The 114,333-nt window shown below is 59.9% G+C and carries 107 protein-coding genes and 1 tRNA gene (2 of these 108 only partly in view); 52 read left to right on the forward strand and 56 right to left on the reverse strand.

Features of this window, described 5'->3' with window-relative positions:
* Positions 1-257, reverse strand: partial view of a glycosyltransferase family 4 protein gene (locus tag OHL14_RS05170; RefSeq protein WP_263378257.1) — the beginning only. It extends 880 nt beyond the left edge of the window; 257 of the gene's 1,137 nt are visible here — the first part of the coding sequence; the start codon lies at positions 255-257; its stop codon lies beyond the left edge, outside the window.
* Between the two features lie 210 nt (positions 258-467).
* Between OHL14_RS05170 and OHL14_RS05175 the strand changes: the two genes are divergently transcribed.
* The gene (locus OHL14_RS05175) at positions 468-1,628 is read left to right on the forward strand and encodes a glycosyltransferase family 4 protein (protein WP_263378441.1); all 1,161 of its coding nucleotides are present in this window, start codon (positions 468-470) and stop codon (positions 1,626-1,628) included.
* 60 nt (positions 1,629-1,688) lie between these two features.
* A complete protein-coding gene (locus OHL14_RS05180; protein ID WP_263378259.1) occupies positions 1,689-2,768 on the forward strand; it encodes a polysaccharide biosynthesis/export family protein in 1,080 nt (359 codons plus the stop codon).
* A gap of 349 nt (positions 2,769-3,117) precedes the next feature.
* Here OHL14_RS05180 and OHL14_RS05185 read toward each other — a convergent pair whose 3' ends face one another.
* Entirely contained in the window at positions 3,118-3,513 is a 396-nt protein-coding gene (locus OHL14_RS05185) for a hypothetical protein (RefSeq protein ID WP_263378260.1), read from the reverse strand.
* A 91-nt stretch (positions 3,514-3,604) separates the two neighbouring features.
* Positions 3,605-4,786, reverse strand: coding sequence for a glycosyltransferase family 4 protein (locus OHL14_RS05190; protein ID WP_263378261.1), 1,182 nt, complete (start codon positions 4,784-4,786; stop codon positions 3,605-3,607).
* A 250-nt stretch (positions 4,787-5,036) separates the two neighbouring features.
* On the opposite strand from OHL14_RS05190, the gene OHL14_RS05195 reads away from it, so the two are divergent.
* Positions 5,037-6,251: a glycosyltransferase family 4 protein gene (locus OHL14_RS05195; RefSeq protein WP_263378262.1), complete on the forward strand. Its 1,215-nt coding sequence runs from the start codon at positions 5,037-5,039 to the stop codon at positions 6,249-6,251.
* Between the two features lie 41 nt (positions 6,252-6,292).
* Here OHL14_RS05195 and OHL14_RS05200 read toward each other — a convergent pair whose 3' ends face one another.
* The 3 genes from OHL14_RS05200 to OHL14_RS05210 all read right to left on the reverse strand — a co-directional run bounded on the left by OHL14_RS05200 (position 6,293) and on the right by OHL14_RS05210 (position 10,248).
* Positions 6,293-7,417, reverse strand: coding sequence for a glycosyltransferase (locus OHL14_RS05200; RefSeq protein ID WP_263378263.1), 1,125 nt, complete (start codon positions 7,415-7,417; stop codon positions 6,293-6,295).
* 266 nt (positions 7,418-7,683) lie between these two features.
* Positions 7,684-8,478 carry a WecB/TagA/CpsF family glycosyltransferase gene (locus OHL14_RS05205; protein WP_263378264.1) on the reverse strand — a complete coding sequence of 265 codons (795 nt, stop codon included), beginning with the start codon at positions 8,476-8,478 and terminating at the stop codon, positions 7,684-7,686.
* 282 nt (positions 8,479-8,760) lie between these two features.
* Positions 8,761-10,248: a sugar transferase gene (locus OHL14_RS05210; protein ID WP_263378265.1), complete on the reverse strand. Its 1,488-nt coding sequence runs from the start codon at positions 10,246-10,248 to the stop codon at positions 8,761-8,763.
* Between the two features lie 739 nt (positions 10,249-10,987).
* Here OHL14_RS05210 and OHL14_RS05215 point away from each other — a divergent pair.
* The 5 genes from OHL14_RS05215 (at position 10,988) to OHL14_RS05235 (ending at position 16,193) form a co-directional block, all read left to right on the forward strand.
* The gene (locus OHL14_RS05215; RefSeq protein WP_263378266.1) at positions 10,988-11,836 is read left to right on the forward strand and encodes a ChbG/HpnK family deacetylase; all 849 of its coding nucleotides are present in this window, start codon (positions 10,988-10,990) and stop codon (positions 11,834-11,836) included.
* A 51-nt stretch (positions 11,837-11,887) separates the two neighbouring features.
* Positions 11,888-13,048: an N-acetyl-alpha-D-glucosaminyl L-malate synthase BshA gene (gene bshA / locus OHL14_RS05220; RefSeq protein WP_263378267.1), complete on the forward strand. Its 1,161-nt coding sequence runs from the start codon at positions 11,888-11,890 to the stop codon at positions 13,046-13,048.
* A 158-nt stretch (positions 13,049-13,206) separates the two neighbouring features.
* On the forward strand, positions 13,207-13,722 hold the full coding sequence (locus OHL14_RS05225) for a heme NO-binding domain-containing protein (protein WP_263378268.1): 516 nt from the start codon (positions 13,207-13,209) through the stop codon (positions 13,720-13,722).
* Between the two features lie 130 nt (positions 13,723-13,852).
* The gene (dinB, locus tag OHL14_RS05230) at positions 13,853-14,992 is read left to right on the forward strand and encodes a DNA polymerase IV (RefSeq protein ID WP_263378269.1); all 1,140 of its coding nucleotides are present in this window, start codon (positions 13,853-13,855) and stop codon (positions 14,990-14,992) included.
* A 154-nt stretch (positions 14,993-15,146) separates the two neighbouring features.
* Positions 15,147-16,193 carry a hypothetical protein gene (locus tag OHL14_RS05235; protein ID WP_263378270.1) on the forward strand — a complete coding sequence of 349 codons (1,047 nt, stop codon included), beginning with the start codon at positions 15,147-15,149 and terminating at the stop codon, positions 16,191-16,193.
* A gap of 91 nt (positions 16,194-16,284) precedes the next feature.
* Here the strand turns inward: OHL14_RS05235 and OHL14_RS05240 are convergent, their stop codons facing one another.
* Complete coding sequence (locus tag OHL14_RS05240; RefSeq protein ID WP_263378271.1) at positions 16,285-17,166, reverse strand: TIGR03435 family protein; 882 nt, start codon at positions 17,164-17,166, stop codon at positions 16,285-16,287.
* 27 nt (positions 17,167-17,193) lie between these two features.
* On the reverse strand, positions 17,194-19,686 hold the full coding sequence (locus tag OHL14_RS05245; RefSeq protein WP_263378272.1) for a serine/threonine-protein kinase: 2,493 nt from the start codon (positions 19,684-19,686) through the stop codon (positions 17,194-17,196).
* A 255-nt stretch (positions 19,687-19,941) separates the two neighbouring features.
* On the opposite strand from OHL14_RS05245, the gene OHL14_RS05250 reads away from it, so the two are divergent.
* From OHL14_RS05250 to OHL14_RS05260, 3 genes are all read left to right on the forward strand, one after another.
* Positions 19,942-20,340, forward strand: coding sequence for a response regulator (locus OHL14_RS05250; protein WP_263378273.1), 399 nt, complete (start codon positions 19,942-19,944; stop codon positions 20,338-20,340).
* Positions 20,341-20,454: 114 nt separating this feature from the next.
* Complete coding sequence (locus tag OHL14_RS05255; RefSeq protein WP_263378274.1) at positions 20,455-22,581, forward strand: heme lyase CcmF/NrfE family subunit; 2,127 nt, start codon at positions 20,455-20,457, stop codon at positions 22,579-22,581.
* Complete coding sequence (locus tag OHL14_RS05260) at positions 22,574-23,050, forward strand: cytochrome c-type biogenesis protein CcmH (protein ID WP_263378275.1); 477 nt, start codon at positions 22,574-22,576, stop codon at positions 23,048-23,050. Before OHL14_RS05255 ends, OHL14_RS05260 begins: the two co-directional genes overlap by 8 nt.
* A gap of 85 nt (positions 23,051-23,135) precedes the next feature.
* Here OHL14_RS05260 and OHL14_RS05265 read toward each other — a convergent pair whose 3' ends face one another.
* Positions 23,136-24,032 (reverse strand): tetratricopeptide repeat protein, encoded by an 897-nt coding sequence (locus tag OHL14_RS05265; RefSeq protein WP_263378276.1) that lies wholly within the window; start codon positions 24,030-24,032, stop codon positions 23,136-23,138.
* Between the two features lie 269 nt (positions 24,033-24,301).
* On the opposite strand from OHL14_RS05265, the gene OHL14_RS05270 reads away from it, so the two are divergent.
* From OHL14_RS05270 to OHL14_RS05295, 6 genes are all read left to right on the forward strand, one after another.
* Complete coding sequence (locus tag OHL14_RS05270; protein ID WP_263378277.1) at positions 24,302-24,805, forward strand: SET domain-containing protein; 504 nt, start codon at positions 24,302-24,304, stop codon at positions 24,803-24,805.
* A 7-nt stretch (positions 24,806-24,812) separates the two neighbouring features.
* The gene (locus OHL14_RS05275) at positions 24,813-25,034 is read left to right on the forward strand and encodes a hypothetical protein (RefSeq protein WP_263378278.1); all 222 of its coding nucleotides are present in this window, start codon (positions 24,813-24,815) and stop codon (positions 25,032-25,034) included.
* Between the two features lie 351 nt (positions 25,035-25,385).
* Positions 25,386-27,491 (forward strand): DNA polymerase III subunit gamma/tau, encoded by a 2,106-nt coding sequence (gene dnaX, locus OHL14_RS05280; protein ID WP_263378279.1) that lies wholly within the window; start codon positions 25,386-25,388, stop codon positions 27,489-27,491.
* 38 nt (positions 27,492-27,529) lie between these two features.
* Positions 27,530-28,132 (forward strand): recombination mediator RecR, encoded by a 603-nt coding sequence (gene recR, locus OHL14_RS05285; RefSeq protein WP_263378280.1) that lies wholly within the window; start codon positions 27,530-27,532, stop codon positions 28,130-28,132.
* A gap of 74 nt (positions 28,133-28,206) precedes the next feature.
* Positions 28,207-29,193 (forward strand): metallophosphoesterase, encoded by a 987-nt coding sequence (locus OHL14_RS05290; RefSeq protein WP_263378281.1) that lies wholly within the window; start codon positions 28,207-28,209, stop codon positions 29,191-29,193.
* A 59-nt stretch (positions 29,194-29,252) separates the two neighbouring features.
* On the forward strand, positions 29,253-29,972 hold the full coding sequence (locus OHL14_RS05295) for a nucleotide-binding protein (protein ID WP_263378282.1): 720 nt from the start codon (positions 29,253-29,255) through the stop codon (positions 29,970-29,972).
* Positions 29,973-30,038: 66 nt separating this feature from the next.
* Here OHL14_RS05295 and OHL14_RS05300 read toward each other — a convergent pair whose 3' ends face one another.
* The gene (locus OHL14_RS05300; RefSeq protein ID WP_263378283.1) at positions 30,039-30,902 is read right to left on the reverse strand and encodes a sugar phosphate isomerase/epimerase family protein; all 864 of its coding nucleotides are present in this window, start codon (positions 30,900-30,902) and stop codon (positions 30,039-30,041) included.
* Between the two features lie 96 nt (positions 30,903-30,998).
* Here OHL14_RS05300 and OHL14_RS05305 point away from each other — a divergent pair, with 96 nt between their 5' ends.
* Entirely contained in the window at positions 30,999-31,961 is a 963-nt protein-coding gene (locus tag OHL14_RS05305; RefSeq protein WP_263378284.1) for a nucleoside hydrolase, read from the forward strand.
* 71 nt (positions 31,962-32,032) lie between these two features.
* On the opposite strand, the gene gpmI is transcribed toward OHL14_RS05305, so the two are convergent.
* From gpmI to OHL14_RS05330, 5 genes are all read right to left on the reverse strand, one after another.
* Positions 32,033-33,643, reverse strand: coding sequence for a 2,3-bisphosphoglycerate-independent phosphoglycerate mutase (gpmI, locus tag OHL14_RS05310; protein ID WP_263378285.1), 1,611 nt, complete (start codon positions 33,641-33,643; stop codon positions 32,033-32,035).
* Positions 33,644-33,673: 30 nt separating this feature from the next.
* Positions 33,674-33,970 carry a HigA family addiction module antitoxin gene (locus OHL14_RS05315; RefSeq protein WP_263378286.1) on the reverse strand — a complete coding sequence of 99 codons (297 nt, stop codon included), beginning with the start codon at positions 33,968-33,970 and terminating at the stop codon, positions 33,674-33,676.
* An 8-nt stretch (positions 33,971-33,978) separates the two neighbouring features.
* Positions 33,979-34,263: a type II toxin-antitoxin system RelE/ParE family toxin gene (locus OHL14_RS05320; RefSeq protein WP_263378287.1), complete on the reverse strand. Its 285-nt coding sequence runs from the start codon at positions 34,261-34,263 to the stop codon at positions 33,979-33,981.
* A gap of 18 nt (positions 34,264-34,281) precedes the next feature.
* Positions 34,282-35,571 (reverse strand): phosphopyruvate hydratase, encoded by a 1,290-nt coding sequence (gene eno, locus OHL14_RS05325; protein ID WP_263378442.1) that lies wholly within the window; start codon positions 35,569-35,571, stop codon positions 34,282-34,284.
* Positions 35,572-35,852: 281 nt separating this feature from the next.
* Complete coding sequence (locus OHL14_RS05330; protein WP_263378288.1) at positions 35,853-37,208, reverse strand: histidine kinase; 1,356 nt, start codon at positions 37,206-37,208, stop codon at positions 35,853-35,855.
* Between the two features lie 82 nt (positions 37,209-37,290).
* On the opposite strand from OHL14_RS05330, the gene ribA reads away from it, so the two are divergent.
* Together ribA and OHL14_RS05340 are read left to right on the forward strand one after the other, a co-directional pair.
* Positions 37,291-37,929, forward strand: a complete 639-nt coding sequence (gene ribA / locus OHL14_RS05335) for a GTP cyclohydrolase II (RefSeq protein ID WP_263378289.1) — start codon at positions 37,291-37,293, stop codon at positions 37,927-37,929.
* An 84-nt stretch (positions 37,930-38,013) separates the two neighbouring features.
* A complete protein-coding gene (locus OHL14_RS05340) occupies positions 38,014-38,628 on the forward strand; it encodes a nitroreductase family protein (protein WP_263378290.1) in 615 nt (204 codons plus the stop codon).
* Between the two features lie 203 nt (positions 38,629-38,831).
* Here OHL14_RS05340 and OHL14_RS05345 read toward each other — a convergent pair whose 3' ends face one another.
* Positions 38,832-39,275, reverse strand: coding sequence for a MarR family winged helix-turn-helix transcriptional regulator (locus tag OHL14_RS05345; RefSeq protein WP_263378291.1), 444 nt, complete (start codon positions 39,273-39,275; stop codon positions 38,832-38,834).
* A 92-nt stretch (positions 39,276-39,367) separates the two neighbouring features.
* Between OHL14_RS05345 and OHL14_RS05350 the strand changes: the two genes are divergently transcribed.
* The gene (locus tag OHL14_RS05350) at positions 39,368-40,954 is read left to right on the forward strand and encodes a DHA2 family efflux MFS transporter permease subunit (RefSeq protein WP_263378292.1); all 1,587 of its coding nucleotides are present in this window, start codon (positions 39,368-39,370) and stop codon (positions 40,952-40,954) included.
* Between the two features lie 572 nt (positions 40,955-41,526).
* A complete protein-coding gene (locus OHL14_RS05355) occupies positions 41,527-43,542 on the forward strand; it encodes an alkaline phosphatase family protein (RefSeq protein ID WP_263378293.1) in 2,016 nt (671 codons plus the stop codon).
* Here OHL14_RS05355 and OHL14_RS05360 read toward each other — a convergent pair whose 3' ends face one another.
* The 6 genes from OHL14_RS05360 to OHL14_RS05385 all read right to left on the reverse strand — a co-directional run bounded on the left by OHL14_RS05360 (position 43,543) and on the right by OHL14_RS05385 (position 47,876).
* A complete protein-coding gene (locus OHL14_RS05360) occupies positions 43,543-44,049 on the reverse strand; it encodes a DinB family protein (protein WP_263378294.1) in 507 nt (168 codons plus the stop codon).
* Positions 44,046-44,684: a putative periplasmic lipoprotein gene (locus OHL14_RS05365; RefSeq protein WP_263378295.1), complete on the reverse strand. Its 639-nt coding sequence runs from the start codon at positions 44,682-44,684 to the stop codon at positions 44,046-44,048. The genes OHL14_RS05360 and OHL14_RS05365 overlap by 4 nt, the downstream gene beginning before the upstream one ends.
* Before the next feature lie 32 nt (positions 44,685-44,716).
* The gene (locus tag OHL14_RS05370; protein WP_317890394.1) at positions 44,717-45,574 is read right to left on the reverse strand and encodes a glycine betaine ABC transporter substrate-binding protein; all 858 of its coding nucleotides are present in this window, start codon (positions 45,572-45,574) and stop codon (positions 44,717-44,719) included.
* 65 nt (positions 45,575-45,639) lie between these two features.
* Entirely contained in the window at positions 45,640-46,269 is a 630-nt protein-coding gene (locus OHL14_RS05375; RefSeq protein ID WP_263378297.1) for an ABC transporter permease, read from the reverse strand.
* A complete protein-coding gene (locus OHL14_RS05380) occupies positions 46,266-47,018 on the reverse strand; it encodes an ATP-binding cassette domain-containing protein (RefSeq protein WP_263378298.1) in 753 nt (250 codons plus the stop codon). The genes OHL14_RS05375 and OHL14_RS05380 overlap by 4 nt, the downstream gene beginning before the upstream one ends.
* A 21-nt stretch (positions 47,019-47,039) precedes the next feature.
* Entirely contained in the window at positions 47,040-47,876 is an 837-nt protein-coding gene (locus tag OHL14_RS05385) for an AAA family ATPase (protein ID WP_263378299.1), read from the reverse strand.
* 123 nt (positions 47,877-47,999) lie between these two features.
* Between OHL14_RS05385 and gap the strand changes: the two genes are divergently transcribed.
* Together gap and OHL14_RS05395 are read left to right on the forward strand one after the other, a co-directional pair.
* Positions 48,000-49,004, forward strand: a complete 1,005-nt coding sequence (gap, locus tag OHL14_RS05390; protein ID WP_263378300.1) for a type I glyceraldehyde-3-phosphate dehydrogenase — start codon at positions 48,000-48,002, stop codon at positions 49,002-49,004.
* Between the two features lie 167 nt (positions 49,005-49,171).
* Positions 49,172-49,792, forward strand: coding sequence for a pyridoxamine 5'-phosphate oxidase family protein (locus OHL14_RS05395; protein WP_263378301.1), 621 nt, complete (start codon positions 49,172-49,174; stop codon positions 49,790-49,792).
* 1 nt (position 49,793) lies between these two features.
* On the opposite strand, the gene OHL14_RS05400 is transcribed toward OHL14_RS05395, so the two are convergent.
* The 6 genes from OHL14_RS05400 to OHL14_RS05425 form a co-directional block, all read right to left on the reverse strand.
* Complete coding sequence (locus OHL14_RS05400; protein ID WP_263378302.1) at positions 49,794-50,756, reverse strand: sugar phosphate isomerase/epimerase family protein; 963 nt, start codon at positions 50,754-50,756, stop codon at positions 49,794-49,796.
* 166 nt (positions 50,757-50,922) lie between these two features.
* The gene (locus tag OHL14_RS05405) at positions 50,923-54,489 is read right to left on the reverse strand and encodes a TonB-dependent receptor (RefSeq protein WP_263378303.1); all 3,567 of its coding nucleotides are present in this window, start codon (positions 54,487-54,489) and stop codon (positions 50,923-50,925) included.
* A gap of 306 nt (positions 54,490-54,795) precedes the next feature.
* A complete protein-coding gene (locus OHL14_RS05410) occupies positions 54,796-55,455 on the reverse strand; it encodes a DUF6629 family protein (RefSeq protein WP_263378304.1) in 660 nt (219 codons plus the stop codon).
* Positions 55,456-55,510: 55 nt separating this feature from the next.
* Entirely contained in the window at positions 55,511-55,852 is a 342-nt protein-coding gene (locus tag OHL14_RS05415) for a hypothetical protein (protein ID WP_263378305.1), read from the reverse strand.
* On the reverse strand, positions 55,849-56,397 hold the full coding sequence (locus tag OHL14_RS05420; protein ID WP_263378306.1) for an RNA polymerase sigma factor: 549 nt from the start codon (positions 56,395-56,397) through the stop codon (positions 55,849-55,851). Before OHL14_RS05420 ends, OHL14_RS05415 begins: the two co-directional genes overlap by 4 nt.
* A 37-nt stretch (positions 56,398-56,434) precedes the next feature.
* On the reverse strand, positions 56,435-57,358 hold the full coding sequence (locus OHL14_RS05425; protein ID WP_263378307.1) for a hypothetical protein: 924 nt from the start codon (positions 57,356-57,358) through the stop codon (positions 56,435-56,437).
* Between the two features lie 109 nt (positions 57,359-57,467).
* Between OHL14_RS05425 and OHL14_RS05430 the strand changes: the two genes are divergently transcribed.
* Together OHL14_RS05430 and OHL14_RS05435 are read left to right on the forward strand one after the other, a co-directional pair.
* A complete protein-coding gene (locus OHL14_RS05430; protein ID WP_263378308.1) occupies positions 57,468-57,836 on the forward strand; it encodes a RidA family protein in 369 nt (122 codons plus the stop codon).
* Between the two features lie 35 nt (positions 57,837-57,871).
* Positions 57,872-58,840 (forward strand): LysR family transcriptional regulator, encoded by a 969-nt coding sequence (locus OHL14_RS05435; RefSeq protein ID WP_263378309.1) that lies wholly within the window; start codon positions 57,872-57,874, stop codon positions 58,838-58,840.
* Here the strand turns inward: OHL14_RS05435 and OHL14_RS05440 are convergent.
* Positions 58,827-59,837, reverse strand: coding sequence for a YeiH family protein (locus OHL14_RS05440; RefSeq protein WP_263378310.1), 1,011 nt, complete (start codon positions 59,835-59,837; stop codon positions 58,827-58,829). The two genes, OHL14_RS05435 and OHL14_RS05440, sit on opposite strands and share 14 nt — an antisense overlap.
* Positions 59,838-59,948: 111 nt before the next feature.
* On the opposite strand from OHL14_RS05440, the gene OHL14_RS05445 reads away from it, so the two are divergent.
* Complete coding sequence (locus tag OHL14_RS05445) at positions 59,949-61,160, forward strand: phosphoglycerate kinase (protein ID WP_263378311.1); 1,212 nt, start codon at positions 59,949-59,951, stop codon at positions 61,158-61,160.
* Between the two features lie 100 nt (positions 61,161-61,260).
* Positions 61,261-62,010: a triose-phosphate isomerase gene (tpiA, locus tag OHL14_RS05450; protein WP_263378312.1), complete on the forward strand. Its 750-nt coding sequence runs from the start codon at positions 61,261-61,263 to the stop codon at positions 62,008-62,010.
* Positions 62,011-62,082: 72 nt separating this feature from the next.
* Here the strand turns inward: tpiA and lepB are convergent, their stop codons facing one another.
* Entirely contained in the window at positions 62,083-62,694 is a 612-nt protein-coding gene (gene lepB / locus OHL14_RS05455) for a signal peptidase I (protein ID WP_263378313.1), read from the reverse strand.
* A gap of 71 nt (positions 62,695-62,765) precedes the next feature.
* Positions 62,766-63,806 (reverse strand): serine hydrolase, encoded by a 1,041-nt coding sequence (locus tag OHL14_RS05460; RefSeq protein ID WP_263378314.1) that lies wholly within the window; start codon positions 63,804-63,806, stop codon positions 62,766-62,768.
* A gap of 114 nt (positions 63,807-63,920) precedes the next feature.
* On the opposite strand from OHL14_RS05460, the gene murQ reads away from it, so the two are divergent.
* From murQ to murA, 6 genes are all read left to right on the forward strand, one after another.
* Positions 63,921-64,871 carry an N-acetylmuramic acid 6-phosphate etherase gene (gene murQ, locus OHL14_RS05465; RefSeq protein ID WP_263378315.1) on the forward strand — a complete coding sequence of 317 codons (951 nt, stop codon included), beginning with the start codon at positions 63,921-63,923 and terminating at the stop codon, positions 64,869-64,871.
* A gap of 12 nt (positions 64,872-64,883) precedes the next feature.
* A complete protein-coding gene (locus OHL14_RS05470; RefSeq protein ID WP_263378316.1) occupies positions 64,884-66,137 on the forward strand; it encodes a glycosyltransferase family 87 protein in 1,254 nt (417 codons plus the stop codon).
* A 4-nt stretch (positions 66,138-66,141) separates the two neighbouring features.
* Positions 66,142-66,657 (forward strand): hypothetical protein, encoded by a 516-nt coding sequence (locus OHL14_RS05475; protein WP_263378317.1) that lies wholly within the window; start codon positions 66,142-66,144, stop codon positions 66,655-66,657.
* 18 nt (positions 66,658-66,675) lie between these two features.
* Positions 66,676-68,364 carry a glycosyltransferase family 39 protein gene (locus OHL14_RS05480; protein ID WP_263378318.1) on the forward strand — a complete coding sequence of 563 codons (1,689 nt, stop codon included), beginning with the start codon at positions 66,676-66,678 and terminating at the stop codon, positions 68,362-68,364.
* Between the two features lie 90 nt (positions 68,365-68,454).
* A complete protein-coding gene (locus OHL14_RS05485) occupies positions 68,455-68,907 on the forward strand; it encodes a hypothetical protein (protein ID WP_263378319.1) in 453 nt (150 codons plus the stop codon).
* A 126-nt stretch (positions 68,908-69,033) separates the two neighbouring features.
* Positions 69,034-70,314, forward strand: coding sequence for a UDP-N-acetylglucosamine 1-carboxyvinyltransferase (gene murA, locus OHL14_RS05490; RefSeq protein ID WP_263378320.1), 1,281 nt, complete (start codon positions 69,034-69,036; stop codon positions 70,312-70,314).
* A gap of 1 nt (position 70,315) precedes the next feature.
* Here murA and OHL14_RS05495 read toward each other — a convergent pair whose 3' ends face one another.
* Positions 70,316-70,966, reverse strand: a complete 651-nt coding sequence (locus OHL14_RS05495; protein WP_263378321.1) for a DUF4919 domain-containing protein — start codon at positions 70,964-70,966, stop codon at positions 70,316-70,318.
* 120 nt (positions 70,967-71,086) lie between these two features.
* Here OHL14_RS05495 and OHL14_RS05500 point away from each other — a divergent pair, with 120 nt between their 5' ends.
* Entirely contained in the window at positions 71,087-72,694 is a 1,608-nt protein-coding gene (locus OHL14_RS05500) for a M28 family peptidase (RefSeq protein ID WP_263378322.1), read from the forward strand.
* A 199-nt stretch (positions 72,695-72,893) separates the two neighbouring features.
* Here OHL14_RS05500 and OHL14_RS05505 read toward each other — a convergent pair whose 3' ends face one another.
* A complete protein-coding gene (locus OHL14_RS05505; protein WP_263378323.1) occupies positions 72,894-73,586 on the reverse strand; it encodes a DUF4919 domain-containing protein in 693 nt (230 codons plus the stop codon).
* Between the two features lie 224 nt (positions 73,587-73,810).
* Here OHL14_RS05505 and OHL14_RS05510 point away from each other — a divergent pair, with 224 nt between their 5' ends.
* From OHL14_RS05510 to OHL14_RS05525, 4 genes are all read left to right on the forward strand, one after another.
* Positions 73,811-75,508, forward strand: coding sequence for a tetratricopeptide repeat protein (locus OHL14_RS05510; protein ID WP_263378324.1), 1,698 nt, complete (start codon positions 73,811-73,813; stop codon positions 75,506-75,508).
* A 5-nt stretch (positions 75,509-75,513) separates the two neighbouring features.
* A complete protein-coding gene (locus tag OHL14_RS05515; RefSeq protein ID WP_263378325.1) occupies positions 75,514-75,939 on the forward strand; it encodes an NfeD family protein in 426 nt (141 codons plus the stop codon).
* Between the two features lie 89 nt (positions 75,940-76,028).
* Positions 76,029-76,706 (forward strand): hypothetical protein, encoded by a 678-nt coding sequence (locus OHL14_RS05520; RefSeq protein WP_263378326.1) that lies wholly within the window; start codon positions 76,029-76,031, stop codon positions 76,704-76,706.
* Between the two features lie 109 nt (positions 76,707-76,815).
* Positions 76,816-77,481, forward strand: a complete 666-nt coding sequence (locus OHL14_RS05525; protein ID WP_263378327.1) for an SPOR domain-containing protein — start codon at positions 76,816-76,818, stop codon at positions 77,479-77,481.
* A 12-nt stretch (positions 77,482-77,493) separates the two neighbouring features.
* Here the strand turns inward: OHL14_RS05525 and OHL14_RS05530 are convergent, their stop codons facing one another.
* Positions 77,494-78,198, reverse strand: a complete 705-nt coding sequence (locus OHL14_RS05530) for a lysophospholipid acyltransferase family protein (protein WP_263378328.1) — start codon at positions 78,196-78,198, stop codon at positions 77,494-77,496.
* A gap of 51 nt (positions 78,199-78,249) precedes the next feature.
* On the opposite strand from OHL14_RS05530, the gene OHL14_RS05535 reads away from it, so the two are divergent.
* Complete coding sequence (locus OHL14_RS05535) at positions 78,250-78,849, forward strand: GNAT family N-acetyltransferase (RefSeq protein WP_263378329.1); 600 nt, start codon at positions 78,250-78,252, stop codon at positions 78,847-78,849.
* On the opposite strand, the gene OHL14_RS05540 is transcribed toward OHL14_RS05535, so the two are convergent.
* The 10 genes from OHL14_RS05540 to OHL14_RS05585 all read right to left on the reverse strand — a co-directional run bounded on the left by OHL14_RS05540 (position 78,846) and on the right by OHL14_RS05585 (position 90,043).
* Positions 78,846-79,460 carry a hypothetical protein gene (locus tag OHL14_RS05540; protein ID WP_263378330.1) on the reverse strand — a complete coding sequence of 205 codons (615 nt, stop codon included), beginning with the start codon at positions 79,458-79,460 and terminating at the stop codon, positions 78,846-78,848. The two genes, OHL14_RS05535 and OHL14_RS05540, sit on opposite strands and share 4 nt — an antisense overlap.
* A 15-nt stretch (positions 79,461-79,475) precedes the next feature.
* On the reverse strand, positions 79,476-80,903 hold the full coding sequence (gene mpl / locus OHL14_RS05545; protein WP_263378331.1) for a UDP-N-acetylmuramate:L-alanyl-gamma-D-glutamyl-meso-diaminopimelate ligase: 1,428 nt from the start codon (positions 80,901-80,903) through the stop codon (positions 79,476-79,478).
* Complete coding sequence (locus OHL14_RS05550) at positions 80,900-81,790, reverse strand: S66 peptidase family protein (RefSeq protein WP_263378443.1); 891 nt, start codon at positions 81,788-81,790, stop codon at positions 80,900-80,902. Before OHL14_RS05550 ends, mpl begins: the two co-directional genes overlap by 4 nt.
* Before the next feature lie 2 nt (positions 81,791-81,792).
* Positions 81,793-82,617, reverse strand: coding sequence for a diaminopimelate epimerase (gene dapF, locus OHL14_RS05555; RefSeq protein WP_263378332.1), 825 nt, complete (start codon positions 82,615-82,617; stop codon positions 81,793-81,795).
* Positions 82,617-83,390, reverse strand: a complete 774-nt coding sequence (locus OHL14_RS05560; protein ID WP_263378333.1) for an MgtC/SapB family protein — start codon at positions 83,388-83,390, stop codon at positions 82,617-82,619. Before OHL14_RS05560 ends, dapF begins: the two co-directional genes overlap by 1 nt.
* A 26-nt stretch (positions 83,391-83,416) precedes the next feature.
* Entirely contained in the window at positions 83,417-85,168 is a 1,752-nt protein-coding gene (locus OHL14_RS05565; protein WP_263378334.1) for a hypothetical protein, read from the reverse strand.
* Between the two features lie 20 nt (positions 85,169-85,188).
* Positions 85,189-86,115, reverse strand: coding sequence for a PfkB family carbohydrate kinase (locus tag OHL14_RS05570; protein ID WP_263378335.1), 927 nt, complete (start codon positions 86,113-86,115; stop codon positions 85,189-85,191).
* Positions 86,116-86,177: 62 nt separating this feature from the next.
* On the reverse strand, positions 86,178-87,041 hold the full coding sequence (gene mtnP, locus OHL14_RS05575; protein ID WP_263378336.1) for an S-methyl-5'-thioadenosine phosphorylase: 864 nt from the start codon (positions 87,039-87,041) through the stop codon (positions 86,178-86,180).
* Positions 87,042-87,141: 100 nt separating this feature from the next.
* Entirely contained in the window at positions 87,142-88,728 is a 1,587-nt protein-coding gene (locus OHL14_RS05580; protein WP_263378337.1) for a UbiD family decarboxylase, read from the reverse strand.
* A gap of 67 nt (positions 88,729-88,795) precedes the next feature.
* Complete coding sequence (locus OHL14_RS05585; protein ID WP_263378338.1) at positions 88,796-90,043, reverse strand: acyltransferase family protein; 1,248 nt, start codon at positions 90,041-90,043, stop codon at positions 88,796-88,798.
* Positions 90,044-90,224: 181 nt separating this feature from the next.
* Between OHL14_RS05585 and OHL14_RS05590 the strand changes: the two genes are divergently transcribed.
* Positions 90,225-90,950 carry an energy transducer TonB gene (locus tag OHL14_RS05590; protein WP_263378339.1) on the forward strand — a complete coding sequence of 242 codons (726 nt, stop codon included), beginning with the start codon at positions 90,225-90,227 and terminating at the stop codon, positions 90,948-90,950.
* 57 nt (positions 90,951-91,007) lie between these two features.
* On the opposite strand, the gene OHL14_RS05595 is transcribed toward OHL14_RS05590, so the two are convergent.
* The 4 genes from OHL14_RS05595 to OHL14_RS05610 all read right to left on the reverse strand — a co-directional run bounded on the left by OHL14_RS05595 (position 91,008) and on the right by OHL14_RS05610 (position 95,599).
* Positions 91,008-91,964 carry a VTT domain-containing protein gene (locus tag OHL14_RS05595; RefSeq protein WP_263378340.1) on the reverse strand — a complete coding sequence of 319 codons (957 nt, stop codon included), beginning with the start codon at positions 91,962-91,964 and terminating at the stop codon, positions 91,008-91,010.
* A 133-nt stretch (positions 91,965-92,097) separates the two neighbouring features.
* Positions 92,098-92,694, reverse strand: coding sequence for a Dps family protein (locus tag OHL14_RS05600; protein WP_263378341.1), 597 nt, complete (start codon positions 92,692-92,694; stop codon positions 92,098-92,100).
* 119 nt (positions 92,695-92,813) lie between these two features.
* On the reverse strand, positions 92,814-94,040 hold the full coding sequence (locus tag OHL14_RS05605; protein ID WP_263378342.1) for an HlyD family secretion protein: 1,227 nt from the start codon (positions 94,038-94,040) through the stop codon (positions 92,814-92,816).
* 2 nt (positions 94,041-94,042) lie between these two features.
* Positions 94,043-95,599 (reverse strand): TolC family protein, encoded by a 1,557-nt coding sequence (locus OHL14_RS05610; RefSeq protein ID WP_263378343.1) that lies wholly within the window; start codon positions 95,597-95,599, stop codon positions 94,043-94,045.
* A gap of 231 nt (positions 95,600-95,830) precedes the next feature.
* On the opposite strand from OHL14_RS05610, the gene OHL14_RS05615 reads away from it, so the two are divergent.
* Positions 95,831-96,958 carry a Gfo/Idh/MocA family oxidoreductase gene (locus tag OHL14_RS05615; RefSeq protein WP_263378344.1) on the forward strand — a complete coding sequence of 376 codons (1,128 nt, stop codon included), beginning with the start codon at positions 95,831-95,833 and terminating at the stop codon, positions 96,956-96,958.
* Between the two features lie 105 nt (positions 96,959-97,063).
* Entirely contained in the window at positions 97,064-97,522 is a 459-nt protein-coding gene (locus OHL14_RS05620) for a cytochrome c maturation protein CcmE (RefSeq protein WP_263378345.1), read from the forward strand.
* On the opposite strand, the gene OHL14_RS05625 is transcribed toward OHL14_RS05620, so the two are convergent.
* From OHL14_RS05625 to OHL14_RS05640, 4 genes are all read right to left on the reverse strand, one after another.
* On the reverse strand, positions 97,519-97,992 hold the full coding sequence (locus OHL14_RS05625) for a hypothetical protein (RefSeq protein WP_263378346.1): 474 nt from the start codon (positions 97,990-97,992) through the stop codon (positions 97,519-97,521). The two genes, OHL14_RS05620 and OHL14_RS05625, sit on opposite strands and share 4 nt — an antisense overlap.
* Before the next feature lie 44 nt (positions 97,993-98,036).
* A complete protein-coding gene (locus OHL14_RS05630) occupies positions 98,037-99,527 on the reverse strand; it encodes a M20/M25/M40 family metallo-hydrolase (RefSeq protein WP_263378347.1) in 1,491 nt (496 codons plus the stop codon).
* A 112-nt stretch (positions 99,528-99,639) separates the two neighbouring features.
* Entirely contained in the window at positions 99,640-101,094 is a 1,455-nt protein-coding gene (locus OHL14_RS05635) for a M20/M25/M40 family metallo-hydrolase (RefSeq protein ID WP_263378348.1), read from the reverse strand.
* 71 nt (positions 101,095-101,165) lie between these two features.
* Complete coding sequence (locus tag OHL14_RS05640; protein ID WP_263378349.1) at positions 101,166-101,663, reverse strand: NuoI/complex I 23 kDa subunit family protein; 498 nt, start codon at positions 101,661-101,663, stop codon at positions 101,166-101,168.
* A gap of 169 nt (positions 101,664-101,832) precedes the next feature.
* Between OHL14_RS05640 and OHL14_RS05645 the strand changes: the two genes are divergently transcribed.
* The 4 genes from OHL14_RS05645 (at position 101,833) to OHL14_RS05660 (ending at position 104,631) form a co-directional block, all read left to right on the forward strand.
* Complete coding sequence (locus OHL14_RS05645; protein WP_263378350.1) at positions 101,833-102,393, forward strand: molybdopterin-binding protein; 561 nt, start codon at positions 101,833-101,835, stop codon at positions 102,391-102,393.
* Positions 102,394-102,863: 470 nt separating this feature from the next.
* Positions 102,864-103,046, forward strand: coding sequence for a hypothetical protein (locus OHL14_RS05650; RefSeq protein WP_263378351.1), 183 nt, complete (start codon positions 102,864-102,866; stop codon positions 103,044-103,046).
* Positions 103,037-104,362: an Nramp family divalent metal transporter gene (locus OHL14_RS05655; RefSeq protein WP_263378352.1), complete on the forward strand. Its 1,326-nt coding sequence runs from the start codon at positions 103,037-103,039 to the stop codon at positions 104,360-104,362. Before OHL14_RS05650 ends, OHL14_RS05655 begins: the two co-directional genes overlap by 10 nt.
* 44 nt (positions 104,363-104,406) lie before the next feature.
* Positions 104,407-104,631: a hypothetical protein gene (locus OHL14_RS05660; RefSeq protein WP_263378353.1), complete on the forward strand. Its 225-nt coding sequence runs from the start codon at positions 104,407-104,409 to the stop codon at positions 104,629-104,631.
* Positions 104,632-104,711: 80 nt separating this feature from the next.
* Here OHL14_RS05660 and OHL14_RS05665 read toward each other — a convergent pair whose 3' ends face one another.
* Positions 104,712-106,277: a hypothetical protein gene (locus tag OHL14_RS05665; protein WP_263378354.1), complete on the reverse strand. Its 1,566-nt coding sequence runs from the start codon at positions 106,275-106,277 to the stop codon at positions 104,712-104,714.
* Positions 106,278-106,459: 182 nt separating this feature from the next.
* Between OHL14_RS05665 and ygfZ the strand changes: the two genes are divergently transcribed.
* The 4 genes from ygfZ to ribF all read left to right on the forward strand — a co-directional run bounded on the left by ygfZ (position 106,460) and on the right by ribF (position 109,945).
* Positions 106,460-107,419, forward strand: a complete 960-nt coding sequence (ygfZ, locus tag OHL14_RS05670) for a CAF17-like 4Fe-4S cluster assembly/insertion protein YgfZ (protein ID WP_263378355.1) — start codon at positions 106,460-106,462, stop codon at positions 107,417-107,419.
* A 14-nt stretch (positions 107,420-107,433) separates the two neighbouring features.
* On the forward strand, positions 107,434-108,099 hold the full coding sequence (locus OHL14_RS05675) for a DUF1844 domain-containing protein (RefSeq protein WP_263378356.1): 666 nt from the start codon (positions 107,434-107,436) through the stop codon (positions 108,097-108,099).
* Between the two features lie 86 nt (positions 108,100-108,185).
* Entirely contained in the window at positions 108,186-108,980 is a 795-nt protein-coding gene (locus OHL14_RS05680) for an MBL fold metallo-hydrolase (protein ID WP_263378357.1), read from the forward strand.
* Positions 108,977-109,945: a riboflavin biosynthesis protein RibF gene (gene ribF / locus OHL14_RS05685; RefSeq protein ID WP_263378358.1), complete on the forward strand. Its 969-nt coding sequence runs from the start codon at positions 108,977-108,979 to the stop codon at positions 109,943-109,945. The genes OHL14_RS05680 and ribF overlap by 4 nt, the downstream gene beginning before the upstream one ends.
* A 9-nt stretch (positions 109,946-109,954) precedes the next feature.
* Here ribF and OHL14_RS05690 read toward each other — a convergent pair whose 3' ends face one another.
* From OHL14_RS05690 to OHL14_RS05700, 3 genes are all read right to left on the reverse strand, one after another.
* Positions 109,955-112,426: a penicillin-binding protein 1A gene (locus OHL14_RS05690; RefSeq protein ID WP_263378359.1), complete on the reverse strand. Its 2,472-nt coding sequence runs from the start codon at positions 112,424-112,426 to the stop codon at positions 109,955-109,957.
* Between the two features lie 119 nt (positions 112,427-112,545).
* Positions 112,546-113,754 (reverse strand): S41 family peptidase, encoded by a 1,209-nt coding sequence (locus OHL14_RS05695; protein WP_317890395.1) that lies wholly within the window; start codon positions 113,752-113,754, stop codon positions 112,546-112,548.
* Positions 113,755-113,993: 239 nt separating this feature from the next.
* Positions 113,994-114,070: transfer RNA gene (locus OHL14_RS05700), tRNA-Met, on the reverse strand.
* Between the two features lie 96 nt (positions 114,071-114,166).
* On the opposite strand from OHL14_RS05700, the gene OHL14_RS05705 reads away from it, so the two are divergent.
* A protein-coding gene (locus OHL14_RS05705; RefSeq protein WP_263378361.1) for a hypothetical protein crosses the window boundary here: on the forward strand, positions 114,167-114,333 show its 5' portion. 82 nt of this gene lie beyond the right edge of the window; only the first 167 of its 249 coding nucleotides appear in the window; its start codon is at positions 114,167-114,169; its stop codon lies beyond the right edge, outside the window.

A 114,333-nucleotide genomic window follows, 5' to 3' on the forward strand; every position in this document is an offset into this window, starting at 1 on the left:
AACTCCGTCCGATGAAGCCGCAGCCACGCCGCGCTTTGGTTCGCAAAGTGAACATTTCGGACGAGTTGAGTCGGCAATCTTTCGCTTCCGATCTGAACAAACTGCACATTCGGATGCTCAGCCAACTCGTTGCTGCACGCCATCGCTAAAATAGTGAGCTGGTGCCCGCGCTCAAGAACAGCGCGTGCTACTTCGAAGTTGACTCGACCTTGGCCATCGTGGCGACGTAAGGCATGGGCAACCAAGCAAATCTTCAATGACGATCCCAAACGGTGACACCAATCCGATTCAAAACGGTCAGTCCTGCAACGCATGGGTATCGAGTCCGATATCAGCGGCGATATCTACTCGATTATTTTGCCCAACCCATTCAATGCAGGTCTGTACTATTAGTATAAGCGGAATCGATCGAGACGATTTCAAAATACAAAGTCGATGTAACCTCGGAGAGCTGCCGTTTGAACTTGATGATCGTAAGCCATGCATGCGCTACCCCAATCAATCAAAGCTTCTTCGCTGATGTAGAAGCGGTAACAGGATGGAAGCTCGCCCTGGCCCTGCCACAATTCTGGAAAACCGAATATGCAGAAAGGAAAGCAGAACGCTGGGCAGCTTTTAGGGGCGACTTCTATCCAATCCCAGTTTTGAAATCTGGGCACATCCCTCTGCACGTCTACCGGAGTGGTCTATTAGGCCTATTGAAAAAAGCCCGGCCTGATGCGATCTACGTGCAGCATGAACCCTACGGAGCGGCAACATCGCAGGTATACCTCGCAAACCGCATGACTCGACGTGTACCTATTGGCTTCTATGCCGCCCAGAACATCTTCAAGCAATACCCAGTTCCGTTCCGATTCATGGAAAGCATGGTGCTTCACGAATCGTCATTTTGCTTTCCTGTGACTGACGAAGCCTTGGAAGTTTTGCGTGCTAAGGGCTATCGCGGCGATGCCGAGGTGCTGCCCCTCGCGGTCGACAACACCCTCTACAGACCAATGCCTGATGCAGCACGTTCCCTGCGAGAAAAGCTCGATATCGGCTCGGACGAACCCGTAATCGGCTACCTGGGTCGCCTCGTGTCCGAAAAAGGTCTGCTCACGCTAGTCAAATCGTTGAAGCTAATCGAGACGTTGCCTTGGAAATGCGTCCTGGTCGGCAACGGCCCGCTGGAGGTCGAACTTCGAGCGGCCATTGCTCAATCCGGACTTGAGGGCAGGGTGTTCTTCCCAGGGTATGTACCTCACACCGAAGCTCCAGCTTGGCTCTCGATGTTCGATATGTTGGCGCTCCCATCAGAGACCCGCGAAAACTGGAAAGAACAGTTCGGGCGTGTCATTGTGGAAGCCAACGCCTGCGGTACCCCGGTCATCGGGACGACCTGCGGGGAAATCCCGGCCGTCATCGGCCACACGGGCGGGGGAATTATCGTTTCGGAAGCCGCGCCCCAAGAGTTCGCATCGGCATTGGCTCTGCTCATCAATGACCCCAGTCGGCGCGAAGATCTCGCAAAACGAGGGCGCAGTGTCGCTGCCAAAGAATATGATCAGCGCTTTCTGGCATCCCGTTTTGCAGAAGCCATCGCCAGAAATGTAAAGGCCAGCAACGAGTCCGCACCGGCGCGTGTTTAGCCTTACTATGGTAGAGATGGTGCTAAAAACTCTGCATCGGATTCTCCCGCAGACGGATATGTGCAACCGCGTGTCAAAATCACAAACCCGGTAGTCAATCCGGTGGCCAATGTAGTGAGGTGTTCGATGTCACACAAAAACGTTTCTGCCAATACCGTAGTCTCAAGCTATCTTTCGGGCCTTTGCAGCCCTAGAGCTATTCATATCTATACGTTGCTGTGTCTCGGCTTTGCCCTTCCGGCCTCCCTGGCTATCGCTCAGACGGCACCTGCGCTTGCGGAACCTACCACGGTCACACCCGAATTAGCAGACGCCCACCCTCTTCGGATCGGCAAAGGTGACGTTGTCAGCGTCACTGTCTTTGACACCCCGAGCTTGTCGTTTCAGGACCGTGTCGATGAAGCAGGTTTTTTACGCGCTCCTGTGCTGGGAGCCGTACAAATTGCGGGACTGAACACGCAGCAGGCTTCTCGTCTTTTCGAAGAGAAGCTTCGCACAAGCGAGATCATGCTGAAGCCGAACGTGACCGTTCAAGATACTGAATACGCAACTCAAGGCGTAGTTCTGTTGGGACAGATCAAGAGTCCAGGTACCTATAATCTCCCGGGGCCGCACTCCCTCTATGACGCGCTTTCTGCCGCAGGTGGAGTCACGGACACAGCTGGCCCGCGCATCACCATTACTCATCGTGGTGACCCTGAACAGCTGGATGTCATCGACGTAAGTTCTCCGAACTACTCTGCCATTCAGCGCTCGACTCGAATCTTCCCAGGCGACACCGTATTCGTCTCCAAAGCAGAGGTCTTCTACGTAATCGGCGACGTCGGCCATCCGGGTTCCTTCTACATTCAGAACGGAAAGCCCCTGTCCGTTCTCAATGCAATAGCTCTCGCTTCCGGGGATAACGACACTGCCAAATACTCCGCCGCTTCCATCAAGCGCAAGACTTCGGCAGGCGTCGTCTCCATTCCCTTCAACCTGAAAAACATAAAGAAGGGGAAAGAAACCGACATCGCGGTTCTCCCGGAAGACATCATTATTCTGCCCCGCAGCGAACTGAAGGTGGCGCTAACCACGATCTTGCCTGGAGCAGCAAACTCTGCGATTGGAACGGGTGTTACTGCTGCGGTGATTAGGTAGCGGAATCCCGGTAATTGAAGTTCGTGATTCACACTCTCAGAAGAACTATGTCACTTAGATACCTTCAATCCGTCTTGGGCCTTGCGACTATGGTCGTTGCGGGGGTCCTGTGCCGCGAATCTGCGGCACAGGTCACGGTAGACTCCTCAGTCAGTGCGTCGGTGAATGTGTCCGTAGACAATTCAATTAGCCAGCCACTGCTTCCAGGCTATCTACCACTATTCGGTACAGGCGAAGCTGCAGGCTCCGGTAGCCGTAAGGTAGCCGCGTCCTTTGCCTCCACAAGAGCGGCGACGCAATCGTCCTTGCGTCAGTTCTCGCAGCAAATTTCGGCTGGTGCTCAACTCAATCAGTCCCCCACATTGGCATATGCCATGATGGCGCCGGCGGGGAGAATGACCGCCCCGACCAGAGCCCCACTCGGACCCAAAGCCGCTCCCACCGGAAGCACCGGCGAGAGCAGCTTTGGCAATGGAAGTTTCTCCAACGGGAGCTTCACGAACGCTAGTTTCGCAAATAAAAGCTTCGGCCCCGACGATCCAGTGGTCTTTTCGGCGATGAATGTGGTGCCATTGACGCCTACACCTAGAGTTGCATTTCCAACTCGTTTCAGGTCCGTGCCTCCGAGGAAATCCAACCGTTCAACCTCCTCGGACAATGACGCCACCAAGGGCCGTTCGAATAACCGATCAACCACTCCGACGTTCGGCAACAGAGACTTCACACCGCCCGGCTCAAGATCCAATTCGACTCCATCCAGTTCACCTATCCAATAGAGTGTCGTTTGGACTCACACTTTTGGCATACGGACGGGCCGCTGGATTGCATGCCGTTAGTCACCTGCCTCTGGCCAGCGCCTCGTCGTAGATGCTACGGACCTTTGCAGCAATTACCCCCCATGAATACTTCTCCGCATGTCTCCTGCATTCCGCTTCTGTCGGCATAGGAATTGCTCCACCAAGTGCCTCGCAAAGAGTGCTCGCTATCACCTCTGAACCCGTCCCTGCAAAGACACACTGCGGAGCGAAAGGGGTCACGGCATCCGCCAGGCCACCGACCGGCGTCACGAAAACTGGTGTGCCTGCGGCCAGCGACTCGAGCGTAATTAACCCAAAGCCCTCAAGTCCAGTGGAGGGCACCACCGTCATGTCTGCTGCGCGATAGGCGGTCGGCAGATCGGAATCAGGCACCCTCCCAAGTTGCCGTACGCTGTCTGTAAGACCAAGCTCCTGTATGCGCGCTGCTAATTCGCCCGTTATCGGGCCAGAGCCACCCAGCAAGATGAGTACCGTCGGATGGACCTTCACAATTCTCGTCGCGGCATCGATCAAAGACTCTAACCCCATCCTTCGCACTTGCCTCCGAACGGACAAGACAATCGGGCGATCCAGCGGCCAGTTTAAACTCCGCCGCGCATCCGCCCGCGAACCCGCAAGATTGAAGCGCTCGCTATCGACGCCGCCAGGAACAACGCGAATTCGCTCCTCGACTACACCGTAGTTCTTCACCAACTCGCTCTCGAACGATTTTGAAAGGACGATAAGACGATCAGCGCGGCGATAAACAGTCTTTTCGAGCGTCGCCTTTAGCCGCGATCGTAAGCCAGTCGAGCGTTCCATTACGCTCTCCGCAGCCCAAGGGCCATGAAAGTGCGTCACGTTCGGGAACGATCTCAACCTGTCTGCGATTGGGAGGGCATACAATGCGAAGTGCGATACGACGAGATCGATACGCTTTCCATCGATTTCTCGAATGGCTGCTTTTCTACCAAGGCGAAGCCGTTTGAGCATCGGGCTGTCCACGTCGCTGAAGGCAACAGTCTGCCCACCCGTGGCAAGCGCCGCCTTTTCCGTCCCCACGACCAGTCCCTTCGCCGACGTGCCTGTGCCTGGCAGATGTCGGATGAGTTCGTAGTAATAGCGAGCGAGACCCCCCTCCTGATCACCGATCCAGTCATCGCCGATTTGTAGTGTCCGTAAGCTAAGGGGAACCGTTGGACTTGACTCTATTTCAGGCATCTACAGGTTCCTTTATCCTCTCTGTGCATGAACTGCATGTATGCACATCTCAAGCTTTGTCTCGCGACACGCGCGAGTTCTTAATCAATCGAAACTAATACCCTTGAAGCTGCTGTCGGATCGGTCAAGTAAAATCTAAAAAGGCGCGGAATGTGTCCATTATTCTGACAAGCAGCGAAAACAGTCCGAATCTCCGCCTATATTACGAGATCACTCTTCTCCTCAATCTTCCAATGGGTGAAGCTGGACGATGGACGGTTCGATTTTATCAAGAGGATACATGGCAAAAACAAGACCTTCAGTAACGTACGTAAATCAAACAGCTCTACTCGCGGGTGGCGAACTCAACCTCTACGACTTCCTCAGGCTCTCTCCTGAAGGTGCCTCAGTCATCCTCTTCGAAGATGGACCTCTTCGCCTTCTTCTAGAAGATTTAGCAATCCCCGTGACAATCCTCTCTCAGGGGTCCCTCCATGATATCCGGCGGAGCGCAGGCCTGAGTTCGCTTGTTCGCTCGATACCCCATTTCTTTTCGATGTGGAGGCGGCTCAGAAAGCTTATCGCGAAAGCCGACATCCTCTACGCGAACTCGCAAAAAGCATTCCTTCTCTCAGCTTTCGCTCGACGCCACAAACAGCCTCTCGTTTGGCACTTGCATGACATGCTCGTGCCCGAACACTTCAGCATCCTGATTCGAAAGTTAGCCGTCTTCACTGGCAATCATTTTGCTACCCGGATCATTTGCAACTCGCAAGCCACCGCCGCTGCGTTTGTCGCTGAAGGCGGCAGGGCAGAAAAGCTTGAGGTCATCTACTGCGGCCTCGATCCGCTTACCTACGATGAAGTCAAGACCGGTGATGTAGATCAGCTTCGAGCGACAATCTGTGCACCTCAGACATTCCTGGTTGGGGTGTTCGGACGACTCGCAAAGTGGAAGGGGCAGCATGTACTTCTCGAAGCTGTGAGCAGCATTCCAGGGGTTCATGTTGCAGTCGTTGGCGATGCCTTCTTTGCGGAAGATGCATACAAGGCACGTTTGCTGGAGCGAGCCAGCCAACCTGATCTAGCCGGACGAGTTCACTTTTTAGGGTTTCGCAGCGATATTGCTCCACTTATGAAAGCCGTTGACGTCGTTGCGCACACGTCAACGGCGCCTGAGCCTTTTGGCAGAGTTGTTGTCGAAGCGATGCTGGCTCGAAAGCCTGTTATCGCCTCCAACGCGGGGGGCGTGGCAGAAATCGTCGAGGACGGACGTTCCGGCTTGCTCACAGCACCCGGTTCGGACGCGCAACTGAACCAGGCGCTTCTGCGACTGGTAAACGATCCCCAACATCGCATGGATCTCGGTATAGTTGCGCGCCAGGTAGCCGAGGAAAAGTTCTCCCTGAAAACGATGGTTGAAGCAATACAGGGTGTTCTATCGCGATTGTCCGAACAGGACAGTGACGGTTCGGAATCTCTCTAGACGCCACAAGCTAACTTGACTCCACAGTCAACGGGATACCGCTATCGCGCAGTCAAACCTGCGGTTACCTCATCAACCAACCGCGAAAAGTCTTCTTCGAAACGAGAGCGGCTGAAGCGCGCAGCATGCTCTTGGATTGCAAGCGGATCGAAGCTATCCTCCATTGACTCAAACTGCAAGATGGCTTCGCAGATGCTCTCGACCGTCTGCTCTCTAAAGAAGACGCCCGTGGGCGCTCGGCCCTCGGCGACGCGGTCAATTCCTATAACCGTCTCCAGCGAGCCTCCATGCCCGTAGGACACAACGGGACGTCCGTAGGACTGAGCCTCGACCGGCACTATCCCAAAATCCTCATTGGCCGCAAACAACAGAGCACGACAGCTCCGGTAGGTATTCTCTAGTTCCTCATCGCTGATCCGTCCTGGGAACTTAATCGTGGAACCGGCGATCTTCTTGAGCCGGGTAAGATTGCGCCCACCACCGACAACGATCAAGGGACGCTTTAGTCGATTACACGCTTCTATTAGAAGGTCTACACGCTTGGTCTGAGTCAATCTTCCCACAGAAAGATAGAAGTCACCACGCGAAGCAGAAGCCATGTGGTTACGCTCGCTCACCGGGGGATAAATCACATGGCTTTCGCGGCGGTAGTAACGCATGATGCGCTCAGCCACAAAGTTGGAGTTTGCCACAAAGTAGTCCACGCGTTGGGCAGCTAGAAAATCCCACTGACGCAGAGAGCGTGTGATCGTCGTGAATATCGGGCGAAACGGCGCAGGCAGCGTATCGCGAAACTCGAATCGCAGGTCCCATAGCGCTCGCATCGGGCTGTGACAGTAGCAGATCTGACGCGCTGTCTGGTCAATCAGCACGCCTTTAGCCACGCAAGAATCACTCGTGATCACTAGGTCATAGCCACGCAGATCGATCGCTTCGAAACCTGCGGGATACAGCGGCATCAGAAAGCGATAGGTCTGGTACTTCCACGGCAGGAAGTTCGCACGCGAAGCAATGATGTTACGTCCTCGAAGACTCGGCGACAGATCGCGTTCGGTATAGAGAAGTGTGAAGATATCAGCTTCAGGGTACATCTCGGCTAAAACGTTGACTACATGTTCGGCTCCACCATGTGCCAGAAACCATGGGTGGACGATCGCGATCTTCATAGGTCTCCATTATTGCCGTTGGAAGCCGATCTGGCAAACAGCTCCATCAACCTCTCCAAAGCACGCAAAAGCAACCACACCAGGTCCGGCCTACGCAGCAGCCAGCACTAAAAAGCTAATAGACATGGGTATTACGGACTTGGGAGTAAAACACTTATACAGTTTGCGTAAGACATCTGCAATAACCCGGAACCACGTTGGTCATGCTCCTGCGAAAAAGCCGTTTCGCGGCGCAACAACAAATGTCTTGCACCCCGCGGCAAGCGTCACACGCGCGCGTGCAGCGGTCCGTCTTGCAGCCGTACAGGGCTTGGGTTCAGGTTTCTATACTTCTTCATCAGAGGCAGCAGACGCATTGCCGACACGTATCGACGAGCAAAGCGGCTCGGGTTATGCAGCGTACGAAACAGCCACCCGAGATACAACCGGTCCGCCCACACCGGGATGCTCACCTGCTCACCCGTCAGGAAAGACACCGCCGCGCCCACACAGTGAATAGCCGGAAGATAATCCAGGCGATGCTTCAGATCAGCTCCCAGCGGCTCCTGCACACCGCCGCCCACACCCAGAATCACATGCTGCGGATGAAGCCTCTCGACTAGGTCTATCAGCGTCTGATCCATCGGCTCTTTTCCGTCCACCGAATACTTGGGAGCAACGTAGATGTGGCTCGCAGGCACTTCGATCCCCTGCTCGCTGAGCCATTTCTTCGTCACGCGCCTCGAACTGCTGTGTGGAAGCACCCAAATCGTATTGCCCGACTGGCGAAAACTATCGAGTCTCACCAGCTCTCGCAGATAAGCCAGCCCCGATAGACGCCGAATGCTGTCACGCTCGATCAAATTCCACATGATCACCATGAAGCCTGAGTCCGGGAAGACCGAGTCGGCCCCCAGCAGCGCATCTCGGTAAGCCGCATTCTGCGGCAACTCCTTCAGCGCAGGCGCCGCCGGAAAGACCACCAATCCGCCCATCTCCGAACGCAGTACAGCCTCCGCGGCAGAACACAGCGAAAAGCGTAATCCGAGTATCGTGCGGTAGTCTTTGGCTGACCTGTTCATCGTTTCATCCTTCATGTCGACACCTATAGCTGTGATCAAAACGGCTACGATGCCTGACTCCAATGGACATACCATACACCCTGAAACCCGTGGTTCGGGGGGCATCGCCCTAACACCTTAGGGGCATAGAACCACCCCGATATACGTAACCATGGCAGCGTTCGTCTCTGCTGATAACGAGAATACGTAGCCTTGCGCACCCCGGATTGTCTTCCTTCAGGCCAGCCTTCCTTTAGTCCCACTTCCGAACAACCAAAACGTACCGCTGGCGAACCCCTTCACCTAACGTCCCGTCCCGCGCACAATCACTCCGAGCGTCCGAGCCATGATTCGGAAGTCCATCCTCAAGTTCCACGTGTCCACATACGCCGTATCGAGGGAGATATAGCTGTCGAACGAAGGGTCTTCACGCGCCTCCACCTGCCATAGGCCCGTAATGCCCGGCAATACGTCCAGCCGCCGGAAGTGCTCCAGCGCATACATCTCCACCTCGGTCGCCAGCGGTGGCCGCGGGCCTACCAGGCTCATCTCCCCCATCAGCACATTAAATAGTTGTGGCAGCTCATCCAGCGAGTACCGACGCAGCCACCGCCCGCTCTTCGTAATCCGCGGATCGTTGTCGATCTTGAACAGAATCCCTTCGCGCTCGTTCAGATGCGCCAGGGCCTTCAGCTGCTTGTCCGCGTCCACCTGCATCGTTCTAAATTTAAAACACATAAACCGCCTGCCCTTGCGCCCAATGCGCTCGGCCCGGTAAAAGATCGGCCCCTGCGAGTCGCGCTTCACGATCGCCGCAATCACCAGCATCAACGGCGCAAGGACCATTAGAGCAAGCGTCGAAAGGCACACGTCGATCACCCGCTTGATCGCAAAGGCTCCCGCCGAAAAATCATGGTGATGCAACAAAATCGTCGGGAACTGCCCCACAAACTCCACCGGCGCGTTCCAGGCCAAACCCTCGTACAGGTCTGGCACCACACGCACCTCGATCCCGTATACCTTCGCTTCATCGACGACCCGCGTAATCAACTCGCGGTCGGCCGGAGTCGAAAAATAAATCTCGTCCACAAAATGTGTGCGCGCGATCGCGACACAGTCCTTGATCTCCCCCAATACCTCGTCGTTCCCCTCGGTACCTTCGGTCGGAGCCAGCGTAATGAACCCCTTAAACCGGAAACCCAGTCGAGGTAACGCTAGAAAGTGGTTGCGCAGCGCATGGCCCACCTTGCCATTCCCGATAATCAGCGCGTTCCGTGTCTCCAGCCCTGCCATGAATCGCCGCTCGCGCAGGCTACGCCAAATAGCCCGGTTCAGCATCATCAGCAGCATGGTCCCCCCTGCCGCAACTGCCACTACCGACCGGGGCGCATAGATCAGACGTGTTAAGAACAATGTGCCGCACAGCATGAGCGCCGCGATCAGCGCCGTTTGCACCGACATTCGCTGTTCATTCAGAAAGCTCTTGCTCTTGACGACCTGGTACAGCCCAAGTACCCGTCCCACGATCAGCACGTACACGGCAAACACCGCCACGAACCCCAGCCGCGAGCCATCCCCCAGATGGAGTGCGTACCTTGCCGGAAACACCGCCACCCCGGTGAGTCTCAGGGAAAGCACGGCAGCAAACACAGCACACAGAAGATCTGCACTTGCCCACGCAGCCCCGAGCCCCAACCCCTCTCGTTTCCCCGCTTCGCGCTGCGTTATCAGACTACGGAGCTGGAGACTCTCCGCCATCCCTGAAAACCCTGCAGTATCCCGTGTGCTCATAGCTCGTTCGTTCCCGTAAGCCGTGAAACGACTGCATAAAATCCGTGGTTACCGATTGGCCCGAGACCTATGTAGCCTCTAGCTGTGAGATACCTCTTTAGTCACTAAACCCTTCGAAACTCGTGACATCCGACTTCCCGTCGACGAAGGAAAACTCGCAATGAAGAGACTTGCCAGGACAAGCGGGATTCCAATCAGCGAGAACACTGCAAAAAAAACGACCAACTCCGCAGGCTTCGGACTTACCGGTCCGTCGAACCAGGCTGCCAGATGAAACATCAAGCCGATCACCAGGCTCGTCAACACGTACGCGCAGATAACATAAGGCCAGATCATCATGATTCTCCTCAGCCAGGGCAAACATCGCAGCGTTAACTGATAAAAGTACCGAGCGAGTAAATTGCAGCAAAAATAAAAGGGCTATTATTTGCTCTCTGTAAGCGAGAAGTCTTATGCCTGAACCAATGGAATCCGAGCTCAAACGCCTGAACCCGTTGACAGATATAGAAAGGCCTGCAAACCGATGCCAGTATCGAGTTGTGAGGTCGACACCACGACACTGGAGCTGAATCGCACCAAGCTTCACATCGGTACAAAAAGTAGGAAAGACAACCTCAATGTAGCACAGTGAATAAGTACATATGATGAGGCCTGCCAGACTTTCGTTGCCTCCTTTGTGCAGTTTCCCAAAGAGGCACCAGCAGTCATTCCACGGTCCCTCCCCGCTACAATCAATCCGATGCCCGCCCGCCTCATCCTCAACGCTGACGACTTCGGCCTCACCCCCGGCGTCAACCGCGCCATCGCCGAACTCCACGCCGCCGGAGCCCTCACCTCCGCCACCCTCATGGCCGACGGCCCCGCCTTCGACCACGCCGTCGCCATCGCCCGCTCCACCCCCACGCTCGGCGTCGGCTGCCACATCGTCCTCACCGACGGCACCCCGGTCTCCGACCCCGGCACGCTCCCCACGCTCTGCCCCAACGGTCGCACCTTCCGCCCGTCGCTCCTCAACTTCATCCGCGATCTCCTGCTCCACCGCATCGACCCCGACGAGATTGGGCGTGAAGCTCTCGCTCAATTCCAAAAACTCGAGCGCTCCGGCATCCGTCCCACCCACCTCGACACCCACAAACACACCCACCTCTTCCCTGCAGTCGTCGCCCAGCTCAGCTCGATCCTCCGACGCGCCGAGTTCACCTCCCTCCGCAATCCCTTCGAACCTCCCTTCGCGAAGGATGCCGCCGGCGCCCCCCTCAAACGTCGCCTCCAGATTGCTCTCCTCGACCGCTTCCGCCCCGCCTACATGCGTGCCGCCCACGGCACCCTCACCACCGACGGCACCCTCGGCATCTCCGCCACCGGCAGCCTCAACGCCGACACCCTCCAAGCCACCCTCGCCTCCCTTCCCACCTCCGGCACCTTCGAGCTCCTCTGTCACCCCGGCTACAACGATGCCGACCTCGACGCCATCCCCACCCGCCTCCGCAACCATCGCGAAGTCGAATACCGCGCCCTACTCACCCAAATCCCCCAACTCCGTCTGCAACCAAACCCGCCACAGCTCATCCACTACGGAGACCTGTAGTCTCTACTCACTACTGTCTACTCACTACTGTCTGCGAGCAAAGCGAGCAAAATGAAGATCGGCATCACCTGCTACCCCACCTACGGCGGCTCCGGCGTCGTCGCCACCGAGCTCGGCATCGAGCTCGCCAACCGCGGCCACGAGGTCCACTTCATTACCTACTCGCAGCCCTTCCGCCTCACCGGCCGCGAAGCCAACATCCGCTATCACGAGGTCCCGGTCTCGAATTACCCGCTCTTCGAGTACCCCCCCTACGATCTCGCCCTCGCCACCCGCATGGCCGAGGTCGCTGAAATCTACGAGCTCGATCTCCTCCACGTCCACTACGCCATCCCGCACAGCATCTCCGCACTGCTCGCCCGCCAGATGCTCGCCAAGCGCTGCAAGCATCTCCCCTTCATCACTACCCTCCACGGCACCGACATCACCCTCGTCGGCCTCGACCGCTCCTATCTCCCCATCACCCGCTTCGGTATCGAAGAGTCCGACGGCGTCACCGCCATCAGCGAACACCTCAAGCAGCAGACCGAGCAGTTCTTCGGCAACACCGGCCCCATCGAGGTCATTCGCAACTTCGTCAACTGCGACCTCTATTGCCGCAACGAAGAGCTCGTCGCCAAACAGCGTCCCCGCTTCGCCCAACCCGGCGAGCGCCTCCTCGTGCATCTCTCGAACTTCCGCCCCGTCAAGCGCGTCCTCGACGTCATCGAAATCTTCGCCCGCGTCTCCCACGCCCTGCCCGCCCGCCTGCTCATGATCGGCGACGGCCCCGAGCGCTCCGCAGCCGAATTTCTCGCCCGCCGACTCGGTGTCGCCGACCGCGTCGACTTCGTCGGCAAGCAGGAAAACGTCAACGAACTCCTCGCCCTCGCCGACCTCATGCTCATGCCCTCCGAGATGGAGTCCTTCGGCCTCGCTGCCCTCGAAGCCATGGCCTGCCGCGTCCCCGCCATCTCCACCCGAGTCGGCGGTATCCCCGAGCTCATCGACGACGGTCGTGAATCCGGCAACACCGCCAACGGCCTCCTCTACGAGGTCGGTGCCATCGAGGCCATGGCCGAAGGTGCCATCTGGCTCCTCAGCGACCAGGCCCGCCTCGACGCCATGTCCGCCGCCGCCCGCAAAACCGCCCAGGACAAGTTCTGCGCCTCCCGCATCATCCCCCACTACGAACGCTACTACGAGCAGATGATCTCTAAAACCAAAGCCTGATTCCTCTGTTTCTCCACAACGATTGCGATATCTCAGCGACAAGACATCGTCGTTAGGACCAAGCAACTCTCCTTAAAATTTTCTAATGTCTCCTGCGCCCCCGCCGATACACGGAATGGGCCACAAATATTCGCCTGCCTGGGCGCAAGGAGACATACATGAAAGGCACGATCGTAAAGTGCATGCAGGACCTCGTCACTCGAGATTTCGGCAAAGACAAGTGGCAGGCATCTCTTACCGCCGCAGGCCTCAACGGCACTGTCATCACCGTTCAATCGGACGTTCCGGATACGGACGTTCACAAGCTCATCAAGGGCATCGCAGACGTCAACGGCCTCAAGGTCGACCAGGTCATCGAGGCTTTCGGTGACTACTGGTCCTCCGTCTACGCTCCCTCCATCTACTCCGTCTACTTCGACAAGGCCAAGAGCGCCAAAGAGCTTCTCACCAATCTCGGCAACATCCACACCGTCGTCACCAAATCGGTCCCCAACGCTGCCCCACCCGCCTTCACCTACGAGTGGGAGAGCGACAAGGTTCTCATCATGAACTACTCCTCCTCCCGCGGCATGGTCCAGTTCATGCCGGCCCTCGTGCGAGGCGTCGGAAAGTACTACAAAGAGAAGATCAACGTCAGCCTCAGTGGCAACAAGGTGCGCGTTCAGTTCGCCTGATATCCAGGCCGTTGTCCCAGCTCCAGGACAGCGGCCTCGGGATGTTATTTCTAAATCTCCACCTCACCCACTTGTTCGCCTTGTCTTCGCTTACAATCAGTCCTGAGAGTCAAACTCAGGACCCCGGCTCATGGCGACAGACGAACTCGAACCAACCCACAGGCTCGGCACTCGCAAGATTGTCCACGTCGACATGGACGCCTTTTATGCTTCGGTCGAACAGCGCGACGATCCCGCCCTCCGCAATCGGCCTGTCGTCGTCGCCTGGAAGGGCAAACGCTCTGTCGTCTGCGCAGCCTCCTACGAAGCCCGACGCTTCGGCGTCCGCTCGGCTATGCCCGCCATCACCGCCGAGCGACTCTGTCCCGAAGCCGTCTTTATCCCACCCGATTTCACTCGCTACAAAACCGCCTCGCAGGCCGTCCGCGAGATCTTCCAGCGCCACACCGACGCCATCGAGCCGCTCTCGCTCGACGAGGCTTACCTCGATGTGACCGAAAATAAGCTCAATCTGCCCACAGCCACTTTGGTCGCCAAGACCATCCGCCAGCAGATCTGCGAAGAGCTCAACCTCACCGCCTCCGCTGGCATCGCGCCAAATAAGTTCCTTGCCAAGATCGCCTCCGACTGGAGAAAGCCCAACGGCCAGTTCGTCATCCAGCCGCACGAAGTGCAAGCCTTCCTGATTCCCCTGCCCGTCGGCCGTATTCCCGGCGTCGGCAAGGTCACCGAAACCCGCATGGCCGAGGTCGGCATCAAGACCGTCGGCGACATCTATTCCATGGCGCTCTCCACCCTGGAGCAGCACTTTGGTCGTTACGGCTCGCGTCTCTTCGAACTGGCGCGCGGCATCGATCACAACCCGGTCATCTCGAACCGTGTCCGCAAGCAGATCTCCGCCGAAGACACCTTCCCCGACGACATCCCGTTGCCCCAATGTGACGAACATATCCGCCGACTCTCTGAGAAAGTCTGGAAAGCGTCGAAGGACAACGCTCGCGGAGCCAGGACCGTCGGCCTCAAGCTCAAGACAAAACAGTTCAGCTCCCTCACCCGCAGCCTGACCCTCTCTGCCCCCGTCGTCTCCTGCGAAGAGTTAGCTGACACAGCTTTGGCTCTCTGCCATCGCGTCGATCTCGGCCCCGACCAGCTCTACCGCCTCGTCGGCGTCGGCCTCAGCAACTTCCAGCTCGACGTCGAAGAAGAGGTCGAGGTCGTTACCCCTCTCTTTTCCGCAGAAACGAGCGAAGAAGTCGAATTACCTTCCTAAGTTCGCAACCCTCGCCACCCGACAGGGTTAACTACCCCATTAACCCGCTGGATGCCCCACCGCACCCGGCTACCCGCGCCGCCCAAGAAGCGTCCTATCCTTTAGATAGGTACAGCTTCGCCCACCAGCACGCTGAATCGGGAGATAACCCACCATGATGAAGAAGAACTCCATCCTTCCCCTGCTCGCCGCCCTTGCCCTCTTTGCACCGGCCACGCGCCTCCTCGCGCAGGACACAGGTGTCTCGCATCCCGAGCAGCTGAACGACAACATCGAATCCACGACCGACGACACGCCGCACTACAAGAAGCCTTCCCCTGCTGTTCCGGTTTCCGCTGTTCCCAGCGCAGATGCGAGCACGGCAGCGGACGCCTCCGTACCTCCAGGCACGACCTTCAAGGTCATTGGCCCCGCGAAATCTGTCGACCCAGACGCGCCCATCTCGGCGCCTCAGCAGAGCTATTCGCAGCAGCAGTATTCTCAGCCTTCGAACGACGACCACTACACCCCGCGCCGCAGTGAACCCGGCTTCAGCCCGTCCTCGCCAGCGTTCAACCCCAACGACCCGAACAGCGGCGTCGTTACGAGCGTCTACCTCGGACCGAACGATCTGCCCATCGGCACGCGCATCGTCGCACAGCTCAACAGCACCATCTCCACCAAGGTCACTCCCGCGGGCACACGCTTCGCGGCCGAGCTCTCTCAACCCGTGCTTCGCGACGGCCGCGTCTTTCTTCCAGCCGGTAGCGTCATCAACGGTCGCATCACTCAAATCCACGGGGGTCGTCGCATCTCCGGCAGCTCAGCGATTCGCCTTCAGGCCGACCAGATCATCCTTCCCAACGGTGGCATCTTCCGCATCAACGCGGAGGTCGTCGACATCGACCACTTCAACGCCTCCCACGTCAACCATGAAGGCGTCATCACCGCGAACTCCAACGGCGCGGTCACGCTCGGCGCTGCCGGACTCACCACCGCTACCGGCGCAGTCGCCGGAGCGCTCATCGGCGGCGGCGTAGGCGCAGTTGTCGGAGCAGGCGTCGGCGCTGGCCTCGGAACCTACTGGTGGCTCCGTCAGGACCACCAGCAGACACTCCCTACTGGAACCGAGATCGTCTTCAGCCTCAACGACGTCCTCACGGTGACTCCCGCAACGGACCGCTACGTGGCCGCTCCCCCAGTGCCAAACCCTGGCTACTAAGCAAACTCGCTTCTGCTAATCAGCAACGCCGACCCAACCGGGCCGGCGTTTCCGTATTTCAGCGGCGAAAGCTATGTGGCTCAGATCAGATTCAATTCGGCGAAGGCTTCTCAATGTGATCGATCACGAGAAAACGATCCATCCCCTTGGCACTCTCCAGCTTCAGACCCAGCACATTCTGGATCGCCAGATCGAGCGCGGGAACAGACTCCTGATCGTCGGCGCTACGCCCGCTCTGAAGTGCTCCTTGATACTGCAAAATAAAATCGTACGTGCCTGTAAGGCCTGTCCGATCTTTGACCGGATGCCCCAGTTGTCCCGACAGCATCTCTGCAATCTTCGCAGTGGTGCATTTATGCGCGACAAAAGTATAGCCGTGGCCGGGAGAGCCATCGCCGCGCTGATAGATCGGTGGCAATCCCTGATCGCCCCAGTCTTTCAACTCCTCCGCAGTTGGAGGTGAACTTCCACCAGGCGCCATCTTTACGCCTTTCTTTCCCACCAACAGATCGTATGTCTGCGTGCTCCGCATCTCCCAGTGTGTCTTCAACTGAAAGCGGTCAGCCAGCAGAGCCTGCAACATATGTTGCTGTTCAAGCTGCGCCTCAGGACGGTCTAACTTGGCCATGCGCTCATCCATAGCAGCATCCGACTTCGCCTCTACGTTGAACATCGCCCGCCAGTTCGGCACACCCACCATCTGGTCCCAGCGAATCCCATAGGCGACGCTCAGCAAGTTCCGAATGTCGAAGTTTGTCACCCGAAAGGTCGTCGAGCCCGAAACGAAGCCTCCGCCAACCAAATATGAGTTCGCTGGAGGGCTCTCCCGTACAGACGCAACATCGAAGGTCATCGTCGGCACATACTCGGCGCTAGCGGCCTTCGCGTGCACGTCCGGTGAGACAGTCTGGGCACCAGAAACACATGGAACCGTCATCCCCAGCGCAACCGACAATATGCCGCGAGACAGCATTCGATACCCCCTTGAAGCCGCAAAGCCTTAGCTCACCACCTGCGACAGCAGCCGTTTCCAATTCTTCTGGTTCCGTTTGTAGCTCTTCTTCAAATCGTCCAGCGTCCGCTGAAAGTCCGAGTTATCGCTCATCCCGCGCCACGCCGGATTCTTGCTGAACCAGGGATAGTTCTCATTACCCAGATAGATTGCGCGACGCAGCCAGTGCAAAGCCTCCGCGCTATCGCCTTCCACCGCGAAGTACGTAGCCAGTCGATACGCCATCTCGCTGTCCGCTTCCGCGGCAGCCAGAGTCTCTTCCTTGATGAACTCGAGCGCGCGTTTGCGTTCGCCAAGCTGCACGTAGCACATCGCAATCGTCGGATACACAATGCGCAGCGTGTTGTCGTCCTGCGTCACCTTTTCCAGCGTCTCGACGGCCTTGGACAGCTGTCCTTCGCGCATCTGCTGATAGCCCTGCGAGATGCGCAGCATCGGTTGCCGCGGTTCCAGCGTCAGTCCCTTTTCAATCTCGTCGCCCGCCAGCTCCAGCTGGTTCTGATATTGATACACACGGGCGCGATGGTTGTAGATCATCGCCGCGTTGCTTGGGTTCAACCGCAGCGACGTATTGAACTGGTCGAGCGCCTCTTCATAAAGACCATCGATCCGCAGCGTCAGTCCAGCCACGAGATGCACATTCCAGTCGTTGCCCGCCTGCTGCAACAGGTGCTCGATACCGTGCCTCGCGCTCTCTTTTTCTCCGCGGCTCAGCAGCATGTAGACGCGATACAGATTCGCTTCAACCGAAGCGCTGTCCCGTTCCAAAGCCTTATCGAACGACCGTCGCGCCTCCAACACATGCATCTGTCCGCCAAGTCCATGGCGAGCATATTGCAGGTGCGTAATTCCCAGCCCTGACCATCCAGGCGCATACTTCGGATCGCGCTTCACCACGCCTTCAAACAACTCACGGGCACGATCAAGTTCGTCGCGGTTGCCCGTTCTTGACATGAATGAAGACAGCAGCGCGCGCGCCTCCAGATACTCCTCGGAGACATCGTCGCCCAGGAACGCCACACTTGTCGGGCCAACAGCCTTCACCAGCCCGCCCTGCAACCCACCGTGAAGCTCCGCAAACACCTCGTCGCAGATCTCGGTCTGCACCGCGATCAGATCGAACGACCCCACACTGATCGACCCACCAGTCCTCACGCTTTGGCCGCTGACATCCAGCAACTGCCAGCTCAGATCGAAGCCACTATCCGAGCGCAGAAAGCTGCCCGCCAGCACAAAGTCCACCATCAGCTTGCGACCGATCGCCAGAGGATCGAGCTGGCTCGTCGGAATGTTCATCAGCGTGCTCGACGGCCGCACTACCAGCGACGGAACCTTCGCAAGACGCGCCGCCAGCGCATCGGCCAGTGCATAACCATAGAAATGCGTCGCGTTATGCGCAGCCAGATTCGCGAACGGCAGCACCACGATCGTCGGCCCCTTGCTCTGCGTCGTCGCCGTGCTGTCGCGGAAGCGCTCAGCCAGCATCGAGAGAATGCCCGTTGTCCGCTTCTCTTCCTCGGGCGTCTCCATATCGAGCCGCTGCTGATGGCTCATATTGATCGCGCCCGAACCAGGAAGCACCACGTCATCCAGTTGCAGAGACTTCACAATCGTCTTAAGCCCTTCGCGCAGCTCCGCGGCAGACCCATAACGCTCCGACGGCTGCTTTGCCAGGCAGCGCAGAATAACGCTCTCCAGCTCCTGCGCCAAACCCGGAACGATCTCCCGAAGACTTGGCGGCTCCGCATACTGAATGGCACGAATACTCTGCAACTCCTGCGCATCCGGCCGGTGGAACGGATGCCGTCCACTGACCATCTCGTACAAAATCACGCCGACAGCGAAGATGTCGCTCTGCACACTCGACTGACCAGTGACGAACTGCTCAGGCGCCATGTACGCGATGGTCCCACCGCGCGCGGTATAGGTCGCACCTGCCACAGCGGGTGTGACCTCCTGCTCCGTCAACGACGGGTCGAAATCCACACTGCCGCGCTGCAGCCTGCGTGCCAGACCGAAGTCCAGCAGCTTGATCAGGCCGCCATCGGTCAGCATCACGTTCGCCGGCTTCAGATCGCGATGGAAGATGCCCATGTTGTGCGCGGCCGCCAGACCGTCGGCGATCTGCATGCCGCTCGAGAGCACAAGTTGGGCATTTGCAGGGCCTTCCGCGATGACCTTGTCCAGGCTCTTGCCCGGAATGTACTGCATCACAATGTAGGCTTCCCACTCGCCAGAATCCTGCTCGGCCTCACCTACCTCATAGATGGCGCAGACGTTGGGATGGTCGATGGCCGACGCCAGTCGGGCCTCGCGAAGCTGCGTCGCTCGGACCTGCTCCGGAGTCTGGGATCCGCGCTTCAGCAGCTTCATCACCACGGGCCGCTGCAGCAACGTGTCGTTCGCCAGAAACACGACACCGCTCCCACCCGAACCGATCTTACGCAGAAACTCATACTGCTTGATTACGCGGCGTGCCATGTATCCATTATCGCAGTACGGCCTGCCCGACCGTGTGGAAGATGCCGTGGCTCGCGAGACGCGCGACTCAGTTCAATGTTGGGAATCGGTTGCCTCAAAATATTTTCAACTCTCAGGCAACTCCACAGGCAGCGTTTTTCAAACTCCCTGCATCAGAAAGTGCATAGTGCGAACGAATGCGCTCACAAAAGAGGATGAGAGACCGCTATCCCTGCCATTTTCCGTCAGGTCAGCCTACTTTCACCGGGATAACCGATGCCTGCAACGCTGCTGTTGATCGACGATAACGCTATCCAAGCCGCCACCCGACAAGCGATTCTGAAACGCGGCGGATATTTCGTAATCGTGACCCTGAATCCCGAGCGTGCGCTCGATCAGCTTCGCAGTGGTGAACTGGCTGCGCCGGTAGATCTCATCATCACGGACCACATTATGCCGGGTATGAACGGACTCGAATTCGTGGCACACGTGCGCGAGTTTGCTCCGGAGCTTCCGGTACTCGTTATCAGCGGCCTTGCCGAAGCCGAAGAAGAGTACGGCCACCTGAACGTGCATTTCCGCCTCAAGCCCGTGATGCCGGATTACCTTCTCAGCACGGTGCGCGATCTGCTGAACGGCGTCGGCAGCTCGTCCGAACCCTCTCTGCCAAACTAGCTCCTCCTTCAACCTTTCTCAAGCTTCGCTTCGAAGATCGCACCGCTGCGCCTTCGCTACGCGCACTCGTACGCCAAGTTTGAGAGAATAGTAGGCGAAGGAAGCCCCAAGCACATGTCTCATCCCATGCCGTCATTCGGAAGCTTTGCGCTGTTGCTGGCGTTCGTCCTGTCCACTTACTGTCTCGTGATCGGAACCCTTTCGCTATGGGCGATCGCCAGAAAGCGGCAACTCGCCATCCCTGCGGATCTTCTTCGCGAAACAGCGCGGCGCGCAGGCCTCGCCAGCTTCGTCGCCGTCTTCGGCGCAGCCTTCGCCCTCATCTGGGCCTTCACCACCGACGACTTCTCCGTCGACTATGTCCTTCACCACTCCAGCAAAGCACTCTACTGGGGCTACAAGATCTCTACCCTTTGGTCCGGGCAGGAAGGTTCGTTGCTGCTCTGGAGCCTGTTGCTCAGCGGCTACGCCTTCGTGCTGCGCCTGCGTCACAAGAACGACGTCACCCTCTACGCCTACGCCTCTACAATCCTCGCCGGCATCCAGGTCTTCTTCCTCTCGCTGCTGGTCTTCAAGGTGCCTCCGTTTGCGCTGGTTCCCGGAGGCATCGCTCCGGCAGATGGATTCGGTCTAAACCCCCTGCTGCAATATCCCGAGATGGCGATCCACCCGCCAATGCTCTACCTCGGCTACGTCGGTTTCTCGGTCCCCTTTGCCTTCGCTCTTGGCGCTCTGATGATGCGCTACCCCGGTGAGAAGTGGATCGCCATCACCCGCCGCTGGACCATGGTTACCTGGCTCTTCCTCACTTGCGGCATCATGCTCGGCATGCACTGGGCCTACGCCGTGCTGGGCTGGGGCGGCTACTGGGGTTGGGACCCCGTTGAAAACGCCTCGCTGATGCCCTGGCTCGGCGGCACCGCCTTCCTGCACTCCGTCATGATGCAGGAGAAGCGCGGCATGATGAAGCGCTGGAACGTGTGGCTCATCTTCGTCACCTTCATGCTCACGATCCTCGGCACGCTGCTCACTCGCTCCGGCCTTGTCAGCAGCGTCCACGCCTTTGCTGAAAGCGACATTGGCTCCTGGTTCACCACCTTCCTCGTGATCGTGGTCTGCATCTGCCTCTTCACCTTCTTCTTCCATAACGAGCACCTGAAGAGTGAGAACCAGCTCGAATCCATCGTCAGCCGCGAGAGCTCCTTCCTCTTCAACAACCTCGTGCTGCTCGCAGCCTGCTTCACCGTGCTCTATGGCACGCTGCTGCCCGTATTGTCGGAGTTCTTCACCGGCTCGAAGATCACCGTCGTCGGCCCTTACTACAACAAGGTGATGGTCCCGATCGGCCTGTTCCTACTATTCCTCACCGGCGTTGGCCCGCTGCTGGCCTGGCGCGCGACCTCGCTTCGCACCATCCGCCGTAACTTCATCATCCCCTGCACTGCGGTCCTCGCGACAGCGCTCGGCCTGATGGCCTCGGGTGTTCGTCCGTGGAAAGACGACGACCCCACCGGCTCCATCTACGCTCTTGTCTGCTTCTCGCTCGGTGCAGGCGTCATCACGGCCATCACCTCCGAGTTCCTGCGCGGTGCGGGCGTCGTTCGCACCCAGACCGGCAAAAACCTCTTCGGTTCAGCGTTCCTGCTGACCCGCCGCAACACCCGCCGCTACGGCGGTTACATCATCCACTTCGGCATCGTGCTGCTCTTCATCGGTCTCGCGGGCGCGGCCTTCAATCAGTCGAAGGAACTGGAGATGGGCGATGGCGACAGCCTCGCTCTCAACGGCTACAAGATCGTCTGCCAGTCCTTCTCACAGGACTCCAACCCGCAGTACGACACTGACTTCGCCCTACTCGATGTCTTCCACAAGGGTCAGAAGATCACGCGCCTGACCCCCGAGCGCCGCGTCTACTTCCCTGACACCGACCACGCGCAGGTCTCAACGATGGTTGCCATCCATTCCACGCTTGCGGCCGATCTCTACGTCGTATTCGAAGGTCGCAACGCCGACTCCGGTCGCCCTATCATCAAGGTCTTCCTGAACCCGCTCGTGAACTGGATCTGGATCGGCGTACTGATCGTGATCCTGGGTACGGCACTCGCACTGGTGCCACCGCTGTTGCCCGCATCGAAGCGAGTCGAGGCTACATTGCCGTTGCCTTCGTCTAACTTTGCAGCAGGCCCAGGATCCGCGTACGCGTCGTCGGCACTCCCTGCCTCCGAGGTTCCGCGTGTATAAGCGTTCTCTCCATATCGTCGTTCTACTGGTCGCCGCATTCAGTATGCTGGGCGCGGGCGACCCGTCCACACGCTTCGATAAGATCGGCCACAAGCTGATGTGTACCTGCGGCTGCTCCGAGATTCTGCTGGAGTGCAACCATGTCGGCTGCCCCAACTCTACCGGCCTCATCCAGGACCTTCACGCTCAAGTGGACAGCGGAGCGTCCGAGTCCGCAATCCTCACCTGGTTCGCGGACAAGAACGGAGCTGTAGTCCTCGCCGCTCCCCTCCGTGGTAATTTCTTCGACCAGACGACCTGGTACATTCCGGGTCTCGTCCTCGTGCTCGGCATCGTCGGCATCTTGCTGCTCGTCCGCTACTGGAAGGGCCGCCTCGCCATCGCCGCTGCCGCCGCCCCGCCACCTCCGCCACACACGGCAGCGGAAGACGCACTCCGGGATCAGATACGCCGCGACACCCAGTACTAGATAGCGAGAAGCCAGAAGTGACGAAGGCCGCCCTCAAAGGCGGCCTTCGCTTTTCCCACGTCTCACTCTCGTATTCTCACTGCCCTTAAGATTTCCCTGCCATATCCTTGATCGCCTTTTCGGCTGCCTTCTTGTCCTTCGGAACGGGATCGAGTGTAAGGGTCTTCTTGTACTCGGTCAGGGCCTGGTCGAGCTTGCCGAGTTTCCGGGCCACTTCAGCCAGCGCGAAATGCGCGTTCGGATCGTCAGGGGCGTGGTCGACGGCATCCGTAGCACGCAGGAAAGCACCGCGAAAGTTGTTATCCGCCATGTAGAAGCCATACACACCCAGGTCTTCCGATACGCGATCCGCCTCCGTCTGCACCACCACCGGCGGCAGCTTCTTGCGTGGCTTCTTGATCACCGTATCGTCGTCGGCGAGCGGCCCCTTGGTGTTCGGATCGTCGGGCAGGCCAGAGAGCCCGCTGTCGCTGCTCGAGGACGAGCTGCTGGAAGAACTGCTCGATGAGCTTGACGAATCACCCGAGCTGCCCGCATCCTTCAACGGACTCTTCTCATCCTTGTCGCTCAACGGAGCGCTGCTCTCACCGGGAAACGGGAACGCCTTGGAGGGATCGTTCGCACCCGCAGGAGCTGGAGCGTTTGTCTGTTGACCGGAATTCGGCTTCGTGGCATCGCCAGGCGTCTCTCCCGGGAACGGAAAATCCTTCGCCGGGTCTGCCGTCTGACCGGGGGTCACCTGCTTGCGATCCGCAGGCGAGAAACCAGCATCGGGATCCCCACAATTAGGAACCAGTACCTGCTTACCGTTCGCATCGGGCATGTAGCAGTCGCCCGTGCGCTTCGATGCAGGGCTCTGCCCGTTCGTCGAGGATGCGGGCTGCTGTGGTGTCGGCGCGTCCGTCTGCGCAACAGCCGCAGCTGTCCATCCCATCGCTCCTGCCACCACCGCCAACCGCATCGCTGTCTGTACTCGCTTCATATTCACTATTAGACGATAAAGCTGGGTAGATGGAGTAGTGCCCCTCCTTGCTTTGTCCCTCCTGCAGGGGATCTTCTTCTTTCATGCGAGCGGGAGATCTTTTTATTTGTCCTTTCCGCAGGGGACCTTGTGTTTCATGCGAGCGGTAGACTTCTTATTTTTCATTCCCGCAGGGAATCTGCTTCTGCACTTTGCACCCCCCACGCAAATCTCTACTCCCTCCCCCTACTCCCTGCTTCCTACTCCGTGCTCTTGCTATACTCCGGCCAATGGCCTCCACTTCCCGCTCGCCCCGTCTTCTTGTCCGTTCGTCCTCCATCCATGCCGCGGGCTGCGTTACGCTCGACCCGATCAGGAAGGGTAAGCGGTTTGCCGAGTACGATGGCGCGCGCATCAGCAAGGAGCTGGCCGACGAACGCTACGCAGACCGGTTTGTAACGTACCTCTTCGGCTTCGGTGACAAGGGCGAGGTCATCGACGGCTTCGGCACCGCCATGTTCCTCAACCACTCCTGCGATCCAAACTGCGAGACCGAGGATATTGGCGGACGCATCTACATCCGCGCCATCCGCAACATCGCTGCGGGTGAGGAGCTGGTCTACGAATACAACCTGTGGGACTCGGACGATCCGACCGCCGACTGCTACTGCGGCGCTCCGCAGTGCCGGGGAACAATGTTCTCGGAAGAAGAGGTCAAGCGTCAGGCCAGACGCGCTGCCCGCAAAGCCGGCAGCGCGGCAAGGAAGAAACCACCACAAACCGTCGTAAAATAAAAGCCCTATGCCGTTCCCAATCAAAACCTGTGTCGCCTGTGAAGAAGAGTTCGAACTGAAGCCCGACAAGCCCGGCTACGCCAACCGTTGTCCCGAGTGCAGCGCTCCCGACGCCGAAACCTCCGGCCCATCCGACCTTATGGGGTCGCTCGACGCTAAATCCAAGCGCGAGGCTAACGAAGCTCGCCGCGATGCCATGCGCAACATGCTCTATCGCAAAGACAGCTAACCTATTGCCAGACCCAAGAAAGCCCGGCCTTGAGGAGTCCTCAAAGCCGGGCTTTCGTGTCATTGTTACCGTGCGCTTAGACCAGCGAAGGTCCTAGCGGCAATGACGGTGATGGTGGCTGTACCAGCAATGACGGTGGTGGTTGTCGTGGGGTCCAACGCGGACTACAACCTGAGCGCTCGCCGCAGGTACCAGCGGTGCCAGGAACAGGATTGCGAAGAGGCTGAGAATTAGCTTTTTCATAATCAGGTAGATGCGTGTATCTCGGCTGGGGTTGTGAAGGTTGTGCATACGGTCAAACCTATTTTCCTGATACGCCTCCCACAAGCGCGAGAGCTACAATCGTTCTCGATGGCCGCCTATCAAGTTCTCGCCCGTAAGTACCGCCCGCAGCTCTTCAGCGACGTCATCGGGCAGGACCACGTCACCCGCACCCTGATGAACGCCCTGTCGCAGGGACGTATCGCGCATGGATATATCTTCAGCGGCCACCGCGGTATCGGCAAGACGACCATCGCCCGCATCCTCGCCAGCGCTCTCAACTGCCGCAGCGAAATCGGCTCGGCCATCCGCCCCACCCCCGAGCCCTGCAATGCCTGCGAGAGCTGCCTCGAAATCCGCCAGGGCAACGCCACCGACGTCATCGAGATCGACGCCGCCACGAATCGCGGCATCGACGAGATCCGCGAGCTGCGCGACGCGGCCCGCTACCGCCCCAGCCGCGACAAGTACAAGATCTACATCCTCGACGAAGCCCACCAGATCACAGACGCAGCCTTCAATGCGCTGCTCAAGACACTGGAGGAACCACCCGACCACATCGTATTCATGATGGCGACCACGCAGCCTGAAGACATTCCACAGACCATCCGCTCGCGCTGCCAGCACTTCAGCTTCCACGCCGTCAAGCTCGACGACATCATGGGCCAGCTGCGCACCATCGCCACGGCAGAAGACATCCACGCCGACGACGCGACGCTCTCTCTGCTCGCCGAAGCAGGCGACGGCTCCATGCGCGACGCCCTCTCCATCATGGACCAGGCGATCGCCTCTGCGCCCGTCGTCGACGGCCGTCCTCTGCTCGAAACTGGGCAGGTACGCGAGCTCATGGGCACAGTCTCGAACGTTGTCTACGAGCAGGTGATGGAAGCCGTCCACGCCAATAACTCCGCCGACGTCCTCGCCGTCGTGGGTCGCCTCCTCGATGCAGGCAACGGTGCCCCCCAACTCGCGCGCCAGTTCGTGCGTTATCTCCGCAACTGCGTGGTCGCAAAGATCACAGGCCTCACCCCGGAAACACCCGCCACCGGCATCGCCGCCGACCTCCTGCAGATCTCCCCCGAAGAGCGCAACCGCGCCGCGCGCACCGCTGCACTCTTCACCGAAGAAGAACTCTCGCGCTTCCTTTCCATCGTCCTGCGTACATTCGACGAGCTCGGCTATCGGCAGGAGCAGCGCTTCCATCTCGAACTCGGCCTGCTGAAGCTGGTCCACGTCCAGCGCCTCGTCCCCATCGAAGAACTGCTGTCGCAGCTCGGAGCCAAGCCAGCCAAGACACCGACGACAACGCCCTCGGCCATCTCTGCTCCCCGCAACACCTCCCTCGGCGACGGCGCCTCCTCCTCCTTGCGCAGCACATCTACCACTGCCGCTTCCGCCCCTTCGCCAACTCCCACTTTGTCCGCTCCAACGCCCTCTGCGTCTGCGGCATGGAACAGCACCGCGGCTCCATCCATCGCTCCCATGGCCGCCGCGACTGCGCCCAAGCCAGTCACTGCAGGGTCGATGGCCCTCGCGCCAGAGCCGAAGAAGCAGTCTGTCTCCAACGAAGGTCCGCAGCTCGTGGTGTCCGCACCCACAAAAGAAGTCGCTGCAAAGATTGATACCCCAGCCGTCATCGAGCAACTGCCCGTTGCGACCGCTGAGATAGCACCAGCGTTCACAACAGTTCTGCCCGACGTAAAAGCTGTCGAAGCTCCGGCGACCTTTGCTCCCACGATCACGTCATTCGAGCGAGCAACTGAACCCGCACAAACCTCCCCGAAGCCCAACGATTCCGACAACGGCCTCGATCTCGAAGCACTGCAGCACACTCTCGCCCGCGCACTCGCCGAAGTAAAAGGTCAGACCTCCGCCTCCGAACAGATCGAAGACGCTGAATTCTCCCTCAACGGCGACACCCTCACCATCCAGACCACGCTCTCGAAGACGATGCTGCCCGTCCTCATCAACGCCGAAGCCGACCGCATCCTCAAGGCTTCCCTGCGCACAGCCAACGTCGGCAACCTCAAGCTCCAGCTGCTCCCCGGAGTTCCTGCAGCCGCAAAGGCCAAGTCCAAACCCCGCGCCGCCGGCAGCGGCTCAGCCGCCGAGCTCGCCCAGAAACATCCGCTCGTGCAGCAAGCCATGGATCTCTTCTCGGCCGAGATCAGCAACATCATCGACCTCCGCGACTAAACCTGTTCCCTACTCTCTATCCCTACTGCCTGCCTCTTATGTCCACTCGCTTCGCCGAACCCATGGCACGGCTCATCGACGAGCTCCGCAAGCTGCCCGGTGTCGGCACAAAGACCGCGCAGCGCTATGCCTTCCACATCCTGCGCTCCTCCGACGTCGACGCCGCTGCACTCTCCGCCTCCATCCTCAGCCTGCGCCAGCACCTCCACCTCTGCTCGCTCTGCAACAACATCACCGACGTCGATCCCTGCACCTACTGTTCCAACCCAACGCGCAACCAGCATGTGATCTGCGTCGTCGAAGAGCCAACGAACATCGCCTCGGTAGAAAAGACCCGCAGCTACAACGGCGTCTATCACGTGCTCCACGGCACGCTCTCGCCCGTGAACGGCGTCGGCCCGGAACAATTGCGGCTCAACAACCTGTGGCCGCGCCTCCAGAACGCTGAAGAGCTCATCCTCGCCGACTCCCCCACCGTCGAAGGCGAAGCGACAGCCCGCTATCTGGCCGACGAGGTCCACAAGTTGAATCCTGCATTAAAAGTCACCCGCATCGCCACAGGAGTGCCCGCGGGCAGCGATATTGAATATGCAGACGAAGTTACGATGACCCGCGCGATGGAAGGCCGGCGACCCCTCTAAGTTCGCTCTTCTGGCTTGTCATTCCCGCAGGGAATCTGCTTCTTACATATCACCTCGATCACCCACGGAGCGCTATGACCACCCGCCGCCAATTCCTCCGCAGCACCTTCGCCTTCAGCGCCCTCGCAGCCAGCAGCAGCTTCGGCCGGGCCTTCGCCGCTCCCGATCGAGCAGCCCATCATGTGCTGATGTTCGGCGACTGGGGCCGAGAAAAGGTCTACGATGGCCAGCGCAGCGTCGCCAACGCCATGGCGCAATACGCAACCAGGAACCACCTCAAGACCGACGCCATCTTCATGCTCGGCGATGCCTGGTACGGCCCGCTCGATGGTGGCGTCGACAGCCCTCGCTTCCACGATCAGTTCGAAAGCATGTACCCGGCCAGCGTCTTCCCCGGCAAGGCCTACTCCATCATGGGTAACCACGACTACCAGCACATGCCCCAGAACGTGAACAAGCGCGACACGGAGCTCGCCTACTCCGCACGCGGCAACACGCGCTGGACACAGCCTTCCCTCTGGTACACCTTCGACCTGCCCCACATGCACGTCATCGCGCTCGACAGCAACGTCTACCACCCCATCAAGGAAGGCAACGCCGTCGACTTCACCCTCACGCCGCAGGAGCAGGCACAGCAGCTGGCGTGGTTTGAAGATGAGCTCGCCAAGCCCACCAAAGCACCCTTCACCGTCGTCATGGGCCACCATCCCATCTACTCCGACGGCCCGCACGGCGACCACAAGACCCTCATCGCCGAATGGGAGCCCCTGCTTCGCAAACACAAAGTACCGCTCTATCTCGCCGGGCACGATCACGACCTGCAGCACCTCGAGTTCGAAGGCCACCCCACCTCCTTCGTCTGCTCGGGCGCAGGCGGGGCCGACCTATACGACCTCAGGATTACCCAGGACCAGCGCGGCCCCTACGCGAAAAAGGTCTATGGCTTCACCCACATGGAGTCCACCCCCGACAAACTGACCCTGCGCCACGTCGGAGCCGACGGCAACGTCTTGCACGCCTTCACCAAATCCCACGATGGCACCATTAATGTCCTGAGCTGAACGCAGCGCTTCGTTACCTCAACGCAGAATCCACGGCAACTTGGTATCATCGCGGGAATATGACCACCGATCCTATCTCTTCCCTAGAAGGTAAGCCCATGAATGCTCCCATCGTCTTCGTAAGTGGCAGCAAAGGTGGCGTTGGCAAATCTCTTACCTCCATGGCTGTGCTGGACTACCTCGCGTCCAAACAGCAGATGGTCAAACTCGTCGATGCCGACCCCAGCAACCCCGATGTCTTCAAGTCCTACAGCCGCGCGCTAGACGCGGAACAGGTCGATCTCGACGACGTCGACGGTTGGATTCAGCTCGTCAACACCTGTGAATCACCCTCCTTCAAGACCGTCGTCGTGAACACGCCCGCTCGCAACAACGACGGCGTCCGCAAGCACGGTGCCATCCTTCAAGGCGCCCTGCAGGAGCTGGGTCGGCCTCTCATCACCCTCTGGGTCATCAACCGTCAGCGCGACTCTCTCGACCTGCTCGCGGAATATATGGACCTGATGCCGAAGAGCGCCGTCCACGTCGTGCAGAACGGCTACTTCGGCGAACAGAAGAAGTTCGAGCTGTACCACTCCAGCGCGTTGCACGAACGCGTCGCCGGGCAGGACGGCAAAGACCTCTTTCTTCCCGACCTCGCCGACCGCGTCACCGACGACCTCTACTCCAAGCGCATCACCCTCGCCCAGGCCGCCCAGCAGCTGAAGATTGGCGACCGCGTAGAGCTGCAACGCTGGCGCAGTAACGTTGCCGAGATGCTCAGCTCCATCCGCATCTGAACCAACCCCGAAAAAGTGAAGGTCGCCACACACCGTGGCGACCTTCACTTTTGTCTTCTCCCCGCCCTAGGCTGAAATCGACCGCAGATACGCTCGGCTCTTGCGCATACTCACCGGGATCGGTAGCGACGTTCCATCCTGATCGAGAAACGCATATTGAATCCCCTGCCTCCGCGCCTGCTCAAGAATCGCAGGCCACGCAATCGTGCCGCTGCCAAGCTCCGTAAAGTGTTGCGGCGCATCCATGTCATAACCCACCGGAGCATTCGGCAGCCGGTCCTTCATATGGATCAGCACGGCGCGGTCTGCATGCTGTGTAAGGATCTGCAAGGGGTTCTGACCGGCCTGCGTCAGCCAGTAGCAGTCCAGCTCCAGCTTCACCAGCGCAGGATCGGTATGCTCCATCAGAACGGCAAAGCCGTTGCTTCCCTCCATCGGCTTGAACTCATAGCAGTGATTGTGAAAGGCAAACTGCATCCCGCGATCACGCGCACCCTTGCCGACCTTATTGAACAAATCAGCAGCTTTACGAAATCCCGCCAGCGACGTCCATTGGTCCTTCGGCAACATCGGGCACACCATGTACTTCAGCCCCAGCGCCTGCGCGTACTCCAGCCTTCCTTCGAGACCGTCGTAATCAAAATGCCCGGAGACTGCGCCTAGACCCGAATCCCCAATCATCCGCCGCAGCTTCGCGGCAGGCTCGCGGTACGCGATCGGATAGGTCTCAATCTGCGCGAACCCCGCTTCGTGGACAGCCTTGAACACGCCCGGCAGATCGGTCTTCGCCTGCTCACGCAGCATGAACATCTGCACCCCATAGGTCATGCCCGTCACCGGAGCAGCCCAGGCCACGCGGTTCAACACCGCAGCTCCAGCCATGGAACCTGCCAGTGAGACAAGCTTTCTTCGCGTCAGGAAATCCGCCATATTCACCTCAGCGTTTGATACTAGACCGTTCTATCCACGGCCGACAACAGCCCGCTTGATGCGACAAACACCGCGAAGACTCTGGCAGAATGAAGCATGCGTCTCTCCACTGCTACGCGCCTCTCCGCTCTCACGCTCCGAACATTGCTGTTCAGTGCTTCTATGGCTCTTGCCGCGCTTCCTGCCCACGCACAAAATCACGAAGCCGAACAGGTCGTCATCGATACGGACATCGGCGACGACATTGACGATGCCTTCGCCATTAGCTACGCCCTCCATACACCCCAGTTTCACCTCCTCGGCATCACCACCACCTTCGGCGACACGCAGCTCCGCGAGCACCTCGTCCTCCATCTCCTGCAGGACGCCCACGCACCGATCCTCTCCGTAGCCGCTGGCGTGCCCACCAAGCCAGGCGGCCCGTTCACGCAGGCAGCCTACGCCCACGCGGACACCCACACACTGCCCCCGACCGCTGCCGCCGACCTCATCCTCGCTGCCGCCCACGCCTACCCACACAAAGTCACCCTCGTCGCGCTCGGCCCGCTCTTCAATATCGGTGCAGCCATCAGCCGCGACCCCGCAGGCTTTCGTCTGCTCAAGCGTGTCGTTCTCATGGGTGGTTCCATCGTCCGCGGCTACGACGACGATCCTGGTGCTGCCACCAAGCCTGCCTCCGAATGGAACATCCGCTGCGATCCCGCCGACGCCCGCAAGCTCCTCGCTTCAGGCGTCCCCGTCTTCATGATGCCGCTCGATTCAACGCAGGTGCCGCTCACGCCGGCGATGAGCGCAAAGATCTTCGCCCGGCCCACCGGCCTCTCCCGCGCTCTTGCCGAACTCGTTCGCGAAGCCAAAAAGCCCAAGCCCATCCTCTACGACCCCGTCGCCATGGCCTACGCCGACGATCCTTCCGTCTGCCCCACCCAGCCCCTGCACATCGACATCGACGACAAGGGCTTCACCCACCGCACCCCCGGCGCACCCAACGCCAACGTCTGTCTCAAGGTCGACGAACCGAAGTTCCTCAAACTCTTTGAGCAGCGCCTCACCCGATAGCTAATCATTCACGCCAAACACAAAGGCCGTCATCTTCGGATGGCGGCCTTTGTCTTCTATCTGCGCTCTCGCTAAATCCCCGGCACAACCCGCAGATCGCCACCGGTCATCTGCTTCGGCAGCTCGATGTCCATCAGCCCAAGCACCGTCGGCGAAATATCTCGCAACGATCCGCCCTCACGCACACCGATCTTCCGACCCTGATCTGTCACCAGAAGGAACGGCACCGGATTCGTCGTATGAGCCGTATGCGGTCCTCCGCTCACCGGATCGATCAGCATCTCCGCGTTGCCATGGTCCGCCGTGATAATCCAGCTCGCGCCATGCTGCTTCACCGCTGCGTAAATGCGGCCCAGCTGTGCATCGACGCACTCCACAGCCTTCACCGTCGGCTCAATCTTGCCCGAGTGACCCACCATGTCCGCGTTCGCGAAGTTCACGATAATCACATCGAATGCCGTGTCCGTGATCGACCGCACCACGACATCGGCGATCCCCTCCGCCGACATCTCCGGCGCAAGATCGTACGTCGCCACCTTCTTCGACTGCACCAGCTCACGCTCTTCGCCCGCGAACGGCTTCTCAATACCGCCATTGAAGAAGTACGTCACGTGCGCGTACTTCTCCGTCTCCGCCACGCGCAGATTGCGCAGGTCCGCCACCGCCATCACATTCGCCAGCAGATTATCCATGCTCTCCGGCGGAATCACCATCGGCAGCTTGAACTTCGGATCGTACTGCGTCATCGTCACGTACAGCAGATTCTGCGGGACGCTCGTCATCGGGATCTCCGACTCGAGCTCATCCGCCTTCGGCAGATCCATGCCCATCGCTCCGTTCAGCCCCGAACGCCGCGCCAGCACACGCGTAATCTGTCGCACGCGGTCCGCGCGATAGTTGAAGCAGATCACCGCATCGTTATCATCGATCGGACCGACAGGCTTGCCCTCGCCATCCACACACACAAACGGCTCGATAAACTCATCGGTGATCTCGTTGTTGTAGCTCTCGCGCACGCGCGCTACCGCATCGACATACTTGCCGCCCGGAGCATCCGCAGTCACCATCGCTCGGAAGGCCTTGTTCTCCTTCTCCCACCGATAGTCGCGGTCCATCGCGAAGTACCGTCCGCTCACGCTCGCGAGCTTGCCGACACCGTACTCCACAAACTTCTGCTGCAACTCTTCCAGATACCCCGCGCCACTCGTCGGCAGCGTATCGCGCCCATCCATAAACGCATGCACGAAAACCTTCTTCAGACCCTGCTGCGCTGCCATCTTCAATAGCGCATACACGTGCCTCACATGCGCATGAACACCACCATCGCTCACCAGACCGATCAGGTGCAGCGCATGATCGCCCTCAGCCGCGCGATGCATCGCCTTCAACAGCGTCGCATCCTCGAAGAACTCGCCCGAAGCGATCGCCGTATCGATGCGCGTAATATCCATGCGCACCACGCGCCCCGCACCGAGGTTCAGATGCCCAACCTCGCTGTTGCCCATCTGCCCATCCGGCAGACCAACGAAGTGCTCGCTCGCGCGAATCAACGTATTCGGATACTCGCGGATGAGCCTGTCGTACGTAGGCTTGCGAGCAAGGGCAATGGCATTGGCATTCGTCTCGGCGCGATATCCCCAGCCGTCGAGAATGGTCAGGATGACCGGTCCGTTCTTTCGCATGGTTCCTTTCAGTCGAGGACCTACGCGGCCTTAGGCTGCGACAGGCTGCTTCAGGGTGGGCAATGCTTTGATGGCTTCGCCTTGTTGGGCTTCGGCTACACGCAGATCGTAGATTGCCTGCAGGTTCATCCAGAACTCAGCACCGGTTCCAAAGAAATGACCGAGACGTAGCGCAGTGTCGGCTGAGATGTTAGAACGCCCCTGGAGTAGATCGTCTAGCGCCGGCAAAGAGAGCCTAAGCTTTTCAGCCAGCTCCTCTGCTGTCAGAGGGATCGCTTCCAGTTCGTCCTGAAGTTGCTCACCGGGATGTATCGCGAGTCTCGCCATTTCGTCTCCTAGTGGTAGTCCACAATCTCAACATCCGCGAATCCGCGACGCTCTTCGTCCCAGCGGAAGCAGATCCGCCACTGATCGTTGATACGGATACTGTACTGCCCAACACGGTCACCCTTCAATGCTTCGAAACGGTTTCCAGGCAGTGCGGACAGCACGTGCAAGGATTGCGCTGCGTCCAGCCGGTCAAGCTTAGCTTCCGCTGGACGGCGTATGCCGTCGAACGCTTTCACACGCTCGCCGGCATGGAACGCCGCTGTATCCTTCGACCCGAACGAAACGATCATCGTTCCTGCTCCGCATTTTTACGCGCAGTTGATCGAAAGCTTACCCAGAAACTCCGCCGTCTGCCCGAGCTCTTCTTCAATCCGCAGCAGTTGGTTGTACTTCGCAATGCGGTCCGTGCGCGAGGCCGAACCCGTCTTGATCTGACCAGCACCCGTACCCACAGCAAGGTCCGCGATGAACGTGTCTTCGGTCTCACCCGAACGGTGCGAGATGATCGACGTGTAGCCGTTCCGGCGCGCCAACTCGATCGCATCGAGTGTCTCCGAGATCGAACCGATCTGGTTTACCTTGATCAGAATCGAGTTGCCGACATTCTCCTCAATGCCCTTCTGCAACCGCTTCGTGTTCGTCACAAACAGATCGTCGCCCACCAGCTGCGTCGTCTTGCCAATCTTCTCGGTCAGCAAACGCCATCCGTCCCAATCATCCTCAGCCAGACCATCTTCGATCGAGATGATCGGATACTGGCGAACCCAGCTCTCCCAGTAGCTCGCCATCTGCTCGCTGTTCTTCTCGCTCTTGTCGCTTTTCTTGAAGACGTACTTGCCGCTCTTCTTGTCGTAGAACTCGCTCGAAGCCGGGTCCAGCGCAATCGCAATCTCTTCGCCAGCCTTGTAGCCTGCCAGCTCGATAGCCTCGAGGATCACCTCAAGCGCTTCCACGTTGCTCTTCAGCGAAGGTGCAAAGCCGCCCTCGTCGCCAACAGCGGTGTTGTAGCCCTTCTTCTTGAGCACGCCCTTCAGCGTGTGGAACACCTCTGTACCCCAACGCAGCGCGTCCGAAAACGTCTCCGCACCCACCGGCATCACCATGAACTCCTGGAAGTCCACATTGTTGTCGGCGTGCGCGCCACCATTCAGAATGTTCATCATCGGAGTCGGCAGAATGCAGGCATTCACGCCACCGAGATAGCGATACAGCGGCATGTGCAGCGCCTGCGCTGCCGCCCGCGCTGTCGCCATCGACACAGCGAGGATCGCGTTCGCACCCAGCTTGCCCTTGTTGTCCGTACCATCCAGCGCGATCATTGTGGCATCGATCAGCTTCTGGTTGGTCGCGTCCATGCCAATCAGCTCCGGCGCGATGATGCTCTCGACGTTATCGACCGCATTCAGCACGCCCTTACCCAGGTAGTGCTTCTTGTCGCCATCGCGAAGCTCAACGGCCTCGTGCTCGCCGGTCGAAGCTCCGCTCGGAACCGCCGCGCGTCCACGCACGCCATCGCCCAACACTACATCGGCTTCTACGGTCGGATTACCGCGGCTATCCAGGATCTCTCGCGCATGGATCGACACAATCTCAGTCATCGTCTTCCTCTGTCTTCCTTTGTTCAAAATATCGCTCGAACCTCTACCACCTAGCGCAATCCGGTGCTGCAATCGGTCCTGCAGCTTGGGCCGCCTGTCCACGGCGATGGTCTTCCCCGTCGCTCCGGCTATCGTCTCTATCAGTTCTGCCATAACGTTAGTTGCCCACCAAGATCTTCATTCTAACAAAGCGCTTGTTCTGAAAAAGTGAACCCAACTTCAATCCTTCAACCCTTTGTCATCCTGAGCCGCAGGCGAAGGACCTGCTTTTTGCAGGCTCATCATCGTGCCGCCTCTGCCGCAGGTCTGCCAAACCACGCACTGTCCGCCACCTCGGCGATCGGCATAGTCAGCCGCACGCGCGTCCCTCTGCCGGGCCTGCTCACCAGCTCCACCTGTGCGGCATCTCCGTACAGCACCTGCATACGTTCCTTCACGTTCTTCATACCAATGCCTGAACCCTCGCGCACCACTCCGCTCACCGCAGAGGTCGTCGGCCCTCCTGGCTCAATGCCCACACCGTCGTCCTCCACCTCCAGCATCAACATCCCATCCACAATACGGCTGCGCAGCGTCACTGTACCTCCGCTGATGCGCGGCTCCAGCCCATGCTTGATGCTGTTTTCAATCAGCGGCTGCAGCACCATGCTGGGCACCACCACCGGCAGCGTGTCCTCGGCAATCTCTTTCACCACCTTCAGCTTCGACCCGAACCGCACCACCTCGATGTCGAGATAGTCATCCGTAAACGCCAGCTCTTCTTCCAGCGGCACAAACGCATCGCGATCCCGCAGCAACGCCCGCAGAATGTTCGCCAGCTTCACGATCATCTCGCGCGCCAGGTCCGGTCGGCTTCGCACCAGCGACGCAATCGAGTTCAGCGTGTTGAACAGAAAATGCGGATTGATCTGCCGCTGCAGCGCATCCAGCCGCGCCTCCAGCAGCAGGCGGCTCTGCTCTTCCAGCTTCTTCTCAACCCGCACCGCATTCCATATCTTCAGCGGAATCCCCACCACCACCGGCGCGCATGCACAGATCAGCAGCTCGACATACCAGGTATTCGAGTACAGCTCGAAGTACCGATGCGGATAAAAATGGCTCAGCAGGCTCGTGCCAAACTGCGTCAGCGAGATCAGCACCAGCAGAAAGATCTGCCCGTCCAAATGCGGCCGCGTCACCGTCCGCATCACCCACCGATAGATACTCAGATCGATCAGCGGCGTAAATAGCCAGATCTCGTCCTCGCTCGTGAATCTCCTGTACGCACCAAAGATGATCGCGACGATCAGATTCACGCCTACGGAGAAGTACTCGCCATGCTTCAATGCAGGCAGCGCCAGAATCACGCCGCCCAGCATCCCCCACCAAGGCCCCAGCAGCAGCCCCAGAATCGCCGTCACTTCGAACGAAAGATCGGCCGCCAGAAAGTCCCGCACGCGCACCCGGACCAGCACGCCCAGCATCATCGGCGTGCAGATCCAGGCGATCAGCTGCAATGTCTGCTTCGGCCCACGATCCACCATCAGCAGCAACCGCTTGAACCGGTTGCTACGCGCCAGCGAACTCGCCAGCGCCGCCGCGACGCCAAGCTCGACCAGCAACGAAATCAGAATCAGTTTGGAGTCGCTTGCATACACGCCTCTACTCTACGCGACTGCACCCCAAACCTGATTCGCCCTCCTGAATCCTTCCCTGCTCCCCCGAATCTATAATGGTGCTATGTCGTTCCGTTCTGTACGCAAGGTCGCCGACGCTGACTTCCCCACGCGCTGGGGCCACTTCCGCATCCTCGGCTTCGAAGGCCTCACCGATGGCACCGACCCCAACCGCAAGCCGGTCGAAAACGCCGTCGCCCTCACCATGGGCGACCTCCACGCCAAAGACGCCAGCGGCAATCCCATCGCCCCCATCATCCGCATCCACTCCCAGTGCCTCACCGGCGACGCCTTCCACTCCCTGCGCTGCGACTGCCACGATCAGCTCCACCTCGCCCTCTCGCTCATCGCCCAGGAAGGCGCAGGCATACTCCTCTACGAGCAGGAAGAAGGCCGCGGCATCGGCCTCATGGCCAAACTCCGCGCCTACGAACTCCAGGACCAGGGCCTCGACACCATCGAAGCCAACGAGCAGTTAGGCTTCCGCGCCGACTACCGCGGCTTCGAGCTCCCCGCCGAAATCCTCAAAGCCCTCAACATCCCCGCCGTCCGCCTCATCACCAACAACCCGGAAAAAGTCGCCGCCCTCGAATCCGCCGGCATCCGCGTCACCGAACGCGTCTCCGCCGCCATCCCCTCTGAACCCACCTTCGAGCGCTACCTCCAGACCAAGCACGAAAAGATGGGCCACCTCGTCGGCTAGTCTCAGCCGTTCGATCGGCGCGATCACAGATTTTCATCGACTCTGCGGCTCTCGTATCGCATCTAAATCGGTATAGGAGCATTCATGCCAGACCTCGAACACATCAAGCAAGTCCCCGCCTCCACCGGCATCCACGAACTCATTGCAAACCGCTGGTCGCCGCGCGCCTTCGCCGACAAGCCCATCAGCAACGAAGATCTCCGCAAGATCTTCACCGCCGCCTCCTGGGCCGCGTCGGCCTCGAACGAGCAGCCCTGGCGCTTCCTCATCGGCCACAAGGGCGACGAGACCTACACCAAGATCCTCGACTGCCTCGTCGAGTTCAACCAGAACTGGGCAAAGTCCGCGCCCGTCCTCGTCCTCACCCTCGCCAAAACCACCTCCTCCAAAGATGGCAGCAACAACGCCTGGGCGCTCCATGACACCGGCGCCGCCTCCGCGAATATGTGCCTGCAGGCCATCGCGCTCGGCATCCACACCCACGGCATGGCTGGCTACGACAAGGACAAGGTCCGCACCCACTTCAGACTCCCCGCCGAATACACCGAAGGCGCCGTCTGGGCCATGGGCTATCTCGGCGATCCCGAATCCCTCCCCGACTCCATGAAGAAGATGGAACTCGCACCGCGCGAGCGAAAGTCCCTCTCCGAGCTAGTCTTCACGGATTTCTCCACACCCGGCACCCCCGCCAAGCTCTAGCCCAAACGGAACGAGGCGCTTCAATCTTCGAAGCGCCTCGACCTTTTCTGTGAACACTCTCTGCAAAGGCCCGCGTTGAAGCGTACGGCGCGCTTCGAAGGGTACGGGCTTTAGCCCGTACATCAAGAACCCCAGAAAACATGGGCTTTACCCCCTGAGGATAAGCCAGGTGTGACCTGAATGCTCCCATGGGCTCCGACTGACTACACGCCCTCGTTCAGTCTCGCCAGAGCACGTCTCAACACCGCATCCGCCTGCGACAGCTCCGCCTCGCTCATCCCGGCCCACATCTTCCGCTCCAGACGCTCCGCAATCTCTCGAGCCTTCAGCAGAATCTTCTTCCCCTTCACCGTCATCTCCGCAACCAGCACGCGGTCGTTCTTCGCGCTATGCCGCCGCGTGATCCACCCGGCCTCTTCCAGCCGTGCCAGCGTAGCCTGCCCGCTCTGTGGCGTCACCAGGCACTCTCGCGCAATCTCGGCACCGCTAGCCTCAGGGCTGGACTGCACCGCCCACAGCATCCGTAGCTGCGTCGCAGTAATGCCATACGGCCGCAGTTCTTCCTCAAGCACGACTCTGTACGCCTGCAGTATCTCCTTCAGCAGGTGAATTCGTTCGAGCCGCGGTCTTGAAACTTCTTCTTTCATGGCAATACGATGAATCGTATATCAGCTTCCTGATATCCTATATCAGGAAGCTGATATACAAAAGAAAGCCACGCGCTCCTCGCTTTGACTCTATGGCCTACGACGCAAGCTGGAAACCGAAACACAACCCCTGGGCCATCGCCCTCACCGTCACCCTGGCCACCTTCATGGAGGTCCTCGATACCTCCATCGCCAACGTTGCCCTGCCGCACATCGCCGGCTCGCTCGGAGCCTCGCAGGATGAGGCCACCTGGGTGCTCACCAGCTACCTCGTCTCTTCCGCCGTGGTGCTTCCCATCTCCGGCTGGCTCTCAGACCGCTTCGGCCGCAAGCGCTTCTACCTTACCTGCGTCGCCGTCTTCACCGTCTGCTCGCTGCTCTGCGGCATCGCGCCCAGTCTTCCCATCCTCATCATCGCCCGCATTCTGCAGGGCGCTGGAGGTGGCGGTCTCGCCCCGTCCGAGCAGGCGATCCTAGCCGACACCTTCCCCGTCGAAAAACGCGGACAGGCCTTCGCCGTCTACGGCATGGCCGTCGTCGTCGCTCCTGCCATCGGCCCCACCCTCGGCGGCTGGATCACCGACAACTTCAACTGGCACTGGATTTTCTTCATCAACCTGCCCGTCGGCCTGCTCTCGCTCTGGCTCAGCTCACGCATGGTCGAAGACCCACCGGCACTCGTCGCCCGCCGCGAAGCCGCCCGAGGAGCGAAGGTCGACTTCACCGGCCTCGCCCTCGTCGCCTCCGGCGTCGGCATTCTCGAGTTCTTCCTCGACAAGGGTCAGGAAAAAGACTGGTTCGGTTCGCAGATGATCGTCACCGCCGCCTGCCTCGCGGCCATTCTGCTCATCACCTTCGTCTTCTGGGAGTGGAACCACGAAGATCCCATCGTCGACCTCAAGCTGCTCAAGAACCGCAACTTCGGCACCGCCGTATTCCTGCAGCTGATCCTCGGCATGGTGCTCTTCGGCTCCACCGTTCTCATCCCGCAGTACATGCAGACCCTGCTTGGCTTCACCGCGCAACTCGCAGGCATGGCGCTATCACCTGCAGGCTTCGTGATGATGTTCATGATGTTCGTCGCTGGTCGCCTGATCGGCAAAATGGACCCACGCGTCCTCGTCGCCATCGGCTACTTCCTCACCGCCGTAGGTCTCTACAACCTTACGCGCCTCACGCTCGACACCAGTTTCGCGACCATCACCCAGTGGCGCATGTTGCAGGTCATCGGTCTGCCTCTGGTCTTCATTCCCATCAGCACCCTCAATTACGTCGGCGTGCCGCAGAACAAGATGAACCAGATCTCCAGCCTCTCGAACTTCGCCAGAAACCTGGGCGGCAGCGCAGGCACCGCCCTGCTCACCACCTTCCTCGCCCGTACCGCCCAGACTCACCAGCAGCAACTCATCACGCACAGCGGTACAGCCAACTACGGTTACAACCAGTACATCGGCGCAGCTACAACCGCTCTGCAGCAGCAAGGCATGACCGCCGCTCAGGCCGCACAGGCCGCCGTCGGCTATGCCTATCAGCAGATGCTGCGCCAGGCCTCGATGCTCAGCTACAAAAACGCCTTCGCGCTCCTCGCCGGGGTCATCTTCTGCCTCATCCCGCTTCCGTTCATCATGCGCCTCCCCACCAAAGCCGCAAAACCCTCCCCCGAACAAATGGGCCACTAACAAGAGACTGCCCCTCCCACGAGGCGCGTCATTTCGACCGAAGCAGGTCGGCCTTATCGTCCTGCGCAGCGGAGAAACCCCTGTATTTTCGGCAGCGAGAGGCGAAGCCGCGAGCCCGCTCACACTCGTGGCTCGTACACTCCTTGCTCTAGGCTGAACAGAAAACCTCTCTCACCACGATCTCCCCCTGCTAATTCGGGCGCCCCGTTCATGCGCAGCCTCATCGCGCATGAACGGGATGCAGGTGCTTCATCGCGCCACCGTCCCAATTCATGTCAAGCCCCCATCGCTCCATAAAAACGCGAAAACCCTCGTCAACATTGACGATTTCGACCAGAAAAAATTTGCACATTCACTATCCTCAACCTTCTATACTGGATACAGAGAACAAAACAGCGGCCCGGCCACAAGCCGGGCCGCCGTACTTAAACCGCGAATCAGACCTCCAGCCGCACAAGCTCTAGACCTAACTTCTCTCCGCTCAAGACTTTGATACCGAATGTATGGGGGGGAGGGGGGTACCGCACCACGATTCAAGGACTGTTCATCGCGCCTCGTCGATAATAAGAGGCATGACGCACATGGCCATCGCCCGCAAGCTCGTACTTCTCTCGTCCTGCCTTCTTACCGCCTCAATCTCCGGCGCGCAGACTACGGAGAAGCCCGCAACGAAGCCGCGCCATAACGTCATCCTCTTCGTCGCTGACGGCCTTCGACGCGGCTCTGTGACGCCCGAAGACATGCCAACGCTCTACAAGCTCCGCACGGAAGGCGTCGATCTGCGCAACTCGCACTCCGTCTTCCCGACCTTCACCACCGCGAACGCCTCGGTCATCGCCACAGGCCACGCGCTCGGCGACACAGGCGATTTCTCCAACGTCATCTATCCAGGTCTTTACCTCGCCGAACCGCGCACGCCAGCGGCAAACGGCAGCATCGCTCCCTTCCTCGAGAACGACGCCGTTCTCGCCAGCATGAATGCAGCCTTCAACGGCAACTACCTCGGCGAAACCACGCTGCTCACTGCCGCGCACAACGCAGGATACAGCGTAGCAGCCGTCGGCAAGCTCGGCCCCACGGCGATCCAGCTCATCCCGTCCGTGAAGCGCAACGAGCTAGGCCAGATGGATCTGCCCGAATCGATCATCGTTGACGATTCAACCGGCCACGCAGAAAGCGTCCCGCTGCCGCTCGACTTCGCTGACCGCCTTCAGCACTCCGGCCTCGCAACCGAAGCTCCGCTCCGCACGAACGGTTATCCTGACACCTCGAAGTGGTCGAACGGCTTCGGCGGCGATGCCATCACGCCCGGAACGCTTTCTGCCAACGTTGTGCAGTCTCAATGGTTCTCCGATGTCACGACCAAGGTCATCCTGCCCAGCTTCGCCGAGGCGAACAAGCCCTTCGTCATCCTCTTCTGGTCGCGCGATCCCGACGGCACGCAGCACAACAACGGAGACAGCTTGCAGAAGCTTTCGCCTGGCATCAACGGCGAAACGGTTCGCCTCGCTCTCCGCAATGCCGATCACGAACTAGCCCAGCTGATCGAGTGGCTCGACAAACATCCCGCGATCAAAGCCAACACGGACATCCTCGTCACCAGCGATCACGGCTTTGCGACCATCAGCCGCCGCGAACTCGACGCCGAAGGCGCGAATGTCGGCACGCCATCCGCAGCGCTCACCTACGAAGCTGTCGGCAAGGACAAACCCGAGCCCGCAGCGACGCTTCCTACAGGCTTCCTGGCAATCGACCTCGCGCTGTTCACCCGCCAGCGCCTCTTCGACCCTGCGAAGCGCGCCACCAGTGGCGATTCGGTGTACGCCGAAGTTCCTCTGAGCGGTGAGAAGTCGCAGTACCCTGCACTCGGGAGCGCGCTTCTAGGCGAACAGGTCAACAAGCTTGACGGCTCCGACGCTCGGCTCATCGTCGCCTCCAACGGCGGCTCCGACCTCATCTACGTGCCATCGAAAGATCCCGAGATCGTGAAGGAAACCATAGCCACGCTTGCTGACCTCGACTACGTCGGCGGCATCTTCGCAGACGACACGTACTGCCCAACGGCAGTCTCCTGCCCCGGAGCTCTGCCGCTCAGCATCCTCGCTCTGAAGGGAGCGACGAAGCTGCCAACACCCGCGATTGCCGTCACCTTCAAGCACTTCTACCTAAAGAACGGCGACCTCCAATCCGGCATCCAGGTCTCCGACACGAACCTGCAGGAAGGTCAGGGCATGCACGGCGGGTTCGGCCGCGACCAGACGTGGAACAATATGGCCGCCATTGGCCCCGACTTCAAGAAGGGCTTCGTCGATCCCGACCCGGTCGGCAATATCGACATCACGCCCACCGTAGCGCACATCCTCGGCGTCGAGATGCCCTCTATCGGAACTCTCAAGGGGCGCGTGATGACCGAAGCACTCGCAGGCTCGCCTCAGCCCGGCAAGACCGGCCCAGGCAACAAGGTGATGGTCTCGGCACCCTCAGCCAACGGACGCCGCACGATCCTCGACTACCAGCAGCACAACGGTGTCCTCTACTACGACAGAGCCTGCATGATCAGCGGCGATGCTTCGACCTGCCCGGAGTAATCAAGGCCGAGCGGCCAGCACAACCTTCGCAGTAGTCACCATCTGACCGCTGTGTCGCTGCGTATGGTCAGCACAGTGAATCAGCAAACCGGCAACCGTCGTAGGCAGGCCTTTGCGACCCACGCCACGCGCGTCCGCAAAGCTCGCGGGCGATGCAGCGAGTACCCGTTCCGTTGCTCGCATCAGGCCGTTACGGAACTCCGCGAGCGCTTCGCCTGCAGAGCCACCCTCGCCCATCTCCGCGCCCAACGCAGCCAGCTGAGTCTCATCCAGAGGCTTACCCTCTGCGTAGGTCAGCAAACGATCAAGCGATCGCGCCATATGCCGCAGCTGAAACGCTACCGAAGGCAAGCCATGTGGGCGCGCCACAATCTCGACTTCGCTCAAGCCAACGACCCAGCGCTCCGCATCTTCTACTGCCAGCTCAAGCGCATGCAGCACGGCGCGCCGCACCGGTTCGACCTCGGTCAGCGTCCCACGCAGCCACGGTTCTACCTGAGTTGTCATCGAGCGCTCGCTCCCGACGCACTGCAATTGGCCATACACGCCCACACGGACAGCACCACATGAATCTTGTCGGAAGCCAACATGGCTGGCGCGCGTCCACTCCTCTTCGCGCTCCGCTCCAACATCGCGATAGCTACAGGGTCTGCAGAAAGAGCACGTCTGTCACGGACAACATACACGATCGACTCTTTCGGATCTAGGGAACATGTAGCCGTTTCCTGCTGCACTCCGATCGTCGCGCACGGCTGCCGCACCAGCCTGTCTTCACGTACGACGCCCTTCGCACTTTTGAAGACGTCACGTGTCATCGCCGCTGCATCTATCGGCGAGCTGGCGGTCAGCTGAACGCGTAGCCGCGTCGCGTTCTCCGGCACGGCAAACACACGCCCCTGCGAAGGCTGCGTCTCGAAGTTCTCCTCGTCGTACTTCTGCCAGTCCCATCGCGGCGTGCCCACTGCGGCGGAGGCAGCCGATGCCAGCGGCCCTTGAGGTTGTGCAGGGGACGGCGTCGAAGCGCTCACCTGTGGCGTCGCGGTCGCCGTTTGCGGCGTGTTGGCTGACATATCATTCGGTTGTTTACCCTTGCAGCCAGCCAGCAGCACGGACAGACTGAACACGGTTATGCATCGCTTCATACCAGCAGTGTAAGTCCTTCGCGCGCGGAGGATTACAGACCTTTGCGGGCACGAAAATTTCGCACGACCTCGCCTACATCCCGGTGCTGCGATTCGACGGCGAGATTCATGGAGCGCATCTCATCGGCACTGACCTTGCCGGCGAGTCGCTGCATGGCCACGCCGATCTGCGGCCAGCGCTGCAGGGAGTCCTCGCGCACCAGCGGCACAGCTTCGTACGGTGGAAAGTAGTGCCGGTCATCGGCAAGCGCGACGAAGTCGAGTGCCTTGATCGCGCCGTCGGTCGAGTTACCCGCGACGATGTCCACCTGTTTCGCTGCCAGCGATCGATAGAGAAGGCCGAGCTCCATCGTCCGGGGATCCCCGGAGAAGTGCAGCCCATACGCTGCGCTGAGACCGCGTAGGCCGTCTGGACGCTCCGCAAACTCATAACCTACGCCGAGGCGGGCAATCTCCGGATGCCGTGTCACATCCGAGATCGTGCGCAGCCCAAGCCGCCGCGCATCGCTGCCTCGCACAACCATGGCAAACGTATCCTCGAAGCCCAGGCTGGGTCCGACTTTCACCTGATAGCGCTGAGCATAGAGCCGCGACACGGTCGCATCGACTCTTGCCGCATCGCGATCAAGAGGCTGCTTCAAGATGGCTGTGAGCGCGGTCCCGGTGTACTCCACATAACCATCGATACGGCCGGAGACGAGGGCCTGCTGGCAGAGATAGCTGCCAGCGAGCCAGAAGCGGCGTTCGACGGGGCCGCCACCTGCGGCCTCGATCTCCTGTGCAAGCAGCTCGCCGAGCACGACCTGCTCGGTGAAGTCCTTTGCGCCAATGACGATGTGCGAAGAGCGTGGCGGGGCGCAGGCGGTGAGCGCACTCAAAAGAACAATCACACCAATGAACCTTGTAATCCTGAGCTTAGCGAAGCACCTGCTTGCTGACTGGCTCATGATGACTCTCACCGCCGCACCACGAGGCGCTTCTCTGCGAAGCCGAGCACTCCATCAGCGCAGAGCGCGAGCAAGGCTGCTGGAACCGCACCGGCAAGGACCAGGCTGTTGTCGACGCTCGCCACACCGCGGAAGATCAATTCCCCCAGACCACCCGCTCCAATCGCCGCAGCGATAGTCGCAACGCCGACGCAGGTGACGGTAGCGGTGCGAAGCCCAGCCAGAATCACGCTGGCCGCCATGGGCAGCTCCACCTTCGTCAGCCGCTGCCAGCCCGTCATACCGAGCGCGTTGGCTACGTCGATCAAGGCCGCATCCACACTGCGGATGCCTGCGTAGGTATTGCGCAGAATGGGCAACAGCGCGTAGCCGGTCAGCGCTACGATGGCGAGGCGAGCGGCACGATCACCGAGGAACGGCACAGGCAGCAGCAGACCGAAGAGGGCGAGGCTGGGAATCGTCTGCAGCACGTTCGCGATGCCGAGAACCGGACGCGCCCAGCGCTCGTGCCTTGTGAGCCATATGCCAACGGGCAGCCCAATCGCAATGGCAAACAGCATAGCGCTCGCCGTAAGCCATACATGCTCAAAGGTAAGCCGAGCCATAAGCGCTCCATAGCGCTGCAGGAACTCGCTCATGGCGCGACCTCGCTGCGATGCGCGGCGGCCACGTAACGGCGTACCGCCTCACTGTCGCTCGAACGCACGTCCGTTGAAGCCATCTCCGCCACGACGCGACCCGCGTCGAGAAAGACTACGCGGTCAGCAAGATAAAGCGCCTCGTCGAGATCGTGCGTTACCAGCACCGTCGTCACGCCAACGCGACGCAGAAGTTCGCGCAACATCGTCTGCATCTCTGCGCGCGTAAGTGGGTCGAGCGCTCCAAACGGCTCATCCATCAGGAGAACTTGTGGAGCATTCGCGAGAGCACGCGCGAGTCCGACGCGCTGCCGCTGGCCTCCGCTGAGTTGCCATGGATAACGGCTCGCTACGTCCTCAGGCAGGCCGACCAGCTTCAGCATCTCCGTGGCCTTCGTTGAGATGTCACTCTTTGATTTTCCGAGAAGTTCCTGCGCCATGCCCACGTTGCGCTCGATGGTCATCTGCGGAAAGAGTCCGCTTTCTTGGATCACGTAACCAATCCCGCGTCGCAGGCTGATCACATCGGCAACCGCAACATCCTGCCCGCCGATGACCACCTTACCGCTGGTCGGGCGTACCAGAGCGTTCACCGTTCGTAGCAGGGTCGTCTTTCCACTGCCACTGCGACCCAGCAGCGCCGTCGTCGTGCCTGCTTCGATGGTCAGCGAGATGTCTGCTAAAAGCTGACGGCCACCCGGTCCGGTCTCGAAGCTCACATGCGCGAACTCGACCTTCTGGGTGGCCATCGGACTCCGTTACAAAACTGCTTAGCTCTCGACCGACTCGGGCTGGACCTCAGCCGCTGCTCCCGGTTCGCCAGCCGGAGCGGCGCCCTTGACGCGGACCACGGTGATCTTGTCGAAGCCTTCTTTGAAGGTCGGTGGACGCAGGCGTTCGGACATCTTGTGCATCACTTCGTCCGTCACCTGGCGATCACGCTTCGAATTGCGCTCCAGGCATACGGCAAGAGGAACGTCGAAGAATACCGCCTGCACCTCATAGCCAAAGCTCTTCGCCATCTTGATCCACTGACGGCGCTCGTGCGGGCTGAGGTTGGTGGCATCGACATAGTTCCAGGGCATCTTCGCGATCAGGCGTGCGCGCAGCAGACTGCGCAGCGTGCTGAAGACGAGACCCTGGTAACGCTGCTCTGTGATGTCATCGAAAAGGATGTTGCGCAGCATATCGCTCGAAAGCGGCTGCACGCCACGGCGTTTATACCAGGTCGTCTTACCGGAGCCCGGCAGACCGATGGTGAGCACCACGTAGCCACGCGGAGACCGAGCGGGGACGGCCTGTGGCTCCGCTGGCGGGGTCGCCAACGACTCAGGCTGTGTCTCATGCACAATCTGCAGTGTTGGGGCTGGCTGTTCCGCTTGAAGAGCCTCGGTTGCCACTGCCGCCTCTACCGGTGCCACGTCAACCTCGGGAGCCTCGGCTACCGGTTCGGCGTGTGCAACAGGCAGTGGCTCAGGATACGAAGGCCTAAGGGGTGCCGGCTGGTTTGCAGGAATCTCCTGCCCAATCTTGCCCGTGGACTCCGAATCATTCGGTCCACGCTTGGAGCGTCTTCTCATGAGTGTGTCGCGCAACCAATCGCGCATATGTCTGCTTTGTAACACACCTGCCCCTGTGCAGCAAAAGTTGTGCATACAAGGCACCCCTATTTGCTCGCTCGCCTGTCACGCTTTGGTATCCTTAAAGTGATTAAGGAGAACCACAAGAACATGGCAGTTAAGGTAGGCATCAACGGCTTCGGCCGCATCGGTCGTAACGTCTTCCGTACCGCTCTCGGCAACCCCGACATCGAATTCGTAGCGGTCAACGACCTCACCACTCCGGCCACACTGGCCCACCTGCTCAAGTACGACTCCATCCTCGGCAACCTGAAGAACGAAATCTCAGCGACGGAGGACTCCATCATCGTCGACGGTAAGGCCATCAAGGTGTTCGCGCAGCGCGACCCTGCACAGCTCGACTGGGCCTCTGTCGGCGCAGAGATCGTCGTCGAGTCGACTGGCTTCTTCACCGACGCGGAGAAGGCCAAGGCCCACCTCGGCACGACCGTAAAGAAGGTCATCATCTCGGCCCCGGCCACAAACGAAGACATCACCGTCGTGCTCGGCGTGAACGACGACAAGTATGACGCTGCGAAGCACAATGTCATCTCGAACGCTAGCTGCACGACGAACTGCCTCGCTCCCGTCGTCAAGGTGCTGAACGACACCTTCGGCATTGAGAGCGGCATCATGACCACGATTCATAGCTACACCAACGATCAGGTCATCCTCGACACCCCGCATAAGGACCTGCGCCGCGCTCGTGCTGCGGCTCTCAGCATGATCCCGAGCTCCACCGGAGCCGCCAAGGCCCTGAAGCTCGTCATCCCGGCCATGGACGGCAAGCTGGACGGCTTCGCCATCCGCGTCCCGACACCCAACGTCTCGGTCGTCGACCTCACCTTCACCTCGGCCAAGCCCATCGACGTGAAGAGCATCAACTCCGCACTCAAGACCGCCAGCGAAGGCCCTCTGAAGGGCATCCTCGGCTTCACCGATGAAGAACTGGTCTCGACCGACTTCCGCGGCAACCCGCTCTCCTCCATCGTCGACAGTAAGCTGACGAAGGTCGTCGGCAACACCGGCAAAGTCATCAGCTGGTACGACAACGAGTGGGGTTACTCCAGCCGTGTCAAGGACCTTATCCTCTTCCTCGTGAAGAAGGGTTTGTAAGACCGTAATTTACGATTTGCCCACAGCGCAGCGAAGGATTCTGCTTTTCAGGATTCAAGCTGCGCTGTAGTGTTTCTGCATGAACCGAACACGGATTGCTCTCTTGTTCGGAAAGCTGGATCACTGCTACGTACCAAGTCGAAACCACCAGGGAGCATCGGACGAACATGCCTCAGCGCTTTTATGAACTCGCCTTTACTCCATCAGTCAAAGCCGAACAGGAAAAGCATGGCAGCGAGCGCCAGTACGAGCGCATGCAGCAAAACGACGACTTTCAGAACACCCTTGGCCCTGACGAGCAGCACTTCCTCGCGCTACGCGACAGCTTTTATATGGCCTCTGTATCAGAGACTGGTTGGCCCTATATCCAGCATCGTGGTGGCCCCCCAGGCTTCGTACACGTCCTCAGTCCTTCACTGCTAGGCTTTGCAGACCTGCGAGGAAACAAGCAGTACATCTCGCTCGGCAACCTCCACCATGACAACCGTGTTGCCCTCTTCTTCATGGACTACCCGAAACAGACGCGGCTCAAAATCCTTGGTTGCGCCGAAGTTCACGAGAATGAAACCGAATCTCTGCGTCTCATGGAACAGCTGCGCACCAACGAACCTAACGCAACGATCGAAAGAGCGATTCTGATTCATGTGGAAGGCTTCGACTGGAACTGTCCGCAGCACATAACTCCGCGCTACACAGCCGCGGAACTTGAGCCGCACATAGCCCCTCTGCGACAACGCATCGTCGATCTTGAAGCACAGATCGCAGCCTCACAAAAGAAGCTTGACTGAGCTACATTGCTCCAGCCTCTACCAGACGCTTCTTCATGCCAGCCCAACTGGTTCGAGTCGAGCTTTCGGGGCTATTGCCATCCTTCCAATGCGTCTCCAGGTTCACCGCGTCGGAGTAGCCGATGCCCTCCAGCGCCTTGAACTGAGCCGCCCAATCAATGTAGCCAATGTCCACCGGCGACCAGACCGTCTTCCCTGCCGCATCCTTCACGGCGTTCTTGACGTGGCAGTGATGAATGCGATCCTTCGGCAGCACGTCCCAGCCACCCGGAAACGCATCCAGTTCTCCGCGCATCACCGCGTTACCTGGATCCCAGTTCAGAGCGAGGTACTTTGACTTTACGCCGGCCAGCGTAGCGGCAGCCTCTCTGCCGGTCGCAGTGTTGCACGCAAACTCATTTTCGAGCACCAGCATGACACCCTGCTTGCCGGACTTCTCCGCGGAGTCGTACAGCTTTGCGTTGATGGCAGCTCGGTAGGGTTTCACGTCGTCGATGCGCCAGAAGTCGAAGCAGCGCACCTTGTTCGTCTTGAAGCGCTTTGCCAGCTCAATCGACTTATCCAACACCTCATCCTGCTGCTTGTAGTTCGCCTCGTCGGCTCCGTGCAGGTCTTCCTTCGACGCATACTGCGAGTGTGGCGCGCCGGGGAAGTTCACCTTGAAGAGCGGACTGCCAATGTCAGTAACGGTCAATTTGTACTTTGCGAGAACCTGCTCGGCCTTTGCCAGATCGTCCTCGCTCGACTGCTGGAGGTTCTTGCCATAGATCTCGCGCAGTTCCACGTAGTGCAGGCCGAAGTCGTTCGCGATGACCGAGCAGGCATGATCGAAGTCCTGGGAGATCTCATCCGAGATCACACCGATCTTGAACTTCGCGCCCGCTGCTAAAGCGCGTAACGGAAACGCCGCTGCTATGGTAGCGGCACCAAGCCCACCTACAAATCCACGCCGAGAGATACGCATTTTGGTTCCTGCTTTCACGGGTAAATCTATCGTCCTGATTGTACGGCTCGCGCGCTTGTGCAGATGCGAGCCCTGATAGTCACAAATAAATATTCGCTAACAGCAAATGGCAGAGCCTCGCACCATCCCGGACGCGAGGCTCTGCCGTTTGAAGTCAGGTCCGATCCTAGAAGCTGATCTTCACTGCTGCTTGCAGGACACGCGGACCACCAACTCCGTTCACGTTCCCCGAGCCTGAACCCAGAGTCGACGTGATTTTACCGAAATTGCTAGAAGTGACGCTTGAGGTCGGGTTAGCGAACTCCGGCGTGTTCGTCATGTTGAACGCATCCAGACGCGCTTCAACCGCCCAATCGTGATGGATCGGGAAAGATTTGAAGAGCGACACGTTATCGGAGAAGTAGCCTGGTCCACGAAACTGATTTCGGCCCGTGGTTCCCAGAGGGCAGGCTGCCTTTGTGACTGCGTTATAGGCGCAGGTAGGTGCAGCAGAGAACGATGCAGGATTGAACCACGTGGGCGAACCCGTCTGGGCCGTCCGAGTGACGCCATGAGTCACCTGGTACGGACCGGTCTGGTTTGCTGTCTGCGTTACACCCGGAGTCGGGCTCGTACCCGTAATCGAGAACGGCAGGCCAGAGACACCCTGAATCACCGCAGACACCTTCCATCCGCCCAAAGCATAGTTGCCGATGCCCGAGCTGAAGTACTTATGATTCTTGCCCGCAGGGAGTTCATAGGTGACAGTAGCAGACAGGTTGTTGGTGCGGTCGAAGTCCAGCAGTGAGTAGTTCTGATGCGGATTCGGAGCTGAGAAGCCATAGAACAAGCCACCAGTCTGTCCTCCGGTGACATAGCCCTGCGCCTTACCAAACGTATATGCCATCGTGTATCCGAGGCTATTGTGGAAGCGACGCACTAACTGTACTTGCAGCGATTGATAGTTTGTAGAGCTGCCGTAGAAATACTGCGTTACGCCAGCCGTCTTACCGAAGGTTGTAGTCACACCGTCCGCTGCATGGTTGAGTGGGTCGTACGTTCCGCTTTCACCGTAGACGCTTGGGATGTTGATGTTCTGTTCGATGCTGATGCGAGTGCCATGATTCGCCACGTACGCCAATTGCAGCGAGTTGTCATGTGGCAGAGCCTGCTGCACTACAACATTCCACGAATGGACTGTCGGGTTCTTGAAGTTCAGTGGGACGTAAAGATTGCTGAGCGCAAGCAGCTGGCTGCCCGCTGCTTCAAACAGAGTTCCGTTCGAACCGAACGTTGCAGTAGGCGTGGCGGGGATACCTGTGACGAAGTTAACCACGCCACCGGCGGGATTCAGCGCGGGGCCATAGGTCGGTCCGTTGTTATAGCCCGTGCTGGTTTTGATGGGATAGTTGTACGCATAGGTGTTGTCGACGAAAGGCACATAGCTGATGCCATACCCGGCGCGAACAACCAGGTCCTGGTTGACGCGATAGGCAAGTCCAGTGCGCGGAGCAAACAAATCATAGTTGGTCTTCATGCCGAGGTTAGAAGGATTGCCGTCAACGCCTGCCTCGACAAGATTGTTGGTGCTCGGGTTGTAGTTGACGAAGCCGCCCGGCTTACGAGGCGTCGCTGGAGGATACAGCTCCCAACGAACACCGTAGTCGAGCGTCAGCTTTGGAGTCGCTTGCCATTTGTCGGACGCAAAGAAGAATAGCCACGTCTGGCGATACGCCGGGAAGGTGCTGTTCGTGTCTTGACCGACCTGGTAAGGCACGTCGAACAGAACACTGGCAAAGTCGTTCGCCTGACCTTTGCTGGTCGCTGAAGGTGATGACGTCTGATTCTCCTGGAAATAGAACGTGCCTGCAGCTGCGTTGTTGTTGCCCTGCAATAAGTCATCGCGGATGCGGCGAACATCGACGCCCGCCTTGATCTGATGGTTGCCGAGCAGCTTGGTCCAGTTGTTCGCGACGTCGATGTTCGATTCTGCGCGGACCCACGGCAACGAAGGAGAGTATCCGATGAGTGGATTGCCCGAACCCTCGCCATTGCCTACAAAATTGAAAACCTGCCAGGCGATCTGACCGCTGGTGGTCGCCGTGTTGTTTGTCCCGTTGGGACCGTTACCGGGGATACCGAGTGTGCGCGCATCGTTCACGCCGTAGTCTGTCTGGGTTGCGACGTTGCGCAGGTGAGCGACACCGGCGCGGAACTCAGTGAACAGCTTCGGAGAGAACGTGTGCTCATAGTTCACGCCCGTGCTGTATGCGTTCGCAATGCCGCTTGCTTCAAAGCCGCCGCCCGACGGGCCTCCCAAAAAGGAGCCGAAGGTCGGGGCCTGAAGGATGTTGATGTGCTGATGACTGAAGCGACCACTCAGATGGTCTTTAGAGCTGATGTTGTAATCGCTCTTGATGTCATAGCTCCAGATGTCCTTATGAAACGGCAGGTTCGCCGAAAAGTTATTGCTGGTCGTGCCGTTGATGTACGTCTGGTAGTTCTGATTTGTCGCAGGGTTTCGTGCAAGAGCGTCAATCTGCTGAAATACCTTCAGCGAGATTGGGCTGAGGCCTGCGTTGCTGAGCGGAATGACGTTCCCTGCAAATGCTGTGCGTCCCGCGCCACAGTTCGCGGGGGTCGCCGCACCCGGGAGACAGTCAGCTGTGTCGCCAGTATTCGGGTCATAGACCTGACCAGGATATCCCGCGAGGCTCAAGCTGTTGCCGACCACGTTATAAAACGGAATATTCGTCAGCGTATTCGCTTCTTCGTGATCCGAAACCCGCAGTACATCGCCAAAGATAAACAGCTTGTCCTTGAGGATCGGACCACCAGCCGAAGCGCCGGAGTAGTTGTAAACGAGACGCCCATTGCGCGCCGACTGGAAATAGGGCTTCGCATTCACGCCGTTGTTCTGCATGTTCTGGAACACGTTGCCGTGCCACTGATTCGTACCCGACTTCAGCGTCACGTTCACAACTGTGCCAATGGCGCGGCCAAACTCCGCCTCGAAGTTGTTTGTAGTGATGTCGACGTTTTGGATAGCATTGGCTGGCGGCACCAGGATGATGTGGATGCCCGTGCGCTGATCGTCGTCAATGCCTTCAATCTGATACAGATTTACGTACGTCGATTGGCCGTTTGCGTTCGTAGAGATGTCGTTGTTTGCATTGAAAAACTGCGAGTTGTTGAACGTGAGAGGTGCCATACCGGGAACGGTGGTCAACAGCGATTGAAAGCTGTTGCCGCTCGTCAGCGGCAGGTCGGCAATCTGTTTGGACTCGAGCGTCGTTGATATATCGGCTCGGTCCGTCTGCAGCTGCGGCGGCGCGGTGGTGACGGTCACCGTGTCAGTCGCCGCTCCCGTTTCCAGCGTCGCATCCACACGAGCCGTCGTGTTCGTCTCCACGACGATATTTTCGCGTACTACTTTCTTGAAGCCTGTCGCCGTAATTGCTACGTTGTACGTGCCAGACGGCAGATTCGGCTGCGTGAAGTTACCGCTGTCATTGGTTACGGTCTGATAGTTCGTGCTCTGCCCAGTCAGTGTGACGGTCACCTGCGCGTTCGATACGACAGCGCCCGTCGGATCAGAAACCGTTCCCACCATTGTGCCGCTGACAGCCTGGCCCTGCATCATCCCATGCGAAAGGCAAAGGGCGAGCAGGAAGAGAAGTGCAGCGCGAAATACGCGCCCCCTGTTGAGTCGTTCGTCACAAGCATACTTCGAGTGTTTTGTTGTCGAATTCATGTCCAGTCTCCAGCCTTTCCTTGGCGTCGAGCGATGAAGTCCCGCTGCTCGATCGTCGCTGCCCCCACCTTCGTCTAGCGGATCGCAGTCGTTTGCACGGACTACGAATTATTCCGGGTCGATCCAGGCTCCAAACGGATGGATTGCCCCCTCATAGCGTTCAATTTCACTACGCAGGGGGCGCCCTATCTCGAAGCCGCACGACAATAATTGCTGGACACAACAAACGTCAAGTGCAATGTTCTCTAAACGCGGAGCGGGCCCTCTGCCATCGCAGAGAGCCCGCCAACCCGATCGCAGAGCGACCTACGCTTGTAAATATGGGTAAGGCCGCATCGATTCGCTCTTCCAGAAGTACGCCAGAATGATTACGCTGGCCACGGCCGCATACGCGCACCACACCGAGGTGAACGCATACCGGCGCACGGCCATCGTGATCAGCAAAATCACCATGTTTGCGACACCAAACCACACCATGGCATTCACCTTCGAGAAGAACAGAGACCCGCACACGGCAGTTACATACAGCACCGCAATCCACGTGTGATTCGTGCCCTGGTTCACATACACGATGCTGTTATGCTCTACCGAAATCTGCAATGGATACGCTGTCAGTCCCCACAGCATGAACAGCGTCAGCAACCCGCCAAGCACGACGAAGGGCATCATCGATCTTCGGCGCGCGCGCGTCTGCTCAAACAGCATTACGCTGAGGGGGATGAGGAAAGGCATCAGTCCCTGTGCGTACAAGACGAATGCCGCGCCCATATTGTGCACCATCTGTGCGGACAGATAGCCGTCAAGCCCCAGCCAGACGAAACCCTCCATGAACTGATGCAGCGCAAACAGAGTGGGCAACGACGCAAACAGGAGTTCACGCCAGTGCTTCACCTTCGTCAGTGTCATCACACCAACCGTCCCAAGCACACCGCTGCCCACAAAGTTCGCCGTCGCTGAAAAACACATACCTGATGAGCCTCTACCTGCTGTGTTCCAGATGATACAGGGGCGGACCCCAGAACTACTCTCGCTCGAGGGTCAGATACACCACGACCCCGGCGAGCACCACCACCATTCCCAAACCCACTAAGCCAGCAGTCGACAACAGCGGCTTTAGCAGCCCTCCCCATCCCGATATGGCGACGACCGCCGCCACGCAGAGTACAAGAGCGGCGGTAAACTCCTGTACGCCACGCACCGGCGCACTGACCTTTTCCAGCGCCGCCTGCCGCTTTCGAAGCTGAGCCCGCCACCAAACCAGTTCCGCTGGCTCCAATCGTGCCTGTGGCATTGCCGCAGATTTCGCCGACTGCATCGCCTCACGCAGAATCTGGTTTTCCTCGTCTTTGCGCATCAAGCTCATACGCCCTCCGCAGCCAGCATCCCGGCCATCTTTTTGCGAGCGCGAAACAGCAAGAGACGCACACTGGTCGTACCAACGCCCATCACCTCGGCGATCTCCTTATGCGAGTAACCTTCGGCGTACGCGAGCCACAGCATCTGCCGCTCCCGTGGCTTCATCTTTGCCATCGCCGGTGCCAGCAGAGCGTCCGAATCCATCTGAATCGCGCTTGTCTGCGAAGCAAATGCACCCTCGGGCAGGTCTTCGATCGAGCTCGCAGTGCGGCGACGCCAGTGGTCTTTCAGCAGGTTCGAAGCTATCCGAAAGAGATAACGCCGGGCTTCAATATCGCCAGCCGTCTTTGTATCGGCACAGAGAAAGCGCACGAAGCTCTCCTGCATCAGGTCATCGGCCAGACCGGGATCGCCGGAGGTCCGAGCCAGATAGGCCCACAGCGGTCGCGCTACCCGTTCATAGAAACCAGCGAAGGCCTCTCTATCCATGGGCAGCACAACCGTCGTTTCGCCGGGCTTCGCTACAGGTACGAATTGTTCCCAGATCGTCACTTGCGCCTCGCCAACAACTTGCTATGGGCATCGCGGCTCACAGCCGCTCCTGCATAGCAGCGGAGGTCCGTACATCAGGCATAAGGCCCAGCCGCTTCGCCAGCACCCATGTTGCCGCTGCCGACAGGATAAATCCAATGCCCGGCATCAGCATCAACATTCCCAGCACCAGCAAACCGATCCGAACATCCCCATCCAGCCGCGCTCCGTGACGGACCAGCAAGAGGCCGATCCCGAGCATCGCCAATACGACACCCACCTGTAGAGAGGTCAGCACTCGACTTACTACATTCGGAAGGCGCTTCTGGTCGAACTCCGTGGCGATCGGAGCCGCCTCAAGGAAACGCTTGCCCGCATCCGTCTGCATGTAGCTCATCAACTCCTGGCTATTGCCAAATCGCTCGATCAGCTGACCATGTACTTCGCTCTGCATTTTGAAGATCTTGCCCCACCGCCGGTTCTGCAGGAGCATACGAATCAACCAGACCATCACACCCGCCACACAGAGGAAAACCAGAAACGGTCCAACTGAGTCCATGAACATACGGAGCCCTGGATGCACCTCATGCTCGCGCTGCATATCGAAGCCGGTCTTAGGCTGCAACAGTTGATAGTCCCTGTGTCCCTGCTCACGCAGATCGCTGAACAGATAGAACTGCGGGTTTCGCCCAACCTCAGGATGCTCCTGTAGAAACTGAGATAATTCCGGGTTATAGCGAGCGATGTAATCCTGATCGCTTAGCAACGTCGGGTCGTCGGCCACCACGCGCGCCAACGTGGGACTCACCTTTAGCAACGCGAGCAGCTTCTGTTGGGTCTCTCCCTGATCTGCCGTCGTCAGCGAGGCTGCCGGCTCCACCTTCGCACTCTTTGCCATAGGAGTGGTCTTCTGCTGCGACACCGCAGGCATCGCCACCATCATCAGCACCAAACTCTGCACCCAGACCTTCATTGTCGGCATCACGATCTCCTGATCCGGCTCACGCCGTAAAAACTCTTATGACCTAACAACGTGCCACCCGCCGGTTGGTTAACAACACTTCCCCACGCTGCCGCGATACCCTAACTACATGACACGCACCAATATCCCCGGCACATCCCCCTTCGAGCCAATTATTGGCTTCTCGCGCGCCGTCCGAATCGGCAATACCGTCCACGTCTCGGGTACTGGCCCCGTTGGAGCAGAGGAACTCTCACCCGCCGAGCAGACACGCACGGTCCTCAAGCTGATAGAGACCGCGCTTACCAGCGCCGGGGCCACCTTTGAGAACGTCTACCGCACCCGCATGTTCCTCGCACGCGCCGAGGACTGGGAAGAGATTGGTCGCGCCCACGGCGAGGTCTTCGGCACCATTCGCCCAGCCAGCACCATGGTTGTTGCCGCATTGCTCAACCCCAAGTGGCGCGTCGAAATCGAAGCCGAAGCTCTTATCCCATAACCTGCAGAAGGTGGAGCCGCTCAGGCTCTACCTTCGTGAACACATTGCCTGTCGATATCATCGTCACAATCCCCATGGAAAACTTCCGCCTCAAGGTCTTTCGAACAGTCGCACATCACCTCAACTTCCGCATCGCAGCGGAGGAGTTGCTTCTGACTCAGCCTGCGGTGACGCAACAGATCAAGGCTCTGGAAGCCGAACTGGACGCTGCGTTATTCACACGTGCGGCAGGCAAGGTTGCACTCACGGCGGCAGGTGTTGCGCTGCTACCGTTCGCAAAACAGCTGGCCGCGCTTGCGAACGAGGCTCGCGAGGCCGTCGCTGCGACCTCGACCAGCAACGCGGGCAAGCTGACGCTGGCGGCCTCCCAGACCGTGGGGCAGTATCTGCTGCCACGGCTGATCGCTGGGTTTCTCGCAGAGCATCCGAAGGTGGACATTGCCATCCTCGGCGGTAATACGCAGCAGGCGCTGGAGGCGCTGACCTCAGGCCAGGCACACCTCGCGCTGATCGAAGGTCCGCCAATGCGTCAGGACGTTCACCTGGTGCCGTTCATGGAGGACCATATGGTGTGCGTAGTGCCCGCCGGCCATGAGTGGGCCGATGAGGAAGTTTCGCTTGCCGAACTGCAGCAGGCAACGTTCGTTACGCGCGAGATCGGCTCCGGCTCCCGCCGCATCGTCGAACACGCGCTGGAGGCCGCCGGTGTGCGACTGCGCGATCTGAACATTCGCATGACCTTCGACTCCACCGAAGGACTGCTCTCAGCGGTCGAAGCCGCGCTGGGCATAGCCTTCGTTTCGCGTTGGGCCGTGCGCTCACAACTGGCGCTGGGCACTCTGCATGTAGCGAGAGTGAAGGGGTTGAAGCTTGCGCGGATGTTCTCGCTCGCCACAGGTCTGGGGCCTGAGCCGACGGGAGTTACCGGTGCGTTCCATCGCTTCGTGCTGGAACGCGCCGAGGCGCTGGCACCGCGTGCGACCGGTAGAGCTAAATCGAAATAATGCGGAAATAAATCGCCGCAAGAGACCCGCCTTCGACGATTGTCCACAGCACCACGCCCTGCACCAGCGGCCGAACACCGACCTGCTGTAGCGTCTTTCTTGAGAGGCTGGAGCCGATCAGGAACAGCGTTGCGGTCAGGCCAAGTTTGCCTAGATGATTGACCGCCGCAAAGGCAGACTGCAGCCTGGGCAGGTATGTGCTCAGTGCCGCAGCAGCTACAAACATCAGAATGAACCAGGGCAACGTCACGCTACCTCGCTTGCCTCCATCGCCGCTACGCTTTGCCAACTGCGCCATAAAGGCTGCCGTAAGCAGGCTTACCGGAACGATCCACAACGCGCGGGCGAGCTTGACCGTCGTGCCGACGGCAAGTGCCTGCCCGCCATAGGTCGCCGCCGCGCCCACCACCGAACTCGTATCGTGGATCGCGAGCGCCGCCCATAGGCCGAACTGGTTTTGATCCAGGTGAAGCAGGTGGCCAATCACCGGGAACAGCAGCAGGGCGATCGAGTTCAGCAGAAAGACCGTACCCATCGAAACGCTGATCTCTTCTTCGTTCGCTAAGGTGATGGGTGAGATCGCGGCAATCGCGCTGCCGCCGCAGATCGCCGTGCCTGCCGTGATGAGGTACGAGGCTTTGCCACCGACCTTGAGCAGACGTCCCAGCAGCAGTCCCAGGGCCATCGCGACTGAGATGCTGATTGCGGTATACGCAAAGCCCGAACGCCCTGCGCGCACGACTTCTCTGAGATTCATGCCAAAACCCAATGCCACCACCGAGGCCTGCAGCAGAAGCTTCGCCAGTTTTGCACTCTCCGTTCGCAGTGGATGCACCACCATGAAACCAAACGCTACCCCACCTACCAGCGCGATCGGCGGCGAGAGGAGGCCGCTGCCTGCAACTAGCAGCCCCAGCAAAAACACTGTCCTGCTATCGAACGCCTTCGTTGTTTGCTGCCTGTCTGCTTCCTGCTCGATCATCGGGGTGGTTGCCATGTGTTGCCTCCACCTTCACTCTCAACCTCTCTGTAATGTCGCGTCCAAACAGAAGTTCTTATGCCCCATAAGGGGCTTATCCTCTACCTGAATCGGTTATCCTTACAGCTAATGTCTAAGCTCTCGATCCGCGACCTCGACCTTGCCGGCAAACGCGTCTTCATCCGTGTGGACTTCAACGTGCCTCTTTCCAAAGAAGGCGCTATCACCGACGACACGCGCATCCGCGAGACTATACCCACCATCGAGTACGCTCTGCGCCGCAAGGCCAAGGTTATCCTCGCCGCGCATCTCGGACGCCCCAAGGGCAAGCCAGTAGATAGCATGAGCCTCAAGCCCATCGCCGTGCGGCTGCGCACGCTGCTTGATCACGTGATGGATCCCGACGAGAACGTCGCCTTCGCTCCTGATTGCGTTGGGCCAGTCGCCATGGAGCTCGCGCATAATCTGGAAGACGGGCAGACACTGCTGCTCGAAAACCTTCGTTTCCACCCCGAAGAAGAGGCCAACGATCCCGAGTTCGCCAAGCAGCTTGCCAATCTCTGCGACATCTACGTCAACGATGCCTTTGGCGCTGCGCATCGCGCGCATGCCTCGACTGAGGGCATCACCCATTTTGTCCCTCAGTCGGCCGCTGGCCTTCTTATGGAGAAGGAACTAACCTACCTTGGCAAGGCCGTCACCGAGCCGAACCGTCCCTTCGTAGCGATCATTGGCGGCGCCAAGGTCTCGGACAAGATCGAGGTCATCAACTCTCTGCTAGGGAAGGTCGACTCGCTGCTTATCGGCGGTGCCATGGCCTACACCTTCCTCAACGCTCAGGGACAGACCACCGGCAAGTCACTGGTAGAAGCCGATAAGTACGACGTGGCACGCGCCGCGCTGAAGAAGGCTGAAGAGCGGGGCGTGAAGTTCCTGCTGCCGGTCGATCACATGCTCGCCGACAAGTTCGCCGCCGATGCCAAAACCAAGATCTTCTCTGGTACCGAGCCCTTCCCGGCTGAGATGATGGCGCTCGACATCGGCCCCGAAACGATCAAGCTCTTCGCCGCTGAGATCGCGGACGCAGCCACCGTCGTTTGGAACGGCCCCATGGGCGTCGCTGAACTGAGTCCCTTCGCAAAGGGCACCAACGCCATCGCCAAGGCACTCGCAAAGAACGAAGATTGCATCTCCATCGTCGGCGGCGGTGACTCCGTTGCAGCACTGCACAACTCCGGCGTGGCAGACAAGATCACGCATATCTCCACCGGCGGCGGGGCAAGCCTCGAGTTTCTGGAAGGCAAGACCTTGCCCGGCGTCGCAGCACTCACGGACAAATAGCAGCCACGTTACCGATAACCGATGATTGGCTCTTGCCATTCGCTTTGTATACCCCGTAATCTCCACAGACCGACAGCAAACACGGAGCATCCAATCAGCAATGCGTAAGCCCCTCATCGCCGGCAACTGGAAGATGTATAAGACTCCCAAGGAGTCGCTGGCCTTCCTCGACGCCTTCCTTCCCATGGTCGAAGGCCATGACCGCGACGAGATCGTCGTTTGCCCGACCATGAGCTCTCTCGCCTATGTAATCGAGCATGCCGAAGGCACGAACGTCCGGGCCGGTGCGCAGAACATGCACTGGCTGAATGAAGGCCCATACACCAGCCAGACCTCGCCGACGATGCTGGTCTCCATCGGCTGCAGGCACGTACTGCTCGGTCACTCGGAGCTGCGCCTGTACTTCAATGAGACCTACGAGCGCGTCAACCTCAAGCTGAAAGCTGCCATCAATCACGGCATCACGCCGATCGTCTGCGTCGGCGAACTTCTGGCCGAACGCGAAGATGGCAAGACGGAAGAAACCCTGCGCACTCAGGTCCGCGCCGCACTGCGCAATATCTCAGCGAACGAAGCCCGTCGCCTCGTCATCGCGTATGAACCTATCTGGGCCATCGGCACCGGTTCGACAGCTTCCCCGGAGGTCGCCTCCGAAGCTCACGCCATCATCCGTGCCGAGCTTTCCCGTTGCTGCGGGCAGCAGACCGCGGACAACACCCGCATCCTCTACGGAGGCTCGGTCAAGCCGGAGAACATCACCTCGCTGATGGCGCAGGAGGACATCGACGGAGCGCTCGTCGGCGGCGCAAGCCTCGTCCCCACCACCTTCGCGGAGATCGTCCACTACTAGCATCAAGCTGTTGCTGATGAACCAAAGTCCTCCATCGTGGGGGCCTTGACTTTGCTGCTTCTATCCTCTGCGTTACTTCACAACGCCTAGCTGATCCATCGGCCAGTACACGAACGCCGCTTTGCCATAGATCAGGCCGCGGTCCACCGGACCGAAATCGCGACTGTCACTCGAGATGGAGCGATGGTCCCCCATCAGGAAATATTCGCCGTCCGGCACCGTCATCTCCGGCTGCGAGCGGTCGTCCTCATACTTCAACGGCACATACGGCTCCCGCAGAGCCTTGTCGTTCACAAAGACCTGCCCGCGTTCTATCCGTAGCTTGTCGCCGGGCAATCCGATCACGCGCTTGATGTAGCTCTTCGTATGATCGCCCGGAAACAGAAAGACCACCACGTCATCCCGATGGATCGCGCCGATGTGATACGCAAACTTGTTGATGAACAGGCGGTCCTGGTCCTCCAGGTTCGGCAGCATGCTCGTGCCTTCCACCCGCACCGGCTGGTACAGATACAGGATGATCACCGCCGAAACGATCACCGCCACCGACAGATCTACGATGAGCGACGAGAGCGTCCGCCCGCTTGCCCATCCGCCGGTCGACTGAACCGCCGCAGCAGGTCTCTCGCTCGGAGCCTCTTGCCGCGGATGGGTGGGTTCTACGCTGTCGTTCTGGGTTTCCATGAAAGTCCTCGGGCCAGTCTCCTGCGAACAGGGGCACACTTTAGATTAGACGGGAAAAGGCCGAGTTCAGTCTACTGCTGGAGTGCCGTCGCTGGGCAAGTTCGCTCTCCTAGCCCCGGAACCAGCAGCTTCGGATCCAGCCCCTCCGGCGACCAGCTATCGACAATCGTCTTCGCCAGCTTCGCGATGGACATCTCACCCTCGTTATCAACCGTCCAGCCGTGGTCAGCGTTGTCGTAGGTGAAGATGGACAGCACCATTGGCCCCGTCTTGCCCGCAACGATCGCCACATCGTTCCGCACAGCATCCAGCGAGCCGGTCTTACTGGCTACCGTCTGATCGCCACCGTTCGGCAGAAACCGAGGCACCGTTTCGCGATAGAACTGCGACTTCAGCATTGTCAACGCCACATCGCAAATAGCGCGGTCCTTGTCATCCAGCGGATGAAAGATCGGGCCCTTTGCATCCGTTCCGGTTTGCAGGCGGCACTCGCCGATGTAGCCCATCAGCGTCGCCATCTCCTGCGGGGTCGTTTTTCCCAGGCCAAATTTCGGCTGGTCGGCTGGCATCGGACCGGCCGCTGGCTTGAAGACCTTCTTGTACAGATGCGTGTTCTTTAGCCCCAGCGATTCCACGCGGGCATTTACGGCATCGATCCCAAAACGGTCGATCATCAAATTTGTCGCCGTGTTGTCACTGACAATGACCATCATTGTCAGCATGTCCTTCAGCGTCAGCGTCAGCGGCGTATCGAAGAAATGCAGCATCCCCGATCCGCCCACTGGCTCACCCGGTTTCAGCACGATCTTTTCATCCCAGCGCGCCCTGCCCTCACGCACCGCGATCATCGCCTCATACAAAATCGCAAGCTTGATCACCGAGGCCGTCTGCACAGGCGTATCCCCATCGACGGACACCGCCTTCCCTGTCGAGATCTGCAGGGCGTAGAGGGCTGTCCTACCCGCATGGCTCGCGATTCGCGCGTCTACCATCGTCCGCACCTGGGCCTGGGTGGGTTTATCCTCATGCACTCCCGGACAGTCGCTCTGCGCAGCGGCACGCGCCGACAACATCCCCAGGACCATCCCGAACGTCCAGATACATCTCTTCATCGCAAACCCCTTCAGTCTTATGAACATAGCCTGACACCTTGAAAGCTACCTACAACAGCCTTCATGATTTAGTATCAGACCTACCGGTCAATTCGTTACGACACCGTATAACCTATGTCCATTACCCCGAACGAGAAGCCCGACGCACGCCACACGGCAGACCTTGAAGCTCTGCCAACCGAGCTTCAAAATGAAGCTTCACAGGGCCTCGACACCAAGTCAGCCGTTGAAATCGCCCGCATCATCAACCACGAAGATGCCAAGGTCGCTACAGCCGTCAAGAAGGCTCTCCCCGAGATCGCCCAGGTCATTGACACCGTCGCTCGCAGTCTGCGTGACGGCGGTCGCCTCATCTACGTAGGTGCTGGATCCTCCGGTCGCATCTCGTCGCTCGATGCCTCCGAATGCCCCCCGACCTTCTCCACAGCCCCCCAGCAGGTGCAGTACATCATGGCAGGCGGACCGAAGGCGCTTGCCTCGGCCTCCGATGTAAACGAGGATTCGCCCGAGATCGGCCAGCGCGACATCGCCCGGCGTCGACCCACCCGTAAAGACATCGTCATCGGTGTCTCGGCGTCGGGTCGCACGCCTTACGTCGTCGGAGCCGTCGAGTATGCCCGCGCCCGCGGCGCCAAGACCGCCGCCGTCACCTGCAATCCGAACTCTGATCTTTCGCATGTCGCCGACATCACCATCTGTGCCGAGGTCGGCCCCGAGGTCATCTCCGGCTCAACGCGCATGAAGGCCTCCAGTGCCCAGAAGATGATTCTCAACATGATCACCACTGGAGCTATGACGCGGCTCGGCTACGTATACGACAACCTGATGGTGAACGTGCACATGAAGAATGCCAAGCTCGTCGAGCGCGGCATCCGTGTGCTGATGAAGGTCTGCAACATCGACCGCGAGACAGCGATCCGCACAATCAAGTCCGCGGGCAAGTCGATTCCCATCGCGGTCGTCATGCTCAAGGCCAACGTCGACAAGATGGAAGCGGTTCGCCGACTGCAGCAATCCGATGGCAATGTGCGTCTCGCCATCGACGATTCGCGCCTCGAACTCTAAGCTGCATACTCCGTGCCTTACATAGCGGAGGGCCTGGCGCCCTCCGCGAGATACAAACAGATGCCCGCCTACAGCAGCCGAACCCGGCCCAACCCAGCGCTGCCCCTGCTGATCCTAACGTTCGCGACCGTCGCTGCGGTGCTGTGGCTGCTTCCGCTCTTTATACCGCGTAGCGTCCTCTTCCCGCCCGGCCCCAACTTCGAAGACATCCTCGTTTATAAGGGACGCTTCACGCTGTATCACTCGGCGAAGTTCTTCACCTCGCGAACGTTCTCTGCCTTTGCTTATCCGGCGGGTTCGGGCCCTATTTACGAAGCTCTCTACAAAACCTCCGATGCAGTGCAGACCTATTGCATGTTTGCCGGAATCGCTGCGGGCATCGCTGGCATCGCCACCTACCTTTGCCTCTCACGCGCCCGGCATACCAACCTCTTCTTTCCTCTGCTCGTCGCCGCAAGCTTCCCGCTGGTTTTTCTCATCCAGCGCGCCAACATCGAGATCGTGCTTTGGCTCGTCATCGCTGCGGGCATCGTGGCCTATCGTCGCGGCCAGTCCATCCTCGCTGCGATCCTTTTCGGGCTGGCCGCAACGACCAAGCTCTATCCAATCTTCATGCTCGGCCTCTTCCTCGGACCCGCCGCGAAGCGCAGCCGGCAGGACCTGCCCGCGTTCGTCGTAGGCATCGCCACCTTTGTCCTTGGCATGATCGCAGCCGTCAGCTACGCCGGGCCAACCTTCGCCATCGCCGCCCGCGGATTCTTCTCCGGTGTCAGCCAATTTCAGAATCACTACGTAGAGGTCGTCAGCCGCGTCGAGATCGTCTTCGATCACTGTCTCTTCTCACCAGTAAAGTATTGGGCTTTCACGCATCACACGTCGCCCGCGCCGTATACGCATCTGTACTTCCTGCTCGCCGGAACGTTGGCGCTGGTGCTGTTTGTGCGCGCACGCTCGCTGCCGTTCCTCAACCGAGTCATCTTTCTTACCGGCGCCATGGTCGCGCTTCCGCCGGTATCTTTCAACTACACGCTTGTCCACCTATACCTGCCGCTACTGCTTGCGATTTCAGCAGCAGCTGCTCCGCGAGCCCCCGCAAGCACGCTGCTTGCCCTAGCGCTGCTTCTCTTCCTAATGCTTCCGCTCGCCTCGCTGTGGGCCATCAGCACAGTGCCTACCGGCCTGACGCAGTCTGTCGCGCTGCTTGCATTGATGCTGCTTTCGGCGGCGACGCCCTGGCCGGGGAACTCCAGAATGGACGCTCGCTAATTTGATGACGAACGCCTCCGAAACTGCACACCTGCTTCGCTCTATCCGAATCTGGCTGGGTGTGGTCATCGTCGGGCTCGTTCTTAGCGGAGTGACCGCTTTCCCTCTGCAACACGAACTCGATCTGATCGTCCATCTATCCGTGCGCTGCAACCTGGCAAACCATCTGCCTTCTCTTAGCGCATGGCTCCTCCGCGTTGACTCCGCGCTCACAGACACCGACGCCCATTACCCATTTCTGGCCTACGGGACCGACTGGCTGGCCTTCGCGCACCTCGTCATTGCAGTGGCTTTCATTGGCCCGTGGCTCGACCCTGTTCGCAACAAGTGGTTCGTCACCTGGGGCCTCGTCGCGTGTGCGGGAGTACCTCTGCTCGCGCTCGTCGCAGGTCCCGTCCGAGGCATTCCAGTCTATTGGCGACTGATCGACTCCAGCTTCGGCGTTTTCTGCTGCCCTCCGTTGCTGTTACTGCGCGCTCGCATCGAACGGCTCGAAGCTCTCGCGCCTTATAAGGCGTAGCCTCGATACAATCCATCTGTGCCCACTCTCGCCCCATGGAAACCGCGCGATACCATTGCCGCCCTCGCGCTCTTCCTTGGCACCGCAGCCTTCACGCTATGGCAGAACACCCATGTGGCCGTACTGTGGGACCTCGCCTATCTGCTAGACAGCAGCTATCGCATCTCGCTTGGGCAGCTTCCCTATCGCGAATTCCCTTTCGCTCACTCCCCGCTCACCTTCCTGATTCAAGCCGCGATTATCAAGCTCTTCGGACGCGTCTACTGGCACCACATCGTCTACGCCGCGCTCGCCGGAGGAGCCGCCACGCTGCTCACCTGGCGCATCACTCTCCGCCTGCTGCCGCATCGCTGGGGCCTTGCGACTCTGCTCTGTACCACCCTCATCCCGCTCGGAATCTACAGCATCTACCCGCATCCCATCTACGACTCGGACTGCATCCTCAGCGTGCTGCTCGCCGTCTTCCTGTTACAACGTGCCGCGGACAGCCCATTCCGTAACGTTCTTGCTGGAGCCGCCTGCATTCTGCCGCTCTTCTTCAAGCAAAATATCGGTCTGCTCTTCCTTGCGACGCTCTTCTGCTGCTTCCTCGCGCTATCCATCGCCAGACTCCGAGCACGGAAGCCCCTCGCGCCACAGGTCAGCCTCTTCGCTGGCGGAGCCGTTACGCTGGCGTTCGTTTTGCTTACGCTTCACTTCACCGTCGGCCTCAGCAACATCCGCTACTGGACATTTACCTTCGCAGCACAGCGCCGTCTGCCAGGCATTGGCCTTATCCTCGGCATTTACCACCAGACCTCTCTGCTCTGGACGCTTCCCACCACCATTACAGCCCTCGTCCTTCTGCGTCTGCTGCCATTTCACCGCTGGACGCGACTCATCGCGCTAGCGCTGCTTCTCGCGCCCTTCGCCTATGCGGCCATCAGCTTCTTCCTAACCGACGACGCCGACGATCGCGCCGACGCGCTGCTCTCGCTGTGGCCCCATCTGCTGCTGATCGCCGTAGCGTTGGCCCTATACCAACTTCGGAAACCACCCAGCTTCACGACCCTGTTGCCGATCATCCTGCTCGCGACCATCCACGGCACCTTCCTCTCGCAGCAGCTCTGGGGATCGACATACGCTCTATGGCCACTGCTGGTCCTTCTGCTCACGATGATGCTCGCCGAACTTTCGGCCCTGGCCCGGCCACTCGCCATCGCCATCGCCGCAACTTTCCTGCTCTGCGGCTCAGTCTATGCAGCGAGCCTCGAACGTCTCAGCTACAACCACCTCAGCGGCCCTGTCGCCCATGCGACTCTGCCTCAGCTGAGGGGCCTCGCCACACCGGGCTCCTACATTCCCGACCTCGAAGAGCTGATCCGCTACACCGACGAGACGATCCCGCAGAGCGACGGCATACTGCTGCTGCCCGGCCAGGATCCGTTCTACTTTGCTGGCGGTCGCACCCCGCGCTTCCCCGTGCTGCTGCTCGACCCCGCAACCAACCCCTACTCCCCACAGCAGCTGCGCGACGAGGCCCGTCACCGCAACATTCGCTGGCTCATCGTGAACCGCCATCTGCAGCTGATGGCCGACCCCGTTCCGAACCTGCCAGCCTACCTCGACGCCCTCGCACCCGACTTCACTCACGTCCGCACGATGGCGAACTATGACATCTACCAACGTCGCCAGATGCCGCAAGCCCGCTTCGACGCCCCTATGTAACATTGTGTAAAGCCCCGCAACCTTTGCGTTGTATCGTGTTTATTCATGCAGGCACGGCATCTCCCCAGCCGCGCCAAAGGAGCTACTTCGATGAACCGTTCTCTCCTCACCGCAGCCCTCGTTCTTGCACTCGGCACTGGTGCCGCTCTCGCGCAGCAGGCGCCGCCGCCGCAGGACGGCCCGCAGGGACCGCCCATGCATCACCACCAGCCTAACCCGCAGCGTGAGGCCGAGCGCCTTGCTCGCCGCCTTAATCTGACCCCTGACCAGACCGCTAAGCTTGAGCCTGTTCTTGCTAGCCACCAGCAGCAGATGGAGGCCATCCACAACAACGGCCAGCTCACCCAGCAGGACGCCCGCATGCAGATGCGCGCTCTCCAGAAGAGCACGCATGATCAACTCGCGGCGATCCTCACCCCCGAGCAGCTCCAGCAGATGAAGGAGATGCGTCGCGGCCCCCACGGTCCGGGCGGACCTCGCGGCCAGTTCCAGGGCCAGCCTCAGGGCGGACAACCCCAGGGCCCTCCGCCCTCGGGTCTGTAATCAGCTTCTAAACAACCATGGCCGTGGCGGCTTGATCGCCACGGCCATTATCTTTCTCTATTCCCTATCCCTGTCTCACCCCCCTGACGCTCTTTTCCTCCACCGCTAGGCATCTACACTGTCTGTATGGACAAGTTTGTCATCCGCGGCGGTAATCCGCTGCTCGGCACCATCAAAGTATCCGGCGCGAAGAACTCCGCCCTCCCCTGTATGGCTGCGGCCATCCTCACCGAGGAAGAGGTCATCCTCGAAAACATCCCGCAGGTGCAGGACATCGAGACCGAACGGAAGCTCCTCACCAGCATGGGAGCAGAGGTAGAACTCGGCTACGGTCGCGCGCAGCATCGCACCAGCATCCGTTGCGCCCTGCTCTCCGACCCCGTCGCCAAGTACGAGATCGTCAAGACGATGCGTGCCTCCTCTTTAGTGCTCGGCCCACTCGTGGCTCGCACCGGCATGGCCCGCGTCGCGATGCCGGGCGGATGCGCCATCGGCGGTCGCCCCATCGACCTGCACATCAAGGGCCTCGAAGCCATGGGAGCGAAGATCACCCAGGAGCACGGCTACCTTGAAGCCCGCGCCGACCGACTCAAAGGCGCGCACATCGTCTTCGACAAGATCACCGTCACCGGCACCGAAGACCTGCTGATGGCTGCCGCTCTGGCCGACGGCGAATCGCTCTTCGAGAACTGCGCCCGCGAGCCCGAAGTTACTGACCTCGCCGCCCTGCTGAACGCCATGGGCGCGCAGATCGAAGGTGCTGGCACCTCCACCATCCGGATCAAGGGCGTTGCAAAGCTTCACGGCGCGCGCCATCGCATCAACCCCGACCGCATCGAGGCAGGCACCTTCCTCATCGCAGGCGCGATCACCGGTGGCGACCTCAACGTCGACTGCTGCAACCCTGAGCACCTCGGCGCAGTCATCTCCAAGCTGGAGGAATGCGGCGTTAAGCTCGAGATCGGCGCGGACAATATCCGCGTCCACTCGGGTGGCAACCTGAAGGCAGCCGACGTGACCACGGAAGAGTATCCGGGCTTTCCTACTGATATGCAGGCGCAGTTCATGGCTCTGCTCACGCAGGCTGAGGGCACTTCAGTCGTCACAGAGAACATCTTCGAAAACCGTTTCATGCACGTCAGCGAGCTGAACCGCATGGGCGCGAACATCTCCGTCAGCGGACGCACGGCCACCATTCGCGGCGGCGCCAAGCTGCAGTCCGCAGCCGTGATGTGCTCCGATCTTCGCGCCTCCGCCGCGCTCGTGCTGGCGGCCCTTGTGGCCGATGGTGAGTCGATCCTCGACCGCGTGTATCACATGGACCGTGGCTACGAGCGCCTCGAAGAAAAGCTGCGCGGCGTCGGCGCCCAGATCCGCCGCATGGGCGAAGTCTTCGGCAAGAAGTAGGCTACTTCTTCGGGTGCATCGCCGATGCCGTCGCTTCCATGCTGGCATCGGTGTTGAACCACAACACCTGTTCCTTGTTGTCCTGATCGGTGATGGTCATGCGGTCATACGCATGGCCATTCTGCTGCACCAAGGCCTGCGCTTTCGGTTCCGCGCCAAAGATCGTTGAGATCACGAAATACTCTTCGCTCGGATCGACCGTGATCCAAGCCGTCGCTGGGGACTTGCCATCGCCCGTGTCCGTGATTGACTTCAAAATCGCCGTCACGATCGCGCGCTCATTCTTCGAGTACTCGTCCTTGCCGAGCCGCTGAAGCGCAGCCATTGCCAGCAGATGCCCTTCCGGATTCGTCATGTTGTGATCGATGATTCTGCGGGCTCCAGCCAGTGCCTCGTCATTTTTCTGCGCGTCGAGTTCCTGAAACACCTCGTTGCGCTGCTTCTGCCAATCGAAACCGCCGTTGACTCCGCCACTCAGCGCAGCCATCCGAAACGCTTGCCAGTCCACCTCGAGGTCCCCACTGATAACGTGGGTCCTGAAGAGGTCGTACTTGGCTTTCGCGGTCGCCTGGTCGTCCATCGGAGCAGCGGCACTACACATCGGGCTGAGCAAAAGAGCGACACCCACCAGCTTCAAAACAAAGGACCTCATCGATACGCTCCGTGCCGCGATTCTACGCGCGCGTTTCGCCGTTGGCATCAGTACGCAAGTACCACCGCTTGAATGACAGAATCATTCTGGGACGCGAAGATTCACCTGTAGACTCTTTCCATGTCACGTACGAATCGGCTCTCGGCCCTGCTTCTGGCAGCCCTGTCTGCAACCTCTGTTTCAACCTTCGCCCAACAGCCCGCAGGCAAGGATTGGACCGCTGCAGGCGATGCCTGGTGGTCGCACGTGCAGTACCTCGCAGACGACAAGCTGGAGGGCCGAAAAACCGGAACTCCCGGCTACGAGGCTGCGGCAAAGTATGTTGAAGGTCAGTTCAAAGCAGTCGGCTTGAAGCCTGCTGGTATCAACGGCTATCGGCAGGACGTTGATTTCGTTCCGCTCACACTCGACGCCGCAAACTCTGTCTTCGAGGTGGGAGATGCGAAATACACCTTTGGCGAAGACATCATCATCAGTCCCCGCGTTGCGACCTATGGCGAGATCGACGCGCCGCTGGTCTTCATCGGCTACGGTCTGCACGTTCCCCGCAAGCATGTGGACGACTTCGCCGGACTCGATCTGAAGGGCAAGGTCGTGGTCTTCTACAACGCAGCTCCTGCGAATCTGCTGGGACCGCAGCGCGCCTATGCGCGCGGGGCCAGCGAACGCTGGAAGGCACTGCACGAAGCCGGAGCGCTCGGCTACATCCAGATCGCGCCTCCGCGTCCCGGCGCGCCGCCACCATCGACTACCGCTCCGCAGCCAGTGCTGGCGTTTGCCGATCCGCAGCTTGAGCCGCCTGATGGACCGAAACTGGTTGCAACGCTTACGCCTGCTGGAGCCGCGAAGCTCTTCGCTGGCTCTGGTCATACCTCGGAAGAAATCAAAGCGCTCGCCGATGCTGGCAAGCCGCTGCCGAGCTTCCCGATTGCCGGAATGTTGAAGGCAAAGACCATCGTAGTCACACCGCAGAAGCCATTCATTACGGCGCCTAATCTCATCGGTCTGCTGGAAGGTAGCGATAAGAAGCTCAAGAAGCAGTATCTCGTCGTCAGCGCGCACCTCGATCATCTTGGAGTTGGGAAAGCTGTCGATGGAGATTCGATCTACAACGGAGCGATGGACAATGCTTCAGGCATCGCTGCGCTCATCGAAGCAGCCAAGCTGCTCGCTGCTGGTCCGCGACCGAAGCGTTCGATCCTGTTCGTCGCGTTTATGGGCGAAGAGTTGGGCGAGCTTGGATCGCAGTTCTTTGCGACGAAGCCAACAGTGGACAAGAAACAGATCGTCGGCGACCTGAATATGGATATGTTTCTGCCGCTCTTTCCGCTGCGCTATCTCGAAGTGCAAGGTCTGGGCGAATCGACGCTCGGCAACGATGCGCGCGCTGTCGCACAGCTAAATGATATCGAACCTCAGTTCGACAAGCAGCCTGACGAAAACCGCTTCGTTCGCTCGGACCAGGTGAACTTTGTGAAGCAAGGCATTCCTGCGCTCGCGTTCAAGTTCGGCTGGACGCCAGATTCGCCGGAGGAGAAGACCTTCAATGAATGGGTGAAGGTTCGCTATCACCGACCTTCGGATGATCTGCAACAACCTGTCGATAAGGTCGCTGCGGCGCAGTTTGCGAGCTATCTGGCGCAGCTGGCGACTCGCGTTGCCGATGAACCGATGCGGCCACAATGGTATCCCGAGAGTTCGTTCTACGTCGATCTGCCCAAGAAGTAAGTACCCCCTCCCCCATACTTTTGAGGCAAAGTCTTGAAGGGATGCAGGTTACGTCTTGATTTCGCGTGTGACCAAGTCCCGAGGATGGAAGAGCCTGGCTAAACCACGCGTCTTCTACCCTGTACCCCTTCAGTTTAGCGTGCGCTGCAAGCGATCACAAGAGATTTCGTAAGAGATTCAGAGCTTTTCCGGAGAGTCTTCAGCGAGCGGGTAGAACAACGGAAGCGACTGTCGTCGTGTGGCTTTCGGGGGTGGACTTGAACCACAGAACGTGCTCGCCGCCATCTTCCATGCGGACGGTGCGGCGGTCGTAAGCGCGGCCATCCGCGAGAACCGTGGCCTGCGATTCGGTGTCTGCATCGAGAACCATATTCACGACGAATTCTTCCTCGCTCCTGGAGACGGTCGACCATGCTTTCTGTTCCGTGCTGCCATCGCCAGAGGTCATGATCGACTTCACGAGGGCATCGACGATGCTACGTTCGCGGTCGGCAGACTGCTCCATGCCCATCTGCTGGTAGACGGTCATGGCGAGCAAGTGGCCCTCGGGGTTTGCCATGTTGTGAGCGATCACGGTCTGCGCGCCGCTGAGCGCTACCGGGAGATTCCCTTCATCGAGGCTTTTCAAGATGCGTTCGCGGGCAGGATGCCAGTCGTAGCCATCGAGACCTGCCTGCACGGCAACATTGCGGAACTCCGCCCAGTCGATGGAGAGATCGTTGCCGATGACACGGGTCTTCAGCGTCTCGTACTTACCCGTGGCGAGAGAACGCACGTCGATACCGGGGGCGCTGAGCGCCACACACTCTCCCACGCTCGCAAAGCTAAGGCCAAGAACGCCAAGACCGAGCAGATAGAACTTTCCCTTGAGCCTGAATGCGGCAGATCGCATAGGACATTCTCCGTGGGACAAATTGAAAGTGCGTTCTCAGTTAGATTAACCGCAAATTCACCTGTCTCACGTGCGTAGAAAGAAGTTTTATGCGGGTCATGGGAAATGGTGATGCTGGATCTGGGCTGTATAGGCGGGTTGATGGGCGTCGAGCATTTGGGACGAAGCGGCAAGCGTTGGGGGAGGGCAGGGCGAGGTGAGGGGCTAGACCTATAATGGCCGAGATGCGGTCTTTTTCTTTGAGCACACTACGTACGGGCTCCAACGCCTTGATCTTTCGGCCTTTGGCCCTGGTTGCCTGCCTGGCCGCGCTGCTGCCAGCGGGGGCACAAACGGCGGCTGTTCCCGGTGGACGGGTGGTGCTGGTGCTGCCGTTCGACAATCGCTCGGGCGATCCTTCGCTGAACTGGATCGGCGACTCTTTCCCGGACACGCTGAACAAGCGTTTGGAGTCGGCTGGGTTCCTGACCATCTCGCATGACGACCGCGTGTATGCCTACGACCATCTGGGTCTACCTTCGGACTTTCAGCCTTCGCGCGCGACCGCGATCCGCATCGCGCAACAACTGGACGCAAACTTCATCCTTATCGGCAGCTATACTCTCGCGAAGTCGGGTACGGCGACGCAGCCAGGCAGCGCGTCCGCGGCCAATGCCAGTTCTGCCGCCAACACCCGCATCACTATCCAGGCGCGGGTGCTTTCGCTGAACGACCTGATTCTGAAGGCTCCGGTCGAAGACTCGGCCGAGCTGGATCGACTCTTCGACGCCGAGAATGCGATTGCGTGGAAGACGGCGCGGGAGCTCGATCCCCACTTCAACGTGGCCGAACCGACGTTTTTGGCCGCACCGGGCGCGGTGCCGCTGGCCGCGTTCGAGGACTATATCCGCGGCACGAACAATGCGAACCCGGCGGAGCGCTTGAAGCGGCTGCAGGCGTCGGTGGCGCTGGTGCCGACATACGCTTCGGCGCTGCTGGCCCTGGGTAAAGAGCAGTTTGCGCAGCGCGACTATGCAGCCGCGGCTGCGACACTGGCCCGGGTGCCGCACAACGATCGCACGGCGCTGGAGGCGAACTTCTACCTGGGGCTGGCGCGGTTCAATACGGCTAACTATGCGGCCGCGGCTGATGCCTTTGCGTATGTGGCGACGAAGCTGCCGCTACCTGAGGTCATCAACAACCAGGCCGTGGCTTTGAGTCGGCAGAACAAGGACAGCGTAGCGCTGTTTCAGCGGGCGGCGACGGCGGACCCATCCGACGAGGACTACCACTACAACCTGGCGGTGGCGTACTACCGGCGCGGCGATACGCAAAACGCAGTGGTGGAGGTGATGGAGGCGCTGAAGCTGAAGCCGAACGACAACGAAGCGGCGGCGCTGAAGAGGCAGTTAGCGACAGTCGTGCCAGGAACGAAGATGGCGACGAGTGAAGGTGCGAGCTTTACTGCGGCGGAACGGATTCGCAGGAGCTACTCCGAGACGGGTTTTCGCCAGGCAGCGTTCCTGATGGACCAGATGCGGTCGGCGCGACTGGCGACGCTACCGGCGGCACAGCGGGCGGCGGAGTACACGCAGCAGGGCCGCGACTATCTCGCGGAAGGTCTGCTGCCGGAGGCGGAAGGACAGTTCCAGTCCGCGCTTGATGCCGACCCCAACGCCTACGAAGCACATGCGGGACTGGCGCAGATCCGCGATGCCAGCGGCGATGCGACGCAGGCACGCAAGCAGGCCCAGCTATCAAACCAACTCCACCCGAACGCGACCGCGTGGATGGTGCTGGCGCGACTGGATATGGCGGCGAACCAGATGCTGAACTGCGCAGAAGATGTAGCCCATGCGCTGCAGCTGGAGCCGGGGAACACCGCCGCGCAGGCAATGAAGGTCCTGCTGCAACAGCGCGGCCAGTGGGTACCGACAGCGTGATCGGCGTGCAGACCTTAGTTGCAGGGCTGAGCCCGGACGCGGCGGTATTGCTGCTGACGGTGGGAGTCGCACTGATTTATTACGAGCTGAACCGGCCGGGTTCGATCCTGCCGGGCGCGGTGGGGTTACTGACGGTGCTGCTGAGCGTGGCGGCGGTGGGGCAACACGGCGTAAATATGGTGGCTGTGGCGCTGATTCTTTCCGGAGTCGCGCTCCTGACGCTGAGTCTGCTACGTCCAACCCCCATGCTTTTATCCCTGGCGGCCACGGTGGCACTGATTGCAGGCCTGCGCTGGCTGCCGAAGTATAGCTGCTGCACGGCCGTCCACACGGGGGTCGCGGTGGGTTGCGGAGTCGCGCTGGGGGCAGGAACCTCAGTGCTTACGCGCATCGCCCGGCGCGCCCGCGTCAACAAAGGTTTAGACTATTGAGAGACCACAGAGCGGTTTTTGACCCTACGAACCTCGAAGCCGGTCTCGACTTGAATATGGCGCCTACGGGCGCCCGGAGCCTCCCAGACTTGATCCGCAAAGCCTTGCCCCTCTTCTCCGCCGTTCTGTTTGCCTGCACCGTTGCCAGCACATCTGCTCTGGCTCAGACGGACGCGGGCCTTCCCGAGACATCCCTTCAGAAGCAGCTCCACAAGCTCGACCTTGGTATCAGCGGCGTGGGCATTTACAACACGACGGTGAGCGGCCCGGTGAGTTCGCCGGTGGCGAACCAGGGTACGTCGACGGTGACACAGTATGGCTCGAACACCGCCGGTGCGATCGTGACGATCCGCTATGTCGCCAAGCCCTACGTTGGATTTGAGTTCAACTACGGCTACGCACGTTATACCGAGAACTACAGCGTGTCTCCGAGCCAGATTCAGACGAAGGCGACCGAGTATACGTTCGGCTACCTGGCGACGCCTCCGCATCCGATCTTCGGGCTGCAGCCATACCTTGGCGCTGGAGCGGGAACACAGGCCTTCAAGCCGACGGCGCATGGCGGGCAGGGTGCCCCGGAGCAGGCGCGCGCGACCTACTATTACACGGCGGGCGTCCAGAAGGCGTTGGGAGAAGGACACTTCGGTCTGCGCGCCGGCTTTCGGGAGCTGTTTTTCATCGATCCTGATTTTGGCCAGAACTACCTGACGATCACGAAGCGAGCGAACACGTATGAGCCCCAGATCGGGTTTTTTCTTCGCTACTAAATTGATGCGGAGACCGGTGCGGGGCGGATGTCGCCTCGCACTGCTACACTCTGGGTACGATTCCTGCACCACCTGCTGTCGCTGTTCATTTCAATCTGCATGAAGGACCATGAGCTACCTCCGCGAACAGGACGATCTCCGCAATCCTCGTGAAAACGAGATGGCCGCGCAAAAAGAGCATGAGCTGACGCTCAGCACGACTGCGATCTTCGGCATCTTTTTCGGGCAGGTGGTGCTGTGCGCCATCTTCTTCGGGTTTGGGTACTCGCTCGGCGGACACCGCTCGACGGGTGCGCTGCCGAGCGGGGATGCGACGGCGGCTTCGAATGCGAACTTCGGCAGCTTCAAGCCGGCGGCGGGAACGACTGCCGGGACGGTGAGCGCACGCCCGGCGGTGGTGGCTGCACCCGCGACGGCGGATGCTCCGGAAGAAACCCCTGCACCTCAACCGGTCGCCATCCCAGCCAGCGAGAGCAAGCCTGCGCCGGCGCCGATTGTGCGCAGCGCGCCGGTGGCGGTGGAGGCACCGAAGCCGGTGGCGGCAGCAGCGCCGACGACGGGCTATCTGGTGCAGGTAGCGGCGATCTCAATCAATCACCCAGACGACGCGACGATGTTGCAGAATGCGCTGCGGGCGAAGGGATATTCGGTGTCGGTACATCCCGGACCGGACCAGTTCATCCATCTGCTGCTGGGGCCGTTCAATGAACGCTCTGCAGCGGAGGCGATGCGTCAGCGCCTGCTGACGGATGGGTACACCGCTTACATCAAGTAGTCTGCTTGCGGCTTAGGAGCTGCGAGCGAGTTCCTGCTCCATGGCGCTGCGCACGGCGTCCATGAGATCTTCACGCGTCGCGTAGTCGGCGGGGCGGATGACGGGCAGGAACTTCACGACGGCCTCCCCTGGATAGATCTTCAGACTTCCCTTGCGCATCATCTTTGCAGTGCCTTGGATGATGATGGGCACCATCGGCGCGGCGGTTTCGGCTGCGAGGAAGAAGGCACCTTTCTTGAACGGGAGCAGATTGCCGTCGGGTGAGCGGGTGCCTTCCGGGAAGATGGTGATGTGCAGGCCGCTGCGAAGGGCATCGGCGGCGTATTCCACGCTGCGCTGCGCGTCTTCTTTGGAGTGCCCGCGGCTGACGGGCACGAATTTACCCATGCGCATGGCGGTGCCGAGCAGAGGAATCTTCATCAGCGACTTTTTCAGGAAGACGCTGGTCATGCCGGGTATCACCGGCAGCAGTACAGGTGGGTCGAGGTTCGAGACGTGGTTGCTGAGGAAGATGCACGACTCGCCCGCTGGGATGTTCTCTTTGCCTTCAACACGGACGCGGATGCCTGCGAACTTTACACCAAGGCGGATGATGCCCATGCCCCACGAGTACATGCGACGGAAATTGCCGCGCAATGCAGACCAAGGAATACCCACCATCGCTGCTGGAACACCCAGCAGCACAAACACGGACAGCATACGAAGAGCGGCAAACATATCGATTCAGGATACCGCGTTCGCGAGGCGACACCTCGTTACAATTTAGTGATGGACGCGAAGACAAAGCAGGACTTTACTATCCGCCCGGCCACGGCGGAGGATGTTCCAGGTCTGCTGGAGCTGATTGAGCTTTCAGTGCGAGGGTTGCAGACGAACGATTATTCGCCAACGCAGATCGATGCGTCGATCGGCAGTGCGTTCGGTGTGGACCGGCAGCTGATCGCCGATCAGACGTACTTTGTGGCGACCCCGGTGGATGAGCCAACGACGTTCGTCGCGTGTGGTGGATGGAGCTACCGCAGCACGCTGTGCGGCAGCGATGCGATGACGGTAACGCACGGCGGCGTGCAGCGCAGTGCTTCGACGCTCGATGCCGCCAGGGATTTTGCGAAGATCCGTGCCATCTTTGTGCATCCGGCGTGGGCGCGGCGCGGGTTGGGTACAAGAGTGCTGGAGCACGCGGAAGACGCAGCGAAGGCTGCTGGTTTTACGAGGCTCGAGATGGGCAGCACCCTGACCGGAAGGGCGCTGTACAAGCTAAAGGGATACATCGAACGCGAACGCGCGGACGTGCCGCTGCCTAATGGTGAGGACCTGCAGATCATTCGCATGGAAAAGGTGCTTTCAGAGCAGGACAGTAGGGACTAAACCGGATAGGGTGCGATGAGGCTCTTCGGCACAAAGGGGACATACACCTGCTGATAGCCTCCGATGAAGAAGACCTTCACCTCGTTACTTCGGCCTGCGGCAGTGAGCTGCTGGGCCTCGGCGTGGTTGACGGGCTGGTGCGTTCCCTGCCCTGTGAGCACCGGGATGCCGCCATTCGGTGCGCGCATCATCCAAAGCTCATCGACGTTGCTCCAGTCGTAGCAGACTGCGAGCATCGCGCGCATGGCCTTCAACACCTGTGCCCGACGTTGTGCGGGTGGCTCGCCGGCATAGTTGCGTTCCCAGCGCTTCACGATCTCTTCGTCGACCCACCATGGACCTGCGCCATTCTGTCTGGCTTTATCCACGCCACGAAACAGAACGGCCTTCCAGACCTTCGCTTCGACGGCCTGCTTCGATCCGAACTCATGCACACCTCCAGAGCTCCGCAGCCGCTGGACGACCTCTGCCGCCTTCTTCTGGCAGAGCATAGGGTTGGGCTTTCCGTTCTTCAACAACGCCTGGTAGTCAGGCTGGCCAATCAATGCCGGGTACGTCTGGCTGGTAAGAAGCCGCGCCAGTTCCTTCTCCGCCTGGGGATACATCGTCACACCTCACCGCGATCTTCATGCAGGGCCCGAGGTACGCTTCAACTCCGAAGGAAGTTTCTCATAAATACCTCCGAAGCCGCCGTTGGAGAGAATTGCGACGACATCTCCAGACATAAGACGAGGCGACAGTTCTGCAATTATCGCCTCGGCATCCGCGCACAGCACCGCAGGTAGTCCCCTGGCGGTGAGAGCGTCGATAACGTGCGATGGATCGAGACGCTCTGCAGCAGGGATGGCTTCGCTCTTGAAAACGGCGGCGAGGACGACCTGATCGGCGAGGGCGAGTGAGTCGACGAGTTCATGCTCAAAGACGCTACGGCGCAAGGTATTCGAGCGCGGCTCAAGGACGGCGAAGAGGCGGCGGCCAGGGTAGGCTCCCCTCAGAGCACGCAGCGTTTCGCGGATGGCCGTGGGATGGTGCGCGAAGTCGTCGATGACGGTGATGCCGGCGACCTCCGCGCGAACTTCAAGGCGACGCTTGACGCTCTTGAAGGTGGCCAGAGCTTCCACGATAGCCTCCACCGGGATGCCCTGCCCCGCTGCGAGCGCAGCTGCAGCTGTGGCGTTCAGAGCGTTGTGCTCTCCCGCCATCGGCAACGAGAGCTTTGCAAACGGCTCGCCGTGATGGAGCAACGTCCAGTGTGTCGTTGCGCCCGGCTTCATGTCGATTGCCCGCCAGGTCGAAGTCTCCGCAAAGCCGTAACGCTCAACCTTGCAGAAGGCCTTCGTGCAGCACTCGGTGACGTTCTCGCTGCCGTCGAAGGCGACAAGCCGGCCACGCCGTGGAATGAGGTTCACCATGCGCTTGAACGCAGTCTTTACGGCGTTCAGATCCGTGTAGATATCTGCGTGGTCAAACTCGACGTGCGTGAGGATGGCGGCATCGGGAAAGTAGTGCAGGAACTTAGGACCTTTATCGAAGAAGGCAGTATCGTACTCGTCGCCTTCGAGCAGGAAGGGCTTCGTCGCCTCCTGAACATGAAAGCTGGTTCCAAAATTTTCAGCCACCCCACCGATGAGGAAAGACGGCTTCCACTTCGGATCGGTCAAGGCGGCGACTTCGTAGATCCATGCCAACATGCTGGTCGTGGTGGTCTTGCCGTGTGTGCCGCAGACAATCATGCGTTCGCGACCGAGGAGGAACTCGTCGTGGATGAGCGCGGCCATGCTGGTCATCGGAATGCGCTCATCGAGCACACGTTCCAGCTCAGGATTCCCACGAGAGATCGCGTTGCCGACAACGACCAGGTCTGGCGTTTCGTCGAGATTGCGTTCGCTGTACGGCTCCATGATGGCGATGCCCATGGCTCGAAGCTGATCGCTCATCGGCGGATAGGCCGCGGTGTCCGAGCCAGTGACGCGGTGGCCTTGCGCACGTAGCATCCCTGCGAGGGAAGCCATCGCGGTGCCGCAGATGCCGATCAGATGGATGTGTTTGCTCATACTGTCAGTTCCGTTCCGTTCATCGTGACCCACGCTCCGAGAGGCACACTGCAGTTGCGTCGCTGCACGTGTCCGCAATTGAGACCGATGGTGATGGGCCCGTCAAAATTCCGCAGCGCGTGAAGACAGGCGGCCTCCATCAGCGCCATCTCGTTCGGCTCTATGTTTGCGCTCATGTCTCCGAGCACGATGCCACGCACGTTCTTCAAGGCTCCTGCAAAGATGAGGTGTTGCAAAAAACGATCCCACTTATAGGGCTTGGTGCCGATGTCCTCGAGAAACAGGATCGTAGGCTCCTCTATCTTGAGTGCCCACGGGGTTCCAAGCGCTTCACAAAGGATCGAAAGGCAACCGCCAAGCAGACGCCCCTCGGCCCAGCCTTCCCGCAGGATCGAAACGCCGTCAGTCTTCGAGACGCTCCAGCTATCATCGCCTTGCAGAGCTGACCGCCATGTCCGTTCATCGACTCCATCCGGTTTCGACCAATCGGCTGCGACCATCGGGGCGTAAAACGTCGGCAAAGCGCATTCGTTCCAGAACCAGGCGTGAAGCGAAGTGTGATCGCTATAACCGACGAAGACTTTGGGATGTAGGCAAATGAGATCGCGATCGAGCAGAGGCAGCAATTCGGCGGAACCCCAGCCACCGCGAGTGCAGAGAATACCGTCGATGGTGTCATCGGCAAACGCTGCATGAAGATCGACCACGCGTTCAGCAGCGGTGCCCGCATAGTAGAGCGGCCCTCGCGACAAGGCGTGGGGCATCAGCACAGGCTCATAGCCGAAGACACGCAGGCGATCCACGCCAGCTTCCACGAGCTCCCGCTTGGCATGGCTGGCAGGCGAGACGACAGCCACGCGGCTGCCTCGACGCAGACGCGGTGTCACGATCAAAACTCAACCTCTCCGGTGCAGACGATCTCGGCGGGGCCGGTCAGCAACATCTCGCTCTGAGCGTCCGGCCACACCACCTGCTGTGTCCCACCCTGCGCGATAGCCGACAGCGTGCGTGCTGTCTCTCGCAGAGACATCGACGCTGAAGTTGAGGCGCAGGTTCCGGTGCCGCTGGAGGTAGTGGGACCGCAGCCGCGCTCAAAGATGCGAAACTCGATCTCGTCCTTCGAGCGCACGCGAACGAACTCCACGTTGGTCCCGAATTTGAAGAGCGAATCGACGGCGATCTTAGCGCCGAGTGCCTGCCAGCTTTGGCCGTGGCTGCTGAAGTCGTCGTTGTCCACGAAGATGACGTAGTGGGGGTTGCCGACATTGACCATCGCGCCGTCGATCACGCCGTCAACACCGGCGATTTCGATTTTGCGCGGCATCACGCGGGGTACGCCCATACCGCTCTCGATCCACCACTCAGCGCCTTTGCGCTCGACGACACGGCAACTGCGAACGCCGCCATGGGTTCCAAGCGCAATCTGCTCAATGCCCTCACTCGCTGCCAACCATGCGGCGACACAGCGCGTGCCGTTGCCGCTGAGCTCGGCTTCGCTGCCGTCGGCGTTGAAGAGGCGCAGAAAGAAGGTGCCGTCCGCGCGGCGATCGAGGAACTCGATGCCATCGGCGCCGATGCCGGTGTTGCGTGCGCAAAGCTTTCGCGCCATGGCTGCATGTTTGCCCTGCGCCAGCGCCTCTTCAATCACCAGAAAATCATTGCCACAGGCGTGGGCCTTTACGAACTTCACTACATTTCCATCTACTGCGCTCACTACTCTTCCTCCGAATCTTTGAACGCCACAACCTGATCCGTCGCATCACTTTCGCGCAGCTCCGCCAGCAGACGTTGATGGACCTTCAGGGTTGCGACCACGGTGAAGGCAACTCGCTCGATGCCTGCGACGTTATCGCGCTCCAGCACGCTCAACCGCTGCCCTGCTGAATCAAGCACCTTCAGGATTGTCCGCTGCATCCGATGCAGCGCAATGGTCGTCTGGTCCTCCATCGCCGCAGCTTTATCTTCGCCGACTACATCTGCGGACGGCGTTGCGCCTATATCCGCGCGGACCTCGTAGATCATCGGGAAGCGCTTCCAGGCGAGCTTCATCTCAAAGACGCCGACAGTCTGTAACGCCATCAACACCAGACAGGTGGCTACGAATGCGACCACGTAGAGGCCTGCACCGCAGGTCATACCGATGGCGGCAACGACGAAGACGGTAGCCGCACTGGTGAGACCGAAGACGCGGCTCTTGGAGTGCATGATGAGGCCAGCGCCAAGGAACCCGATGCCCTGCACGATGTTTGCGGCGACCTGTCCTTTATTCGCGGTGGAGTCACCGGCGAGGACCTCGCTCATGATGGTGAACAGCGCGGCGCCCATGCAGATGAGCATGTTGGTGCGCAGACCGGAGTCCTTACGCCGCCACTCGCGCTCGATGCCGATGATGCCGCCCATCACGCACGACATCAGCAGACGCTTGACCGATGTGCCCGAAAGCACTGCGTCCTGAAGCCACGAGAAATGAATGTGCGAAGGGTCCATGATCGTTGCCAGAATACTACCCGGCGTTACTTCGCGGGGATGTTCGCGCCCTTCGCAGGACTCAAGTTCCACACCTCGCTCTGATAGACGCGGGCGCAGGGCTGACCAGAGGTGCAAAGGACTTCGAGTTCCTTGAGGCCTTCGGGATGTTCCTTGACTGCCTGGTCGACGGGGTCGCCAGCGATGGCGATAACGAAGGACGCACTGTGGGCAGGGTCCTTCAGCGCGGGGTCCCAGGTCATCGAATCGTTCTCGCTCACCATGCTTACGAGGGTTCGACCAGACTCCTGCACCGCGCCCACATGCGCCGAGAGCGCCATCATCACAGGCTCATCCGGCGGCATCTGCTGCAACGCGAACGTGATCGCTTTCTCGAAAGCTACCCGCGTGGTCGCATTGACCTGGCCTTCTTTCAGCACGAGCGGAATATGGATGGCCATACCGACAAAGTTTGCTACGCAGAGAAGCATCGCGAAGGGCTGCCATACACGCGCCGCGACCTTCCACCAGCCCTCCGAGTGAATACGAATCCAAATGTCCAGCCGCTCCGCAGCGAGCGAGCCGTAAATAGCAAACGCCGGAAGCATCTCCATTCCATAGCGTGCGTTGTAGTACGCATGCGGCCACAGCTGCGGTATGAAGATCGGCACCGATCCGTAAGCTACCGAGTAGATGTAGAACGGCAACGGCACCCAGAGAAGCAGACCGTATTTGAGCGAGATGCGGGTCGACAGCTCCTGCTTGCTGCGGTCGAGGAGATCGGTCGTCGTGTTGCGCAGGCTCAACCAGAGGCCATAGAGCGAGGCGAGCATCAGTCCGAAGCCCGTCTCCCAGAAGGCGGCATCGATCTGTGCCGTACGCGTGTAAAACAGCAGTGCCCAGCCCATGTTGTGCCAGCCGCGATAGTGCTGGCCGGGAGGCGCGGTCTTGCGCTCGATCTGTTTGGCAGAGTAGGGCCCACGCAGGAAGTCGAGCCAGTCGCCCTCGAAGTGCGCGTTATACCAGAACCACAGCAGCGGCCCCGCGACACACAGCACAGTAAAGATGCCGAACGCGACCTTGACGCTATCGCGGGTCTCCTTCGAACTCTTCCAGAGGGTCCACGCGAAGCAACACCACAAAACCGCGCCAACGATCCAACCGTCGTAGCGCGTGAAGACCATACCCGCAACCAGCAGGCCCGCGAGCACCATACGGCCTTTTGCTGCTGCGGTCCGATTCTCACGCAGCGCGGAGATGCCTTCCATCGTAACGACGATGCTCCACACGAAGAGCATGAGGAAGAGCGCTTCGGTCATCGCTGTCGTGGCGAGGAAGAGCAGGTTCGCGTTGAGAGCGTAGAACGCGGTAGCCACTAGTGCCCAGCGGACGCGCATCATGCGGCGAGACAACCGCCACATGCCCGCCACGCTGATCGCAAAGCTGAGGGTCGACATGGGCGCGGCGGCAAGGCCGGTCTGCCATAGCTGCATGCTGCGGATGAATGGAACGATAAGCAGATGCGGCAGGGGCAACCACACACCACCCATCTGCGCGAGGCCAGGATAGTGCGCGTCGACAATGCGGCGCGCAATCGCAAGATGCGCAACCGCGTCGCCGTAGAGTAAGAGATATCCGCGCGAGTAGCACACCAGCAGTGCTGCGAAAGCCAGCATCACGCCCGCCGCAAACGCCGGATACGTCTCTCCGCGCATCACCGGTCGGATGGCTTCGGGATCGCCCAGAGCCACCACCGGCACCTGCTTCACCAGACTTCTGCGCGGGGCCAACCTCTTCATCTTGTCTCGATTCTTTCGGGTTACAGGTGCGAAATCTGCTTCAACTGCTGGAAGCGAGCTTCGATCTCTTCACGCGTGGTGCGCTGTAGGCGCTCGGTGCCGAACTGCTCGACCGAAAGCGAACCCATCACGCAGCCATAGAACATAGCAGTGCGGAAGACCTCAGGCGTTAGCTTGCCCTGCGAAGCGATATAGCCGTAGAAGCCACCTGCAAAGGAATCGCCTGCGCCCGTCGGATCGACGACCTCTTCCTGCGGAGTCGCCGGAGCACGGAAGATGCCTGCCGAGGAGTTATCGCCAAAGCTACGCTCGGAGAAGAACGAGGCCGAGCCATGCTCCGCGTATTTGACGACGAGCGACTTCGGACCAAGCTCCAGCACCTTCTTCGCGCCACGCACCCAGTTCGTCTCGCCGCTCAGCATCAGCACTTCCTTGTCGTTGATGATCAGGACGTCCAGCTCCTCCAACACCTTCAACAAGTTGTCGCGATGAGCCGCGATCCAGTAATTCATCGTGTCGCCGGCGACGAGCTTCACGTTCGGCATGGCAGCGCGCACTTTCGACTGCAGCACGGGGTCGATGTTCGCGAGGAACAGGTACTCGCTGTCAAGATAGCTTGCGGGGATCTTCGGCTCGAAATCGGCGAAGACATTCAGGTCGGTCGCCAGCGTCTGCGCCTCGGCGAGGTTTTGCACGTAGCTGCCGGTCCAGTGGAAGCTCTTGCCGACAACGTGCTCAATACCGGTCGTGTCGACACCCTTCGAAGTCAGCACGGCCTCATGCTCAGGCAGGAAGTCTTCGCCTACAACACCAACGACGCGCACCTTCGTGAAGAAGCTTGCGGCCAGTGCAAAGTGCGTGGCAGCGCCGCCGAGCACACGTTCGCGCTTGCCGCTCGGGGTTTCAAGAGAATCAAACGCGACTGAACCTACAACGAGAATGGACAAGAATATGCTGCCTTTCCTTCGATCGATCTTATGTGGCGATGAGGTGCCAGACACCTCAGAACTTACCAGTACTTCCCGAACAGCAGATCGAGTTTCTTACGGGTATCAGCCGGGATCATGGTCTTGTCGGTCATAGTGGCGAACTTGGCTGCACTCTGTGCAGGCGAAGCGCTCAGGTCGGTCGGCATCAGGCGAACCGCAGCCTTCACCACCTTTTGCGCGTTACCACTGTTCTGATGCATGACGGCGATCACCTGCTCGATCGTCACGGCGTCGTGGCCTTCGAACCAGCAGTCGTAGTCGGTGACCATGGCGAGCGTGGCATAGCTCAACTCAGCCTCGCGAGCCAGCTTGGCCTCCTGCAAATTCGTCATGCCGATGATGTCCGCACCCCAACTGCGATAGAGATGCGATTCAGCTTTGGTCGAGAATTGTGGGCCTTCTATGCAAATGTAGGTGCCACCAAGTTTGCCGACGACGCCGACCTCTTCGCACGCCTTCGCGAACACATCGCTCACAATCGGGCAGACCGGATCGCCGAAGGCGACATGGCCGACGACGCCGTTGCCGAAGAAGGTGGCGCTGCGTGCAAAAGTACGATCAATAAATTGATCTGGAATTACGAAGTCGGTGGGCTTGTGCTCTTCCTTGAGCGAGCCGACAGCACTGACCGAGAGTATGCTCGTCACGCCGAGCGACTTCATCGCGTAGATGTTCGCTTTGAAGTTCAGTTCGCTGGGCAGAATGCGATGGCCTTTGCCATGGCGCGCGAGGAATGCGACATCGCGCCCCTCCAGCTTGCCCAGCAGGAACACTTCACTCGGATCACCGAACGGCGTCTCGATCTTCTCCTCACGTACGTCCGTAAGGCCATCCATGTTGTACAGCCCGCTGCCGCCGATGATGCCAATCTCTGCCTTCGCCAAAACAATCTCCCACAAGCAATATCAGCGCTTCTGCGCCTCTACAAGTATAGCTGTGATGGCACCGCAGACGTGTGGGATTCCCCACGCGGGGCTGGCCAGCTTACTCGATACCTAGTTTCTTCCAAACGGCATCCATCTTCGCCTTGACGTCCTTTGACATCGTCAGCATCGAAGGCCATTGCCGCGTGAAGCCTTCGGCAGGCCACTTGCGCGTCGCGTCTATGCCCATCTTGCTGCCGAAGTTCGGCAGGCGGCTCGCATGGTCGAGCGTATCGACCGGGCCCAGCGTGAACTGGATGTCGCGTTCAGGGTCAATGTTGTTCCCTGCTCTCAGCATCACCTCAGACACATCCTGCACATCGCAGTCTTCGTCGACCACCACGATGCACTTCGTAAACATCGCCTGCCCCAGGCCCCAGATGGCATGCATCACTTTGCGCGCGTGCCCTGCGTAGCTCTTGCGGATGCTGACGATCATCAGGTTGTGCGCGACGCCTTCGGCGGGCAGGTTGATGTCGATGATCTCGGGGATGGTCAGCTTCATCAGCGGCAGGAAGACGCGCTCCACTGCCTTGATCATCCAGGTGTCTTCCATGGGCGGCTTGCCAACGACGGTTGCCGCATAGATGGGGTCCTTGCGGTGGGTGATGCAGGTGATGTGAAAGACCGGGTACTCGTCCTGCATGGTGTAGAAGCCGGTGTGGTCGCCGAACGGTCCCTCTGTGCGAAGTTCGCCTAGCTCCACATAACCTTCCAGCACGATCTCTGCATGCGCGGGCACGTCGAGATCGACTGTCTCGCACTTCACCAGCTCCACAGCCTTCTGTCGCAGGAAGCCCGCGATGATGTATTCCTCTACCTCCGGCGGAGCGGGCACAATCGCACTGAAGGTCGTCGCCGGATCGGTACCGATGACCACGGCGACTTCCATTCGTTCGCCGCGAATCTTCGTCACCACGTGCTGCGGCATCGAGTGTGACCCTGCGGCGGCCGTACCGCCTGCGGTCATCGCCATCACCTCGACCTGCCCTGCTGCATCGTCCGCAGCGGCACGCATACGATCACGCGCGTGCTCTGCCGCCACCTTCTGCCGCTGCCAGTGCATGCCCGTGCTCTGGCCGTCGTACACCTGCATGCGATACATGCCGAGATTGCGCTTGCCACTCTTCGGATCCCGTGTGGTCACGCATGGCAGCGTGATGTACCGGCCGCCGTCCTCCGGCCAGGTCTGCAGCACCGGGAACTTCAGTACATCAACATCGTCGCCGCGCAGGATGACCTCTTTGCATGAGGCGTTCTTCGCTGCGATGGTCTTCGGGAAATAGCCGCCCACCTCAGCGAGCATCGGCAGCATCTTCAGCTTGTCGAACATGCCCACCGGGGCGACAGGATGGATCAGCACATCAATACGCTTGGCGACATCATCGAGCGAGTCCACCTCCAGCGCCATCTGCATACGCCGCGTGGAGCCGAACTGGTTCATCAGCACCTTCGCACCGGGATAGCCAGTGATGTTCTCAAACAGCAGCGCCGGCCCACCCGCCTTCGCTGTTCCCTTCCCGCTCTTCGATGCCCGATCGGCGATCTCTGCCATCTCCAGGATCGGCGAAACTTCAGCCGTAACCCGCTTTAACTCGCCTGCCTTATCCAGCGCCTTGATCCACTCGCGCAGACTTTCGTATGCCACGTCCGTACCTCGTTCTTAGCTCTCAATGAATCATTTCATAGGGGAGGCAACGTTTCACGCAGCTCGGCTACATCTTCCAGAACCACTTTTTATGCCACAGCCACAGGTTGGGCAGAAAGCACACAGCGACAAAAGCAATCGCAAAGGCCAGCGACGTCCACACCGTGGAGTCGTGCCGAGCAAATATCCCGAAGTACGCCAGTGACCAGAGGCTCGTCTTCGCTGCTCCCAGCTTGAAATAGAGCGCAGCCTTTACCAGCACCGCCGAGGTCGTGTAGGCGGCCATCGCGTTGGATCCAAAGACGAACCAGGGGCAGGTTACGAGCGTCAACGCGGCGGGCCATGGCTGCGGGCGATCATCCACGACCCAGCTCAACAAGGCCAGCACTGTGGTCGCAAGGCCTGCGGTCAGCAGCACAAAGCTGCTCGTCCAGAGATTCTTGTTGATGAAAAACCAGTGACCCCAGGTCCATCCAGCCAGGAACATCGCCGCGCCAAAGACAAGTAGACCTTGACGCATTCGCCCCATGCCTGCTGGATCTCGCAACCACTCGGGTCGCTTCATCCACATACCCACCAGCGCGCCGATCAGCACGGTACCAACAGCCGGCAGTGTGCTGAGTAGACCTTCGGGATCGCTGGTCTTGCGATAGAGAGCACCCGTGTGCAGCCAATGCCGTGTCCAGGCGACAAAGCCTCGGTCTACCCAGGCAGTCAGGTTTGTGACCTCGTCCATGAAGGGAAAGTCGCGTCCAGGCATACCCGCTCCGGGGACAGGTACCCAGCGCAGCAAGATCCAATAACCAAGCAGGAGCGCCACCACAATACCCACAACGACGGCCGCCTGCCTGCGCAGCTTCATGGTTGCGATCAATACCAGCCCTGCGAATAACGAGCAAATCGCAATGCGCGGAATCACTCCATAGAAGCGCATGGCCCAGTGCATCCGAGGGAAGAAATTCAGCAAAAAGGCGAGCAACAAGAGCTTGCCCGTGCGAGCAAAGATATGTGCCGTCAATGAGCCGCGACAGCTCCCCTTCGCTGCACGAGATGCAAGGCTGTAGACCATCGAGGCGCCAACGAGGAACAGGAAGGTTGGAAAAACAAGGTCTGTGAGCGTCCAACCGTTCCACTCCGCATGGTCGAGTTGCCGAAACAAGTGATTCCAGTCACCGGGGTCGTTGACGAGGATCATCAGCGCAATCGTTAGCCCGCGCAGTACATCTATCGAGTGCACCCGCCGAGGCGCGGTGACAGTCTTTTCGAGCGATGGTTCCTTCAGAAGGGTCCCGGGGGCCGTAACAGTCGCAGACATTACCTTTTATCTTCTCCTGAAGTCATTGCGAACGCCATAGCTGTGCCATTTGTTCGATGCGAAGAATCCGTTTCGAGAGGGCTGGCGGAACATCCCAGGAAACCTCGGTGTCTAAGCCGACATACGCATTCCTCGCTGGGTGCGCACATCGAAGTTCATCCTGTTCGTTCGAGGTGCCGCCATGTTTGTTGAATCTCTCGTTGAATCCACTCCGTTACTCCGCAGCCGCAACCGCGCTCCTGCGATGATCGCCATCGCCTCGCAATGTGCACTTGTGGCAACTCTTGTCGCCATTCCCATCCTGCATCCCGAGGTACTCGGCGCGGGGCCGATGAAGCTTTCCGTGCTGGCACCCCCGCCACTACCAGCGCCCAAACCGCCGCCGATTCCACGTCCGCATGTCGAGACGGCGGTTGCCACGTCGGCACCCTCCGCGCCCGCGGCAACCTCGTCCGTCCTCCGTGTAATCCAGGGCATAATTCACTCAACCGGAACCCCTGTAGACACACCGCTACTCGCATCAGGCATAGCGATGGGGCCGAACAGCCCTGCATTGCCTTCGGGCCCTGAAGACATTGCACCGAACGTGGTCGTCAGGCCCACCGCAAACACCATGCCGGCGAGGATCTCCGGCGGAGTCATCGCCGGTCTGCTGCTCGCGCCGATTCAGCCCATCTATCCACCGATTGCGAAAGCCAGCGGCACCCAGGGAACGGTCGTCGTCGCGGCGATCATCTCAAAGCAAGGCCACATAGAGAGCGCACACATCCTGAGTGGTCCGATCATGCTGCAAAGCGCTGCCCTCAACGCCGTCCGGGCCGCCCGCTACCACCCCTACCTACTGAATGGAGAGCCTACCGAGGTTGAGACAACCATCAACATCAACTTCCGCCTGGGAGGTGGCTAAGTACAAGAGGGAGGAGAGTGACTGACACTCTCCTCCCTGGACTTCCTCAACCCAAAACTAGACGGTCTCCACAACATCCAGCGGATAGCCCGCGTCCTTCCACCCCTGCAGACCGCCACGCAAAGGACGCACCCTCCGTATCCCCAGGCGGCGCAGCTCCAGGGCTACCTTCGCGCTGGTCTCTTCGCTCGGGCAGGTGCAGTACAGTACGACATCCCTGTCGCTGGGAATCATCTCGCGCTGCCGCTTCAACTCTTCAGGCCCGATGCGAATCGCCCCGGGCAGCATCAGCGGATCGCTCAATACATCCAACGGATGCCGCAGGTCCACGATAAACGGACGGTCCTCACCGTCGCTCACCGCCGTATCGATCATCGCCATAAGTTCGCCCGGCTCCAGCCGCAATCCACGTAGCTCGTTGCGGAACTGGCGTTTCTTCCATAAGCGATTCCCAAGAATAGCTAGGATACCCACCACGACCAGCAAAGGTGCCCCATGTTTCAACAAGCTGAAGAAATCTTCACTGCGCTTGGCCAGGTCTCCGAAGAACCGGCCCGCAAACAACCACGCACCCGCCCAGATCAACGAGCCCGCCATATCGTAGGCTACGAATACGGGGTAGCTAATGCCCGCCTGGCCAGCGATTGGGGCGGCTACCGTGCTCAAACCAGGCACAAACTTCGCGAACAGGAGCGTCACTGCACCGCGCTTTGTCATCGTGCCCTGTGTTTTTGCCACGCAAGTCGTCGACTCCAGCGAGAAGCGGCATAGCAGATCGAGTATCTTGCGGCCAAAGCGCTTGCCCAGCCAGTACCACATCGAATCCGACAGCAGGCAAGCCAACAAGATGACCGGCAGTACATACGCAATGTGCAGGCGATGAGCAGCACTCATCGTACCCGCGGCGAGCATTACCGGCACGCTGGGAATCGGTACTCCGCCCTGCTCGACGAGGACCCAGCCGAACAGAATGGAATACGCGTGATGTTCAAACAGCCGTAACAGCGAAACCATGGCCGCGCCTCTCTAAAACCAACCCACCGGAATACCTATACGATGTTCGCACTAATCATTCGTTGCGGAAACCTTTCCCGCAAAACAACAGGTCCGACCGAAGCCGGACCTGTGTTTCACAGCAACAAAAAAATCACTCCGCCGTTGTCAGCGGCATCTCCACGAGATGATTGCCGATGAACCAGCTTTGCAGTTCATTCGCGCGTAACACATCGCTTACAGCCAGGTCGTTTGTACCCTGATCGCCCGCCTTGTCCGCCGCGTCAGAAAGATCAAGGCATGCCTGCATCACGATCTTGTGCGCTCCGAGGAGGCGCGCGATCTGCACCGTAACCTCTTCGCGACCGATCGGAGGCGCAGGAATCTTCGTCTGCTTCGCAACGTCACCACCCATGGCGATCGTCACTCCGCCCAGCAACTGAATGCGTTCGGCGATCGTGTCGACGATCTCCACCTGCTCGTCAAAATGCTTATCAAACAGCAGGTGCAACTGATAGAAAGTGGGACCGGCTACCTGCCAGTGGTGCTTCTTGTACATATCGCGCAACGTGATCGAATCGGCAAGCAGCTGGTTCAACTGCTTACACATATCGCCGCGCACCTTAGCACTCAGGGGGTGCGGAAGCTCATGCACGACGTCGCCGTACTTCTGAATCTCACGGGCAAACTGGTTGAGATGCTCCGTGACAAAGTCCTTGCCCTTCAATTGTTTACTGTTCTTTGGTGCCATACTTCACCTCTTGTGGGGTGAGATGCAGAAAACACCAGGCGCGTTACGCGGCCTTTTCCACGGCAAGAAGAAAGGGCGGAGCCTGTTAGCCTCCGCCCTCAATTTGTATCTTTAGTGCTTTAGTTCTTGACCGTCACTGTCGGCTCGACGCTCATACCGATGCGAAGGGCCTCGTCCTTGTTCTCGTCCTTCAGGTTCTTGAAGTCGATGCGAACAGGGATACGCTGTACAACCTTCACGTAGTTGCCGGTCGCATTCTCCGGCGGGAACAGGCTCAGAGACGAACCAGTGGCGCCACCCACACGGGTTACGGTGCCGGTGAACTTGCGTCCGCCCAGAGCGTCGACCTTGATGTCGACCTCCTGGCCGGGCTTCATTTCGGCCAGCTGCGTCTCCTTGAAGTTTGCGGTAACCCACAGGTCCTGCAGGGGAACGATGGTGACTAGCGACTGACCGACACTCAGGTTCTCGCCCACCACAACGCTCTTCTTGCTGACGATGCCGTCCTGCGGAGCCACGATCTTCGTGTAGCCGAGATTGAGCTTGGCCTGATCGACGCGCGCCTGGGCCTGCTTCACTTCAGCTTCGGCAGCGGCGGCCGTAGCCTGCTGCACCTTCACCTGCTCAGGGCCGTTCTTGCGGCTCTGCTGCTCCTGCGACTTCGACTGTGCAAGGCGAGACTGCGCAATACCAACGGCCTGCTGAGAGGCGGCGGCGCTGCGCTGAGCCTCTTCATAGGCGGCCTCGTCGGCGGTCGCGGTCGCGACAGCAGCGTCGTACTGCTGCTTCGAAATCACATCCTTGGCAACGAGCGGCGTGTAGCGGTCGACGTCCAGCTTCGACTTCAGCGCAGCGGCCTTCATCTGCGCAATGCGTGAGTTCGCAGCCAACGCCTGCGCCTGGGCCTGCTGCACCGAAGCCTCCGTACCCAGCACATCCGAACCCGAGGTCGAAATCTGCGTCCGCACGTTTACGCCCGTAATCGGCACGTTCACGCTGGCTTGTTCGAACTGGGCCTGCGCGGTAGCGAGATTTGCCTGGGCCTGCTCAAGTGCAACCTGGTAGTCGGTGGGGTCCATTTCGGCAATCGTGTCACCCTTGTGGACAAGCTGCTGCTCTTCCACATCCACCTTGATCACCTGCCCGGAGACGCGCGAGCTCACCTGATACAGATTGCCATCTACCTGCGCATCGTCGGTATCTTCGGTGAACGTCGAACGCCAGTAAAAGAACACAGCGATCAACGCCAGCACCACGACAATGCCGATGATCAACGGCTTGCGGTTCTTCTTCGGTGCCTGCTCCGCGGTTTCATTCTGCGGCACTTGCTCATTCGTATCGGCCACGCTTACTTCCCTCCCAGATAATCTTTGTAGTTCGTCGACGCCACACCCAGCGCACGTGCGAGCGAAAGCTTCGCCACGTTGTGCTGATACAGCGCTGCAATAAATTGATCTTCAGCCTGACGATCAGTCGCCAGTGCCTGCGAGACAGGCAGCGAATCCGCCACGCCTACCTTGAATCGCTCCTGCGCCTCACTCAACGCCTCACGCGCCAGATCGACGTTGCTCCTGGCAGCATCGACCAGCTTTGCCGCGGTCTGGATATCCAGAATCGCGTCGCGCACATCAGCGTTCACCTGCTGCACCTGATCGGCCTGCTTCGCGCGGGCCTGTTCCAGCTGCGCCTGCGCAACCTCGTTATCTCCGCGCGTCTTCAGAAGCTGCAGAATCGGCGCATCGATCTCGCCCTCGGCCGTGTAGGTCCCGTGCGAGTGATTCACCGTGGCACCCAGGTCCCCAAAATTACCAGTGACCTTGGCCGTCGGCAGCTGTTCTGCAAACGCCTGCTTCTTGCTTGCCTCGGCGGCCTTGGTCGTTTCCACTGACGCAGCCAGATCCTTGCGCTGCTTCAGAGCCATCGCGAAAGCAGCCTCAGCATCGGGCGTGTCGAGCGCTTGATACGGAGTCGAGTCCGACACCTCAAACTTCTGCTCCAGCGGCAGGCCAATCGTGCGGGCCAGCGCCAGCTTGTCCTTCTCCAACGAATTCTTCGCCGAGATCAGCGTCTGCTCTTCGCTCTGGTAATCCACCTGCGCGCGCAGCACATCGATCCGGGGACTGGTCCCGACTTCGTGATTTGCGTTTGCCTGATCGAGCGACAGCTTCGAGCTCGCCAATTCAGCCTCTACCGCCTTGATCCGCGCTGCATCCGCCACGCAAAGCAGGTAGGCATTGCCCACCGTCAGCACCACCAGGTCGCGTGCATCCTGCGCGGTCAACTTGGCTGATTCGAAGTTGTGCTTCGCAGCCATGTATTTGTCGAACTGCTCGAGGTTGAACAGGTTTTGCGTTAGGTATGCGCGGAAGTCGAATACCTGGAACGGTCCGATGACCGGGCTGATTCCGGGGAACGACAGACCGTAAGCCGCAAGGTCCACCTGCTGCACGGTGTACGACGCCGAGCCGGTAACCTTTGGCAGAAGCTCCTGCAGCTGTACCAGCCGCTGTCCACCCTGACCACGAGCGTTCGTATTCTGCAGCACCAGGCCAAGGTTGGTGCGTAGACCGCGCTGCATCGCCTCATCGAGGCTCAAAGGCAGAACTTCATTCGTCGCCTTGCCCTCCACGATGCTGCCCTTGAAGCTCTGGTCGACGCCCGAAGGCGTCGCCGTGCTCGCAGGGTTCACAGCAGGTCCGGGCTGTGCCAGCTTCTGCTGTGCGCTTACCTCTACGGGCAACTCGTCCGTACCCGTGCTCGGCGCCGACGACGGACCCAGTTGAGCCCATAGGCCAGCCGGTAGCGCCGCAACTATGGCCAGCGTCGCGAGCATCGAAATTGTGGCCATCGAGCCTGCCCGACGCGGCAACGCCCGGGCGAGAGCGTCTCTTTTGTTTGGTTCCATGTAATCCATGCTAATTGGTGACAAAACCCCTCGTTAGGAACAAAGCGCAATCTTATCTGTGTAATAAAGATGCAGACCTCCCCCCGATGTATGCAAAACTTGCTGCGGAAATTCCTCAATTCATCGGATATCCACCATTTCCGTATCCGAATCAGCCTCCTCCGGCCCCTTCCCGCCTCTCGACAGGTACCCCTTGCATTCCCCGGATCAAATCGTCGTAGGATGGTCTGCATGAGCCGCCCCCCCATCCGCACCGCCGTGCTTGGCTATGGCCTCGCCGGTCGCGTCTTTCACTGCCCCTTCGTCGCGGCCGTCCCCGGCCTTGAACTCTCCGCCATCGCCCTGCGCTCCCCGGAATCCGCCGCCAAAACGGCTGAGGCCGTTCGCTCGCTCTACCCCACCACCCGCATCCTCAGCTCCATCGACGAGGCCATTCAGTCCCCCGAAATAGATCTCATCGTCGTCGGCACCCCCAACGACTCGCACGTCCAGTACGCCGAAGCCGCCCTCAAGGCCGGAAAGCACGTCGTCGTCGACAAGCCGCTCGCCCCCACTTCAGGGGAGGCCAACCACCTGATCGATCTCGCCGCCCGCCTCGGCCTCGTTCTCGCACCCTTCCACAACCGGCGCTTCGATGGCGACTTCCAGACCGTCCGTAAGCTAATCCACGCCGAAACTCTCGGCCGCGTCGTCACCGTCAGCTCCCACATGGACCGCTTCCGTCCCATCCAGCGCCCCAACACCTGGAAGGAAGCAGGCGGCCCCGCCAGCGGCCTCCTGTTTGACCTCGGTCCCCATCTGCTCGACCAGGCGCTCGCGCTCTTCGGTACACCCACCCACGTCACCGCCAGCATCCGCAGCGATCGCGATCAGACCGAAATCGACGACGTCTTCGATATTGCCCTCGATTTCACCGTTGCAGGCCGCGCCCTCCGCTACGAATGTCACGCCACGATGCTCGCCGCTGAGCCCTCCCCGCGTTTCCTCGTCCACGGCACGAAGGGCAGCTACACCAAGTTCGGCATCGATCCCCAGGAACCTGCGCTGATCGCCGGTAGCCGTCTGCCTCTGCTTACGGAGTCGGACGTTGAGGGGGAAACCTCATGGATCAAGGAACCTGAATCTCAATGGGGCGTCCTCACCACAGCCACACAGGTGAACGAACCGGTGAAGCTGGAACGCAGCGACTACCCCACAGTCCCCGGTGACTACCGCCACTTTTACGTCAGCGTCCGCAACGCCATCCGTGGCGACTCAGCGCTCGCCATCCCGGCGTCGGCAGGCTACCGCTCCATCCGCCTCATCGAGTTGGCGATCCAGGCAAGCAGCGAACGGCGCACGTTACCGGTTGAGTTCTAGCGTTCAGCCTCAACTCCGGGTCTCTGGCGAGAAACCAGAGACCCGGCGACGCCTCTCCGCTGATCGCACATCCTCACCACGGAGAGGCGTAAACTATCTTTAGACATGAACGCCACACAGAAAAAGTCGCCGCTTAAGTTCATCCTCGCCGGAGCCCTCGTCATCGGCACCGTCAGCTGGCTTGCCATCTCAGGCGCCGCCGACACCAAGAGCTACTACGTCACCATCGCCGAGTTGAACGCCATGGGCGGCAAGGCGTATTCGAAGAACCTGCGCGTCGCTGGCAATGTAAAGCCGGGCAGCATCAATCGCTCCGGCCCGAACGCCGACTTCGTGCTTGTGGAACAGGGACGTACCTTGCGCGTTGACTACACGGGCTCAGAGCCACCGCCCGACACCTTCAAGGACGACGCCCAGGCGCTCGCCATCGGCACCTTCGGTCGCGACGGCACCTTCCATGCCACCCAGCTTCAGGCCAAGTGCGCCAGCAAGTACGCTCCTGCCAAGCCCGGCCAGACGCCTACCGGCAACACCGCTCCGATGACCAATAAGGCATCTCTCTAACCCGCGAGTCCCAGCGAGCCTTCCGGTACAGTCTTCGTCTCTACGTCGTAATCGTAGAGGTGGTACTGAAAGTAGATGACGCCCAGGAAAAACGTAGCAACCCCGCCCAACGGAATCGAGATAGGTGACGATTCGAGTTCGCTGCGCAGGATGAACAGCGATCCCAGTGCTGTCACCAGAATCCCCAGCCGGAAGATCAGGAGTGCCGCCGCCATCACAGGGCTGTTCGCGGGCACACCCACCAGCGTTTCAATCACAGCAAAGAGAAATAGAGCAGGCAACATGCAGATGTTGATGAGCGACCACCAGAACGCTCTGCTCATCCCATTTACGCGCCGCGACCAATTTGAAAGAACCAGTAGCCAGACCATCTGGAAAAGCCCCAGAGTCATAATCTGGAGGGCAAGAATAAATCCCCAATGCACACGGGGAGGCTTCGGCATCGGTCTCTGCAAACGCTCAGGAATCATGGTGCGGCAATTCTAACCAGAAACAGCCCGAACGCAAATAAAAATCATTCCCCGCCGAGTTGCTTCACCATCTCGCGCATGAACGTCACACCGGTATAGAAGGCGGTCACCCGCAGGCGCTCATCACGCCCGTGCGCGCGCGCGTCGCTGGTATCAATGCCCATCCCTGAAAACCCATACGTGGGTATGCCCGCGGCCGAGGTATACACCGAGTCCGTAGACCCAGACTCCATCTCCGGCACAATCCGCACGCCCGGCCACATCGCCTGCGTTACCGCTCGCAAGGGCTTCATCACCTCGGGAATCAGCGCGGCAGCCGTCATCGACGGCTTGTCCGGAGCTGTGTCCGTCAACGAGCCATCCTCTGCGCGATACTGCACCTTCACCCGAATATCCTGCACCATCGCTACGATCTGCTTCCGCACCTCTTCCACCGAATGCCCTGGCAGAATCCTGCAGTTCACATTCGCCGTCGCCTTGCCCGGCAGCGCATTCTCCGCCTCGCCCGCCTGCATCATCGTCGCCACACACGTCGTACGCATGATGGCGTTGTAGCCCGAGTCGAGGGTCAGCTGGTTCGCATCATCCATGTCCATCTTCGGCTTCAACACCCGCGAGATTAGCTGTCGCTTCTCATTGCTCTCACGTCGCGCCTCCGCTTCGAGGTATGCGCGCGTAATCGGGTTCAACTCGATCGGAAACGGGCTGCGCTCGATCCGTCCCAGAGCATCGGACACCAGGTACAGCGCATTCTCAGGAACCGGCCGCGAACTATGCCCTCCGGCACTCGTCGCCGACAGCACAAAGTCTGCGTAGACCTTCTCGGTCGCCGCAAGGTCGAACTCCACCGGCCTGCCATCGACCAGCACCAGCCCACCCGCATCGGGATTCACCGCAAAGGCAGCGTCTATCAGATCGCGACGGTTCTTTACGAGCCACTCCACGCCATTATCGCCACCACCTTCTTCGTCGGCGGTGAGTGCCAGAATCACATCGCGCTTCGGCACCCACCCGGCGCGCTTCAGCAACAGAAAGCTTGTGACCATCGCCGCATCGGAGTTCTTCATGTCCTGCGTGCCGCGTCCGTAGAAGTAACCGTCAGCTTCCTTTAGCTGGAACGGCTCCACGGTCCACTCTTCGCGGGGTGCCTCCACTACATCAAGGTGCCCGAGCAGCAGCACGGGCTTTTCTGTGGAACTGGCTGCGCGATAGCGAACGACAAGGTTCTTTCGATCGGCAGCATCCCCCACCAGCGACACATCTTTCTCGGCAAACCCTGCGTCGAGAAAGCGTCTCCGCATCAACTCTGCAGCTTTTGTCGTGCTTCCCTCTCGGTGAGTCGTGTTCGTCTCGATCAGCTGCTGCAAAACTTCGCGTGCCAGTATCTGGTCCGAGGCTTCCATCGGCTGCACCTGCGGACCGACCTGCGCGTGCATCTGGGCCGGATGTTGCAGCAGGTCCTGTCCGTGCGCCATCGTGCCCCAGCCTGCCGCCGCGATCCCCGTCGCTGCAAGCGCTCCTGAAGCTGCCCACATCCATCGCTTGCTGCACGTTACTGGCGGTTTAGGAATCAGCGGTGTTTACCTCTCGGGTCTTTACGGTAGGAGACCCTACATGCAGTTCGGAGTTGCTTTACTAGCTTTTCAGCTAGGGCTTGGTCAGTTCCATTAAGAACAGGTAATAAAATTCAGAGCCGCGATAGAACGATTCCACCTTCAGCCGCTCGTCGCGTCCATGCATCCGTTCGTCACCTTCATCGATAGCGACCCCGTTCACGCCATAGCTCGGCAGACCCGCCTGCATCGTGTAGATCGAATCGCTCGCTCCCACCTCCATCGTGGGCTGCACCGGCATCCCCGGCCACATCTTTCCCGCAACGGCACGCAGCGGCACAAACACCGCAGGCAGCGGCGGAGGTGGCGCGAGGCTCTCGCGATTCGGAGCCGTCTCGCTCACCGTGCCATCATCGGCCACATACTCCACCTTCAACTTCGGATCGTTAAACAGCTTCATCAACTCCTGCCGCACCTGCTCCTGCGAGTGCCCAGGCAGAATCCGGCAGTTCACATTCGCCGTCGCCATCGCGGGCAGCGCATTCGGAGCGTGCCCGCCACTCAGCATCGTCGCCACACACGTCGTCCGCAGCAGAGCATTATCCGTCGGCTTCGTCACAAACTCCGCAACCGCCTTTTCGTCCATCGGCTGCGCCAGCACGCCGTGAATCAGCTTTGCCCGCGCCGGCTCGGCAATCTTCGCATCCTCTTCCAGCTGCGCTCGCGTCACAGGATTCAGCTCGATCGGAAACGGATGGCTCTCCAGCGCATCGAGCGCATGCATCAGCTCATAGATTGCATTGTCCGGACGAGGCAGGCTGCTGTGCCCGCCGGCATTCGTCGCCGTCAGCTTGAAGTCGGCGTACGTCTTCTCCGTCGCCTCCACGCCCATCGACGTCACCTTGCCGTTGCGCATGCCCACCCCACCAGCATCCGGGTTCAGCACAAACTCCGCCTTCATCAGCTCCGGCCGATGCTCCAGAAGCCAGCTCACGCCATTTGATTTGCCACCCTCTTCATCGGCCGTCAGCGCCAACACGATGTCGCGCTTCGGCACCCAGCCCTCGCGCTTCATGCGGATGAACGCCTCCACCACAATCGCATCCGAATCCTTCATGTCCTGTGTGCCACGCCCGTAGAAGTAGCCGTCTTTCTCCACGAACTGGTACGGATCGGTCGTCCAGTCCTCACGTCGAGCCTCCACCACATCGATGTGTCCGATGATCAGGATCGGCTTCAGCTTGCTCCCCGCCGCCCCGCGATACCGCACCACCAGATTCTGCTTCAACGGTGTCGGCCCGGCCAGCACCAGATCCTCCGGCGCGAAACCAGCCTTCAGCAGCTCCTTCCGAGCCGCCTCCGCCACCGCCGTCACACTGCCATTCGAGTCCTGCGAGTTGATCTCGATGAACTCCTTGAACAGCTGCCGCGCCAGCACCTTGTCCTGCTCCGGCAACTGCGGCCCCTGCGCCTGAGGCATCTGCGCCATCGCAGCGCCCTGCGCTGCCAGCAACGTACCCAGCATCCCACTCAGAACTGCTAACCGCATCCGAACCTCGCCTCTTTACAGCAGCGGCGAGCCCTGGGGCTCGCCGCATTATTCTCAACTCTTCAACTCTTCTACGAAACCGCTTCTGCGTGGACCTTGTTCGCGTCCGGCAGGCCTGTCTTGATCGATACCAGCAGGTCTTCCTTGCGCATCACCATGCTCGTGGCATTGAGGCTCGCCAGCTCAAAACCATGTCCATGCGTGATCGCATCTGTCGGGCATGCCTCGACGCAATAGCCGCAGAAGATGCAGCGGTTGTAGTCGATGTTGTAGACCTTCGCATACCGCTCAGCCGACGAGATCCTCACCGTCTCGGTGTTCTCTGCCGCTTCTATATAAATGCAGTTGCTGGGGCATGCCGCTGCGCACAGAAAGCACGCTACGCACTTCTCCAGGCCGTTCTCATCGCGCTGCAGCTCATGCTTGCCACGAAACCGCTGCTCCAGCCGCGCTCCGCGGAGAGGCCCTTTTCCATCCGGATAGTTCTCGACCTCGGTAGGCTGAAAGCCCTCCCGCAGCGTGATCCCCATCCCCTTCGCGATAGCCGTGACATTTTTGATGATCGACATATGATCACCAGTATACGACGCCCTCTGAGAAATCTTCACAGCCGACCGAAGCCCAAAGTAACCCATGGTGTGCCCTCTCGACCGGAATGGCACGGTTTGATCGTGACGTGAAGTGGAGAGGCCTGCGTTTCACTTCCCGGTTACTCCTTTCCGGATGTACCCTTACCCCATGAAACTTACCCTCCTCACCGTCGCCCTGCTTCTCTCCCCGCTGGCACTCCGCGCGCAGACGGACGCCATGCCGCCCGAGAACAAAGCCCCCATGCAGGACTCGATGCCGATGAAGGCCCCCGTTCCCCCGTCCCACCAGGTCATCATCAACTTCCAGGGACACACCACCACCCTCACCGTGGAAGACCTGCTGAAGATGCCGCAGGTCACTGTCCACGTCCATAACGAGCACCGCAACGCCGACGAATCCTACTCCGGCCCTCTGCTCTCCGACGTGCTCGCCAAGGCTGGCCTGGCCCCCAGCAAGGAAAATCAGCCCCTTATTCTGCACAGCGCCGTGGTCGCCACCGGCACCGACAAGTACTACGTCCTCTACTCCGTCGCCGAGGTCGAACCCGGCTTCAGCAAGGGCCAGGTCATCGTCGCACTCATGAAGGGCAACGACCTCCCCGACACCGAAGGCGGCGCCATTCAGATCGTCAACACCACCGATGCCAAACCCGCCCGCTGGCTGCATGGCCTCACGCAGCTAAACGTCGTTTCGATGAACCAGAACTAGAGGCGAGTGGTTAGTGGTAAGAGTTTGCTGGACCAGTGCATCGTCGTCAGTACGCTCAAGATTTGGCGCACACCGATGACTTTCTCCTTGCCACATATCACTCATCACTTACTACCTCTCTTGCTATACCCTACCGGGGTATGCTAAAAACAAAGAGTCGAGGATTTCCATCCTCGCAGAAAGCGAAACCCATGAGCCACCAGCCTGAATTAGAGCCTCCGAGTACCCTTCTGGCTCTCCTGTGCTGCGTCGAGCGCTCTGGATACCGTCTCTGACGATCTCCTCACCGCTCCTCACAGTACATACCTGTGATTGCGAGCGCGTGAGACTGGCTGCCCTGCAGCCTTCTTCCTCACACCCTCCCCAAACTGATCGCTAAGCGAAGCCAAGCAGCCGTGCGCTTTACCGCGCCTGCCTGTTGGGCTCGCTCGCGTCCTCTTGCGCCTGTCTTGCGCAAGGAAGGAGGCCCCATGTTCATCTCCGTCTTCGAGAACCGTTTCAGCAGCAGCAACACAGCGCAGCTCGTCCGCGTCTGGCGCAAAACCGGCAACCCGCGTGCCCCCCTGACGGCCATATGGCTCACGCCCGCACAGGCCACCAGCCTAACGGCGACCGACACTGCCACGGAGGGAGGTCTACGTCTATGCGCCTGATCCAGATTGAACTCGAACTCGCTCCCGATACCGAAGTTGTCGCCACCACGTCAGGAACGACCGTGCGTCGCCCGTGGCTGCGCAGCCTGCTCTCCTTCCTCGTCGTCGTCGGCCCCGGCCTCATTGTCATGGAGGCCGACAACGACGCGGGAGCCGTCTCCACCTACATGCAGGCTGGCGGCCAGTACGGCCTGCACCTGCTCTGGCTGCTTGTACTGCTGCTGCCTATCTGCTACTTCATTCAGGAGATGGTCGCGCGCCTCGGCATCGCCACCGGCAAAGGCCATGCCGCCATGATCTATGAGCGCTTCGGTCCCTGGTGGGGACGCTTCTCGCTCTTCGACCTGCTCGCCGTCAACTTCCTCACGCTCATTACAGAGTTTGCGGCGATCTCACTCGCTCTCAGCGCGTTCGGCATCCGCCCTGGCGTCTCAGTGTCCATGGCGGCGGTGGCGCTCACGCTGCTCGTCGTTACCGGGAGTTACCGCCGCTGGGAACGCATCGTCATCGCGCTCTGCCTGCTCGATACCCTGTGGTTCGTCCTCGCCTTTGTCGCGCACCCCGCGTGGTCCAAGGTCGCGCTCAATGCCGTCGTTCCAACCCGCGTCGACGGCGGTATCACCGGAAGCCTTGTCTTCCTTGTCATCGCCATCGTCGGCACCACCATCGCGCCGTGGCAGCTCTTCTTTCAGCAGAGTTGCGTGGCCGAAAAGCGCCTTCGCTTCGCCGACCTCAAGTGGGCGCGACTCGATACCCTCCTCGGAGCCATCTTCACCGTCCTCGTCGCAGGAGCCATGATGCTTGTCGGCGATCTCGGGTATCGGCATCACATCGCCTTCTCCGACCCCGCGCAGCTAGCCCAGGCGCTGGCGCCCGTCGTCGGGCCGTTCGTGCGCAATAGCCTTCTGCTGCTGATGGTCAACGCCGCTGTACTTGGAGCCACGGCGATCTCGCTCGCCAGCGCCTGGGCCTACGGCGAGGTCCGCGGCTGGGAACACTCCCTCCACAAAAAGCCATGGGAAGCTCCTGGCTTCTATGCCACCTACGTACTCTGCGTCGGAGCAGCCGCTGGCATCGTGCTCATCCCGCACGTTCCACTGCAACTCATCATCCTCAGCGTGCAGGCCTTCGCGGGGCTCATCCTGCCCTCGGCCATCATCTTCCTGCAGCTACTGCTCAACGACCACGAACTCCTTGGCGACCGCTGGATCAACCGCCCTTGGAACAACGTCATCAACTGGACGATCATCGGCGTGCTCTTCGCACTCTCGTTCACGCTGGCCGCGCAGGTCGTCCTGCCCAACCTCTTTAACTAGAGCATCACTCCGGCATAGAGCCGGACATATAGAAAGGAGCCATCATGGCCGCCATCCACATCACTCCGCCACTCGAGAGCTATCGCATCATCCACCCGCTCGACGACGTCGCCGAGACCAAATGCTCCACCACCGGACTCGGTCCCATCAAGATGACGCCTGCGGTGCGGCTCTCGCTGACCGCTCTGCGCGGCTACCTGGTGCTCATCACCCTCATGCTCGTCTACCACGTCATAGACCTGGCCGGCTGGCTCCCCCACACCCGCTAAGTACAACCAGCTCCATCGGGTGCCCCGTTCATGACAGCTTCATCGTCATGAACGGGGCTGCTCTCTTCGCACCATCAGCCCTACCGCAGAACCACCCGCATCATCCCGAACTGCCCCATAAAGTGCGAGAGCCCTTCCACCGGCCCAGCTTTCCTAATCCCTGATCCCTGTTCCCTAACCCCTGCGGTCAAGACCGGCCCATGCCCCAGCGGCACGTTGACCTCGTCCACCGCATCGCGCAGCTTGCGCGCCAGCGGAAGCTCGAAGCCTTCGCTCACCCAAACGCTCTTGCCCTTCAGCGTCAGCAGTACGTCGCCCTCTTTGGTCGAGTACACGCGCTCGCTGTCGTCCTTCTCATCTGCCTTGCGGCGCTTAAGGCCGTCATACTGGCGCGGAAGCTCCTGCTCGAACACATCGAAGAAGCTGTGTGCCGAGTCGTCATTCTTCCACTGCGAGCTGTACAGCAGCGCAATCGAAGCCGTCGTGCTCTTCTCCGCTGCGGTCGCGCTCTTCCGCTGCGCCGCATAGTACACGCCACCATCCCACGCCGGAGCCAGCGCCTCAGCCAACGGACGCCCACCAAACAGCTCCGCCGTCATCCGCACATCGAGCTCACCCATCACGCCGACGTCGTACGGATCGTAGCCAGCATCCTTCAGCATCGGATGCACGTCCGGCAGCCGCATAAGCGCCACCGGCAAATGATGGCGAAACGCCTCCGGCGTCATAATCTCGTAGCTCGAACTCGGCGGATTCTGCAGTACGCCCGCAAACGCCTTCTCCATGCTGTCCTTCGTCAGGATCACCTGCTCGAACGTCAGCCCGTTCGTATACGGAAACAGCAGCGACTGCTGCAGCACCAGCGGCGCCCGCGACAGCACCGGCGAATCCGACGAATCGCCAGCACCCTGCGCCAGCTGGTCCGCCATCTGCGGAAAGTCCTTCAACGTCTTGCCCGGATGCCCGTTCGTCTCCAGAGCATAGTCGGCAAAGCTCACCATCGCCTGCCCTTCAAGCACCGCTTCACGCGCCGTGTCCGTCTCATCCACCGCAATGTGTTTCGTGTCCTCGGCAGAGTTCTTCGCCGTGCCTTCAATCTCGTTGTCGTCCCACTTCGTCAGCCCGACCTTCTGGTCCTGCAGCGCGTGCGTCAGCTCATGCGCCATCACCGGAGCCTGCTCATCGATCGGCACCCAGTTCAGCAGGTTCATCATCTTGGTCTTATTGTCGTAGAAGCCCGCGATCTGCTCCGTCAGCAGGCTCAGCAGAAACGGCTTCAGCTGAAAGCTCTGGTCCAGCAGCCCGAACTTCTTCAGCACCAGCTCGCTGCGCTCCATGCGCTTGGCGCCCTTGTCCTCATCGAACTTCTTGCGCAGATCCTTCGCCACGCTGTCGCGCGAGACAAACCGCACCTTCACCGGCGCCAGGATCGGCAGCTGCGTGTCCTTGCTCACAAAGTGCAGGATCTTATCCTCGCTCGCGAGCAGCTGCTTCTCCTGCTCGGGCGTCAGCAGCTTGTCGCCACTGTCTTGCGTAATCGAGGTCTGCCCACTCTCCAGCACCGGCGGCGTAGTGTCCGCCGATTGAGCCCGCACCCCAACAGCCCCCACCATCAGACATCCCACCACAACCGCACGAACGCTCACGCACCCTCCAGACATAACCATCAGACTCAGTGTACCCATCCGCCGTTACACTCTCTACGCAAATCAGCCCCCTGTGGATGGAGTCACCACTCGGCTACGCCCGCAATCTCAACCCGCTACAATCGACAGAGGGCTCAGAAGCATCGAACCCTCCGAGGCCGCATCACTGCCTCCACCCACCTATGACCGACCTCACCACCCAGATCGACGCCATCCTCCACGGAGCCGCCTTCGCCCCAATAACGGACCGCGCCTTCCTGCGCATCACCGGCCCCGACGCCACCCGCTGGCTCAACGGCATGGTCACCAACAACATCAAGGACCTCAAGCCCGGCGAAGGCAACTACAACTTCCTCCTCAACGCCCAGGGCCGCATTCAGGGCGACTGCACCATTTATCGTGAACCCGGCGACGGCGATCCCACCTACCTGCTAGAAACCTCAACCTATCAGCTCGAAACAATCCACCAACTTCTCGACAAGTTCATCATTATGGACGACGTGGAGCTGAACCCAGCAATGACCGACAAGTTAGGATTACTGGTGCTCGGAACGGGTGCGCTCGGGACGCTTGATGTAGGACTAATTTGGCCGACGCCCCCGATCAGTATTTCGTATGGCTCTGTTGCTGATCCAGCCGTATCAGGCAAAGAAGTGATCCTAAGCGTTGCCCCAAATCTTTACGAGGTATGGGGAGACGCATCGCTCATCGCGTGGATGAGCAGTTTGGGAGAACGCCAAGTCTCCCCCGAAGCCCTCGAAGCCTACCGCATCCTCTCTGGCACTCCCAAGTACGGCGTCGACATTCGGAACACCGACACCAACAAAGATCTCCCGCAGGAGACCGCCCAGACCCACGCGCTCAACTTCAACAAGGGCTGCTACCTCGGGCAGGAAATCGTCGAGCGCATCCACTCCCGCGGCAATGTCCACCGCATATTCACCCCGTTCACCCTCTCCGGCGAGCTGCCCACCCTGCCTACGCCGCTCGAAGCCAACGGAAAGTCCGTAGGCGAGCTTACCTCAGCCGTCCAAATCGGCGACACTATCTACGCACTCGGTTACGCCCGCCGCGAAGCCCTAGACACAAAAGCCACCCTGACCTACGTCGGTGGCACCGCGACACCCCGAAATCTGAACTGAGAACTGAGAACCCTATGGCCGAAATCAAAGAATTCGTAGTCAACGACCGCCGCAAGTTCACCGCCGAAGGCGAAGCCCGTCCCGACGCTCCACCCTCCGAGCCCAAGCCCGCACGCCCCGAGGCCAGCCTCGAACCCACCTCCGACGAAAAGTACGGCTCGTCCGCTCACCTCGTCGACAACAAATCGACGCCCATAAGCCAGCCCGACGCCACTTCGGATGCCGATGAGCCGCCACCTCCGCCGCCGCTCACCGAGGAGCAAATCACCGAGGTCAAGCGTGCCTTCGACGCCACCATCGACCGCATCGACACCGCTATCCGCGCCACCAACCCCGGCATGGACCGCCTGCCCGAGATGACCTTCGACCGCGTCATCCAGTCACTCTACATGCAGGCCATCATCCAGCTCGGCGGCGCAGCCGAACCCGGGCAGAAGCCGCAGGTCGACGTCCTCGGCGCTCGCCAGACCATCGAGATGCTGACCGTCCTCGCCGACAAGTCCCAGGGAAACCTCACCGAAGGCGAGTCCTCCCTGATGGAGAACGCGCTCTTCGAGCTCCGCATGGGCTTCCTCGAGATCACCCAGGCACTCGCCCGCCAGGCGCAGGCCAAGCAGGGTGGCCCCGGAGCCCCCGGCATGCCTCCCATCCCCGGCGCCGGCCCTAGCATCGTCCGCTAAATCAAACAAGCCGCAGAGCCCCCGCATCCATCGCGACCTCTGCGGCTTCTGTCTTTCCTAAACCCTATTCCCTACTCCCTATTCCCTTGCTCTCCACCCTCACCTTCCTCGGCACCGGCACCAGCATGGGCGTCCCCACGCTCGGTTGCACCTGTGCGGTCTGCGCGGACGCCTACCGGTCCGGCTCGCCCAATCGCCGCACCCGCCCGTCGATCCTGCTCAGCTACAACGGTCATAACGTCCTCATCGACACCGGCCAGGACTTCCACTCCCAAGCCGTCCGCGAGCACATCATGTCCGTCGACGCCGTGCTCTACACCCACGGCCACGCCGACCACATCCTCGGCATGGACGACCTCCGCCCCCTCAGCTTCAGGAATCCCGCAGGCCTGCCCCTCTACGCCGACGACGCCACCGCCACCGTCATCGAGCGCGTCTTCGAGTACACCTTCCGCAAGGTCGATCGCTACGCCACCGCCGCCCGCGTCACCATGAACCGCCTCTCTACTGCCCCCGGCACCTCGGTCTCACTCTTCGGTGCCAACTTCCTCCGCGTCCCCGTCACGCACGGTCGCACGACCATCGCAGGTTACCGCTTCGGCTCCGTCGCCTACCTCACCGACACCAGCGACATCCCCGACTCCAGCCTGCCGCTGCTCGAAGGCCTCGACATCCTCATCCTCGACGCCCTCCGCAAAGAGCCTCACCCAAGCCATCTGCACCTCGAAAAATCTGTAGAGCTGGTGAAAAAGATCGCCCCCAAACGCGCCTACTTCACCCACATATCCCACGACCTCGACCACAACCTCACCAACGCCGAGCTCCCCGCCAACATGCGCCTCGCCCACGACGGCCTTAAACTGGACTTCGACATCGCATGAAGATCGCAACCTCACTCGCGGAACTCTCCAGCCTCTCCCAGCCCACAGTCGTCACCATCGGCAACTTCGACGGCGTGCATTGCGGCCACCGCATGGTTATCACCGCCCTGCGCGAGCGTGCCAAAGAGTTGAACGCACTCTCCGTTGCCGTCACCTTCGATCCCCACCCCGCGCACATCCTGCGCCCCGCATCCCGCCCGCTCCTCATCACTCCCCTCGCGCAAAAGCTTGACCTGCTCGCCGCCACAGGCCTCGATCTCACCCTCGTCTTGCCGTTCACCGATGAGCTTCGCCACTGGTCAGCGCACCACTTCGCCGCAACGGTCCTGCGCGATACCCTCCATGCCGCCGAGGTCCACGAAGGCGAGACCTTCCGCTTCGGCTTCGACGCCCAGGCCGACATCAACAGTCTCACCAACCTCGGTGGCGAGCTGGGCTTCGCCGTCCGCGCCTGGCAGCCTCGCCTCCTGCGCGGAGGCCCCGTCTCCTCCTCGCGCATCCGCGCCGTCATCGCGGCCGGTCGTATGACTGAGGCCCGCGGCCTCCTCGGTCGCCCCTTCAGCGTCCACAGCACCCCGCACTCCGGCCGAGGCTACGGCACCAAATACGCCGTCCCCACCATCAACCTCGCGCCCTACACTGAGCTCCTGCCCGCACACGGCGTCTACATCACGACCTTGCGCGTGGGCACCGGCCCAAACTCACGCCTCTTCCACGGCGTCACCAACATCGGCAACCGCCCCACCTTTGGCGCCGACTCCTTCGCCGTCGAAACTCATCTGCTCGACTTCGAACCCATCGACCTCACCGCAGAGACCCCCCTGGAGATGACCTTCCTGCACCACCTTCGCGCCGAGCAGAAGTTCGACTCTCCCGAACTCCTCCGCGCCCAAATCATGAAGGACGTAGGCAAGGCCAAACGCTACTTCGCTCTAGGCAAAGCTCTCCAATGCGTCACGCTCTAGTTCGAGCCTTTACCTCTGAACAGACTTAGTCTTCGCGCTCCCGCGCGCCGGGTAGTTCGTTACCGAATCCAGCCTCACAGCCGAATCCTCATGCGGCGCATCATACGGCAGCGATAGAGGCTCTTTCTGAATCGAAGGCGGCGTCACAGGCTGCGCAGGCGTGCGCTTCTCATCGTCCGTATCTGGAGGCACCGGAGGATTGTCTTCCACAGCCGCCGGTGTTGGCTCAGCAGCAGGAGCCGCCACCGGCACCGACAGCTCCTTCTTCGGAGCATCCGGCCGCTCAAACTCCTCATTCGGGTGGTCCGCAATCGCCACCTTCATAAAGTCTATCCACATCGGCAGCGCGGCTTTGGCTCCGGTCTCTTTGTCTCCCAGCGACTGCCGGTTATCGAAGCCGATCCACGTTCCGCACGTCACCGAAGGCGAAAACCCGAGGAACCAAGCGTCGGTGTAATTGTTCGTCGTGCCTGTCTTGCCACCAAACGGATGTTTCAATACCGCCGACGCCGCAGCCGTTCCATGCTGCGTCACCGCCTCCAGCAGCATCATCATCTCGCGCGCAATAAACACCGAGATCACCTCACGCACCTCGGGTGTTGTCTGGTGCATCGGCATCCCGTCGGCCTGTTCCACACGGCGAATGTAGTGCGGCGCAATGCGTATGCCATCGTTCGGAAACACGCTGTAAGCACCCACCTGCTCCGCCAGTGTGATGTCCGCCGAGCCGATCGCTACCGGCAGAAAGCTCGGGATATTGCTCGTCACACCAAACCGGTGCGCCACCTCGATCACCTTCGCGATGCCCACTTTGTCCGCTAGTCGCAGCGCCGGAATATTGCGCGACTCCGCAAACGCATCGATCAGCGTCATCGACCCCTTGTAATCCGCCTCATAGTTATGCGGCGAATACGGTCCACCCGGCGTAAAGAACGTCGTCGGCGCATCCATCACATGGTCATACGGCTTCATTCCCGCTTCCATCGCCGCCGTGTAGTCGTACGGCTTGAACGAGGAACCCACCTGTCGTTGCGCCTGCGTCGCGCGGTTGAACTGGCTCAGCGCGAAGTCCCGACCGCCCACCATCGCGACCACCTCGCCATTCGAGTTATCCAGCGCCATCATCGAAGCCTGCGCCCCCGAGTCCTGCTCCAGCACCACCTTCAGCGGAGCCCCCGAGATCACCTTCACATAGACCACATCCCCGACCGAAGCCAGCTCCGTCGCCTTCGGATGCTGCGTCCAGGCCCAGTCCGCTGGCGTCAACACCGTCGTCTGCGGACCCATGCGCAGCGTCAGCTTGCCCGGCGCCACATCCATCACCAGCGCGTGCAGATAGCCGCCTGGCCCAGTTTGCTGGTTCCAGTCCGGGTGGACGTAGCCTTCCAGCGTCTGCCCTTCAGCCAGAACGTTCTCCGCAGGCTTCTTCCACCCATGCCGACGCTCGTAGGCCGCGGTGCCGTCCAGCACTGCCTTCTCCGCCGCATGTTGCAGCGTGAGGTCGAGCGTGGTGTACACCTTCAGCCCTGCGCCATGCACCGCTTCTGTGCCATACTCGCGCTCCAGCTGCCGACGCACCTCTTCAACGAAGTACGGTGCCTCCACATTCGCCGGTGCCTCCAGGTTCAATCCCAGTGGAGAAGCCTTCGCCTCCGCCCACTGGTCGGGAGTGATCTTGTGGTCACCCAGCATCTCGCTCAGAACCAGGTTCCGACGCCGCAGTGCCCGATCAGGAAAGCGCACCGGCGAGTAATACTCTGGCCCCTTTGGCAGTCCCGCCAGCAGCGCCGCCTCCGGCAGCGTCAGGTCCTTCGCATGTTTGCTGAAGTAGTACTCGCTGCCTGCCTCAAACCCATACGACCCGCGCCCCAGGTAGATCTGGTTCGCATACAGCGTAAAGATCTGCTCCTTGGTAAAGTGCCGCTCGATCTCCAGCGTCAGCGCAATCTCCTGCAGCTTGCGTCCGTACGTCTTCTCGGCAGACAGAAACAGGTTTCTAGCCAGCTGCATCGTCAGCGTCGACGCACCCTGCACCTTGCCATGCGTATGAATGTCCTCGTACGCGGCAGCGGCCATACGCACTACGTTCACACCACCGTTTGACTCGAAGTTCTTGTCCTCAATCGAAAGGATCGCCTCGCGCAACACCTGCGGAATGCCGTCGTACCCGACGACCACGCGCCGCTCCAGCGCGAACGATCCGAACGCCTTGCCGTGGATGTCGTAGAGCTCGGTCGTCGTGCTCGGACGATACCGTTCCAGCTCTTCCATCTGCGGCATGTTGATCGTAAAGACGAGAGCCAGCCCGATTGTCACGCCCAGCATGGCCGAAGCCGACAGCAGCAGCACCAGTGCAGCACGCTTCACCATCGGTCGGGCGCGCCGGTCCTCCCCTGGAAACAGGAACTGGCGCATGGCGGCCGCCATCGCCCGCCGCGAAGCCCGCGCGTCACGGCCACCCGTTCCCCTGTTTGGACTCATACTCGCCACAGTAGTCCAACCTTACTACGCAACACTGTGAAATCGCGCCTAGTGGTGCCGCCCCACAAAATCAAAGGCGGAGAGGAAATCCTCTCCGCCTCAACCTGCCCTTACGGAAACTACGCGTTCTTCGCCTTCAGCATGTCGATCGCCTTCGTCAGCTGATCGTCCGGTACCGCCGACTTCTTCGGCGAGTTCTTCGTGGCTCCCGGTGTCTCGTCATCCGGAGTGCTCAGATCGTCCATCGCCGAAGCCACAAGCGTACCCGGCGTCACCGCATCGTCCTCATAGTGCTTGCCAGCCGGCGATCCGTACTTTGCGATCGACAGGATCACCGCGCTGCCATCAGCCAGATCAAAGGTCTTTTGCATCGAGCCTTCGCCGAAGGTCTTCTCACCAACCAGCTCGCCGCGCTTGTTGTCCTGGATCGCTCCAGCCACCAGCTCAGCCGGTCCAGAGGTTCCACGATTCACAAGAACGACCACCGGTGCCGTCCCATCCAGCACCTTCGAAGCATCTGCAGCAAATGTCTGCTTGGGGAACTTCTGCCCTTCCAGTGTCGCAATCGTTCCCGTCGGCACAAAGAAGTTTGCCAGTCGCACGGCCTCGGTCATATCGCCTGCAGCCACATCGCGCAGATCGAGCAGCACCTTCTTGTTGCCGGTCTTCTGGGCTGTCTTGATCTTCTCTTCCACCGCATCGACATGCTGCTTGTCCAGCACCACGGGCTTCAGGTACAGGATCGAAGAACCTTCATAAAACGTCTCGCTCACCGCCGGCTCATCGACGATGACGCGGTTCAGCTTGATCTTTTCCGGCTCAGCCTTGCGCGGGCGGATTACTGCGATCTGCAGCTCACTTCCTGGAGCACCTTGTAGCAGGAGCTGGATCATCGCCAGCGAGATATCGCGCGTGTCTTTCGTGCCGATCGCCTCAATAATGTCGCCATCGCTAAGGTTGGCCTTGTCCGCCGGGCTGCCGGGTACGACCGAGATGATCGTGGCATATCCGAATCGCTTGGAGACGTTGATGCCTACCTGCGCCTTGCCACCCTTATCGTCCTTGTAAGCCTTGTAATCCGCAGGCGTCAGATAGCTCGAGTCTGCATCAAGCGATTCCAACAAACCGCGCAACGCGCCATTCGTTACGTCCGGGATATTGGGCACCGAAACGTAATCCGATTGAATGTGCTGCAGAACTTCGCCGTAGACATTGATCTGGCGGTAGGCGCCTTCCTGCTGGTCGCTGCCGGCTGCGCGCACACCATATACATTCACGCCCAGAAACACGCCAACGATCAATGCAACCGAAACTGCTAAAAGGGACACCTTGAGGCTCTTTGGCATACGTTGTGCTTCACTCCACGGAACGTTCGAGATTAGTTGCGGCCATGAGCCGATTGCAGGTTAGACGCACCCAGCCGTCGGCCCGTTAGGCGCTTCGGCGGATTGTTACAAGAATGATACTCTCATTCCAAACGCACTTGCGCGCACGCACTTTGAGCTTGCCATTCCGCAGCGCAGCGAAGGAATCTGCATTTGGAATTCGTACAAACAGTAGAGAGAATTGGTGGCGGTGGACAGAATCGAACTGTCGACCTACGGGTTATGAGTCCGTCGCTCTAACCATCTGAGCTACACCGCCGTGGGTGGGAAGCAAACGACATCCAGCGGCCGGATGTTGCGACCGCGACATCAGCCGCTCTAACCATCATAAGTTTCATCCCACCGAAGGTCAACCGTGGTCATCGACGATCTCATCTCGCAAACGCAAATCCACGCTCTGGCAGCGGCATTTCTGCCCGATTGCAGCACCGACGGCGACAGCGTCCTCTGCAAGCTTCCCAGCATTCTGCATCTGCTTTATGTCCTTGGAGCCGTTCTCGCTGTCATCCTCGTCATCGTCAT

The sequence above is a fragment of the Granulicella paludicola genome, from assembly GCF_025685545.1.
GTDB classification, from domain to species: Bacteria; Acidobacteriota; Terriglobia; order Terriglobales; family Acidobacteriaceae; genus Granulicella; species Granulicella paludicola.

Bases quoted from the DNA above. Each gene is read 5' to 3' on its own strand.
- OHL14_RS05175 (WP_263378441.1), top strand. From the start codon at position 468: ATGATCGTAAGCCATGCATGCGCTACCCCAATCAATCAAAGCTTCTTC.
- OHL14_RS05190 (WP_263378261.1), bottom strand. From the start codon at position 4,786: ATGCCTGAAATAGAGTCAAGTCCAACGGTTCCCCTTAGCTTACGGACA.
- OHL14_RS05195 (WP_263378262.1), top strand. From the start codon at position 5,037: ATGGACGGTTCGATTTTATCAAGAGGATACATGGCAAAAACAAGACCT.
- OHL14_RS05200 (WP_263378263.1), bottom strand. From the start codon at position 7,417: ATGAAGATCGCGATCGTCCACCCATGGTTTCTGGCACATGGTGGAGCC.
- OHL14_RS05205 (WP_263378264.1), bottom strand. From the start codon at position 8,478: ATGAACAGGTCAGCCAAAGACTACCGCACGATACTCGGATTACGCTTT.
- OHL14_RS05210 (WP_263378265.1), bottom strand. From the start codon at position 10,248: ATGAGCACACGGGATACTGCAGGGTTTTCAGGGATGGCGGAGAGTCTC.
- OHL14_RS05215 (WP_263378266.1), top strand. From the start codon at position 10,988: ATGCCCGCCCGCCTCATCCTCAACGCTGACGACTTCGGCCTCACCCCC.
- bshA (WP_263378267.1), top strand. From the start codon at position 11,888: ATGAAGATCGGCATCACCTGCTACCCCACCTACGGCGGCTCCGGCGTC.
- OHL14_RS05225 (WP_263378268.1), top strand. From the start codon at position 13,207: ATGAAAGGCACGATCGTAAAGTGCATGCAGGACCTCGTCACTCGAGAT.
- dinB (WP_263378269.1), top strand. From the start codon at position 13,853: ATGGCGACAGACGAACTCGAACCAACCCACAGGCTCGGCACTCGCAAG.
- OHL14_RS05235 (WP_263378270.1), top strand. From the start codon at position 15,147: ATGATGAAGAAGAACTCCATCCTTCCCCTGCTCGCCGCCCTTGCCCTC.
- OHL14_RS05240 (WP_263378271.1), bottom strand. From the start codon at position 17,166: ATGCTGTCTCGCGGCATATTGTCGGTTGCGCTGGGGATGACGGTTCCA.
- OHL14_RS05245 (WP_263378272.1), bottom strand. From the start codon at position 19,686: ATGGCACGCCGCGTAATCAAGCAGTATGAGTTTCTGCGTAAGATCGGT.
- OHL14_RS05250 (WP_263378273.1), top strand. From the start codon at position 19,942: ATGCCTGCAACGCTGCTGTTGATCGACGATAACGCTATCCAAGCCGCC.
- OHL14_RS05255 (WP_263378274.1), top strand. From the start codon at position 20,455: ATGTCTCATCCCATGCCGTCATTCGGAAGCTTTGCGCTGTTGCTGGCG.
- OHL14_RS05265 (WP_263378276.1), bottom strand. From the start codon at position 24,032: ATGAAGCGAGTACAGACAGCGATGCGGTTGGCGGTGGTGGCAGGAGCG.
- OHL14_RS05270 (WP_263378277.1), top strand. From the start codon at position 24,302: ATGGCCTCCACTTCCCGCTCGCCCCGTCTTCTTGTCCGTTCGTCCTCC.
- OHL14_RS05275 (WP_263378278.1), top strand. From the start codon at position 24,813: ATGCCGTTCCCAATCAAAACCTGTGTCGCCTGTGAAGAAGAGTTCGAA.
- dnaX (WP_263378279.1), top strand. From the start codon at position 25,386: ATGGCCGCCTATCAAGTTCTCGCCCGTAAGTACCGCCCGCAGCTCTTC.
- recR (WP_263378280.1), top strand. From the start codon at position 27,530: ATGTCCACTCGCTTCGCCGAACCCATGGCACGGCTCATCGACGAGCTC.
- OHL14_RS05290 (WP_263378281.1), top strand. From the start codon at position 28,207: ATGACCACCCGCCGCCAATTCCTCCGCAGCACCTTCGCCTTCAGCGCC.
- OHL14_RS05295 (WP_263378282.1), top strand. From the start codon at position 29,253: ATGACCACCGATCCTATCTCTTCCCTAGAAGGTAAGCCCATGAATGCT.
- OHL14_RS05300 (WP_263378283.1), bottom strand. From the start codon at position 30,902: ATGGCGGATTTCCTGACGCGAAGAAAGCTTGTCTCACTGGCAGGTTCC.
- OHL14_RS05305 (WP_263378284.1), top strand. From the start codon at position 30,999: ATGCGTCTCTCCACTGCTACGCGCCTCTCCGCTCTCACGCTCCGAACA.
- gpmI (WP_263378285.1), bottom strand. From the start codon at position 33,643: ATGCGAAAGAACGGACCGGTCATCCTGACCATTCTCGACGGCTGGGGA.
- OHL14_RS05315 (WP_263378286.1), bottom strand. From the start codon at position 33,970: ATGGCGAGACTCGCGATACATCCCGGTGAGCAACTTCAGGACGAACTG.
- OHL14_RS05320 (WP_263378287.1), bottom strand. From the start codon at position 34,263: ATGATCGTTTCGTTCGGGTCGAAGGATACAGCGGCGTTCCATGCCGGC.
- eno (WP_263378442.1), bottom strand. From the start codon at position 35,571: ATGACTGAGATTGTGTCGATCCATGCGCGAGAGATCCTGGATAGCCGC.
- ribA (WP_263378289.1), top strand. From the start codon at position 37,291: ATGTCGTTCCGTTCTGTACGCAAGGTCGCCGACGCTGACTTCCCCACG.
- OHL14_RS05340 (WP_263378290.1), top strand. From the start codon at position 38,014: ATGCCAGACCTCGAACACATCAAGCAAGTCCCCGCCTCCACCGGCATC.
- OHL14_RS05345 (WP_263378291.1), bottom strand. From the start codon at position 39,275: ATGAAAGAAGAAGTTTCAAGACCGCGGCTCGAACGAATTCACCTGCTG.
- OHL14_RS05350 (WP_263378292.1), top strand. From the start codon at position 39,368: ATGGCCTACGACGCAAGCTGGAAACCGAAACACAACCCCTGGGCCATC.
- OHL14_RS05355 (WP_263378293.1), top strand. From the start codon at position 41,527: ATGACGCACATGGCCATCGCCCGCAAGCTCGTACTTCTCTCGTCCTGC.
- OHL14_RS05360 (WP_263378294.1), bottom strand. From the start codon at position 44,049: ATGACAACTCAGGTAGAACCGTGGCTGCGTGGGACGCTGACCGAGGTC.
- OHL14_RS05365 (WP_263378295.1), bottom strand. From the start codon at position 44,684: ATGAAGCGATGCATAACCGTGTTCAGTCTGTCCGTGCTGCTGGCTGGC.
- OHL14_RS05375 (WP_263378297.1), bottom strand. From the start codon at position 46,269: ATGAGCGAGTTCCTGCAGCGCTATGGAGCGCTTATGGCTCGGCTTACC.
- OHL14_RS05380 (WP_263378298.1), bottom strand. From the start codon at position 47,018: ATGGCCACCCAGAAGGTCGAGTTCGCGCATGTGAGCTTCGAGACCGGA.
- OHL14_RS05385 (WP_263378299.1), bottom strand. From the start codon at position 47,876: ATGCGCGATTGGTTGCGCGACACACTCATGAGAAGACGCTCCAAGCGT.
- gap (WP_263378300.1), top strand. From the start codon at position 48,000: ATGGCAGTTAAGGTAGGCATCAACGGCTTCGGCCGCATCGGTCGTAAC.
- OHL14_RS05395 (WP_263378301.1), top strand. From the start codon at position 49,172: ATGCCTCAGCGCTTTTATGAACTCGCCTTTACTCCATCAGTCAAAGCC.
- OHL14_RS05400 (WP_263378302.1), bottom strand. From the start codon at position 50,756: ATGCGTATCTCTCGGCGTGGATTTGTAGGTGGGCTTGGTGCCGCTACC.
- OHL14_RS05405 (WP_263378303.1), bottom strand. From the start codon at position 54,489: ATGAATTCGACAACAAAACACTCGAAGTATGCTTGTGACGAACGACTC.
- OHL14_RS05410 (WP_263378304.1), bottom strand. From the start codon at position 55,455: ATGTGTTTTTCAGCGACGGCGAACTTTGTGGGCAGCGGTGTGCTTGGG.
- OHL14_RS05415 (WP_263378305.1), bottom strand. From the start codon at position 55,852: ATGAGCTTGATGCGCAAAGACGAGGAAAACCAGATTCTGCGTGAGGCG.
- OHL14_RS05425 (WP_263378307.1), bottom strand. From the start codon at position 57,358: ATGCCGACAATGAAGGTCTGGGTGCAGAGTTTGGTGCTGATGATGGTG.
- OHL14_RS05430 (WP_263378308.1), top strand. From the start codon at position 57,468: ATGACACGCACCAATATCCCCGGCACATCCCCCTTCGAGCCAATTATT.
- OHL14_RS05440 (WP_263378310.1), bottom strand. From the start codon at position 59,837: ATGGCAACCACCCCGATGATCGAGCAGGAAGCAGACAGGCAGCAAACA.
- OHL14_RS05445 (WP_263378311.1), top strand. From the start codon at position 59,949: ATGTCTAAGCTCTCGATCCGCGACCTCGACCTTGCCGGCAAACGCGTC.
- tpiA (WP_263378312.1), top strand. From the start codon at position 61,261: ATGCGTAAGCCCCTCATCGCCGGCAACTGGAAGATGTATAAGACTCCC.
- lepB (WP_263378313.1), bottom strand. From the start codon at position 62,694: ATGGAAACCCAGAACGACAGCGTAGAACCCACCCATCCGCGGCAAGAG.
- OHL14_RS05460 (WP_263378314.1), bottom strand. From the start codon at position 63,806: ATGAAGAGATGTATCTGGACGTTCGGGATGGTCCTGGGGATGTTGTCG.
- murQ (WP_263378315.1), top strand. From the start codon at position 63,921: ATGTCCATTACCCCGAACGAGAAGCCCGACGCACGCCACACGGCAGAC.
- OHL14_RS05475 (WP_263378317.1), top strand. From the start codon at position 66,142: ATGACGAACGCCTCCGAAACTGCACACCTGCTTCGCTCTATCCGAATC.
- OHL14_RS05485 (WP_263378319.1), top strand. From the start codon at position 68,455: ATGAACCGTTCTCTCCTCACCGCAGCCCTCGTTCTTGCACTCGGCACT.
- murA (WP_263378320.1), top strand. From the start codon at position 69,034: ATGGACAAGTTTGTCATCCGCGGCGGTAATCCGCTGCTCGGCACCATC.
- OHL14_RS05495 (WP_263378321.1), bottom strand. From the start codon at position 70,966: ATGAGGTCCTTTGTTTTGAAGCTGGTGGGTGTCGCTCTTTTGCTCAGC.
- OHL14_RS05500 (WP_263378322.1), top strand. From the start codon at position 71,087: ATGTCACGTACGAATCGGCTCTCGGCCCTGCTTCTGGCAGCCCTGTCT.
- OHL14_RS05505 (WP_263378323.1), bottom strand. From the start codon at position 73,586: ATGCGATCTGCCGCATTCAGGCTCAAGGGAAAGTTCTATCTGCTCGGT.
- OHL14_RS05510 (WP_263378324.1), top strand. From the start codon at position 73,811: ATGCGGTCTTTTTCTTTGAGCACACTACGTACGGGCTCCAACGCCTTG.
- OHL14_RS05525 (WP_263378327.1), top strand. From the start codon at position 76,816: ATGAGCTACCTCCGCGAACAGGACGATCTCCGCAATCCTCGTGAAAAC.
- OHL14_RS05530 (WP_263378328.1), bottom strand. From the start codon at position 78,198: ATGTTTGCCGCTCTTCGTATGCTGTCCGTGTTTGTGCTGCTGGGTGTT.
- OHL14_RS05535 (WP_263378329.1), top strand. From the start codon at position 78,250: ATGGACGCGAAGACAAAGCAGGACTTTACTATCCGCCCGGCCACGGCG.
- mpl (WP_263378331.1), bottom strand. From the start codon at position 80,903: ATGAGCAAACACATCCATCTGATCGGCATCTGCGGCACCGCGATGGCT.
- OHL14_RS05560 (WP_263378333.1), bottom strand. From the start codon at position 83,390: ATGGACCCTTCGCACATTCATTTCTCGTGGCTTCAGGACGCAGTGCTT.
- OHL14_RS05565 (WP_263378334.1), bottom strand. From the start codon at position 85,168: ATGAAGAGGTTGGCCCCGCGCAGAAGTCTGGTGAAGCAGGTGCCGGTG.
- OHL14_RS05585 (WP_263378338.1), bottom strand. From the start codon at position 90,043: ATGTCTGCGACTGTTACGGCCCCCGGGACCCTTCTGAAGGAACCATCG.
- OHL14_RS05590 (WP_263378339.1), top strand. From the start codon at position 90,225: ATGTTTGTTGAATCTCTCGTTGAATCCACTCCGTTACTCCGCAGCCGC.
- OHL14_RS05595 (WP_263378340.1), bottom strand. From the start codon at position 91,964: ATGGTTTCGCTGTTACGGCTGTTTGAACATCACGCGTATTCCATTCTG.
- OHL14_RS05600 (WP_263378341.1), bottom strand. From the start codon at position 92,694: ATGGCACCAAAGAACAGTAAACAATTGAAGGGCAAGGACTTTGTCACG.
- OHL14_RS05610 (WP_263378343.1), bottom strand. From the start codon at position 95,599: ATGGAACCAAACAAAAGAGACGCTCTCGCCCGGGCGTTGCCGCGTCGG.
- OHL14_RS05615 (WP_263378344.1), top strand. From the start codon at position 95,831: ATGAGCCGCCCCCCCATCCGCACCGCCGTGCTTGGCTATGGCCTCGCC.
- OHL14_RS05620 (WP_263378345.1), top strand. From the start codon at position 97,064: ATGAACGCCACACAGAAAAAGTCGCCGCTTAAGTTCATCCTCGCCGGA.
- OHL14_RS05625 (WP_263378346.1), bottom strand. From the start codon at position 97,992: ATGATTCCTGAGCGTTTGCAGAGACCGATGCCGAAGCCTCCCCGTGTG.
- OHL14_RS05630 (WP_263378347.1), bottom strand. From the start codon at position 99,527: ATGTGGGCAGCTTCAGGAGCGCTTGCAGCGACGGGGATCGCGGCGGCA.
- OHL14_RS05635 (WP_263378348.1), bottom strand. From the start codon at position 101,094: ATGCGGTTAGCAGTTCTGAGTGGGATGCTGGGTACGTTGCTGGCAGCG.
- OHL14_RS05640 (WP_263378349.1), bottom strand. From the start codon at position 101,663: ATGTCGATCATCAAAAATGTCACGGCTATCGCGAAGGGGATGGGGATC.
- OHL14_RS05645 (WP_263378350.1), top strand. From the start codon at position 101,833: ATGAAACTTACCCTCCTCACCGTCGCCCTGCTTCTCTCCCCGCTGGCA.
- OHL14_RS05650 (WP_263378351.1), top strand. From the start codon at position 102,864: ATGTTCATCTCCGTCTTCGAGAACCGTTTCAGCAGCAGCAACACAGCG.
- OHL14_RS05655 (WP_263378352.1), top strand. From the start codon at position 103,037: ATGCGCCTGATCCAGATTGAACTCGAACTCGCTCCCGATACCGAAGTT.
- OHL14_RS05660 (WP_263378353.1), top strand. From the start codon at position 104,407: ATGGCCGCCATCCACATCACTCCGCCACTCGAGAGCTATCGCATCATC.
- ygfZ (WP_263378355.1), top strand. From the start codon at position 106,460: ATGACCGACCTCACCACCCAGATCGACGCCATCCTCCACGGAGCCGCC.
- OHL14_RS05675 (WP_263378356.1), top strand. From the start codon at position 107,434: ATGGCCGAAATCAAAGAATTCGTAGTCAACGACCGCCGCAAGTTCACC.
- ribF (WP_263378358.1), top strand. From the start codon at position 108,977: ATGAAGATCGCAACCTCACTCGCGGAACTCTCCAGCCTCTCCCAGCCC.
- OHL14_RS05690 (WP_263378359.1), bottom strand. From the start codon at position 112,426: ATGAGTCCAAACAGGGGAACGGGTGGCCGTGACGCGCGGGCTTCGCGG.